At 73.1% G+C, this 114,461-nt stretch carries 100 protein-coding genes, 1 pseudogene and 1 riboswitch (2 of these 102 only partly in view); of the genes and pseudogenes, 40 read left to right on the top strand and 61 right to left on the bottom strand.

From position 1 onward, the window contains the following. The 6 genes from HUT06_RS09240 to HUT06_RS09215 all read right to left on the bottom strand — a co-directional run. A protein-coding gene (locus HUT06_RS09240; protein ID WP_176195333.1) for a LysR family transcriptional regulator crosses the window boundary here: on the bottom strand, window positions 1–805 show its 5' portion. The gene continues 176 nt to the left of window position 1, outside the view; only the first 805 of its 981 coding nucleotides appear in the window; it begins with the start codon at window positions 803–805; its stop codon lies off the left edge, out of view. 44 nt (window positions 806–849) lie between these two features. Then, window positions 850–1,557 (bottom strand): Crp/Fnr family transcriptional regulator, encoded by a 708-nt coding sequence (locus tag HUT06_RS09235; RefSeq protein WP_176195332.1) that lies wholly within the window; start codon window positions 1,555–1,557, stop codon window positions 850–852. A gap of 344 nt (window positions 1,558–1,901) precedes the next feature. Continuing rightward, entirely contained in the window at window positions 1,902–2,672 is a 771-nt protein-coding gene (locus HUT06_RS09230) for a succinate dehydrogenase/fumarate reductase iron-sulfur subunit (RefSeq protein ID WP_176195331.1), read from the bottom strand. Next, window positions 2,669–4,684, bottom strand: coding sequence for a fumarate reductase/succinate dehydrogenase flavoprotein subunit (locus HUT06_RS09225; RefSeq protein WP_176195330.1), 2,016 nt, complete (start codon window positions 4,682–4,684; stop codon window positions 2,669–2,671). Before HUT06_RS09225 ends, HUT06_RS09230 begins: the two co-directional genes overlap by 4 nt. An 11-nt stretch (window positions 4,685–4,695) precedes the next feature. After that, window positions 4,696–5,526: a hypothetical protein gene (locus HUT06_RS09220; RefSeq protein WP_176195329.1), complete on the bottom strand. Its 831-nt coding sequence runs from the start codon at window positions 5,524–5,526 to the stop codon at window positions 4,696–4,698. Between the two features lie 350 nt (window positions 5,527–5,876). Then, a complete protein-coding gene (locus HUT06_RS09215; RefSeq protein WP_176195328.1) occupies window positions 5,877–6,485 on the bottom strand; it encodes an XRE family transcriptional regulator in 609 nt (202 codons plus the stop codon). A 120-nt stretch (window positions 6,486–6,605) separates the two neighbouring features. Between HUT06_RS09215 and HUT06_RS09210 the strand changes: the two genes are divergently transcribed. Genes HUT06_RS09210 through HUT06_RS09200 form a run of 3 tightly spaced genes read left to right on the top strand, consistent with a single transcriptional unit; the run spans window position 6,606 to window position 9,364 of the window. Continuing rightward, window positions 6,606–7,169: a hypothetical protein gene (locus HUT06_RS09210; protein WP_176195327.1), complete on the top strand. Its 564-nt coding sequence runs from the start codon at window positions 6,606–6,608 to the stop codon at window positions 7,167–7,169. Between the two features lie 5 nt (window positions 7,170–7,174). Next, window positions 7,175–7,732, top strand: coding sequence for an OmpA family protein (locus HUT06_RS09205; protein WP_176195326.1), 558 nt, complete (start codon window positions 7,175–7,177; stop codon window positions 7,730–7,732). Window positions 7,733–7,774: 42 nt separating this feature from the next. Continuing rightward, window positions 7,775–9,364 carry an OmpA family protein gene (locus HUT06_RS09200; RefSeq protein ID WP_176195325.1) on the top strand — a complete coding sequence of 530 codons (1,590 nt, stop codon included), beginning with the start codon at window positions 7,775–7,777 and terminating at the stop codon, window positions 9,362–9,364. Here HUT06_RS09200 and HUT06_RS09195 read toward each other — a convergent pair. Next, window positions 9,357–10,229 carry a serine/threonine-protein kinase gene (locus HUT06_RS09195; RefSeq protein WP_176195324.1) on the bottom strand — a complete coding sequence of 291 codons (873 nt, stop codon included), beginning with the start codon at window positions 10,227–10,229 and terminating at the stop codon, window positions 9,357–9,359. The genes HUT06_RS09200 and HUT06_RS09195 overlap by 8 nt on opposite strands. 1,139 nt (window positions 10,230–11,368) lie before the next feature. Here HUT06_RS09195 and HUT06_RS09190 point away from each other — a divergent pair. Further along, window positions 11,369–12,673 (top strand): LCP family protein, encoded by a 1,305-nt coding sequence (locus HUT06_RS09190; RefSeq protein ID WP_176195323.1) that lies wholly within the window; start codon window positions 11,369–11,371, stop codon window positions 12,671–12,673. A 6-nt stretch (window positions 12,674–12,679) separates the two neighbouring features. On the opposite strand, the gene HUT06_RS09185 is transcribed toward HUT06_RS09190, so the two are convergent. Then, window positions 12,680–13,300, bottom strand: a complete 621-nt coding sequence (locus HUT06_RS09185) for a prepilin peptidase (RefSeq protein WP_176195322.1) — start codon at window positions 13,298–13,300, stop codon at window positions 12,680–12,682. Window positions 13,301–13,401: 101 nt separating this feature from the next. Further along, a complete protein-coding gene (locus HUT06_RS45170; RefSeq protein WP_176195321.1) occupies window positions 13,402–15,030 on the bottom strand; it encodes a substrate-binding domain-containing protein in 1,629 nt (542 codons plus the stop codon). Between HUT06_RS45170 and HUT06_RS09175 the strand changes: the two genes are divergently transcribed. Next, a complete protein-coding gene (locus HUT06_RS09175) occupies window positions 15,020–15,370 on the top strand; it encodes a hypothetical protein (protein WP_176195320.1) in 351 nt (116 codons plus the stop codon). The genes HUT06_RS45170 and HUT06_RS09175 overlap by 11 nt on opposite strands. A gap of 513 nt (window positions 15,371–15,883) precedes the next feature. On the opposite strand, the gene HUT06_RS09170 is transcribed toward HUT06_RS09175, so the two are convergent. The 15 genes from HUT06_RS09170 to HUT06_RS09100 form a co-directional block, all read right to left on the bottom strand. Further along, window positions 15,884–16,288: a hypothetical protein gene (locus tag HUT06_RS09170; RefSeq protein ID WP_176195319.1), complete on the bottom strand. Its 405-nt coding sequence runs from the start codon at window positions 16,286–16,288 to the stop codon at window positions 15,884–15,886. 46 nt (window positions 16,289–16,334) lie between these two features. Beyond that, complete coding sequence (locus HUT06_RS09165; RefSeq protein ID WP_176195318.1) at window positions 16,335–17,858, bottom strand: hypothetical protein; 1,524 nt, start codon at window positions 17,856–17,858, stop codon at window positions 16,335–16,337. An 80-nt stretch (window positions 17,859–17,938) separates the two neighbouring features. Further along, the gene (locus HUT06_RS09160; RefSeq protein ID WP_176195317.1) at window positions 17,939–19,105 is read right to left on the bottom strand and encodes a C40 family peptidase; all 1,167 of its coding nucleotides are present in this window, start codon (window positions 19,103–19,105) and stop codon (window positions 17,939–17,941) included. Then, window positions 19,102–19,743 carry an A24 family peptidase gene (locus HUT06_RS09155; protein ID WP_176195316.1) on the bottom strand — a complete coding sequence of 214 codons (642 nt, stop codon included), beginning with the start codon at window positions 19,741–19,743 and terminating at the stop codon, window positions 19,102–19,104. The genes HUT06_RS09160 and HUT06_RS09155 overlap by 4 nt, the downstream gene beginning before the upstream one ends. Continuing rightward, on the bottom strand, window positions 19,743–20,015 hold the full coding sequence (locus HUT06_RS09150; protein WP_176195315.1) for a hypothetical protein: 273 nt from the start codon (window positions 20,013–20,015) through the stop codon (window positions 19,743–19,745). The genes HUT06_RS09155 and HUT06_RS09150 overlap by 1 nt, the downstream gene beginning before the upstream one ends. Window positions 20,016–20,055: 40 nt before the next feature. After that, window positions 20,056–20,328: a hypothetical protein gene (locus HUT06_RS09145; protein WP_176195314.1), complete on the bottom strand. Its 273-nt coding sequence runs from the start codon at window positions 20,326–20,328 to the stop codon at window positions 20,056–20,058. Between the two features lie 173 nt (window positions 20,329–20,501). Beyond that, window positions 20,502–21,209 carry a response regulator transcription factor gene (locus HUT06_RS09140; protein ID WP_176195313.1) on the bottom strand — a complete coding sequence of 236 codons (708 nt, stop codon included), beginning with the start codon at window positions 21,207–21,209 and terminating at the stop codon, window positions 20,502–20,504. Next, a complete protein-coding gene (locus HUT06_RS09135) occupies window positions 21,210–22,493 on the bottom strand; it encodes a sensor histidine kinase (RefSeq protein ID WP_176195312.1) in 1,284 nt (427 codons plus the stop codon). Further along, window positions 22,474–23,376, bottom strand: coding sequence for a type II secretion system F family protein (locus HUT06_RS09130; RefSeq protein ID WP_176195311.1), 903 nt, complete (start codon window positions 23,374–23,376; stop codon window positions 22,474–22,476). Before HUT06_RS09130 ends, HUT06_RS09135 begins: the two co-directional genes overlap by 20 nt. 9 nt (window positions 23,377–23,385) lie before the next feature. Then, on the bottom strand, window positions 23,386–24,309 hold the full coding sequence (locus tag HUT06_RS09125; RefSeq protein WP_254715067.1) for a type II secretion system F family protein: 924 nt from the start codon (window positions 24,307–24,309) through the stop codon (window positions 23,386–23,388). Then, window positions 24,306–25,691: a CpaF family protein gene (locus tag HUT06_RS09120; RefSeq protein ID WP_176195310.1), complete on the bottom strand. Its 1,386-nt coding sequence runs from the start codon at window positions 25,689–25,691 to the stop codon at window positions 24,306–24,308. The genes HUT06_RS09125 and HUT06_RS09120 overlap by 4 nt, the downstream gene beginning before the upstream one ends. 21 nt (window positions 25,692–25,712) lie before the next feature. Continuing rightward, window positions 25,713–26,087: a TadE family protein gene (locus HUT06_RS09115; RefSeq protein ID WP_176195309.1), complete on the bottom strand. Its 375-nt coding sequence runs from the start codon at window positions 26,085–26,087 to the stop codon at window positions 25,713–25,715. Between the two features lie 4 nt (window positions 26,088–26,091). After that, window positions 26,092–27,672 (bottom strand): AAA family ATPase, encoded by a 1,581-nt coding sequence (locus HUT06_RS09110; RefSeq protein WP_176195308.1) that lies wholly within the window; start codon window positions 27,670–27,672, stop codon window positions 26,092–26,094. 8 nt (window positions 27,673–27,680) lie between these two features. Next, window positions 27,681–28,397, bottom strand: a complete 717-nt coding sequence (gene cpaB / locus HUT06_RS09105; protein WP_176195307.1) for a Flp pilus assembly protein CpaB — start codon at window positions 28,395–28,397, stop codon at window positions 27,681–27,683. An 80-nt stretch (window positions 28,398–28,477) separates the two neighbouring features. After that, window positions 28,478–29,428: a hypothetical protein gene (locus tag HUT06_RS09100; protein ID WP_176195306.1), complete on the bottom strand. Its 951-nt coding sequence runs from the start codon at window positions 29,426–29,428 to the stop codon at window positions 28,478–28,480. Window positions 29,429–29,978: 550 nt separating this feature from the next. On the opposite strand from HUT06_RS09100, the gene HUT06_RS43780 reads away from it, so the two are divergent. The 6 genes from HUT06_RS43780 to HUT06_RS09070 are packed head-to-tail and all read left to right on the top strand — an operon-like array spanning window position 29,979 to window position 38,008. Then, window positions 29,979–30,473 carry a DUF4282 domain-containing protein gene (locus HUT06_RS43780; RefSeq protein WP_217711259.1) on the top strand — a complete coding sequence of 165 codons (495 nt, stop codon included), beginning with the start codon at window positions 29,979–29,981 and terminating at the stop codon, window positions 30,471–30,473. Between the two features lie 12 nt (window positions 30,474–30,485). After that, entirely contained in the window at window positions 30,486–32,846 is a 2,361-nt protein-coding gene (locus HUT06_RS09090; RefSeq protein WP_176195305.1) for a protein kinase, read from the top strand. Next, complete coding sequence (locus tag HUT06_RS09085; protein ID WP_176195304.1) at window positions 32,843–33,973, top strand: response regulator receiver protein; 1,131 nt, start codon at window positions 32,843–32,845, stop codon at window positions 33,971–33,973. Before HUT06_RS09090 ends, HUT06_RS09085 begins: the two co-directional genes overlap by 4 nt. Window positions 33,974–34,014: 41 nt before the next feature. Then, entirely contained in the window at window positions 34,015–35,922 is a 1,908-nt protein-coding gene (locus tag HUT06_RS09080; protein ID WP_176195303.1) for an AAA family ATPase, read from the top strand. Beyond that, the gene (locus tag HUT06_RS09075) at window positions 35,919–36,668 is read left to right on the top strand and encodes a 4Fe-4S single cluster domain-containing protein (protein ID WP_176195302.1); all 750 of its coding nucleotides are present in this window, start codon (window positions 35,919–35,921) and stop codon (window positions 36,666–36,668) included. Before HUT06_RS09080 ends, HUT06_RS09075 begins: the two co-directional genes overlap by 4 nt. Continuing rightward, on the top strand, window positions 36,656–38,008 hold the full coding sequence (locus tag HUT06_RS09070) for an FHA domain-containing protein (RefSeq protein WP_176195301.1): 1,353 nt from the start codon (window positions 36,656–36,658) through the stop codon (window positions 38,006–38,008). Before HUT06_RS09075 ends, HUT06_RS09070 begins: the two co-directional genes overlap by 13 nt. A gap of 79 nt (window positions 38,009–38,087) precedes the next feature. On the opposite strand, the gene typA is transcribed toward HUT06_RS09070, so the two are convergent. Further along, a complete protein-coding gene (gene typA / locus HUT06_RS09065) occupies window positions 38,088–39,941 on the bottom strand; it encodes a translational GTPase TypA (RefSeq protein ID WP_176195300.1) in 1,854 nt (617 codons plus the stop codon). 192 nt (window positions 39,942–40,133) lie between these two features. Further along, a riboswitch (cyclic di-AMP (ydaO/yuaA leader) is annotated at window positions 40,134–40,277 on the top strand. A gap of 7 nt (window positions 40,278–40,284) precedes the next feature. Between typA and HUT06_RS09060 the strand changes: the two genes are divergently transcribed. Beyond that, window positions 40,285–41,310, top strand: a complete 1,026-nt coding sequence (locus HUT06_RS09060) for an NlpC/P60 family protein (protein WP_176195299.1) — start codon at window positions 40,285–40,287, stop codon at window positions 41,308–41,310. Between the two features lie 432 nt (window positions 41,311–41,742). On the opposite strand, the gene HUT06_RS09055 is transcribed toward HUT06_RS09060, so the two are convergent. Together HUT06_RS09055 and HUT06_RS09050 are read right to left on the bottom strand one after the other, a co-directional pair. Further along, entirely contained in the window at window positions 41,743–42,114 is a 372-nt protein-coding gene (locus HUT06_RS09055; protein ID WP_254715066.1) for a (deoxy)nucleoside triphosphate pyrophosphohydrolase, read from the bottom strand. Window positions 42,115–42,134: 20 nt separating this feature from the next. Next, window positions 42,135–42,884, bottom strand: a complete 750-nt coding sequence (locus HUT06_RS09050) for a Mut7-C ubiquitin/RNAse domain-containing protein (RefSeq protein WP_254715065.1) — start codon at window positions 42,882–42,884, stop codon at window positions 42,135–42,137. Between the two features lie 26 nt (window positions 42,885–42,910). On the opposite strand from HUT06_RS09050, the gene HUT06_RS09045 reads away from it, so the two are divergent. Then, entirely contained in the window at window positions 42,911–43,681 is a 771-nt protein-coding gene (locus HUT06_RS09045; RefSeq protein ID WP_176195297.1) for a MarR family winged helix-turn-helix transcriptional regulator, read from the top strand. A gap of 9 nt (window positions 43,682–43,690) precedes the next feature. On the opposite strand, the gene HUT06_RS09040 is transcribed toward HUT06_RS09045, so the two are convergent. The 9 genes and pseudogenes from HUT06_RS09040 to ychF form a co-directional block, all read right to left on the bottom strand. Further along, window positions 43,691–44,755 carry a bifunctional lytic transglycosylase/C40 family peptidase gene (locus tag HUT06_RS09040; protein ID WP_176195296.1) on the bottom strand — a complete coding sequence of 355 codons (1,065 nt, stop codon included), beginning with the start codon at window positions 44,753–44,755 and terminating at the stop codon, window positions 43,691–43,693. Next, on the bottom strand, window positions 44,752–45,390 hold the full coding sequence (locus HUT06_RS09035; RefSeq protein WP_176195295.1) for a hypothetical protein: 639 nt from the start codon (window positions 45,388–45,390) through the stop codon (window positions 44,752–44,754). The genes HUT06_RS09040 and HUT06_RS09035 overlap by 4 nt, the downstream gene beginning before the upstream one ends. Further along, window positions 45,390–47,798 carry a type IV secretion system protein gene (locus HUT06_RS09030; protein WP_176195294.1) on the bottom strand — a complete coding sequence of 803 codons (2,409 nt, stop codon included), beginning with the start codon at window positions 47,796–47,798 and terminating at the stop codon, window positions 45,390–45,392. Before HUT06_RS09030 ends, HUT06_RS09035 begins: the two co-directional genes overlap by 1 nt. Continuing rightward, entirely contained in the window at window positions 47,795–50,284 is a 2,490-nt protein-coding gene (locus HUT06_RS09025) for an ATP-binding protein (protein WP_176195293.1), read from the bottom strand. Before HUT06_RS09025 ends, HUT06_RS09030 begins: the two co-directional genes overlap by 4 nt. 208 nt (window positions 50,285–50,492) lie before the next feature. Further along, the gene (locus HUT06_RS44435; RefSeq protein ID WP_254715064.1) at window positions 50,493–51,689 is read right to left on the bottom strand and encodes a hypothetical protein; all 1,197 of its coding nucleotides are present in this window, start codon (window positions 51,687–51,689) and stop codon (window positions 50,493–50,495) included. A gap of 1,518 nt (window positions 51,690–53,207) precedes the next feature. Further along, a pseudogene (locus tag HUT06_RS45570) lies at window positions 53,208–53,501 on the bottom strand (conjugal transfer protein); the annotation flags it as partial. Between the two features lie 42 nt (window positions 53,502–53,543). Further along, complete coding sequence (locus HUT06_RS09015) at window positions 53,544–53,813, bottom strand: hypothetical protein (RefSeq protein WP_254715737.1); 270 nt, start codon at window positions 53,811–53,813, stop codon at window positions 53,544–53,546. Between the two features lie 75 nt (window positions 53,814–53,888). Then, window positions 53,889–54,914, bottom strand: a complete 1,026-nt coding sequence (locus tag HUT06_RS09010) for a conjugal transfer protein (RefSeq protein WP_176195290.1) — start codon at window positions 54,912–54,914, stop codon at window positions 53,889–53,891. A gap of 474 nt (window positions 54,915–55,388) precedes the next feature. Continuing rightward, entirely contained in the window at window positions 55,389–56,480 is a 1,092-nt protein-coding gene (gene ychF / locus HUT06_RS09005) for a redox-regulated ATPase YchF (protein WP_176195289.1), read from the bottom strand. A 143-nt stretch (window positions 56,481–56,623) separates the two neighbouring features. Between ychF and HUT06_RS09000 the strand changes: the two genes are divergently transcribed. Together HUT06_RS09000 and HUT06_RS08995 are read left to right on the top strand one after the other, a co-directional pair. Beyond that, entirely contained in the window at window positions 56,624–57,988 is a 1,365-nt protein-coding gene (locus HUT06_RS09000) for a DNA recombination protein RmuC (RefSeq protein WP_176195288.1), read from the top strand. 56 nt (window positions 57,989–58,044) lie between these two features. Beyond that, window positions 58,045–58,599, top strand: a complete 555-nt coding sequence (locus HUT06_RS08995; protein WP_254715063.1) for a DUF6542 domain-containing protein — start codon at window positions 58,045–58,047, stop codon at window positions 58,597–58,599. A gap of 26 nt (window positions 58,600–58,625) precedes the next feature. Here HUT06_RS08995 and HUT06_RS08990 read toward each other — a convergent pair whose 3' ends face one another. Further along, window positions 58,626–59,591 (bottom strand): 4-hydroxy-3-methylbut-2-enyl diphosphate reductase, encoded by a 966-nt coding sequence (locus tag HUT06_RS08990; protein WP_176195287.1) that lies wholly within the window; start codon window positions 59,589–59,591, stop codon window positions 58,626–58,628. A 155-nt stretch (window positions 59,592–59,746) separates the two neighbouring features. On the opposite strand from HUT06_RS08990, the gene HUT06_RS08985 reads away from it, so the two are divergent. Beyond that, entirely contained in the window at window positions 59,747–60,772 is a 1,026-nt protein-coding gene (locus tag HUT06_RS08985; protein ID WP_176195286.1) for a hypothetical protein, read from the top strand. A 117-nt stretch (window positions 60,773–60,889) separates the two neighbouring features. Here the strand turns inward: HUT06_RS08985 and HUT06_RS08980 are convergent, their stop codons facing one another. Further along, complete coding sequence (locus HUT06_RS08980) at window positions 60,890–61,315, bottom strand: MarR family winged helix-turn-helix transcriptional regulator (RefSeq protein ID WP_368406961.1); 426 nt, start codon at window positions 61,313–61,315, stop codon at window positions 60,890–60,892. Window positions 61,316–61,355: 40 nt separating this feature from the next. On the opposite strand from HUT06_RS08980, the gene xseA reads away from it, so the two are divergent. Continuing rightward, window positions 61,356–62,570 carry an exodeoxyribonuclease VII large subunit gene (gene xseA, locus HUT06_RS08975; protein ID WP_176195285.1) on the top strand — a complete coding sequence of 405 codons (1,215 nt, stop codon included), beginning with the start codon at window positions 61,356–61,358 and terminating at the stop codon, window positions 62,568–62,570. 10 nt (window positions 62,571–62,580) lie between these two features. After that, entirely contained in the window at window positions 62,581–62,814 is a 234-nt protein-coding gene (locus tag HUT06_RS08970) for an exodeoxyribonuclease VII small subunit (protein ID WP_138639174.1), read from the top strand. 26 nt (window positions 62,815–62,840) lie between these two features. Here the strand turns inward: HUT06_RS08970 and HUT06_RS08965 are convergent, their stop codons facing one another. After that, window positions 62,841–63,509 (bottom strand): DUF4245 domain-containing protein, encoded by a 669-nt coding sequence (locus HUT06_RS08965; protein ID WP_176195284.1) that lies wholly within the window; start codon window positions 63,507–63,509, stop codon window positions 62,841–62,843. Window positions 63,510–63,529: 20 nt separating this feature from the next. Beyond that, window positions 63,530–64,195, bottom strand: a complete 666-nt coding sequence (locus tag HUT06_RS08960) for a TetR/AcrR family transcriptional regulator (RefSeq protein ID WP_176195283.1) — start codon at window positions 64,193–64,195, stop codon at window positions 63,530–63,532. Between the two features lie 194 nt (window positions 64,196–64,389). On the opposite strand from HUT06_RS08960, the gene glpX reads away from it, so the two are divergent. Continuing rightward, window positions 64,390–65,424: a class II fructose-bisphosphatase gene (gene glpX / locus HUT06_RS08955; RefSeq protein WP_176195282.1), complete on the top strand. Its 1,035-nt coding sequence runs from the start codon at window positions 64,390–64,392 to the stop codon at window positions 65,422–65,424. A 16-nt stretch (window positions 65,425–65,440) separates the two neighbouring features. Here the strand turns inward: glpX and HUT06_RS08950 are convergent, their stop codons facing one another. Further along, window positions 65,441–66,055 (bottom strand): DUF1707 domain-containing protein, encoded by a 615-nt coding sequence (locus HUT06_RS08950; RefSeq protein WP_254715062.1) that lies wholly within the window; start codon window positions 66,053–66,055, stop codon window positions 65,441–65,443. Window positions 66,056–66,140: 85 nt separating this feature from the next. Between HUT06_RS08950 and HUT06_RS08945 the strand changes: the two genes are divergently transcribed. The 3 genes from HUT06_RS08945 (at window position 66,141) to HUT06_RS08935 (ending at window position 69,213) form a co-directional block, all read left to right on the top strand. Next, window positions 66,141–67,094, top strand: a complete 954-nt coding sequence (locus tag HUT06_RS08945; RefSeq protein WP_176195281.1) for an ABC transporter ATP-binding protein — start codon at window positions 66,141–66,143, stop codon at window positions 67,092–67,094. Beyond that, on the top strand, window positions 67,091–67,891 hold the full coding sequence (locus tag HUT06_RS08940) for an ABC transporter permease (protein WP_176195280.1): 801 nt from the start codon (window positions 67,091–67,093) through the stop codon (window positions 67,889–67,891). The genes HUT06_RS08945 and HUT06_RS08940 overlap by 4 nt, the downstream gene beginning before the upstream one ends. 92 nt (window positions 67,892–67,983) lie before the next feature. Continuing rightward, window positions 67,984–69,213, top strand: a complete 1,230-nt coding sequence (locus HUT06_RS08935; RefSeq protein WP_176195279.1) for an MFS transporter — start codon at window positions 67,984–67,986, stop codon at window positions 69,211–69,213. A gap of 69 nt (window positions 69,214–69,282) precedes the next feature. On the opposite strand, the gene HUT06_RS08930 is transcribed toward HUT06_RS08935, so the two are convergent. Both HUT06_RS08930 and HUT06_RS08925 read right to left on the bottom strand, forming a co-directional pair. Beyond that, window positions 69,283–69,513 carry a hypothetical protein gene (locus HUT06_RS08930; protein WP_176195278.1) on the bottom strand — a complete coding sequence of 77 codons (231 nt, stop codon included), beginning with the start codon at window positions 69,511–69,513 and terminating at the stop codon, window positions 69,283–69,285. A 29-nt stretch (window positions 69,514–69,542) separates the two neighbouring features. Then, window positions 69,543–71,300, bottom strand: coding sequence for a PLP-dependent aminotransferase family protein (locus HUT06_RS08925; protein WP_254715061.1), 1,758 nt, complete (start codon window positions 71,298–71,300; stop codon window positions 69,543–69,545). Between the two features lie 113 nt (window positions 71,301–71,413). On the opposite strand from HUT06_RS08925, the gene HUT06_RS08915 reads away from it, so the two are divergent. From HUT06_RS08915 to HUT06_RS08900, 4 genes are all read left to right on the top strand, one after another. Next, on the top strand, window positions 71,414–72,355 hold the full coding sequence (locus HUT06_RS08915) for an EamA family transporter (RefSeq protein ID WP_176195277.1): 942 nt from the start codon (window positions 71,414–71,416) through the stop codon (window positions 72,353–72,355). 1 nt (window position 72,356) lies between these two features. Further along, window positions 72,357–73,997 (top strand): fumarate hydratase, encoded by a 1,641-nt coding sequence (locus tag HUT06_RS08910; RefSeq protein WP_176195276.1) that lies wholly within the window; start codon window positions 72,357–72,359, stop codon window positions 73,995–73,997. Between the two features lie 172 nt (window positions 73,998–74,169). Beyond that, a complete protein-coding gene (locus HUT06_RS08905; RefSeq protein WP_176195275.1) occupies window positions 74,170–75,432 on the top strand; it encodes a serine/threonine-protein kinase in 1,263 nt (420 codons plus the stop codon). Between the two features lie 119 nt (window positions 75,433–75,551). After that, window positions 75,552–76,964, top strand: a complete 1,413-nt coding sequence (locus HUT06_RS08900) for an aspartate ammonia-lyase (protein ID WP_176195274.1) — start codon at window positions 75,552–75,554, stop codon at window positions 76,962–76,964. A gap of 66 nt (window positions 76,965–77,030) precedes the next feature. Here HUT06_RS08900 and HUT06_RS08895 read toward each other — a convergent pair whose 3' ends face one another. The 4 genes from HUT06_RS08895 to HUT06_RS08880 form a co-directional block, all read right to left on the bottom strand. Further along, entirely contained in the window at window positions 77,031–77,915 is an 885-nt protein-coding gene (locus HUT06_RS08895) for a lytic transglycosylase domain-containing protein (protein WP_254715060.1), read from the bottom strand. Window positions 77,916–78,472: 557 nt separating this feature from the next. Beyond that, window positions 78,473–79,801 (bottom strand): PhoH family protein, encoded by a 1,329-nt coding sequence (locus HUT06_RS08890; protein WP_217711723.1) that lies wholly within the window; start codon window positions 79,799–79,801, stop codon window positions 78,473–78,475. A gap of 114 nt (window positions 79,802–79,915) precedes the next feature. Further along, the gene (locus tag HUT06_RS08885; protein WP_176195272.1) at window positions 79,916–80,803 is read right to left on the bottom strand and encodes an isoprenyl transferase; all 888 of its coding nucleotides are present in this window, start codon (window positions 80,801–80,803) and stop codon (window positions 79,916–79,918) included. Window positions 80,804–80,980: 177 nt separating this feature from the next. Further along, window positions 80,981–81,502: a hypothetical protein gene (locus HUT06_RS08880; protein WP_176195271.1), complete on the bottom strand. Its 522-nt coding sequence runs from the start codon at window positions 81,500–81,502 to the stop codon at window positions 80,981–80,983. Window positions 81,503–81,618: 116 nt separating this feature from the next. Between HUT06_RS08880 and HUT06_RS08875 the strand changes: the two genes are divergently transcribed. Continuing rightward, window positions 81,619–83,157 (top strand): MFS transporter, encoded by a 1,539-nt coding sequence (locus HUT06_RS08875; RefSeq protein ID WP_254715059.1) that lies wholly within the window; start codon window positions 81,619–81,621, stop codon window positions 83,155–83,157. Continuing rightward, complete coding sequence (locus HUT06_RS08870; protein WP_217711258.1) at window positions 83,138–83,776, top strand: TetR family transcriptional regulator; 639 nt, start codon at window positions 83,138–83,140, stop codon at window positions 83,774–83,776. Before HUT06_RS08875 ends, HUT06_RS08870 begins: the two co-directional genes overlap by 20 nt. 191 nt (window positions 83,777–83,967) lie before the next feature. On the opposite strand, the gene HUT06_RS08865 is transcribed toward HUT06_RS08870, so the two are convergent. From HUT06_RS08865 to HUT06_RS08850, 4 genes are all read right to left on the bottom strand, one after another. Continuing rightward, complete coding sequence (locus tag HUT06_RS08865) at window positions 83,968–85,158, bottom strand: C40 family peptidase (protein ID WP_176195270.1); 1,191 nt, start codon at window positions 85,156–85,158, stop codon at window positions 83,968–83,970. Window positions 85,159–85,365: 207 nt separating this feature from the next. Continuing rightward, window positions 85,366–87,351, bottom strand: coding sequence for a thioredoxin domain-containing protein (locus HUT06_RS08860; RefSeq protein WP_176195269.1), 1,986 nt, complete (start codon window positions 87,349–87,351; stop codon window positions 85,366–85,368). A gap of 42 nt (window positions 87,352–87,393) precedes the next feature. Then, the gene (locus tag HUT06_RS45165) at window positions 87,394–88,752 is read right to left on the bottom strand and encodes an NAD(P)/FAD-dependent oxidoreductase (RefSeq protein ID WP_176195268.1); all 1,359 of its coding nucleotides are present in this window, start codon (window positions 88,750–88,752) and stop codon (window positions 87,394–87,396) included. Between the two features lie 7 nt (window positions 88,753–88,759). Beyond that, window positions 88,760–89,713, bottom strand: coding sequence for a ribonuclease Z (locus HUT06_RS08850; RefSeq protein WP_176195267.1), 954 nt, complete (start codon window positions 89,711–89,713; stop codon window positions 88,760–88,762). Between the two features lie 80 nt (window positions 89,714–89,793). On the opposite strand from HUT06_RS08850, the gene HUT06_RS08845 reads away from it, so the two are divergent. After that, window positions 89,794–90,267 carry a pyridoxamine 5'-phosphate oxidase family protein gene (locus HUT06_RS08845; RefSeq protein ID WP_254715058.1) on the top strand — a complete coding sequence of 158 codons (474 nt, stop codon included), beginning with the start codon at window positions 89,794–89,796 and terminating at the stop codon, window positions 90,265–90,267. A gap of 14 nt (window positions 90,268–90,281) precedes the next feature. On the opposite strand, the gene HUT06_RS08840 is transcribed toward HUT06_RS08845, so the two are convergent. From HUT06_RS08840 to mca, 3 genes are all read right to left on the bottom strand, one after another. Beyond that, window positions 90,282–90,947, bottom strand: coding sequence for a helix-turn-helix domain-containing protein (locus HUT06_RS08840; protein ID WP_176195266.1), 666 nt, complete (start codon window positions 90,945–90,947; stop codon window positions 90,282–90,284). Window positions 90,948–91,025: 78 nt separating this feature from the next. Continuing rightward, window positions 91,026–91,244 (bottom strand): hypothetical protein, encoded by a 219-nt coding sequence (locus HUT06_RS08835; RefSeq protein ID WP_254715057.1) that lies wholly within the window; start codon window positions 91,242–91,244, stop codon window positions 91,026–91,028. A gap of 17 nt (window positions 91,245–91,261) precedes the next feature. Beyond that, window positions 91,262–92,125, bottom strand: a complete 864-nt coding sequence (gene mca, locus HUT06_RS08830) for a mycothiol conjugate amidase Mca (protein WP_176201237.1) — start codon at window positions 92,123–92,125, stop codon at window positions 91,262–91,264. A 179-nt stretch (window positions 92,126–92,304) separates the two neighbouring features. Between mca and HUT06_RS08825 the strand changes: the two genes are divergently transcribed. Together HUT06_RS08825 and greA are read left to right on the top strand one after the other, a co-directional pair. Continuing rightward, window positions 92,305–92,688 (top strand): DUF4307 domain-containing protein, encoded by a 384-nt coding sequence (locus HUT06_RS08825; protein ID WP_176195264.1) that lies wholly within the window; start codon window positions 92,305–92,307, stop codon window positions 92,686–92,688. Between the two features lie 210 nt (window positions 92,689–92,898). Beyond that, window positions 92,899–93,399, top strand: a complete 501-nt coding sequence (greA, locus tag HUT06_RS08820; RefSeq protein WP_176195263.1) for a transcription elongation factor GreA — start codon at window positions 92,899–92,901, stop codon at window positions 93,397–93,399. 77 nt (window positions 93,400–93,476) lie between these two features. Here greA and HUT06_RS08815 read toward each other — a convergent pair whose 3' ends face one another. After that, entirely contained in the window at window positions 93,477–93,953 is a 477-nt protein-coding gene (locus HUT06_RS08815) for an Lrp/AsnC family transcriptional regulator (protein WP_176195262.1), read from the bottom strand. Window positions 93,954–94,087: 134 nt separating this feature from the next. Here HUT06_RS08815 and hppD point away from each other — a divergent pair, with 134 nt between their 5' ends. From hppD to HUT06_RS08790, 5 genes are all read left to right on the top strand, one after another. Further along, window positions 94,088–95,179: a 4-hydroxyphenylpyruvate dioxygenase gene (gene hppD, locus HUT06_RS08810; protein WP_176195261.1), complete on the top strand. Its 1,092-nt coding sequence runs from the start codon at window positions 94,088–94,090 to the stop codon at window positions 95,177–95,179. Between the two features lie 371 nt (window positions 95,180–95,550). Then, window positions 95,551–96,165 carry an RDD family protein gene (locus HUT06_RS08805; protein ID WP_176195260.1) on the top strand — a complete coding sequence of 205 codons (615 nt, stop codon included), beginning with the start codon at window positions 95,551–95,553 and terminating at the stop codon, window positions 96,163–96,165. Window positions 96,166–96,242: 77 nt separating this feature from the next. Then, window positions 96,243–97,160, top strand: a complete 918-nt coding sequence (locus tag HUT06_RS08800; RefSeq protein ID WP_176195259.1) for an RDD family protein — start codon at window positions 96,243–96,245, stop codon at window positions 97,158–97,160. A gap of 61 nt (window positions 97,161–97,221) precedes the next feature. Further along, window positions 97,222–98,832, top strand: a complete 1,611-nt coding sequence (locus HUT06_RS08795) for a M1 family metallopeptidase (protein ID WP_254715056.1) — start codon at window positions 97,222–97,224, stop codon at window positions 98,830–98,832. A 137-nt stretch (window positions 98,833–98,969) separates the two neighbouring features. Further along, window positions 98,970–100,394: a M1 family metallopeptidase gene (locus HUT06_RS08790; protein WP_176195258.1), complete on the top strand. Its 1,425-nt coding sequence runs from the start codon at window positions 98,970–98,972 to the stop codon at window positions 100,392–100,394. A gap of 18 nt (window positions 100,395–100,412) precedes the next feature. Here the strand turns inward: HUT06_RS08790 and ilvA are convergent, their stop codons facing one another. From ilvA to HUT06_RS08775, 3 genes are read right to left on the bottom strand one after another with little or no spacing between them, the layout of a single operon-like run. Next, entirely contained in the window at window positions 100,413–101,636 is a 1,224-nt protein-coding gene (gene ilvA / locus HUT06_RS08785; protein ID WP_176195257.1) for a threonine ammonia-lyase, read from the bottom strand. Between the two features lie 26 nt (window positions 101,637–101,662). Next, window positions 101,663–102,610, bottom strand: a complete 948-nt coding sequence (locus HUT06_RS08780; protein ID WP_176195256.1) for an ROK family protein — start codon at window positions 102,608–102,610, stop codon at window positions 101,663–101,665. Then, window positions 102,607–103,809 carry an FIST N-terminal domain-containing protein gene (locus tag HUT06_RS08775; RefSeq protein ID WP_176195255.1) on the bottom strand — a complete coding sequence of 401 codons (1,203 nt, stop codon included), beginning with the start codon at window positions 103,807–103,809 and terminating at the stop codon, window positions 102,607–102,609. Before HUT06_RS08775 ends, HUT06_RS08780 begins: the two co-directional genes overlap by 4 nt. Before the next feature lie 244 nt (window positions 103,810–104,053). On the opposite strand from HUT06_RS08775, the gene HUT06_RS08770 reads away from it, so the two are divergent. Genes HUT06_RS08770 through HUT06_RS08760 form a run of 3 tightly spaced genes read left to right on the top strand, consistent with a single transcriptional unit; the run spans window position 104,054 to window position 108,252 of the window. Further along, complete coding sequence (locus HUT06_RS08770) at window positions 104,054–105,487, top strand: sigma 54-interacting transcriptional regulator (RefSeq protein ID WP_176195254.1); 1,434 nt, start codon at window positions 104,054–104,056, stop codon at window positions 105,485–105,487. Between the two features lie 59 nt (window positions 105,488–105,546). After that, window positions 105,547–107,658: a VWA domain-containing protein gene (locus HUT06_RS08765; protein ID WP_176195253.1), complete on the top strand. Its 2,112-nt coding sequence runs from the start codon at window positions 105,547–105,549 to the stop codon at window positions 107,656–107,658. 27 nt (window positions 107,659–107,685) lie between these two features. Further along, the gene (locus HUT06_RS08760) at window positions 107,686–108,252 is read left to right on the top strand and encodes a hypothetical protein (protein WP_176195252.1); all 567 of its coding nucleotides are present in this window, start codon (window positions 107,686–107,688) and stop codon (window positions 108,250–108,252) included. Between the two features lie 24 nt (window positions 108,253–108,276). Here the strand turns inward: HUT06_RS08760 and HUT06_RS08755 are convergent, their stop codons facing one another. Both HUT06_RS08755 and HUT06_RS08750 read right to left on the bottom strand, forming a co-directional pair. Further along, the gene (locus HUT06_RS08755) at window positions 108,277–109,422 is read right to left on the bottom strand and encodes an alpha/beta hydrolase fold domain-containing protein (protein WP_254715055.1); all 1,146 of its coding nucleotides are present in this window, start codon (window positions 109,420–109,422) and stop codon (window positions 108,277–108,279) included. Window positions 109,423–109,513: 91 nt separating this feature from the next. After that, window positions 109,514–110,662, bottom strand: a complete 1,149-nt coding sequence (locus HUT06_RS08750) for a cystathionine gamma-synthase (RefSeq protein WP_176195251.1) — start codon at window positions 110,660–110,662, stop codon at window positions 109,514–109,516. A 152-nt stretch (window positions 110,663–110,814) separates the two neighbouring features. Between HUT06_RS08750 and HUT06_RS08745 the strand changes: the two genes are divergently transcribed. Then, window positions 110,815–112,977, top strand: coding sequence for an MMPL family transporter (locus tag HUT06_RS08745; protein WP_176195250.1), 2,163 nt, complete (start codon window positions 110,815–110,817; stop codon window positions 112,975–112,977). A gap of 180 nt (window positions 112,978–113,157) precedes the next feature. Here the strand turns inward: HUT06_RS08745 and HUT06_RS08740 are convergent, their stop codons facing one another. Then, a protein-coding gene (locus HUT06_RS08740) for a cystathionine beta-synthase (RefSeq protein ID WP_176195249.1) crosses the window boundary here: on the bottom strand, window positions 113,158–114,461 show its 3' portion. 73 nt of this gene lie beyond the right edge of the window; the window shows 1,304 of its 1,377 coding nt (coding positions 74–1,377); the start codon falls outside the window, past its right edge; its stop codon occupies window positions 113,158–113,160.

The following is a 114,461-nucleotide window of genomic DNA, read 5'->3' as shown; positions in this document are numbered from 1 at the left end:
GCGCCTCCTCGTCGGCCAGGACGAGCGGCGTCCCGCGCAGGCCGGGGCGCCCGGCGAGGACCATGCTCGGGACGACCGCGATGCCGAGGCCGACCTCGACGAAGCGCAGCACGGCGTCCATCTCGCCGCCCTCGACCGCGAACTTCGGCTCGAAGCCCGCCGCCCGGCAGGCGCTGATCGTCGCCTCCCGCAGGTCGTATCCGGGGCGGAACATCACCAGCGGGCGGTTCTGCAGGTCCTCGATGCGCAGGTACGAGCGGCGCGGCAGCTGCGGGGGCGTGCCCGCCCCCGCCGGGGAGGCGACCACCAGGTACTCGCGCAGTATCGGGGTGGTGTCCAGCGGCGGGTCGCCCTGGAGCGGGAGGATGACCAGGGCCATGTCCAGGGAACCGCGCGTCAGCTCCCGGACGAGGTCGCGGGAGCCGCCCTCCTCGACGATGAGCTGGATGCCCGGGTACATGTCGTGGAAGCGGCGCAGGACGTCCGCCAGCAGGCCCGCGCAGAGGGACGGCGTGGCGCCGAGCCGCACCCGGCCGCGTTTGAGGCCGGCGAGTTCCTGCACCTCCAGGCGCGCGGTGTCGACGTCCGCCAGGATGCGCTTGGCCAGGGGCAGCAGCGCCTCACCGGCGGGCGTCAGGGTGATGTTGCCGCGCGCGCGCCGGAACAGGGAGACGTTCAGCTCGCTCTCCAGCGCCCGGATCTGCTTGGACAGCGACGGCTGCGCGACCCGCAGGATCTCCGCGGCCTGCGTGAAGTGGCGCACCTCCGCGACCGCGACGAAGTAGGCGAGCTGCTGTAGCTGCATCCTGCACAGAGTACGGCCAGCGCGCCCGCGCCCGGCGACCCGGGTTACCGCGCGTGGCGGCGGAGGGCCTGGAGGTCGTGCACGATCAGCCGCCGGCGCCCCGTCTCGATCCAGCCGTGCCGGCGCAGCGTGCGCAGCGCCTTGCTCACCGCCTCCCGGGACGCGCCGACCCAGCCCGCCAGCTCCTCCTGCGACAGGTTCAGCGTGATGCGCACGCTCTCCCCGCCCGCCGCGGGCTCGCCGGGCCCGCCGCGCGGGACGTACGGCACGCCGAACCGCTCCGCCAGCTCGACCAGCCGCTGCGCGACCCGCCCCGTCGCGTCGAACATGCCGAACTCGACGCGCTTGCGGTCGGCGTCGCGCCACCGCTGGCACAGCATCCGCATGATGAGGATCGAGACGCGGCCGTGCGCCTGGAGGAACGCCATGAACTCGTCGGCGCCGATCGCGAGGGCCTGGACCGGCTCCAGCGCCGCGACCGACGCCGACCGCGGCAGCCCGTCGATCGCGGCGACCTCGCCGAGCAGGGCGCCCGGCCCGCGCACCGCGAGCAGCGCCTCGCCGCCCTGCTCGCGGTAGGAGAACGCCTTCACCCGCCCCCGCAGCAGCACGGCGACCCAACCGGGCTGCTCCCCCTCGGAGAAGAGCGTGTCGCCCCGCTCGAAGTCGCGGACGCGGGAGCGTGCTTCCAGATCCGCGCGTTCCGCCGCGGTCAGATCGGCGAGGAACGAGCCCGGTTCGAGAGCGGTCACGCCATAACGCTAAAGGGATCCGGGGGCACCCGCCCCCCGTGAGGGAATCACGGTTCAATCACGCGCTCTGTGCACTATTCCCTACTCAGGGGGCCGGATGTGCGTCAGGGTTGGTCCCGGCGTGCGCGACCGGAGGGCCGTAGCGACGTCCACGGCGTCCACGGGGAACGGCGGGACGGCGGGCGGCGGTCCGGGGGCACGCCGCCCGCCGTACCTCGGGAGTGCCGCATGCCAGAGCGCCGCCCCCGCGGTGGAGAGCGGCGGAAACGCGAACGCCCCCCGTCGCGCGGGGCGGCGGGGGACGTTCGCGAGAGACCTGCCGGCCCGGGGGCCGGGCGGTCCGGTCAGGCGGACGGGGTGTCCTGGCCTTTCTTCACGATGCCGAGCTTGCTGCCGAGCCACACCACCGGGTCGTACTTGCGGCCCACGACGCGCTCCTTCATCGGGATCAGCGCGTTGTCGGTGATCTTGATGTGCTCGGGGCAGACCTCGGTGCAGCACTTGGTGATGTTGCAGAAGCCGAGGCCGTGGTCGTCCTGCGCGATGTTGCGCCGGTCGGCCTGGTCGGCCGGGTGCATCTCCAGCTCCCCGATCCGCATCAGGAAGCGGGGGCCGGCGAAGCTCTCCTTGTTCTCCTCATGGTCGCGGATGACGTGGCAGACGTTCTGGCACAGGTAGCACTCGATGCACTTGCGGAACTCCTGCGAGCGCTCCACGTCCACCTGCTGCATGCGCAGCTCGCCGGGCTTCGCGTCGCCCGGGTCGAACGAGGGGATCTCCCGCGCCTTCTCGTAGTTGAACGAGACGTCCGTGACGAGGTCGCGGATGACGGGGAACGTGCGGATCGGGGTGACGGTGACCGTCTCGTCCGGGTCGAAGGTCGACATCCGCGTCATGCACAGCAGCTTCGGCATGCCGTTGATCTCGGCCGAGCAGGAGCCGCACTTGCCCGCCTTGCAGTTCCACCGGACGGCGAGGTCGGGCGCCTGGGTGGCCTGCAGCCGGTGGATGATGTCGAGGACGACCTCGCCCTCGTTCACCTCGACCGTGTAGTCGGCGAGCTCGCCGGAGCCGTCGTCGCCGCGCCAGACCTTGAACTTGGCCTCGTAGCTCATCGGTCGTCCTCCTCGTCGTCCGCGGCGCCGGCGGCGTCGGCGGCGGTGCCGGCGGCGGTGCCGGCGGCGGTCGCGCCCGAGCCGGCCGCCGCCTCCTCGGCCGGCCCCTTCGGCAGCTCCTCGGCGGTCAGGTACTTCTTCAGCTCGTCGTTCTCGAACAGCTCGAGCAGGTCCTCGCGCATCGGCACGAGCGGCTGCCGGGTCAGCTCGACGTGCGGGGCGGACGGGTCGCCGGCGAGCGAGCAGACCAGGTTGACCTTCCGCCACTCGGCCGACATCTGCGGGTAGTCGTCGCGGGTGTGGCCGCCGCGGCTCTCCTGCCGCTCCAGCGCCGCCTTCGCGACCGCCTCCGACACCAGCAGCATGTTGCGCAGGTCGAGCGCGAGGTGCCAGCCCGGGTGGTAGCCGCGGCCGTCGTTGACCGCGACCGGCTGCACGCTGACGTTCGCGACCCGCTCGCGGAGCTTGCCGAGCGACTCGATGGCCTGCTTCAGCTCCTCCTCCTTGCGGATGATGCCGACCAGCTCGTTCATCGTCTGCTGCAGCTCGGCGTGGACGGCGTACGGGCTCTCGCCGCCCTCCCGCTCGAACGGCGCGAGCGCCTCCGCCGTCGCCGCCTCGACCTCCGCGTCCGGGACGGCGGGACGCGCGGCCAGCCCGTCCACGTACTCCGACGCGCCGAGGCCGGCGCGGCGGCCGAACACCAGCAGGTCCGACAGCGAGTTGCCGCCGAGCCGGTTCGAGCCGTGCATGCCGCCGGACACCTCGCCCGCCGCGAACAGGCCGGGCACCTTCGCCGCGCCCGTGTCCGGGTCGACCTCCACGCCGCCCATCACGTAGTGGCAGGTCGGGCCGACCTCCATGGCCTCCTTGGTGATGTCGACGTCCGCCAGCTCCTTGAACTGGTGGTACATCGACGGCAGCCGCTTGACGATCTCGGCGGCGCCGCCCGGCATCCGGTCGACGACGGTGAGGAACACGCCGCCGTGCGGCGATCCCCGGCCCGCCTTGACCTCGGAGTTGATCGCGCGGGCCACCTCGTCGCGGGGCAGCAGCTCAGGGGGGCGCTTGTTGTTGTCGGGGTCGTCGTACCAGCGGTCGCCCTCGCCTTCGGAGGTGGCGTACTGGTCCTTGAAGACCTCGGGGATGTAGTCGAACATGAACCGCTTGCCCTCGCTGTTGCGCAGGACGCCGCGGTCGCCGCGGACCGACTCGGTCACGAGGATGCCCTTGACCGACGGCGGCCAGACCATCCCGGTCGGGTGGAACTGCACGAACTCCATGTTCAGCAGCGTCCCGCCGGCGAGCAGCGCCAGCGCGTGCCCGTCCCCGGTGTACTCCCAGGAGTTCGACGTGACCTTGAACGCCTTGCCGATGCCGCCGGTCGCCAGCACCACCGCGGGCGCCTCGAACACGACGAACTTCCCGGTCTCGCGGACGTAGCCGAACACGCCGCAGACCTTGCCGTCGGCGTCCTTCAGCAGCCGGGTGACCGTCGTCTCGGCCCACACCTTGAGGTTGGCCTCGTAGTCGCCGTGCTCGGCCTTGTCCTCCTGCTGGAGGGCGACGATCTTCTGCTGCGCGGTGCGGATCAGCTCCAGGCCGGTCCGGTCGCCGACGTGCGCCAGCCGCGGGTACTCGTGCCCGCCGAAGTTGCGCTGGCTGATCTTGCCTTCCTTGGTGCGGTCGAACAGCGCGCCCCACAGCTCCAGCTCCCAGATCCGCTCCGGGGCCTCCTTGGCGTGCAGCTCCGCCATCCGCCAGCTGTTCATGAACTTGCCGCCGCGCATGGTGTCGCGGAAGTGGACCATCCAGTTGTCGTTGGCGTTGACGTTGCCCATCGCGGCGGCGGCGCCGCCCTCGGCCATCACCGTGTGGGCCTTGCCGAACAGCGACTTGGAGATGATCGCGGTCTTCTTGCCCTGGAGGCGCGCCTCGATCGCCGCGCGCAGCCCGGCGCCGCCGGCGCCGATCACCACGACGTCGTACGAGTGCCTCTCGATCTCAGTCATGTCCCTTGGCCTCAGTTGAAGATACGCGGGTCGTCGAACACGCCGCCGGCGACGAACGCGATGTACGCGTCCGCCACCACCAGCGAGCCCAGGGTGATCAGCGCGTACATGCCGTGCCGCTCATTGATCTTGGACACCCAGCCCCACATCCGGTACCGGAACGGGTGCTTGGAGAAGTTCTTCAGCCGCCCGCCGACGATGTGCCGGCACGAGTGGCACGACAGCGTGTAGAGCCACAGCAGCACGACGTTCGCCACGAGGATGAGCGTGCCGAGCCCGATGCCGAAGCCGCCGTCCTTGCCGTGGAAGGCCCGGATCGCGTCGTAGGTGTTGATGAGGGAGATGAGCACGGCCGCGAGCCAGAAGTAGCGGTGCAGGTTCTGGCCGATCAGCGGGAAGCGGCGCTCGCCGGTGTACTTGCCGTGCGGTTCGCGGACCGCGCACGCGGACGGCGACGCCCAGAACGACCGGTAGTACGCCTTGCGGTAGTAGTAGCAGGTCAGCCGGAACAGCAGCAGGAACGGCAGCGAGATCGCCGCGAAGGGGATCCAGCCGCGGGTGCCCGCCGGCAGGAACGTCCCGAACTCCGCCGCGTCGCCGGTGTGCCCGTTCACCGTCACGCCGTTGCAGATCTCGTTCAGGCACGGCGAGTAGAACGGCGTCAGGTAGTGGAACTCCGGCACGTAGAACGCCGCGCCCCAGAAGGCCCGGACCGTCGCGTACACCACCCAGGCCGTGAAGATCACGAAGGTCGTGACGGGATACAGCCGCCAGTTGTCCCTGCGGAGCGTTTTTTCCTTGATCTGGGCGCGCGTCTTGACGGGCGCCTCCACAGTGCTCATCGATCGCTCTCCTGAGCTCGGGTCGTCGTGTCCCCGTACCACGGTCCGCGCGCACCGGTTTGCCGTCGCGCCCGCCGGCGGACTCCTCGCGCCGTCGCGCCGAACCTCGGGACATGGCTCCCCGGCGGGCGGCCGGAGGCCGTGCCGCATGCGGGCGGTGACGCCTCGTGTGCGCTTCCAGCGAAGCGACCCTACGCCACACTTGACGCGCTGTGACATACATAACAGGGAGACCCGTATGTGAGCCTGACCACAGACTTTAACCCCGTCGCGGGCCCGTCGCACGGCCCGCGTTCCATAACCAGTCGTTATGGCGCAGGGGAATCGAGACGAGCACGCAAAGGAATGACCTAGCGGTCGCCGAGCATCCGGCCGAGTACGGTACGCGCGAAGTGGGCCTCGGCCTCGCTCGTGCGTCCCGTCCCGTACACGCGCAGGACCTCCGCGAGTTCCGGGAAGCGGTCGGCGATGAGGTCGGCGGCGGCGTCGATCTCCGCCGCGGACGCGACCTCGCGCAACAGGGCCTGCACCAGCCGCGCCGGCTCACCGGCCTGCCGTCCGGCACCCTGGGCCGGCGCACCCTTCGGGGACTCCCCGGGGCCGTCGTCGGCGGTCATGCGCATCCCGGACGTGGTCGGCGCCGCCTCGCCCCGGATCTCCTCCAGCCGCGCCTTGACCGCGTCGGGCGGCAGCGCGCCGAGCTCGGGGTCGGCGACGAACTCCTCCACCGCCATCAGCCGGTGCAGCACCGCCGGATTGCTGATCTTGGCGCGCTGGGCGGACATCAGCTGGGAGAGCATCGGCGCGGACAGCCCGAGCACGCCCGCGAGGCCCGACTGCGACAGCCCGAGCCGGTCGAGCAGCGGCCGGACGCGATCACCGAGCGGCTCGCCGTACCACTCGATCTGCAACGCGCGGTTCCGGGCGACCGTGTCCTCGGCGACGCTCACCCCGTCCACCCCCTTGACGATTCGCAGATGCAAACGCTATATTCACGTCCGCACACCCTATCGTGGCTCCAGATGCCATATTGCCACGGAAGCCCGCCTTTGCATATGCGACGAACCGAAGGATCGACTATGCGCCTGACCCATCGCCTGGTGGTCGCCACCGCCGCGGTGCTGCTCCTGGCCGGCTGCTCGGGCAGCGGAGACGACGAGGCCTCATCGTCGGGCGCCGTCTCGACGACGGCCGCCGGCGCGGCCGTGCCGGCGTCCGAGGCGGGCTACGACAACGCCGCGAAGCCGGTGGTGCAGGGCACCTTCGACAGCCCCGCCGCGGTGGGCGCCAAGGTCGACATCGCCATCATGGGGCTCAAGGCGAAGGGGAAGCTGGCCACGCTGACCGTGCGGTTCACGCCGCACGTCCCCGGCGCCCGGCCCGGCCGGATCAACGGCTACGGGCTCAACGGCAACCACCGGCTCGGAACCTCGCTCATCGACCCGGTGAACCTCAAGCGCTACATCGTCGTGAAGGACTCCGACGGCAAGTCGCTGGAGAGCGACGACATCTTCACGCACATGACGAACGACCAGCCCACGCCCTACTACTTCACCTTCGCCGCCCCGCCCGAGAACGTGAAGTCCATCGACGTACAGATCGGGACATGGCCCACGTTCCGCAACATCCCGGTCGAGCGGTGAGCCGCATGCGCCGCACGACGGTCATCGCGGGCGTCCTCGCGACGCTGCTCGCCGTCCCCGCCGTCGCGGGGGCCGACCCCGGAGTGCCGGACGGCAACCTCGCCAAGAGCGTCCTGCCCCTCGAGACCGGCACCGCCGTGCACGACATCGACCTGTCCAAGGCCGTGATCCCCCTGGAAGAGGAGCACGCGAACGGCGGGCAGGTCACCGTCCGCATCTCCGCCGACGTCCTGTTCGACTTCGGCGCGTCCACGCTCACCGACACCGCCCGCCGGCGCATCAGCGAACTCGCGCCGCGGCTGCGGGGCGTCAAGGGCGCCGTCCAGGTCTCCGGGCACACCGACTCCATCGGCGACCCGTCCTCCAACCTCGCCCTCTCCCGGCGGCGCGCCGAGGCGGTCAAGACCGCACTGCAGGATGCCCTCGGCGGAGCCTCCCTGCGCGTCCAGGCGAGGGGCTACGGCGAGACCAAGCCCGTCGCCCCCAACGAGCAGGGCGGCAAGGACGACCCCGAAGGCCGCGCGAAGAACCGCCGCGTCGAGATCACCTACGAGAAGAGCTGAGAACCGCCCGCCCCGACCGCCGAACAGGAAAGAGGTATCCCGATGACGGGCATCCGAGGCGCGCTCGCCGCCCTCACGGCCGTCCCGCTGGTCCTCCTCGCCGCCTGCGACTCCGGCGGCGGGGCCCCCGCGAGCCGCGGCACCGCGGAGACCGGCCGCCCCCACTCCGGGCCGATGATCAAGGAGGCCTGGTCCGCGCTCGGCGGCGGCCGTTCGCGGCTCGAGGTGCGGGCCGTCGAGCGCCATCGCGACCGGTCGGTGCTGCGCTTATATGTGACCAACCCGGAGCGCGATCCGAAGATGTACTCGTTCGCGACCTCGGTCGCGGGGTCGGCGTTCGGCCAGCTGCACTTCACGCTCGTCGACCCGGTCGGCCACAAGGCGTACGGCCCGCTCTACGACCGTGGCGGCGAGGGCAACACCGTCGGCAGCGACCTCCGCTTCACCATGGTCCGGCCCGGCGTCCGCTACGAGGCGGTGCTCGCCTTCCCCCGCCTCCCCGAGTCGGTGCGGGCCGTCACGGTGGTCACTCCCACCACCGCCGGCGAGTTCACCGGCGTCCCGGTGATCGACGGCAAGGGCGAGGGCGGCCCCACAGCCCCCGTCGTGGACGACGCGACGCCCCCGAGCCCCGGCGCCACGGTGGCGTTCAAGACGCGCGAGCAGCAGGGCGACGCCTCGGGCCGCACCTACGACCTCTACGGCCTCACCGAGGGCGAGGTGCAGTCCACCAGCACGAGCGCGAGCGAGCAGACCATCGGGTTGCGCACCGACGTGCTGTTCGCCTTCGACAAGGCGACGCTCTCCGCCCGCGCGAAGGCCATCCTGGACCAGGTCGCGAACGAGACCAGGGCGAAGGCCGACCCGGCCAAGCCGCCGATCCTCATCACCGGGCACACCGACGGCAAGGGCACCCCCGGCTACAACATGCCCCTGTCACAGCGCCGCGCCGACGTCGTCCTGAAGGAGCTCCAAGCCCGCCTCGGCACCGCCTACCAGTACAAGGCCGAAGGCAAGGGCGAGACCGAACCGGTGGCGAAGGAGGGCGGCACCGACGACGAGGAGGCCCGCCGGCGCAACCGCCGCGTCGAGATCTCCTACCAGATCAAGCAGCAAGCGACCGAGACGACATCGACCACGGAGACCGTCCCGCTGGACAAGCCCGGCACCGGCACCGGCGCCCCCGCCGCGTTCCACCCGGACGGCCCGACCGTGGCGAGCCGCACGGCCGAGATCGGCCGGATCCCCGGCCAGAAACGGCGTATCGACGTCAAGCCGTTCTACCGCGACGGCGCCTACCTCGTCGCCGTCTTCGAGATCACCAACGCCGGCTCCCAGGACCTGCTCCCCACCGACAGTTACATGGGCGACAACGGCTCCTACGGCCGGTTCGGCGCGTTCTCCGTCATCGACCCGGCCACGAACACCGCCTACCGCGGCGTCCGCATGGGCCCCACCGAGGAGGTCGGAGTTAACCTGCGCTTCGTCGACCCCGGCTGGGCCATCTTCAGAACCGAGCCGGGCACGGCGAACCGCGGTTTCTTCTACGTCCCCGCTCCCCCGCCGTCCGTCAAGGCGGTCACCTTCGACGCGGGCCCCTTCGGCAAGATCCCGAACGTCCCCATCAGGTAGGGCCCGGCCGGCTCCGATGAGGCGGAGGCGCCCCCAACTGTTCAAAGATCTGCAGCAGTTCACCGTCCAGCGTCCGGGCGGGAAACCGCAGGTCCCGACGGCACGACCCCAGCGCCCGCCGCGCCGCGTCCGCGTCGGCGAAGCGCCGCGCGGGATCGGGGTCGCACAGATGGGACAGCACGGTCCACAGCATCGGCGCCACACCCGCGGGCCGCGCGCCGATCCGCTGGTGCGGCTCCGGGTCGCCCGCCCCGGTGAGCATCCGCCAGCCGACCATCCCGGCGGCGTACAGGTCCTGCCGCGGCGCGGGCCGGTTCCAGTCGAGCGCCTCGGGCGCCAGGTAGCCGGGCGTGCCGACGACGAACCCGGTCGTGGTGAACCGGATCCCGTCGTCCCCGAGCGCGATCCCGAAGTCCGCGAGCCGGACATGCGGCGCACCGACCGCACTCGGCTCCATCAGCAGGTTCGCCGGCTTCACGTCGCGGTGGACGATCCCGGCCCGATGGATGCGGCTCAACGCGGCCAGCACCTGGTCCAGGATCTCGGCGGCGTAGTCCGGCGGCAGCCGCCCGTAGTCGCCGAGGAGCGTCTCCACGGACCCGCCGGTCATCAGATCCATCGCCAGCAGAACGTCGTCGCCCGCCATGCACGACGCGTAGGGCGTCACCACGTGCGGATGCGCCAGCCGCAGCGCCTGCTCCCGGATCGCCCGCAGCAGCATCGTCCGCCCCTGCCACCGGATGAGCTTCGCGGCGCAGTAGCGCCGCTCCGCATGATCGTAGGCACGCCACACCCGGCTCGTCCCGCCCGCCCCGATCCGGTCGAGCATGGTGAACCGCCCGCCGATCACCCACCCTCCGTCCACGGGACAGATCGTACGGAATCCACCGCCCCGAAGACCCACCGGCCGAGCGCCGTCAACCGCAAGGACGGACCGCGCATCGAACAAGGAGAGCCCCACACCTCCCCGCTCCCTCCATAGACTGACGATCTCCGCAGACCATGCGCCCCGGACAGGGCCCGCCCGAAACTGGACAAATGAGCGACAAAGAGCCCGGCCGCGAAAATCTCGCGGGGGACACCGCCGCCCACAGCAACACCACGCCCTCCCCCAACGAGACCGGCACCGAGCCCGCGACCACGCCCGGCACGCCCGCAGCGAAAGGCGACAACGCGGAGACCACCGACACACCCCGCACGGACACGCAAGGCGCGGACCTCACGCCCCGAAGGTCAAAGGTCACGCGATCCGAGAACACAGACGAGCCTGACTCCGTGCACGCGTCCACAGGTGGCATAGAAGTAGCGAGCGTGCAGGCCACGCGCACGAAAGCCGGCAACACAGACGCCGGGACCGCAAAGGACACCAACGCAAAACTCCCGGACACGAGAGGCACGGCCGTAGCCGCCACAGGCACCAAGAACACAGCCGTGAAAGGCACCGGCGCTGAGAACACCGGCGTCCCCACCAACGACAGCCCCGAAGGCGACGGTGCCGAGGGCAGCGATCCTGCCGGCGGCAGCGTTGAAGGCGGCAGCACCGCGGATGCCGGCCCCACCGGCGGCAAAGCCGAGGGCGGCAGCGTTGAAGGCGGCGCTGCAGATGCCAGCCCTACCGGCGGCAAAGCCGAAGGTGGCGGCGCTGAGGGTGGCGGCGCTGCGGATGCCGGCCCTACCGGTGGTGGATTTGAGGGTGATGGTCCTATCGGCGGCCGCGCTGAAGGCAGCGGCCCTACCGGCAGTGGGGCTGAAGGCGGCAAGGCTGAGCGTGGTGGCGCCGGTCCTACCGACGGCGGGGCCGAAGGTGGCGGGGCTGCGGGTTCTACCGGCGGCAGTGCTGAGGGTGGCGGGGCTCAGGGTGGCGGGGCTGGTTCTACCGGCGGTGGGGCTGACGGTGGTGCTGGTGGTGGGGAAGAGGGAGGTTCGGGTGTTGGGGGTGGTCGGTCGGGGCGGCGGGGGAGGCGGCGGCGGGTTTTGCGGTGGACGGGGGTGGGGGTGTTGGGCGTGGTGCTGCTCGGTGGGGCCGGCGCCGCTTGGCTCTACCACGACATCGTCGGCGGCATTGACCAGAAGCATGTCGGGGGGCGGCTCGGGCCGGATCGGCCGGAGAAGCTCAACAAGTCGCTCAACATCCTGCTGCTCGGGTCCGACACGCGGGCGGGCGACAACTCCGAGTACGCGGACGGTGTGACCGGCGCGCGGTCGGACACCACGATCCTGCTGCACCTGTCGCCCAACCGCGACCAGGCGGTCGGCATCAGCTTCCCGCGCGACTCGATGGTGAAGATGCCCAAGTGCGAGAAGGAGGGCGGCGGCACGGTCCCGGCGCAGTTCGGCATGCTGAACTCGGCGTTCGCGTTCGGCGGGCCGGCCTGCACGTGGAAGACGCTGGAAAGCCTCACCGGCATCCACATCGACCACTTCGTCCAGATCGACTTCTCCGGGTTCAAGCGGATGGTGGACGCGCTCGGCGGCGTCGAGATCTGCGTCGACAGGCCCGTCAACGACCCGCGCGCCCAACTGCACCTGAAGGCCGGCAAGCAGACGGTGAAGGGGACCCAGGCGCTCGGCTACGTGCGGGCCCGCTACTCGCTCGGCAACGGCTCCGACCTGGAGCGCATCCAGCGGCAGCAGAAGTTCATGGCCGCCGTCGTCGACAAGGCCACCAGCGGCTCGATGCTCACCGACCCCGCCAAGACCTACAAGTTCCTCAAGGCCGCGACCAAGTCGATGACGACCGACGACGATCTGAACCTGGCGACCATGAAGAAGATCGCGGACGGGCTGAAGGGGATGGACGCCGGGCAGGTGCGGTTCGTGACCGTGCCCGTCGAGCGCTACGCCCCGGACCCCAACCGCGTCCAGTGGAACCGGGAGCGGGCCCGGGCGCTGTTCGAGGCGGTCCGGCGCGACGACGACCTGCCCGCGGAGCCGGCCGCGCCCGCTCCGGCCGAGCAGGCCCTGCCCGCCCCGGGGAAGGTGAACGTCACGGTCGTGGCCGCGGGCGCTCCGAAGAAGGTGGTCGCGAACGCGGTGCGCCGGCTCCGGGAGCGCGGGTTCAAGGTCGCCGAGACGGTCGGGAAGGCGGCGCCCGCCGCGGAGACCCGCCTCGTCTACGCCCCGTCCAGCGAAGCGCAGGCGTCCGTGCTCGCCCGGGCGCTTCCCGACGCGGTGCTCACCGCCGACGGCGGCGCGCCCGCGGGCGGTGTCCGCCTCGTTCTCGGCAAGGCCGGCGCCCGCTTCACCCCGCCCGCCATCAACAAGATCGGAGGAGGGGTCAAGGCCGGCCGGAAGAACCCCTGCGCGTGACCGGGTTCATCCGGCGGCCGCCAGCACCGCCGCGAGGGTTCCGGCCAGCATCGCCGGGCCGAACGGGAACTCGCCCTTCCGCGTCCGGCGGACGATCAGCACGCCGACGGCGATGACACCGCCGATCAGGTACATCACCAGCAGGCCGGTCACCCAGGCGCGCCCGCCGAACCATCCGAGGCAGAGCCCGAGCACGCCCGACAGCTTGACGTCCCCGAGCCCGATGCCGGACGGGACGGCGAGCGCCTGCGCGGCGAACAGCGCGAAGAGCGCCGCCATGCCGATGAGCGCGTGCGTGAAGTGCCGCAGGCCGTCGTCGGTGAACGGGGCGGCGACCGCCAGCAGCGCGGCCGCGATGCCGTAGGACGGGAGGGTGAAGCGGTCCGGCAGCCGCTTCTCCCGGATGTCGATGAACGCCAGCAGCGCGCCGACCGCCGCGAGGTAGAGCAGCGCGGCGAGGACGGGTTCCGCTCCGATCCGCCATCCGACGGCTCCGAAGACGCAGGCGGTGGCGACGCCGAGCGCCGTCCGCCGCGTCCGGTCGACGGGGCCGGTGAACGGCACCGCCAGCGGGGCCAGGAGGAGGCCGGCGGCCAGACCGACCGGGAGCAACACCAACGCGACCATCGCACCTCGCCCATTCCGGCGCTCATCGGGAGCCTCGGGAACGATAACGCGCCCTGGGCGCCCCCGCCTCGTCCAACTGGAGACGCCCCCACGGCCGGGGCTCAGCCGGTCGGGCACTGGCGCGGATCGTCGCAGATCTTCAACGCGGCCGACTGCTGGAACAGCGCGTGGATCTGCCGCGGATCGCGGATCTGGTAGGCGGCGCCGCCGGTCGCCCGCGCGATGCGCTGGAGCGCGCCGAGATCGACGCCCGGCCCGAACCCGAGCCCGACGACCTGCACCGGACGGCTCGCGTCGTACTCCGCCTTCAACTGCGCCAGCAGTGTCCGCTCGGAGAGTCCGCCGGCGAAGTCGTTGCGGCCGTCGGTCAGCACCAGCACGATGTTGATCATGTCGTCGCGGTATCCGGCCTTGACGGTCCGGTACGCGGCGAGGACGGAGTCGTAGAGGCCGGTGTCCCCGTCCGGCTTGGCCCGCATCCGGGCGAGCGCCTGCTGCATCGCGGCACGGTGCGGCAGGCCCCCGTCCGTCGCGCCCAGGCGGCCGACCGGAGCGAGCTCCTTGTACGGGCGCGGGCCGTCCATCCCGGTGGAGAAGGCCCACAGGCCCATTTCCGCGGAGTCCGGCATGAGGGAGATGCCCTTCTCGACCTCACCCGCGGTCACCGCCATCCGCGACCGGCCGGTCCCCGGCACCTGCTCCAGCATCGACCCGGACACGTCGATCACGGTGAGCATGCGGGTGCCGAGGTGCATCCGGCGCCACATCTCCAGGGCTTCGCTGACCGCGCCGGGCGCCGGGGGCGATGTCGCGGGCACGGCCCCGACCCCCGTCACCGCCGACACGGCCGGCGCCGGACCGCCTCCCGCCGGACGCAGCCCCGCCTTCGCCAGGGCGTCCGCCCCCTCACGTGTCCCGACCTCGGCGAGGAACCGCCGCGCCGCCGCGGCCTTCGCACCCGCCGCGACGACGAGCGGGAAGTCCAGGGCCATGGTGCCGTCCGCCGGAAGCACCGCCTGGACGGGCGCGCCGCCCGCCGTAGCGCGCCGCCACACCGACTGCTCCGGCACCGCCAGCACCGGCGTCTTGCCGCCGCCGAACCGGACCAGCCCGTCGAACGCCGCCGCCTCGCCCCGCGCGGAGCCCTCCACGCTCTGCGCGGACGCCAGGATCCCGGTGAACCCGGCGATGGCCTGGTCCCCCGTCCCCGCCGCCCGCTTCGCCATCAGCAGCGCGACCATGCCGGCCGCGTTCTGCTCCGGCGCCGGCAGCCGCAGGGACACCGCCCCGTCCGGCGTCATCGACCGCCACGACAGCGGCTCAGCGCCCTTCGCCCGCGCGAGCACGACCGGCGAACTCGCGACCGACCCGATCGGCTTCGGCGGCGCGGTGCCGGTCCGCTCGGCCGTCCGCCCGGCGATCTCCAGCCACAGCGACGAGTCCAGGACGTAGGCGTCCGCCCGCGCCTGGGCGGCGGACCTGTCACCGCCCAGCGCCAGCGCCATCGCCGCCGAGGGCAGCGTGTTCACGGTCACCTCGGCGCACCGCCCGCCCACCTCGTGCTCCGCGCCGTTGAACCGTCCGGCCAGCGCGGTCAGCGCGGGGGCCACCGCCGGATCCGCCGCCAGGCTCACCGTCACCCGCCCGTCGCACCCGCCTCCGGCGGCCTGCCGCACGCCGAGCAGCGCCCCGACCACGAGCAGCGCCGCGACCCCCGCGATGAGGACCACAGGCGGGCGCCTCCGCCGGAGCCGTACCGTCCACCCGCTTCCCGCCGTCGCGACCGCCTGGGGCCGCACCGGCCGCGCCACGATCGCCGGAGACACCGCCACACCGCCGCCCTCGGACGCCACGACCCGCTCGGACGACGCGGCACCTACGGGCGACGGCTCCACGACCGCCGACGCGGGCGTTGACGTCGGCAGAAAGCCGGCCACTCGCACGTCCGGCACGGGCGCGGACCGAGTCGGCGCGCCGCCAGGCGGCGGCCCCGCGGCCGTTTGCGCACCGGCCGACTCGGACGGCGGCACCGGCGGCACCGGCGGCACCGGCGGCGCCGGCGGCGCCTGAACGTCGGGCGAAACCTGCGGCCTGCCCGCGGCGGCGGGCGGCCGCGCGGCGCCGTTGGGCTCGGAAGCGTCCGGAGGCGCCCCTGCCGGCGGTTGCGGGTTCGGGCTCCCGGCCTCGGTCGACGGGGGCGGCGGCGCTTGCACGCTGGGTGAGACCTGCGGAGCGGTAGTGGCCGCGATGGGAGGCGCCAGCGTGGAGCCGTCGGGGTCCGGAGCCCGGTTGGCGAGTTGAGAGTGCGGGGAGGCGGTGCCCGCAGTCGGTGATGGAGGGACGGCCGAGGGAGGCGTCGGTGCTTGCGGTGTGGGCGACGTGGGCGTGGTGGGGGTCGCCAGTACCGGCGGCGGACTCGGCGTAGGCGGAGTTTGCAGGGGTTGCTGCGGGTCACCGGGGAGGCCCGGGATGTCCAGCGGGAGCGGCGGGAGGTCGACACCGTCTTCGGCAGGCATGGTGCCGCCATTGAAACGAGCCGGGTGGTGGGGGTGCATGGGCCTCGGGGCCCAACCTGGGGCCCAATCAGTAGAGGGCCTCGCTCTTTCGGGGTGCACGGCGGAGGCCGATGAGGGTGCCGAGGACGGCGGCGCAGAGCGGGGCCAGGACGCTGATGGGCGGGGCGACGTGCTCGATGGGGCGCAGGTTCGCCAGGAGCGCGGGGATGCACGGGCCGAGGGCGGTGAGGGCGGGGAGGGCGACGGTGCCGGACACCCCGGCGCGGCGCAGGCGCGGTGCGGTGCGGCGGGCGGCGAGGACGCCAATGGGGAACTGGACGAGGGTCGCCGCTGCGGCGGACGTCCAGTAGACGGCGTCGGAGGAGGCGGCGCCGGGGGCCGCGAAGGCGGTCGCGGCCACCACTGCGGCGAGGGCGAGGAGGACGGCCAGGGCGGCGGCCGCAGTGAGCAGCACCGTGGTGGCGACGCGCATGGGGCTCCCTTTCAGCGGACGGACGGCCGGGCGGCCGGGCGGACGGTCAGCCGAGGCAGCGCGTCCACGGCACCCATCCCTGTCCGGCCTTGTAGAACTGGGCTCCGGTGAGCGTGTTGATCTGGTGTTCGCCGGAGCCTTCGAAGAGACCGCCCCAGTTGACGTCGAGCTTGTCGGTGTCGCCGGTGACGTCGTAGGTCAGCCGGGACATGCGTCCGCCGCCGCCGGTGAAGTAGCGGTCGAGGGCGGCGTCGTCGCCGGTCTCCCCGTAGTCCTCCAGGGCCTTGCGGTCCTGCGGGTCGGCGTAGTCGAGGGTCTTGTCGGTGACGGTCCGCTCGGAGTAGAGCAGCCATTGCTTGCCGCCGATGACCGCGCCCTTCTCGCTGTCGACGCCGCCGCTGAGCTTGCCGTCGGCGCGGAAGTACAGGATGTCCTGGGTGTTGGACGTCTTGGTCAGGCTGAGCATGGTGCCGTCCTTGTCCTCGGTGTAGGCCCAGGTGGTCTGGGCTCGGCGCTTGAAGTTCAGGCCGGCGTTGGGGTTGAGCTGGATCTTCGCCTTGATCTTCTCGGTCTGGGCGGGGGTCAGTTCGATCCCCTTGGCACCGATGCGCTTGCTGATCTCCGCCATGGCGAGGGCCAGCGCGTCCGCGGCGCCGGCGGCGGCGCGCTCGCGGGCCCCCTTCGGCAGGCGTTTCCACACGTCGCCGAGATTGACGAGCACCCCGGCCTCGGCCTCCCCTTTCTCGGTGTAGTAAGTGGTGCGCTGACCCGTCTTGCGGTCGGTGCGGGTGCCGTCGATCAGCCAGCCGCGCGCCTTGGCCGGCATTTTCACCTTCCACAGGTTGAGCTCGCTCTTGAAACCGCCCGTGAGCCCCCCTTCCCGGTAGTCGGCGGACGGTTTCCTGTCGGGTTCGCTGCCCCCGATCCACCGGTCGTAGTACTTGCCGACGACCGGGGTCTTGCCGACGAGCCAGGAAAATCCGCTCGTGAGCGGGTTGGTGCGGACGACGAATTTCGCGGTGTTGCCGATGCGGTGGTCGACGAGGTCGTCGAAGAACTTCCGCGCCTCCTTCTCGTTGTCGAAGGAGTACACGTCCCCGTTGGTGAGCTGGCCGCCGCCCCAGATGCCGAACTTGCCGAATTTGAAGTCGAAATCGGGGCTGGCGATCCCGCCCTCCCCCCAGGTGAAGTCGGAGACCTCCCAGGTGGACTTCCCGTTCGCGCCCACCCGGTGGTCGAGTTGCAGCGTGTTGCGGCTGTTGGTGCGCACGTTGATGCGCGTCGGAATCGTCACCGTCTCCTCAAGGTATTTGGTCTCGATTCCCGTGGAGCAGGCCGTGCGCGGTTCGTCCGGGTCCGGTTTCCCGGCCGCCGTGGCGGTCCCCGAACACGCACCGGTGAGGTGCATCGTGTGCAGCGCCCGGCAGACCGCGCCGCTCGTCCGGCCGGGCACGCCGAAGGTGAGGAGGGACGCGCAGACCGCCGCGACGAGCGCCAGGATCCCGACGTACTCGGTAACGGACGCACCGCGGTCGGCGGGTTCGCCCGCACGGATCTCGACAAGGGGCACGCCTTGAAGATTCGCATCGAGGAGTCGTTCCCGAATGAGCCCCGGGGCCCAATCTCAGGCCTATTTCGCCAGAATTCTCGCTAGCCCGCGTACGGGCGCCTGAAGCCGATATATCCGCTGTAGGTGCTGTACCGGACGGTGGTTCCCGTCCGCGGTGCCTCGATCATGGTGCGGGTGGCCGGGTCGACGATAAGGCCGACGTGTTCGGGACCTCGCGGGCCCATGCGGAAGAACACCAGATCGCCCGCCTTCTCCTGGCCCGGCGCGATGCCCCGCCCGAATCTCCATTGGTCGTAGGTGACCCGCGGAATGGAGATTCCGGCCGCGCGGTAGGCCATCTGGACGAGGGACGAGCAGTCGCAGTTCCCCATCGTGGCCGCGACGCGGCTCGGGGCCGTGCAGGTGCCGCCCCACTGGTACCAGGTGCCGAGTTGCGCCTGGGCGAAGGCGATCGCGCGGCGGATCATCTCCGGTGTCCCGGCGGGCAGCGGGCCCGGCGGCGGAAAGGCGCCGCCGGTCCCGGCTTCCAGGTAGGGGAAGCCGTTGTAGGGAACGCTGCTCTCCTTGTCGACCAGCCGCAAAGTGAACTTCTTCCCCAGTGCCGCCGCGTCCCCGCCGGGCCAGGCGACGACGCCTCCGCAGACCAGCCGGGACGGGGGCGCCGGCTGCTGCTCCGGCACCGGCTCCCCCGGCGGCACGGGTGAGAACCGGTACGCGCAGTCCGGAACGGTGAGCCGCGCGACCGCGACCGCCGTGCCGACCCGTCCGATGCCCTTCTCGCCCGAGCCGTCGGTGCACAGGCGGCGGCCGTGGCGCAGGTCGTCCTTCTCCTGCTCGGTGAGCTCGTTCTCCTTCTTGAGCTGGCAGTCGGCGGTGCCGGCCCAGACCTTGGCGTACGTCCCGTCCAGGCCGGTGAGGTGCACCGTGCCGTCGACGCGTGTCCCGTTGCCGCGGGCGTAGCGTTCGGCGGCGCCCTGCGGCGCGTCGTCGGCGAGCAGCCAGGCGCCGAGCCCCGCGGGCGGCGTGCCGGCCAGCGCCATCTCCACCAGCCGCAGCCGCAGCGGTTCGAGCGCGCCGAGGGCGGCGGCGTCGGCGCCGCGCTGCGCCCGGGTGCGCATGTCGCCGGCCTGCGCGACGCGGCTGACCACGAGCACGGCCGCGAGCAGGCACAGCGCCATCCCGATGATGAGGACCGAGGTCGCGGCGCCCGCGTCGCCCGCGTCGCCGCGCGGAACGGGACGGGTCACCGCGCGAACCAGCCCCCGAACAGTATGCCGGTCAGCGCCCCGGCCAGCATGAACGGGCCGAACGGCAGCTCGTCCTTGCGCCCGGCGCGGCCGAGGAGCAGCCATGTCGCGCTGTAGAGGCCGCCGTAGAGGAGCCCGGCGACCACGCCCGTCACCCATGCCGCTTCACCCAGCCAACCGAGGTAGAGGCCGAGGACGCCGGCCAGCTTGACGTCGCCGCCGCCCATCGCGCGCGGCGCCAGGGCGTGCTGGACGAAGTACACCGCCCACAGCACCGTCATCCCGGCCAGCGCGTGCGCGAGCCGGGCGGCACCGCCGGGGGTGAAGGGGGCGGCGGCCGCCAGCAGCGTCAGGCCGATCGGGTAGGACGGCAGGGTGATCGCGTTCGGCAGCCGCTTCACCGCGGTGTCGATCACCGCGAGCTGGACGCCGATCACCGCCAGGTAGGCGAACGCCCCGAGGTCCGGGCGCGTCCCGAGCCGGACGGCCAGCGCCGCGAGGACCGCGCCGGTCAGCGCCGCGACGCCGATCCCGGCGCGCGGCGCGAGCGGGCCCCGGTAGCGGGCCGCGACCGGGGCGGCCAGCCAGCCGGCGGCGGCCCCCGCCGCGGCCGCTCCCGCGGCCGCGGCGGCCGTCATCAGTTCTCGCCACCCGGATCGCCCTCGAAGATCTCCTTGAGCGCGTCCTCGACGGCATTGGTGACCGTGTCCACGATGCCGAGGCTGTAGAGGCCGGCGATGATGGCGGCGACCAGGATCAGCATTCCGGCCCACTCGAAGATATCGGCGCCGCGGTCGTCGGAATCACTCAGCCGTTCGGCACGGCCCTGAAAGAAACGCACGACGCGCTGTCCGCCGGCGTTCATCGACAAATGCGCCCGCGCAAGGGCGGGAATCAGCGAATCCATCATGAACCTCCTGGGTTCTCCGTCGTCCATGGGGAGCCCGCCGTCACCAGGGGCACAGGTCGATGCCGTCGGTGATCTGGCAGGAGTCGGGGTCGCCGCCGCCGTCTCCGCCGCCGCCTCCGCCGCCCTTGCCGGGATCGCCCTCGAAGATGCCGCTCATCGCCTTGGTGACGCCGCCGGTGGTCGTGTCGACGATGCCGAGGCCGTAGAGGCCGGCGATGACGGCGGCGACCAGGATCAGCATTCCGGCCCACTCGAAGACGTCGGCGCCGCGATCATCACCGGCCACCTTTTCGCGCACCGCATCGAAGATCATCAGCGTCCTTTCCCGGTCGGTCCGGCCGCCGGTCGGGAGGGTCGGCCGTCTCCGTTTCACGACCACCAAAATATGGAGCCGGACACGCCATTCCCAGGGTCCGCCGCCCCAATTGGCGGCCCACTCGCATGGGCCCGGGGACAGGGGGCCGCCCGCGCCAAGAATGGGCGGCGTCATCCGAAATCACCGGACGTGCCGATCCAGCGGGCGATGGCCGCGCCGCGGGAGGTGACGCCGAGCTTGGCGTAGATGCGGTTGACGTGGTTCTTCACGGTCTTCTCCGCGAGGAACAGCCGTCCCGCGATGTCTCCGTTGGACGCGCCCTGGGCGATGAGCCGCATCACCTCGGCCTCCCGCGCCGACAGGCCGAACCCTCCCGCCCGCTCCGCCCGCCCTGCTCGCTCCGCCGGCTCCGCCGCCTCTGCCGGGACCGCCGGCTCCGCCGGTCGCGCCGTGCCGGACGCCTCCCGGACGGCGCCGACCAGCGCGGACACCGCGGCGGGCGACAGCGGGTGCGCGCCCGCCACGGCCTCGCGCACGGCGGCGATCAGTTCGTCCGCGGTGAAGGCGCCGTGCACGAGGTAACCGGTCGCGCCCCTGGCGAGCGCGGCCCGGACCGTGCCCGGATCGTCGGTGTAGGTGAGCATCAGCACCCGGGCCAGCGGGCTGATCTCGGCCGCCGCGTCGACGCCGTCCATGAGCGGCATCCGCACGTCCAGCAGCACCAGGTCGGGACGCAGCCGCGCGGTGAGCTCCACGGCCCGCCGCCCGTCGCCCGCCTCCCCGGCCACCTCGATGCCGTGCGCCTCCAGCAGCGACACCAGGCCGGAGCGGACGACCACGTTGTCGTCGACGACGAGGACGCGCGTCGCGCCGCCCATTCAGCACACCTCCGCGGAGCGGTCCGGCCCGGCGCGGCCGGCGGACCCGGCGGATCCGGCGGGACCAGCCGCGACCCGGACGACCAGGGTGGTGCCCTCCCCCGGTTCCGAGCGGACCAGCGCCGTGCCGCCCGCCCGCTCGGCGCGCTCGTACAGCCCGACGAGCCCGTACCGGCCGCGGCGGGCGTGCTCGTCCGGCGCCGCCGTGCGGAACCCGCGCCCGTCGTCGCGCACCGTCAGCACGATGTCGGCCGCCGACCAGGCGAGCCGGACGGACACGTTCGCGGCGTCCGCGTGCCGCTCCACGTTGGCGAGGGCCTCGCCGAGGATGGCGAGCAGCTCGTGCCGCGAGCGGTGCGGGAGCCGGACGTCGCCCGCGATGTCGGCCTGGACGGCCACCCCGGTCCGCGCGGACCAGGCGTCGCAGCCGGCCCGCACCGCGTCCGGCAGCGGCAGCGCGGCCGCGGTGTCGCGCAGCTCGGTGAGCAGTCCGCGCGCCTCGCGGGACGCGGTCTCCGCCGCCTCGGCCAGCCGGGCCGCCTCCCGCTCGGCCCGGTCGGGCGCGGTCCGCACCCAGGCCGGCAGCGCGGCCGCGCCGAGCGCCAGGCCGCGCAGCGTCTTGGCGAGGGAGTCGTGCATCTCCCGCGCCAGCCGGGCCCGCTCCTCGGCGGCGGCCGCGGTCGCCTCGGCGGCGACCCGGGCGTCCTCGGCCGCGCCGTGCTCCTCCAGCAGCCGCCGCAGCGCGACGCCGCCGAACCCGATGACCGGGTAGTAGGCGGGCTGGCTGGCCAGCGCCTGGAAGGTCCCGAGGTCGTCGTGCGGCACGGCGAACGCGGCGAAGTACCCGGCGATCTGCGCGACGGAGACGATCAGCATGCCCGGCCACCGGTACAGCAGCCCGGCGACCGCCGCGGTCGCCACCGTGGACAGGAAGAACGGCCCGGACGGCCCGCCCACCGCCAGCACCGCGAACCCGAGGCACAGGTCCAGCGCGACGAGCAGCGGGTGGTCCAGCAGCCGCGGGACGATCCGGTCCACGTGCCGGGACGCCAGCCACGACAGCAGCGCCACGCACGCCACCATGACGAACGTCGCGAACGCCAGCCCCCGCACCGCCAGGACGAGCAGCGTGATCGACGCCATCAGCGTCCGCACCTGCATGAGCAGCCGGATCGCGGCGTTGATCCGGGACCGGGCGCGGTCGTCGTCGCCCGCGCGGCACCCCGGTCCGGGGCCCGAGCGGGCGGGGCCGGCCGGACGGGGGTCAGCGGCCGAGGACGGCACCGAGATCAGCTCCCGAGCTGTAGAAGAGGGCGCCCAGCACCACGAGGATCAGCGCGGGCAGGGTGAGCGCGGTGGTGACGGCGGTGACCTGCGGCGTCGTCCGCTGCGCCTTGCGCCGCGCCCACTGCGCCGACTCCCGGCGCATGTCGGCGGCGATGTCGATGAGGGCGGCGGCCAGCGGCGCGCCCAGCTCCTCGGCCTGGAGCACGGCGGTGACGAACTGGCTGAGCATCTCCGAGCGGTTGCGGCGGCGCAGGTCCTCGAACGCCTCGCGGCGGGACGTGCCGAGTTCCATCTGCCGCAGCGCGATCGCGAACTCGTCCGCCAGCGGCCCCGGCATGCTCTCCACGACCCGCGCCAGCGAGTGCCGGAACCCCATGCCCGCCGACACCGTGACGGCGAGGACGTCCAGGAAGTCGGGCATGCCGCGCTGCATCTCGTCGCGGCGGGTGCGGGCACGGCCGATCAGCAACAGCTCGTTCTGGAAGATCCCGGCGAGGCAGATCAGCCCCATCGGGACCCGCCCCGCGCTGAGCAGCAGCACGCCGAGCGAGCCGAACAGCACCGCGTAGCCGGCGGTGATGCGCGCGTACGACTCGACCGTCATACCGCCGGGACGGCCCGCCGCGTCGATCCGCTCGCGGATCCGGCGGTGCCAGGGGGCGAGCGCGGACATCAGCGGGCGGCCGAACGGGCGCCCGATCCGCCCGGCCAGCCGGTTCAGGCCGAACACCTCGCCCCGGCCGGGGCGCGCGGCGGGCGCCGGGGCGGCGGGCGCGGCCAGCGCCGACCCCGCCACCCGCTCGGCCCCGGTGAGCAGGACGAACCCCCAGCCGGCGAGCAGCACGCTGAGCCCGGCACCGGCCGCCAGCACGAAGATCATCGGGTCCCCTCACACATCGATCCGGGTGATCCGGCGGATGACCACCAGGCTGGTGGTGAACAGCGCCGCGCCGGCCGCGAGCATCAGCTGGCCGGGCAGGTGGGTGCTCATCTCGTGCAGCGCGCCCGGCTCGATCTGGTTGATCATCGCGATGCCGGCCACGCCGAGGATCCCGACCGCCCAGTTCGACACCACCGCCTGCCCGAGGATCGTGCGCACCTCGCGGCGGATCTCCTTGCGGTCCTCCAGCGTCCCGGCGATGCTGCGCAGCGCGGTGACCAGCGACCCGCCCGACCGCGACGCCACCAGCAGCGTGCTGACCAGCACGCCGAGCTCGCGGGACGGCAGCCGGGCGGCGAGGTCGCCGAGCACCCCCTCCAGCGACTCGCCGAGCCGCAGCCCGTCGGCGGCGCGGCGCAGCTCGGCGCGGGCCGGGTCGTCCAGTTCGTCGGCGGCCAGCGCGATCGCGGTGCGCAGCGACAGCCCGGCCTGCGCGGCGTTCGACAGCACCCGCGCCAGCTCCGGCAGCTGCGCGACGAACTCCTCCTTGCGCCGCTCCTCGCGGCGGCGCAGGTAGCCGAAGAACACGAACCCGACCGCGACGGCGGCGGCGACGCCGAACACCGGCCCGAGCAGCCGGCCGATCAGCGCGATCGCGGCGGCGCCGCCCGCGACGATCGCGAACAGGAAGGTGGACACCCGCACCGCCAGGCCCGCGGCGGCGATGCGGCGGGCCAGCGCCCGGCCCGGCTCGGTGCCGCGCAGCCGCCGGTCGAACCGGACGAGCGGCCCGTCCGGCGGCGCCTCCCCGTCCAGCCGCGACCGGGCGGCGATGCCGCGGCGCACCTGGTGGCCGGCCGCGAGCTCCCCGACGCCCCAGACGGCCAGGACGCCGGTGACCAGCATCAGCAGCATGATGACCGGCAGGCTCACCGCGCCTCCCCTCCCGCACCCTCCGCGCCCGCGCCCGCCGTGCCCGCGCCCGCCGTGCCCGCGCCCGCCGTGCCGGACTCCGCCGCGGGCTCCACGCCGAACGCCGGCGGGACGCCCTCGCCGGCATGGAAGAGCCGGGTGGCGAGCACCGCGGGCAGCGGGTGGTGCCGGAACACGCCGCGCACCGTCCGGTCCGGCCCGATCGGCTCCGCCTCGAACGTCATGACCGGTGCGAGCCGGGGGCGGTCGCCGCGCCGCGCCACCAGCGCCGCGATCTCCACGACGCGGCGCGAGCCGTCCGGGCCCCGGCCGAGGTGGACGAGCACGTCGACGGCGCCGTCGATCTGGTCGCGGACCGTGTCGAACGGCAGCTTCACGTCGCTCATGCTGGCCAGGGTCCGCAGCCGGTGCACCGCGTCCTCGGTGGAGTTGGCGTGCACCGTCACCATCGACCCCTCGTGGCCGGTGTTCATCGCCTGCAGCATGTCGAGGGTCTCGCCGCCGCGGACCTCGCCCACGATGATCCGGTCGGGGCGCATCCGCAGCGCGTTGCGGACCAGGTCGCGGATCGTGACCCGCCCCCTGTCCTCCATGTTCGGCGGGCGCGACTCCAGCGGCACCACGTGCTCCTGGCGCAGCCGCAGCTCCGCCGAGTCCTCGATCGTCACGATCCGCTCGTGACCCGGGATGAACGCCGACAGCGCGTTCAGCATCGTCGTCTTGCCCGTCCCGGTGCCGCCCGAGATGACCAGGTTCAGCCGGGCCCGGACGAACGCGGCCAGCAGCACCCCGGTCGGGCCGTCCAGGCTGGACCGCGCGGCCAGCTCCTCGATCGTGTACGAGCGCGGGAACCGCCGGACCGTCAGCACCGGCCCGACCAGCGACAGCGGCGGGATGATCACGTTGACCCGCTCGCCGCCGGGCAGCCGCGCGTCCACCATGGGGCTCGACTCGTCCACCCGCCGGTTCACCTGCGCGACGATCCGGTCGATCGTCTGGTAGAGCTGCTCCTCGCTGGCGAATGCGGTGTCGACGCGCTCCACCCGCCCGTCGCGCTCCACGAACACGTGGTCGGGCCCGTTCACCATGATCTCGGTGACGGTCTCGTCGGCGAGCAGCGGCTCCAGCACGCCGAGGCCGAGCGCCTCGTCCACCACCCGGCGGATCAGCGCGGCCCGCTCCCCCGGCGACAGCACCGGGCCCTCGCGGCCGACGATGTGCCCGGTGACCTTCTCCAGCCGGGCCCGCCGCTGCGCCGGCCCGAGCAGCGCCAGCTCGTCGAGGTTCACCTCCTCCAGCAGGCGGCGCCGCCAGTGCGACACCCCGGCGCGGCCCGGCGCGCCGCCGAGGCGCTCGTCCTCCAGCCGGTCCCTCAGCCCCATCGGTCCCTCAGTCCCCTCGGCTCATCCGTTCGGCATGGTGGCGGTGCGGGTGACGGTGAAGTCGAGCGGGACGCCGCGCCACAGCAGCGGCACCTTCGCCCGGACGGTGCAGGACACGCCGTCGCCGCCCGCCTCCCCGCCGCGCACGGTGCGGTCGTTCAGCCAGGCCGGCAGCGCCGCGGCCGCCGCCGGGACGCAGGCCGCCGGATCCTGCCGCATGGCGGCCTCCCGGGCGCCGGTCCGCGCCGCGTTCTCGACCCGCTCGACCGTCGTGGACGCCGTCAGCGCCCCGAAGCAGACCAGCACGACGCCCAGCACGATCGGGAGCAGCGCGGCGAACTCGACGGAGGCGGTGCCGCGGTCGGCGGGACGGGGGTCGGGGTCCGGGTCGGGCATGGCCTCAACCGCCCTCCGCGTCCTCATAGACGATCTTGGCGCGGGTGGTCAGGCCGAACGTCGACGACCAGCCCGGCAGGACCGCCGGGACGTCGATCGTCACCGCCGCGTACCCGTCCTCGACGGCCAGGTGCAGCACGTCCTCGCCGCCCCACGGGCCGGGGACCCGCGCCACGGCCCGGCTCCGCGCCTGCGTCCTGGCCGCCGCGGTGTCGTAGCCGAGGACGGCCACCGCGCGGGCCGCCTCGTTCGCGGCGTGCGCCGCGTACATCGAGGTCAGCCCGGTGAGCAGCGTCTGCCAGCAGAGCAGCAGCACGAGCCCGGCCAGCGGGATGGTCGCCGCGAAGTCCACCGACGCCGCGCCCCGGTCGCGCGGCCCGTCCGGCGGGCCCGCGGGCGCGTCCAGCAGGCCGAGCTCGCGCACCAGCCCGCTGATCGCCTTGCGGAAGTCGGCGCTCTTCACCGCGTCGGGCGCGCCGGTGTTCGCCGCCTCCTCCAGCGCCCGGTACGCCGCGGGGACGGTCGTCCCGAGCAGCGGCACGCCGACGATCCGCGCGGCGAGGTCGGGCTGGATCTCGTTGCGCCGGTCGTGCCGGTTGAGCAGGACCGCGACGTCCTCCTCCTTGCGGACCCGCAGCCGCCCCCACAGCTTCACGAGCCGCTTCGCGCCGCGCAGCGCGGGCAGGTCCGGAGTCGCCGCGACCACCGCCCGGTCGGCCAGCTCCACCGCCATCGCGTTCGCCTCCGACAGCTGGGCGCCGCAGTCGACGACCACCACCTCGTAGCGGGCCCGCAGCGCGGCGAGGATCTGCCGGGCCGCGCGCGCCGGGACGTCCTCGGCGCGCTCCCCCTCCGCCGGCGCGGGCAGCAGGTGCGGCCCGAGCCGGTGCACGAACAGCGCCTCGGCGAGCGTCGTGCCGTCCAGGTCGTCGGCCGTCCCGGCGAGGTCGGCGACGCTGCGCCGGTGCACGACGTCCAGCCGGTCCGCGACGTCGCCCTTCTGCAGGTCGAGGTCGACCAGGCAGACGCGGCGGCCCGCCGTCGCCGCCGCCACCGCGAGGTGCACCGCGACCGTCGTCGCGCCCGTCCCGCCCTTGGCGCCGCAGACGGCGACGACCGTCCCGACGCGGCCGGGCGGCGGGCCCTCCTCGGCGGGGTCGAAGTGCCGCCGCATCGTCCGCGCCCACTCCGCCGCCGCCTCCACCCGGCCCTGCAGCTCCGACAGCGTCGGCTCGGTGGAGATCACCCCGCGCGCGCCGGCCGCCATCGCCGCGCCGAACGTCTCGGCGGTCGCCTCCTCGGCGATCAGCACCACCGGCAGGTGCGGGTGCCGGATGCCGAGCTCGCGGATCAGGTCGAGGGCGGGCAGCGGGCCGAGCGCCTGGTGCAGCAGGACGAGGTCGAGGCCGGGGGCGCCCGCCACCGCGCCGGCCACGTCCGCGGTGCTCGTCTCGACCCCGGCGACCTCCATCCCGCCCAGCTCGCGGAACTGGGCGTTCAGCAGGGCCGCGAGGTCCCGGTCGGCGATGGCCAGCAGCACCCGGACCGCCCGCCCGGACGCGGGGCCGTCCGCCCGGCCGTTCATGGGGCCGTTCACCGGGCCGCCGGCATGTCGCAGACGGCGCCGAGCTTGCCGACCGGGTCGCTCTTGGCGTCGGTCTGGTCGCCGCCGATCAGCGCGAGCCGGACATGGCTCGCGAACGCCTCCGCGTAGGTGAGCTTCACACTGTCCTCCGCCGCCAGCGCGAACGTGATCGGCACGACCGTGTTCACGTCCTCGCGGCCCGATCCCGCGCGCTGCCGGGTCAGCCGGCCGACCTGGATCACCCGCGCGCGGCGGATGATGCGGGACGCGCAGGACTTCTGGTCGCGCTGGGACTGCTGCTGGAACGTCGCGTAGATGTCCACGGCCATGCCGGGCCGGACCTTGCCCGCCACCCCGGTCTCCGCGTCGATCATGATGGCGATCTCGCGCTGGCCGGGCTGCAGCGCCGGCGCGTCGACCAGCATGCCCCGCTGCAGGTACGAGCCCGCGGTGAGCGCCGCCGGCGCGACCTTGCCGGCCACGGCCGCCGGGTCGGCGAGCATCGTGTCCGGCGTCCACTTGGCGGGCATCTCGACCCGCTCCACCATGGCCGGGTCCAGCCGCCCGTAGGCGGGGACCGCGACCTTCAGCCGCAGCACCTGCCGTTTCTCGCCGACCTCGGCCCGTACCGAGCCGACATAGCCGAGGACGGACACGAACACCGTCACGGCGCCCACCGCCGCGAGGATCATGAGCAGCACGCCGCGGCGCTGTCGGGGGTTCATGTGACTCCGTTCGATCACGAGTCGGGGCGTTCCGGGTGATCCGCCGGCGCGTCGACGCGGGCGGGGGCGTCCTCCCCGGTTCAGGGCGGCGCGGTGACGAGCGGACCGGGCGGCGGCCCGGCGCGGGCCGCCGGTGCCCGGTGCGCCTCCGGCTCCCCGGCCGCCGGCGGGACGGTGCCCGCCGATGCCGTTTCCGGCGGCGCCGCCCTGCGGGGCTGGACCATCGTGCAGAAGGGGCAGACCAGCGCGCCGACCGGCTCACCGCACCAGGGGCAGGGCTCGCAGTCGGCCGCCCGCACGACCGACTGCAGGACGCGGCTGTCCCCGCTGAACGCGACGAACTCCACGTACCGCCTCGCGCGCCAGTACGCGGCGCCGAGCGGCTGGTCGTCGACCGCGGTCACCGAGACCGCCCCGAGGGACGGCCCGAGCCGCTCGCGGACCCAGCCGCCGTCACCGCCGTGCTCGGCCGTGAGCACGACCACCGGCGGCCGCGGCACGAACCCGGTGGGCGGCACCGCGCCCCCGGTGATCCTGCGGACCCCGGGGCGCGGGGCGGCGGTGACCAGGAACTCGGTGCCCGGCAGGTAGGAGGCGACGTGGTCGCCGAAGCCCGTCGGGACGTGCTCCAGCCGCGCGACACTGCCGACCCGCGCCCCGGCGGCGATCTCCGCGCCGAGCCGCGGCGCGACGGTGGCCAGCGTCCCCGGGCCGACATGGGGGGCGAGGAAGGCCAGCTGGTCCGCCACCAGCGACAGCGCGAGCGGCGGAAGATCGAGCGGGACGGCGGCCAGGCGCCGGGTCCGCAGCGACGCGCGGGCCACGCGCAGCAGCCGGTCCGCCGCGTCCGCCCGCCAGGACGGGTAGAGGGCGAGCACCGCCCCGTGCTCGGCCAGGGCCCGCTCGATGCGGGCGGTGAAGCCCAGTCCCTCGTCCGACAGCGGGGAGAACCCGGCCGGCGACCGCTCGGCCGCGACGCCGCGCATGACGCCGAGGCCGGGCACGTCGCCGATGAGCATGACCAGGGTCACGAGGGGTCCCCGTCGGTCACGCGCCTCACCACATCCTCCGCCGGCCGTGCGGGACGCCCGGCACCGTCCACCCGTTCCCACCGAACCGGACCTTCGGCACCGCCGGGCACGATAACCATCGAAATACACCGATACCAAGAATTAGTACAACCGATCCGACATACATGGTGGAAGTTACCTGATAAACCCTCAGATTTGCCCGAGGAGCGGCGTTCCGCTGGGTGAACTTCTGCCGTCCCAGAACGAAATAAATGACAAACCAGCAGATGAGAGGGCATAAATAAGCCACTGGACCCAAAGGTCGTGCAGCGGAATGAGCCCACAGACCCTGGCCCGCCAACAATGGACGCCAATACCATGACCTGTTCAAACTTCCGCCGTTCACAGGCCTTGGCGTCCCCGTACGCGCGGCGGCCGTCGCGCGGCGGAGGCGGGGGCGGTGTCCGGGAGAGCCGCGGCACGCCCGGTGAGCGGTGCCTTCCGTCCCGGGCGGGCGGCCGCGTCAGGCTCTAGAGTCTGTCTGTAGGCCCCACACTGGAGACGACGGCGAATGACGAATCCTTCGGACCCCGGTCACCCACCGCGCTCGCAGGCCCCCGGCCCGCCGGGGGGACCGTACGGTCCTCCGCCCGGTCCGCAGCAGCCGGCGCCCGTCCCCGGCCCGCGCCAGCCCGCGCCCGGCGCCCCCGGAGCGGCCCCGCAGGGGCAGCAGGGGCAGCAGGGGTGGCTTCCGCCCGAGCGGACCGACAAGGGCCTGCTCGGAGCACTCCTGGACGCCAACTTCGATTCGCTGGTGACCCCGAAACTGCTCAAGCTCTTCTACGCCCTGTCCATGGTGATGGTCACGCTCGAATGCCTCGCCATCGTGGGGTTCGCGATCTGGATCATCTCGATGGACTTCTACTGGGCGGTGGCCCTCCTGCTGATCATCGCCACGCCGCTGATCTGGTTCTTCCAGATGCTGTTCGTCCGGATCCTCATGGAGGCGGTGGTGGTGCGGTTCAAGCAGGCCGAATATCTGCGGGTCATCAAGGACAAGGTCTAGACGGGACGGCTGGTGGGCGAGTTCGACGGGGCCGGTCCCGGCGGCGGGGTGCCGGGCGAGACGCGGCGGGACGCCGGGGCGACGCGGCGCGACGACGCGCGGGTGCCCGGGCCGCGGCCGCCGGGTGAGACGCGGCGGGACGGGACGGCGGCCGGCGAGTCGCTGATGCGGCTGCCGGCGGTGCTCGCCGAGCGGTACGCGACGGTGGCGGAGCTGCCCGTGCAGGGCGCCGAGTCCGACCTGCTGCTCGTGCGGGACGGCGCTGGCGACGAGTACGTGGTGAAGATCTTCCGCCGCGGCTACCGCGCCGACCGGGACGTGTGGGCGAAGCTGCCCGCGCTGGACTCGCCGCACGTCCTGCGGATCCTGGAGACCGGGCACGCGGACGGGCGCGACTACGAGATCACCCCGTACGTCCCGGACGGCAACCTGCGGGCGCTCATGCAGGCGGGGCCGCTGCCCGGCGACGCCGCCGCGGATGTCGCGGCGCAGCTCGCGGCGGGGCTCACGGCGCTGCACCGGGCCGGGATCGTGCACCGGGACCTCAAGCCCGAGAACGTCCTCGTGCTGGGGGCCGAGCCGCTGCGGCTGGCGATCGCCGACTTCGGGCTGAGCAAGGTCCTCGACCAGAGCGTGGTGTTCGCGTCGTCGTCGCGGACGCTGGCGTACGCGGCCCCGGAGTCGCTGTCGGGGCAGGTGTCCCCGGCCCGCGACTGGTGGTCGCTCGGCATGATCGTCAAGGAGCTGGCGACGGGGCGGGCGCCGTTCCAGGGGCTGAGCGAGACCGTGGTGGTCGACCATCTGGCGACGCGCCCGGTGAGCGCCGACGACGTCCCCGACCCCAGACTGCGTCTGCTGTGCCGCGGGCTGCTGACCCGGGATCCGCGCAAGAGGTGGACGGGCGGGCAGGTCCAGGAGTGGCTGGACGGGGGCTCGCCACCGGTTGCGGAGGAGAGCGCCCAGGCCGAACCGGGCGACGGCCTTCCTTTCAAGGGCCGCCGTTACACGCGCAGGGACGAGCTGGCGCGCGCGCTCGTCGAGAACTGGGATCACGCCGCGCAGTACTTCTTCGGACGCGGCGAGTCGGGCGAGGCGTGGCGGAGCCTGCGCGAATGGCTCGCGGACGCACCGGACGACAGCCGCATCGACCTGGTCGACGGCTACCTCATGACGCGGCTGCCGCCGGACGTGAAGCTGCTTCATCTGGTGCGGTGGCTGGATCCGGCGCTCCCGCCGCACTTCCTCGGCCGCCGGGTGACCGCCGACGACCTGCCTGGCCTCGCCGCCTTGGCCGGCGACCCGCGGCACGGCGACCACCGCACCGCCTGCCTCATCGGCCGGGCGCTGTGGGAGCACCGCCTGCTGCCGGTGCTCGCCGGCTTCGAGGGCGCCGCAGAGCTGGCGCGGGTCGACGACCAGTGGCGCGCCCATGTCGCGGCGTGGAACGACCTCGTCCACTGGCTGCGCGGCCAGGACGCCACACCGGCCGGGGCCGCGCGGCGGCTGCCCGACGCGGAGGCGGAGGAGCCGCCCGCCGTGCTGCTGACGCTGCTCGCGCTGGCGGCGCGTCCGGCGGAGGCGCACCGGCTGATCGCGGAGGGCGCGGCGCGGGCCCGCGCGGCGGTGACGGATCCGGCGCCGTGGTTCACCTGGATCGCGGACGGCGCGGGCGACGATCCGCTGCGGCTCCTCGCGGTGACGCGCGCCGCGCCCGAGGCCGTCGCGGAGAGCGAGTCCCGGACGCGCGACCGGTACACCGCCGAGCAGCGGAACGAGGCGCTCAAGGCGCAGTGGGCAGACCGAGAACGTCAGCGCCTCGCTGGCCGCAATGCGGCCACGTCCAAGGCCGTCCTGTGGACGCTGCCCATATTGCTCTTCTGGCTGCTGGGCAGCTGGGTGGTCGGTTCGCTCTCCGGTGGGGGCTCCGACGACGGCACCACGTCCGTCGGCCTGCACGGCTCGTCGTCCGGCTTCTCCTTCGGCGCGCTGGCCGTCGTGTCGGTGCTCGCCTGGGCGGTGCAGTGCGGCAGCGAAGTGCTCTTGGCGCGCGCGCAGGGCGGCGACTACCTCCCCCACGGCCCGTGGGCGATGGTGTCTGGCGTTTTGGGGGCGAGCAGCCGCGGGCTCTCTAAGGCGTCCCAGACCATGTCGGGCGCCGCGCGGCAGACCGGGCGGCGCGGCTGCGGGTTGCTGCTCCTCGCGACGACGGTCCCGCTGCTCCTCCTGCTGCTCCTGCTCGCGGCGCTGACGTCCGTCGCGAGCCTGCTGTGGCTCCTGGTCCTCATCGCCGTCCCCGCCGCGCACGCCGTCGCGGCGGGGGTCCGGCTGCACCGCTGGCGGCAGGCACGCACCATCGCAGGAGGAGCTTCGTGAGCAGCGGGATCGACGCGGACATCGCGCTGGACGCGGCCGTCGTCCTCAGCCTCGGCATGAACCGGGTGCTCGGGCGCGGCGCCGGGCTGGCCGGGCGGGGCGCGGAGGCGCTCGCCGCCCTGGCCGCGGGGCGGGCCGAGGCGCGGGCGGCGGCGCTCGCCGAGGTCGAGTCGCAGGAGCGCGCGCTGCGCGAGGTCGTGGAGCGCAACGCGCGCATCGCCGCGCTCGCCGAGACCCGCGCGAAGCTCGGCGCGGAGGTGCCGCTGCCCGAGCGGCTCACCCCGGACGAGCACCGGGGCACCGCGGAGCTGACCGCGTGGTGCGCGGCCACCGACCGGGCCCTGGACGAGGCCGAGCGGCAGCTGTCCGAGCATCTGGCCGCGCAGGTCAGCACCCAGCTCTTCGCCGCCCCCGCCGAGGGCCTGGCGACCGACGCCGCGCCGAGCGCGCCGCCGCCCGCCACCGGCGAGGACGTCCGGCGGAACCTCGAACGGATCATGGCGCGGCTGCTGCCGGACGCCGCGGACGCCGAGCGGCGGGCCGTGGCGGAGGCGGCGGCGCTGCTCGCCGGGGCCGGGACGGCGGAGGAGGCCGAGGGCGTCCTGCAGGAGGTCCGGCTGCGGATCCAGGCCGCCAACCGCCGCACGCAGGAGCTGCGGGCCGAGGAGCGGCGGCTGGCCGCCGAGCGCGACGCCGCAGCGCAGGCCGAGGCGGAGCGCCGGTACGTCCTCGACTCGATCACCACCGCGTTCGAGGACATGGGGTACGAGGTCCACGCCGGGTTCGAGACGCTCACCGCCGAGGACGGCACCGTGACGCTGACGAAGGGCGCCTGGCCCGACCACAGCGTCCGGATGCGGGTCGACGACGCGGCGCACGTCCGCGCGTCGATGGTGCGCGAGCGGCCCGCCGAGAGCGAGGACGACCGGCGGGTGGACGTCGAGCGCGAGGAGGAGTGGTGCGCGGCGTTCGAGGCGGCGCGGGCCCGGCTGGCGGACGCGGGGATCCGCTCCGAGGTCGCCTGGCGACTGGAGCCGGGGGTGCGTGAGCTGCCGGTTTCGGCGCGGTCACGGCAGACTAGGGGGCGAGCCGGGCAACGTGAGCGCCACCGCGAGCGTCATACCTGAGATGCCCGGGGGCCTGGAACGGAGTGGGGGCGCACCAACACATGAGCATTGATTCGCCGACTCTCGGCGGGCGGCTGCTGGGCTGGCCGCCGTTCATCCGCGAGCTCGACGCGACCCTCTCCGTGCACTCCCAGTACGTCCTGTCGGGGAACCTGCACGACAGCTTCCTCACCCCGCCGGAGGAGGGCGGCGCGCCGACGGGGCTGCTCCCGCTGCGCGCCCTGCTGTGGGAGGCGCTGCGCTCCAGCGGCGCGTCCTTCATGGCCGTCTACGACCCGGTGGACGGGCTGCAGATCATCCCCGGCGCCGAGGACGACGACTCGACGCGCGCGGCCGAACGGCTGCTCGGCAAGGTCAAGGCGGACGACAAGCCGTCGCTGGAGGGGCTGACCCGGTACCTGGCGGCGGTCGCCCGGCCGAAGGAGGACGTCCGCGCCGCGTTCGTGATCGACTCGGCGTCCCGGATCGCCCGCACGCCCACCGACCTGGAGCCCGCCGAGCGCGACTTCTTCCGGTTCTGCGCGAAGCTGTCGCGCGGCGCGCGGCCGGTCCGGGTGTCGGGGCCGCGCCCGAAGCCGCTCTACAACCCCGTCCTGTGGCTGGTGGAGCGGCCCGGCGACCTGCCGCCGTGGCTGACCGCCGACAACGAGAACATCCGCGAGATCACGATCCCGCGCCCGCACCTCGGCGACCGGCAGGAGACGGCGCGGCTGCTGGCCCGCGCGTTCGGGGTCACCGACATCGGGGCGGACGAAGCCGCCGCGGCCGCCTGCGACGCGTTCGCCGAGCAGGCCGACGGGCTGACCCTGCAGTCGATGATCGAGGTGACGCGGCTGGCGAAGGAGCGGGGCGTCGGCCTCGCCGACCTGCCGGACGCGGTGCGCACCTACAAGCTCGGCGTGCTCGACAACCCGTGGAGCCGCGGCCATCTGCGCCGCCGGGTGCTGGAGGGCGAGAAGCGCGTTCCGGAGCGGGTGATCGGGCAGCCGCAGGCCGTCACCAAGACCCTCGACATCCTGAAGCGGGCCGTGCTCGGGCTGTCGGGGGCGCAGGCGACCCGGTCCGGCAGCCGGCCGCGCGGCGTGCTGTTCTTCGCCGGCCCGACCGGCACCGGCAAGACGGAGCTGGCGAAGTCGATCACCGAGCTGGTGTTCGGGGACGAGTCCGCCTACCTGCGCTTCGACATGAGCGAGTTCTCCGGCGAGGGGTCCGGCGACCGGCTGATCGGGTCGCCGCCCGGCTATGTCGGGCACGAGGCGGGCGGCGAGCTGACCAACGCCGTCCGCGAGGACCCGTTCCGGGTCATCCTGTTCGACGAGATCGAGAAGGCGCACCCGCGGATCCTGGACAAGTTCCTGCAGATCCTGGAGGACGGCCGGCTCACCGACGGCCGCGGCAACACCGTGCACTTCTCCGAGTCGATCCTGATCTTCACCTCGAACCTCGGGATGTACGTCCCCGGGCGGGACCTCACGACCCGGGACGCCTTCCCCCTCGCCTCGGCCGACCGTGTGCAGAACATCACACCCGGGATGTCGTACGACGAGGTCGAGCAGCGCATCAAGGGCGCGGTCGCCGACCATTTCACCGAGGTGCTGAACCGGCCGGAGCTGCTCAACCGGTTCGGCGACAACATCGTGGTGTTCGACTTCATCTCCGCCGAGGCCGCGCACAAGATCTTCGACCTGCAGTTCGCGAACATCTGCCGGCGGGTCACCGAGGAGCACCGGCTCTCCCTGGCCGTGAAGGGCGAGGCCCTGACGACGCTCCGCGAATGGTGCACCGAGGAGCTGGACAAGGGCGGGCGCGGCATCGGCATGGCGCTGGAGTCGCACTTCGTCAACCCGCTGGCGCGCGCGCTGTTCGACCGGGAGCTCGTGCCGGACGAGAAGGTCACCGTGACGGCGATCCGGCGCGAGGGAAGCATCGTCCACCTGGACCTCCAGTGACCGGCGACGGCGGTGCCGGCGCGAGTGGCGGCGGCGAGGCGCTGCTGCTCGCCAAGGCGCACTATCCCGTGACCACACTCGGCCCCGGAATCCGCGCGGGCATCTGGACGCAGGGCTGCACGCTGCACTGTCACGGCTGCCTGTCGCGGGACACCTGGGACGCCGACCCGCGGCGCGCGGTGCCCGTCCAGACCGTTTTAGGATGGCTCGCGTCCCTGCCCGGACCGGTCGACGGGATCACCATCTCCGGTGGTGAGCCGTTCCAGCAGCCGGCCGCGCTGGGGGCCCTGCTGCGCGGTATCCACGCGTGGCGGGACACCCTCGACCGTGAGACGATTGCGTTGGACATATTGGTATACAGCGGATATGTCTACTCTCGGCTCTGCCGAAGCGGTGAGACGCGCGAGATCCTGGACATGTGCGACGCGGTGATCACCGGACCGTACGTCGACCGGCTCAATCCGGGGGGGCGACACTCCGGCGACGGCTCCCTACTCTGGAGGGGGTCGGCCAACCAGCGCGTCGTCCCGCTGTCTCCGCTCGGACGGCGGCGGTACGGGGCACTGGCCGACGTCGGGAACACTGGAGAAGGAACAGGGCCCCGAGTGCAGGTGTCCGTGGACGAAGGGCCGGAGGGAAGGCGGGTGTACTACATCGGGATCCCGCGAAGGGGTGACATGGAGCACCTGACGTCGAGGCTCGACCGCGCCGGGGTGCGCTCGGGGGATGTGTCATGGCGACCTTGAACTGTCCTGTCTGCGGTGAGCCGCACCAGCAGGGCGACCTGCTCTGCATGAACTGCGGGGCCAACCTGGCGCGCGGCGGAGGCGGTGCCCACCGGCAGGGGCCGGGCGGGTACGACGACCAGCAGCCGCCGGGCGGCCAGTACGGCGGCGGCCCGCAGCACGGCCAGCCGCAGTACGGCGCTCCGCAGCCGCACGATCCGTACGGGCAGCAGTCCCCGCAGCACCAGCAGGGTCCGCCTCCCGGGCAGCAGCCCGACCAGTGGGGCCCGCCGCAGCCGCAGCAGCCGGACCAGTGGGGGCCGCCACCCGGGCCCCAGCAGTCGCCCGGCCAGTACGGGCAGCCTCAGCACGGCGCTCCGCAGCAGGGAGGCCCCCACCAGGGCGGCCCGCCGCACGGGGGCCAGGGTCCCGGGCAGCAGCCCGCGGACCCGTGGGGCATGCCCCAGCAGCAGCCGCCGCAGGACCAGTGGGGCGCGCCGCAGCCGCCGTCCGACCAGTACGGGCAGCAGCGCGAGCCGCAATACGGCGCCCCCCAGGACCAGTACGGCGCTCCGCAGGGCCAGTACGGCGCCCCCCAAGACCAGTACGGCGCTCCTCAGCCGGAGCAGTACGGCGCGCCCCAGCAGGATCAGTACGGCGGCCCTCAAGACCAATATGGCGCCCCCCAGCAGGACCAGTACGGCGCCCCTCAGGACCAGTACGGCGGCGCACCGCAGCAGGACCAGTACGGCCCGCCGCAGCCGGCCGACCACGCGTTCGGCCCGCCGCCGCAGCAGCACGGGCAGCCGCCCCACGGCGGCCCTCAGCACGGCGGCCCCCCGCACGGCGGTCCGCAGGGCGGACCCCAGCACGGGGGCCAGCCGCCGCTGCCGCCGCACGGCCGTGAGGCCACGCTGCTGCCGCACGACCAGGGCCAGCGTCCTCCCGCCCCCGACAGCACGGCGTTCATGTGCCCGTACTGCGAGGCGGTGCTGAGCAACCCGGGCGCCGCGCAGTGCGACTCGTGCCTGCGGCCGCTGCCGAAGCAGGGCACGCCCGTCCTGCGGGTGCAGTTCCCCACGGGCGAGCTGAAGGTGTCCGTCGGCCAGCACCTCGTGCTCGGCCGGGACGCCGGGCAGTCGCCGGTGGCGGCCACGTTCACGCAGTACGACAACGTGTCGCGGCGCCACTCGACGGTCTGGCTCGACCCGTCCGGCACCGCCTGGGTGCGGGACGAGGGCTCCACCAACGGGACGTTCGTCAACGGCGAGCGGCTGCCCCGCGGCGTGGAGGCGCCCCTGCGCGACGGCGACCAGCTCCGCCTGGCCGCCGACGTCACCGGGACCGTCCAGCTGAAGTGAGCTGAGCACGCGAGAAGGGCGGCCCCGCGGTCGCGAGAACCGCGGGGCCGCCCTCTTTCGTGCGACGGGCGGGCCGGCCTCAGCCGGCGCGCTTGGTGCGGGCGCGCGTGCGCTCGCGCTCCTTGGCGTCCAGCACGACCTTGCGGATGCGGACGTTCGCCGGCGTCACCTCGACGCACTCGTCCTCGCGGCAGAACTCCAGCGCCTCCTCCAGCGACAGGAGCCGGGGCGGGGTGAGCCGCTCCAGCTCGTCGCCGGTGGACGACCGCATGTTCGTGAGCTTCTTCTCCTTGGTGATGTTGACGTCCATGTCGTCGGCGCGGGAGTTCTCCCCGACGATCATGCCCTCGTACACCTCGGTGGTCGGCCCGACGAAGAACGTGCCGCGCTCCTGCAGGTTCGTGATCGCGTACGCGGTGGCGGCGCCGGCGCGGTCGGCGACCAGCGACCCCGACGGGCGGGTGCGCAGCTCGCCGAACCAGGGCTCGTAGTCCTCGAAGACGTGGTGCGCCATGCCGGTGCCGCGCGTCTCGGTCATGAACTCGGTGCGGAACCCGATCAGGCCGCGGGCCGGGACGAGGAACTCCATCCGGACCCAGCCGGTGCCGTGGTTGGTCATCTGCTCCATGCGGCCCTTGCGGACCGCCATCAGCTGCGTGACCGCGCCGAGGTGCTCCTCGGGGATGTCGACGGTGAGCCGCTCGACCGGCTCGTGCCGCTTGCCGTCGATGTCGCGGGTGACGACCTGCGGCTTGCCGACGGTCAGCTCGTAGCCCTCGCGGCGCATGTTCTCGACGAGGATCGCGAGGGCCAGCTCGCCGCGGCCCTGCACCTCCCACGCGTCCGGCCGCTCGGTCGGCAGCACCTTGATCGACACGTTGCCGACCAGCTCGCGGTCGATCCGGTCCTTGACCATCCGCGCGGTGACCTTGGTGCCCTTCTCGCGGCCCGCCATCGGCCCGGTGTTGGTGCCGATCGTCATCGAGATCGCCGGCTCGTCCACGGTGATCAGCGGCAGCGGGCGCGGGTCGTCCGGGTCGGCGATGGTGTCGCCGATCATGATCTCCGGGATGCCGGCGATCGCGATGATGTCGCCCGGCCCGGCCTCGTCGGCGGGCTTGCGGGTGAGCGCGTCCGTCATCAGCAGCTCGGTGATCTTCACCCGCTCGATGCTGCCGTCGTGCCGGCACCAGGCGACCGGCTGGCCCTTCTTGATCGTCCCGGCGTACATCCGGCACAGCGCGATCCGGCCGAGGTAGCTGGAGGCGTCCAGGTTCGTCACGTGCGCCTGCAGCGGGGCGTCCGGGTCGTAGGACGGCGCCGGGATCGTCTCGGTGATGACCTTGAACAGCGGCTCCAGGTCGGCGCTGTCGGGCATGGCGCCGTCGGCGGGCTTGTCGAGCGAGGCCCGCCCCGCCCGGCCCGACGCGTACACGATCGGGAAGTCGATCTGGTCCTCGTCGGCGTCGAGGTCCATGAACAGTTCGTAGGTCTCGTCCACGACCTCGTCGATGCGGGCGTCGGGACGGTCGGTCTTGTTCACCACCAGGATGACCGGGAGCCGCGCGGCCAGCGCCTTGCGCAGCACGAACCGGGTCTGCGGGAGGGGGCCCTCGCTGGCGTCCACCAGCAGGACGACGCCGTCCACCATGGACAGCCCGCGCTCGACCTCGCCGCCGAAGTCGGCGTGGCCCGGGGTGTCGATGATGTTGATCGTCAGCCCGTTGTGCTTGACCGCGGTGTTCTTCGCGAGAATCGTGATGCCCTTCTCGCGCTCCAGGTCGTTGGAGTCCATGACCCGGTCGTCGACGTCCTGGTTCTCGCGGAAGGCCCCGGACTGCCAGAGCATGGCGTCGACCAGCGTCGTCTTTCCGTGGTCGACGTGGGCGACGATCGCGACGTTCCGGAGGTCGTCGCGCGTGGAGATGGGCATGCGGGTTACCTTGCGTGAGGTTTCAGGAGAGTCGCCGCAGAAACACGGCAGCACTCCATTCTACGCTCCGCGACCCCTCCCGCATTCCCGAGCGGGCCGCCCCGGGCCGCGCGCCCGCCCGATTGGCCAACTTTGCCGATCCTTTGTAATCTTCCCGAGATCCGGTCGTCCGGAGTCCCACCCCCCGGGGCTGCGACCGGAACGCCGAATCTCCCGCCCGGCGGGAGAACCGGGGACCCAACACCCCCGGGGTGAATCGGCGCGCGACACGCGCCGTAGGGCGACTCCTGGCCCGAACCCGTCAGCTAACCCGGTAGGCGTGCGTGGAGAGGAGAGCACCGGCTTGGCACCGGACCCCCACCGGCGGCGGCGCGTCGCGCCCACCGCCACCGCGGCAGCCCTGCTCCTGGCCGGCCTCGGCGCCACCGCGCCCGTCGCCGCGCCCGTCGCCGCGCACGCCGCACCGCTCGGCCTCGCCGCCGCGGCGAACCCGAGCCCCACTCCGACGACGGAGAAGGGCCTGCGCAAGAGCCTCAACGCGCTGAACGAAGAGGCCGAGATCCTCACCGAGAAGTACAACAAGACCCGCGTCGACCTGAAGGCCGCGCAGAAGGCCGAGCAGGCCGCCGCCAAGACCGCGCAGACCCTGCGGGCCCAGGCCGCGCCCGCCCGCGAGCGCCTCGGCCGGATGGCCGCCGCCAACTACATCGCCGGCTCCCCCGACGCGCTGTTCGGCGCGAACGGCTCCCCCGACGGGCTGTCAGACAGCGCCTACCTCGTCCAGAACCAGGCGCACGCCGTCCAGGCCCTGCAGAAGCAGATCGACCGGGCCGAGGCCGCCGAGCGCGACGCGAAGGCCAAGACCGCCCAGGTCAAGAAGGCCTGGGAGGACGCCAAGAAGGCGCGCTCCGAGGCGAAGGCCAAGGTCACCGAGGTGATGAAGCGCCTCGACAAGCTGTCCACCACGCGCGCCAGCGACCCCCGCACCGGCCTCACCGCGACCATCAAGGGCTCCGACCTGCCCGCCAAGATGGCCCGCAAGGCCTACGGCAAGCTCGGCTCCCCCTACGTGTGGGCCGCCGCCGGACCGAGCAGCTTCGACTGCTCCGGCCTCGTCGTCTGGGCCTACGCCCAGGTGGGCAAGCCCGGCCTGCCGCACTACACCGGCGACCTCTACCAGCTCGGCACCAAGGTCCCCCGGACCCAGCTGCGCTCCGGCGACCTGGTCTACTTCGGCGGCAACCTCCACCACATGGGCATCTACCTCAGCGGCGGCAAGTACCTGCACGCCCCGCAGACCGGCGATGTGGTGAAGATCTCCAAGCTGTCGGACCGCTCCGACTACGCCGGCGCCAACCGCATCTCCTGACCCCCCTCCCGGGCCGCGCGACGCGGCCCCCTCAGTCGTCGGGGGCTTCCTGCGGCGCGGTAGGAAGCCCCCGGCGGGTTTATTGTTTTGCCCTCGGCGGTCGGCGCTGGCGCGCCTTCCTTCCACGGGCAAAACGGCGATCGCTGCATCGCTCCGGCTCGCCTTGCGGCTCGCTTCGCGATCAGGTTCTCGCTTCGCTTGAACCTGGCTTCGCACGCGATCGCAACGTGGCGGTCGCCGCAACCTTGGGTTACGGACGTGTGCCTTGTGGTCCGCGCGTGGTGCGGGAGTGGCTGATGTCGTTGGGGCAGGTTCCCCGGTTCGTCTTCGCTCGCCTTGCGGGTCGCGGCACGATCGGCTTCTCGCTTCGCTTTGAAGCCGGCTTCGCCTGGCCACTCCAGATCGGTTGGGGCGGGGTCGGCGGAGTGGGGCCTAGATGAGGTGGGCGTGGGCTATGGCGTCTATTACCGGGCGGTCGCCTGGGAGCCAGTCGACGTCGTAGAGCTCTTGGGGGGACAGCCAGCGCAGGGCCAGGTGTTCCAGGGGCCGGGGGGTGCCTTCGATGATCTCGGCCGTCCAGACGCGCAGGACGGCCTTGTCACTGAGGCGCCAGTCGGTGCCGATGCGGCGGTCCAGCCGGACCTTGATCGCCAGTTCCTCCGCGCACTCGCGGACCAGGGCGTCCTCGTCGGACTCCCCCGGGTCGACCTTGCCGCCCGGCAGCTCCCAGCCGCCCGCCATGTGCGGCGGCTCGGCCCGCTGCGCGGTCAGCAGCCGGCCGTCCGCGATGATCGCCGCGCCCACCACCACGAGGTCGATCGCGATCAGCTCCTCTCCGTCGCGGCGGCCTCGACCAGCCGCCTCGATTCCCGGACGATCTCCTCGAGGTGGTCGCCGTGCGCGCCGCGCCAGTAGACCTGCTCGCAGTCCGCGCAGCGGCCGTAGACGTCGTAGCTGCGGCGCGTCCCCGCCTCCAGGCCCTCCTCGACCTCGGTCTTGTCGACCGGGACCAGCTCGCCGTTGCAGGCGGTGCAGCGCGTCCAGGGGTGCAGGACGGGCGCGAAGCGGTCGAGGAGGTCGCGGAGCTGGTCGTCCGGCCGGGCGCCGCGGACGTAGGCGCCGAACCACAGCGCGCGGCGGCGCAGCAGGCCCCGGTCCTGGGTGAGCAGGACGCGGCGTTCGGCGTTGGCCTGGACGACCAGCGCCGGGTCGTCCATGTCGTTGTGGTAAGCGGTGTCGAGGCCGAGGAGGCGCATCCGGCGCGCGAGCGTGCCGAGGTGCACGTCCAGCAGGAAGCGCGGGGCGTCCTGGCCCGGTTCGAGCGGGACGGGCTGGGGGCGCGGTACCGCCGCCACCCGCACCTCGTCGCCGGGCTCCGGACGGGCGGACGGCTCGGCCGGTTCGCCGTTGACGGTGATCGGCCCGGCCTCGGGCAGCGGCACGCCGAGCGACTCGATGAGGTGCCCCAGCGTGGACGTCCCGTCGCAGGGCACCCGGGTCGCGGTCCGCCGGCGGGCGGCGGGCAGGAACAGGAGTAGTTCGTCGGCGACGCGGATCGTTGTCTCGGGCTCCACGCCGATCAGCATGCCACGCGAGCCCGGTGATCTTCCTCGGATTATCGGCCGAGGCGCGCGGCGGACTCCGCCAGGGCCGCCGGCAGGGACGGGACGTCCTGCCCCTGGAGCACCCCGCCGCGCTTGAGCACGCGGCCGCCGACGAGGACGGTGTCGACGTTGCGGATGTCCGCCGACAGGACGACCGCGGCGATGGGGTCGCGGGCCGCCGCGACGCCGAGCGTGTCGGTGTGCAGGAGCAGGATGTCGGCCCGCTTGCCGGGGGTCAGCGAGCCGCGTCGGCGTGGCCGGGGCCGACCTGGATGCTCGACCAGTGTCGTGAGGCCCGGGGCGACGTCGACGTCGCGGCCGCGACGTGGCGGCGGGACGGGCTGGCCGAGCCGCTCGTCGCGATGCTGGAGGTCAGCAAGCGCGCCGGACGCGTCGCCATGCTCGTCCAGCAGGCCATGCGGCCCGCGCTCGCCGGCCTCGGCCTCACCGACGCCGAGTTCGAGGTGCTGACCGTGCTGCGCCGGGAGGGCGCGCTGACCCGGTCGGCGTTCCTCACCTCCGGCGGCACCGGCAACGTCCTGCAGCGCCTGCAGAAGGCCGGCCACATCGCGCGCGAGGCCAACGCCGGGGACTCCCGCAGCCGGTTCGTGCAGCTGACCGAGGACGGGCTGCGCGTCACCGAGCGCGGCCTGGCGGCGGCCGCCGCCGCGCACGAGGACGTCATGGGGCGGGTGTCGGAGCGGGACGTCCGGGCCGCCGCCGACGCGCTCCGCGAGATCGTCGCCGCCGTCCGCCCGGCCCGCTGACCGGGCGGGTCAGCTCCCGGGCTGCGGGGCGGCCAGCTCGGCGAGCTTCTTCTTGAAGTCGGGCCGCGCGAGCGGGCGGGTCACGCCGACCCAGTCCGACCGCTTGTACGACTTCACACCGATCGCGGGCACGCACGTCGAGCAGCTCGCCACGATCATCTTGCCCTTGCCGATGACCATCCCGACATGGCCGGGATTGTTCGACGAGGTCCCCGGGCCGGAGTTGAAGAACACCAGGTCACCCGGTTGCTCCTTGCCCTTGGAGATCCGCACGCCGAACGGCCACTGCTCGAACGTGGTGCGCGGGATGTCCAGGCCGGCCTGCCGGTAGGCGGCCTGGAGGAGGCTGGAGCAGTCCCAGGCGTCCGGGCCGTTCGCGCCGAACACGTACGGCTTGCCGCGCTGCGCCATCGCGAACTCGATGATCTTCTGGACGAGCGCGCCGACATTGGCGGGGAGCTCGTTGTCCCCGCAGTTGACGCCGTTCGCCTGGACGACCTTGAAGTCGCCGCCGACGTAGCGCTTCGCCCAGTCCAGGACGAGGTCCACGTAGTCGGACGAGTGGTTGTACTGGAAGATCGCGGTGCGCATCCGCTGCGGGGCGCCGTTGTGCTTGAGGTAGGCGGCCGCGGAGGGGATGGCGTCCACCGGGTCGTAGCGGTCCTTGTCGCCGTCCTTGTCCCCGTCGACGCCGAACGCGTCGAACGTCGCCTTCAGGAACTGCATCGGCCCGCCGGCGCCCGCGTAGTTCTCCCCGCTGCTGACGCCCGGCAGCGTCGAGCGGCCGTGGTCGGTCTCGACCTTGCCGACGCCCGCCAGCACGTTCCACGGGATGCCGTACTTCTTGCCGGCCTCCTGGTAGAGCTTCAGGTAGTTCGCCGGGACGGCCTTCGCGTCGTTCGCCGCGGCGGGCTGCGCGTCCGCGCCGGCGACGTCCACGCAGCCACCGCCGCCGACCCCGCCGCCGAACATGAACTGGCTCGCGCCGAACATGATCGGGACGAACACCAGCGCGACGAACAGGGTCGCGGCGACGCCGAGCCCGCCGGCGAGCAGCAACCGGCGCGGGCTCATCCGGTGTCACCCGCCTGACCGGTGCCGGCCGGCTGGAAGGAGTACACCTTCAGCGCTCCGCCGTCCCGCGCGACCGTCACCGCGTACTGCCTGCTCTCGCTGGTCCGCTTGCCGCCCTTGGTGAGCTGCTGCCGGCCCGTCACGAGGAAGATGAGCGAGTTGTCCTCGATGTTGCGGACCTGGTCGAGGGACGCCGACCCCTGCGCGACGACCTGCTCGCGGCGGCGCTCCTCCAGCAGGCCGGGCGTGCCCGCGTCCCGGCCGAGGCGCTGCCGCAGCTCGTCGGTGGCCAGTCCGGCCAGGCGCCCCATGTAGGCGTCGGGGGTCTCGTCGTAGCGGTAGGTCTCGTAGGCGGCGACGAACCGCTGCGCCATGTCCGCCGCCGTGGCGAACTCCTGCTGGGAGAACGGCAGCAGCCGGTAGATGTCGAAGTCGCCCGGGTTCACCGCGCTCTGGATGCCGGGCGGCGGGGACTGCGGGCCGGGCGGACCGGCCGTGGGCGTGGCGCTCGGCCGCGCCTCCGGCCGGTCGTCGCCGTGCTCGGGCGCCGCGACCGTCAGGTAGATGCCGACGGCGGCGAGCACCACCACGAGCCCCGCGAAGATGAGCTTGCGCCGGCGGTCGTTCAGGTTCATCACTCGTCCCGCTCCGGCTCACCGGCCGGACGGTCCACCGGGCGCAGCCAGAACGGGATGGGCGGACCCTCCCCGGAGCCGCGCCGGCCCCCGCCCCACAGCGGCGGCGGCTGCTGCCGCCCGCCCGGGCCCTGGGACGGCGAGGCACCGCTGGACCCGCCGTTGCCGGTGCCACCGCGCTGCCGCGGGATGTTCGCCGCGGGCGCGCCGCCCCCGGACCCGCCGGACCCGCCGGAGCCGCCGCCCGAACCGCCGTTGCCGTTGGAACCGCCACCGGAGCGGCCGCGGCCGACGCCGGCGAACCAGCCACCGCCCCCGCCCGAGCCGCCGTTACCGCCGCCGGAACTACCGCCGCCGCTCGCCCCACCGCCGCTACCGCCGCGTCCCGACCAGGAGGTCGGGCGTACGGTGCCGGGGCCGTTGCCGGACGACGGCTTCCCGCCGCCGGCCGCCGCGCCGCCCCCGCCCTTCGCGGCCGAGACGCCGCCTGGACGGGCGGAGGTGCCCGCCCCGCCGCCATCCGACGTGCGGTCGCCGAGCGCGCCCGCGCGGGTCGGCAGGTTCAGCGGGGGCGCGCCCCGCCTGGACCGTCCCCGCGAGGCCGCGATGGCCCCGCCGGCGCCGCGCGGCTTCGCCGCGAGCACCGGTGCCTCCTCCGGCGACGGGCCGTCGCCCGCGCCCGCACCCGTCCGCCGGTCGGCGACGGCGACCGCGGAGCCGGGGGCGGCATCGCCCTGCGCCCCGGCGGCCACGGCCTCGGACGTCGCCTCGCGCTTCGCCCACCGGCCCAGCCGGTAGCCGGCCGCGCCGGGCACGACGGCGGCCGCGACGCCGGTGGTGCTGCGGCGCGCCTCGGTGACCGACTTGTTGAGCTGCGCCTCGCTCTTCTCCCGCGACCCGACGGCCGAGTACCCGACCGCCGAGAACAGGTGCTGGAACGGCTTGCGGTAGATGAACGCCGCGAACGTCACCAGCGCGATGAGCAGCACCTGCAGGCCCCACGGCAGCGTCTCGCCGAGGATCAGGCTGTACGCCCACAGCAGCAGCGACAGCACACCGATCAGCGCCGCCTGTTTCAGCAGCATCGACAGCAGGAGTTCGAGCCATCGGACGGCGATGACCCGTCCGATGCCGGGATGTATCCCGATCCCGAGGAAGATCGGCCCGGCGACGAGCAGCAGCAGGAACGCGATCTTCACGACGATCAGCGCGATCGCGATGACCATGATCAGCAGCCCGGCGACCAGCGCCGCGAACAGCCCCCCGAACGCGACCGCCAGCCGGTTCTGCCAGTTCTTCCCTTGGAACAGCGAGTAGGACTGCGGGTAGTTGTCCTTGATGTTCTTCGTGACGTCCTTGTAGGCGTCGGCCTTCTTGCCGAGGTCGACCTTGTTGCCGCCGTACGTCTCCGGCAGGTCGACGGCCTGCGACCACAGCAGCTTGTCGGCGTTCTCCTTGACGATCTTCGCGTTGGGGTCGGTGGTGCCGAACTCGCCCTGCAGCCACGGCTTGCAGACCAGCGCCACCCACAGCCCGTTGGCGTTGCGCGTCGTCGCGTCGAGGTTCTGGGAGGTCGCCGGATCGGGCTTGCCGTCCGGCCTCGGTATACAGGTCCCGCCCTTGGTGTCGCTCTGCGGCAGGGCCGCGTTGAAGGCGGCGCTGGTCGCCTCGGACGTCTTCGTCCCGAGCGTGGTGAAGTCCGCGGGACGCGCGATCAGCCAGACGAGCGCCACCATCGCGGCGACCATCCAGATCACGCCCTCGGTGACCTTGCTGGCCCGCTTGCGGACCAGCCCCCACCAGGCGAGCCACATCGCGCCGAGGATGACCACCCACGACCAGTACCGCGCGTTGAACGTCTTGCCGATGTTGCTGATGACGCCGTCGACGGTGTCCTTCAGCCAGCCGAGCAGCGAGTCGGACGCCGCCGCCTGGTAGACGCTGATCGTCGTCCGGTCGATCGCCCGGACGATCGTGAACGTGGTGTTGGCGAGGGCGTTGCCCATCAGCGCCATCGCGTCCGAGCAGTCCATGTCGACCGCGTACCAGGTCTGCCCGGCCGTGCCGTACCGGTCGTAGTACGTCAGCTGCTCGACGGACGTCCCCTGCAGCTTCTCGTTCGGGTAGTCCGGCGGCTTGATCAGGCCGTCGGTGCCCGACCCGTACTGCTCGGGCGCCGGGTTGTCGGCCGGCCGGCACGGGCTGTTCGGGGAGAACGGCCCCGCGCTCGCCATCGGGGAGAGGATGACGACGAAAATGGCCGCCACCAGCATGACCAGGACCGAGCGGCGGGTCCGCGGAAGCGGGCGGCGGCGCCGGCGGCGGCCGGGGCGGTCGAGGACGGCGGGGTCGAGCCCTTCGCCGGGCGAACGCTGCAGGCGCGCCGTCCCGTGGCGGGGACTCCTCATCGGGTGACCTCCTCGGCCTCGGCCCCCGCGGCGGTGAGTTCGGACGTGCCCGGACGGGACCGGGTCGGGTTGGTGTCCAGCCAACGCTGCAGTTCCTCGGAGATCAGGTCGACGCCGATGCGCCCCGCTCGGCCGTCGAGGTCACGGAAGATGCATTCGCCGTTGCCGAGGTTGCGCAGCACGGCCTTGTGCTCGTCGGACGCCTCGACGCCGAGCAGCGACATGACGTTGCCGACCTCGACCCGTTCGGTGGAACGGAACGAGAACACCGACGACAGGCAGTTCGTCACCTGTTCGTTCAGCAGGTCCCCCGCGTTCTGGGAGACCAGGATCAGGGCGGTGTTCCGGGAGCGGCCCATGCGGGACACCTCCGGCACCAGCTTCGCGCCCTCGGGCGTCGAGGTGATCGCCCACGCCTCGTCCAGGAAGATCGCCTTCGGCAGCCGCCGGTCGAGGCCGTGCATGAGCCTCCGCGCGAACTGCGACACGAGGTACATCAGCGCCACCGACAGCCGCTGCTCGTAGGAGTAGTCCTCCCGCGAGATGGTGACGTCGGGCAGTGTCAGGCCGCCGAGCGTGAACACCGTCGTCCAGCCCTCGGTGTCGATGCGCTCCCCGCCGGACGGGTCGAAGCACAGCCGCGCGAGCTTCATCTCCGACATCGACCTGAGCACCGCGCCGAGGTTCTTGGACGCGGGGTCGGCCGCGGCCTCCAGGTGGTCGACGACGCGCCCGAGCGAGGGCCGCTCCGCGTTGGCGACCGCGCCGACCGCCTGGATCATCGCGGACTCGCGCTCCTCCGACATCCGCGGCAGCAGCAGCCGCAGCGTCTCGGTCGCCATCGTCTTCATCGTGGCGAGGTCGTCGCCGAACGAGAACGGGTCGAGCAGGCCGGGCGCCGCCGAGCCGAGCGGCAGGATGCGCGCCTTGCGCCCGCGCGCCTTCAGCAGCTCGACGAGCGACTCGGCGTCGCCCTTCGGGTCGATCGCCGCGATCGTCACGCCGCGCAGCGCCATCTGGTAGATCAGCAGCAGCGCCAGCGTCGTCTTGCCGCCGCCCGGCTCGCCCGTGATCGCGACCGCGGTCGGCCGGTTGCGGGCCGCCGCGACGAGCGGGTCGAAGTGCACGATGGAGCGGGCCCGGCCGAGCGTCTCGCCGATGTAGGGGCCGATCCAGCCCTCCTGCTCGTCGTCCGGCCGGTCGCCGAGGTCGACGGTCGCGACCGGCATGCCGCCCGCGATCGTCCGCAGCGGCTGCCGCTGCGCGTAGGCGTTCAGCCGGATCTGGTCGCCGGGCAGCGACTCCAGGAACAGCGAGAACTGGTCGCCGGTCGAGTTCACGACGTCGATGCCGATGTCGCGGTAGTGCTCGACGACCGCGTCCACCCGCTGGGCGAGCAGCTCCTCGGTCGGCGCGGACACGATCAGCCGGTGCCATCCGTACACGAACGGCAGCCGCTCCTTGGTGATGCCGTGCTCCAGCATGCGGGCCGCGTCGATCTGCTCGGCGAGCGCGATCGGCGCCTCCGCGCCCGCCTCCCGGATGTGCTGGTCCATGTCGCGGGCGTGGGCGAGCTTGCGGGAGACGTCCTTGGACGCCTTCGCCGGCGGGATCAGCTTCATCCGCGCGCTGATCTCGACGGGGAACGGCAGCGAGTCGGAGTAGTGGAACCAGGGCTCCCCGTCCGGGAAGGGCATCATGTCCGGGAACCGGGCGAACGACAGGTACGCGACGTAGGACGCGGCCGTCGCGCCCCCGCCCGCGCCCGTGAAGTTCGGCTGCTCGATCCGCAGGTAGGAGCGCCCGTTGTGGATGGCGCCCTCGACCAGCGACTCGATCTCGCCCTTGCCCCACGTCCGGCGCGGGACGGCGGACGGCGGCGGGTCGGCCAGCGACCCCGTCACCGCGTGCTGGAACAGCCACGCGACCTCCGTCGAGGTGGCGTGCCTGGCGTACAGGGCGGACCCGCCGAGCGCGCGCCCGACCCGTTCGGCCTGCTCCGTCCAGCGCGCGATCTCCTTCTTGTCGATCGCGTCGTCGTGCATGCCGAGGGCGCTCTCGCTGCGCTTGTAGAACCCGAGGAGCTGCGCCAGGACGCCGCCGGACAGCTGCGCGCCCATGCCGCGCGGCCCGAGCCGCACCCCGAGGTAGACCTCCTTGGTCCAGAAGTCCTTCGCCCACACGTGCGCGTAGGTCTCCTCCAGGTACTCCCGCCATCCGGGGCCGCCGTCGGACGTCCGGTCCAGGGCGAGCGCCCACTCGGCCGCCGGGTACGTCCGGTGCGCGATCCGCAGGTGGACCTCGGCGTCCTGCATGCGGATGCCCGCGAGCGCGATGGTGATGTTCGTGGCGAGCGCCTCGCGCTCCTCCCCGGTGGTGAACTCGTACGACACCGTGGGGAGCCGGAAGTACGCCCAGGCGGCGCCGTCGGTGAACAGCACCCGGTCGTCGAAGTACCGGACGGCCAGCCGGCTGGACTTGCTCATGCCGTCCTCCCGCCCTCGGATCCGACCGGTGAGCGCCGCTCGGCCGCGGCCGGCCCGCCGCGCGCCCGCACTGATTCTCCCGGCGCCCGGGCGCCCGCGCAGGGCTGCCCGGGAGAGTGTTCACGGTCCGGACGGTCATGAACGTCAAGCCCGTCCGCCAGGGATGCCCGTTTCACTAGGGTCTCCGCTCGATGCCCGCGAGGGGCGCTCATCGGGTGGCCTCCTGCTCCTGCTGAAGCTCCTGGTAACGCTCGGGCATGACGGTGAAACCGCCGGCGACGACGCCGGCCAGGGCAAGGTAGGCACGCCGCGTCGGCGTCCGCAACGACTTCAGCTCGTTGCGCGGCGCGCGGTCCATGCTGAGGTGATCATCCCACGGGATGCGCACCAGGGCCCGGCATCTGCCGCGCGCCACGGCCTCGGCCTGCTCGACGTCGTCCATGCTGCGGCGGCTCACCCCGTTGATGACGGTCACGGCGCGTGATCTCAGCTCCTCGTAGCCGTGGCCGTCCAGCCACTCGAACGTCATCGCGACGGCGCGCGGCGCGTCGGCGCTGGCCGGCGCCACCAGCACGATCTGGTCGGCGTACGGCAGGACCCGCGCGACCACGGCGGCGGCCGCGTCCAGCAGCGTCACCGAGTAGAACTTGTCGATCGTGCGGATCGCGAGCGCGTAGTCGCGGTCGTCGAGCGCCTGCAGCGGGTTCTTGCCCGCCGCGATCACATCGAGCCCGGACTTGGCCTGCGAGGTGTACCGCCGCATCGCGGTGAGGCTGCCGACCTGGTCGGCGCGCGTGATGAGCCCGGTCAGCGTCTCGTTGGTGTCGCTGCGCGTCCGGCGGGCCAGCGCGCCCGGCCCGGGGTTCACGTCGATCGCGACGACGGGCTCCCCGTTGTGCTGCGCGAACGTGTGCCCGAGCATCAGCGCGGTGACGGTCTGCCCCGCGCCCCCGGTGCACCCGAGCACGACGACGTGCCGCGTCCCGTGGAACGGCTGCTGGAGCCGCTGCTGGTACTCGGCGTCGACCTCGCCGTGCCCGCCGCCGACGGTGTGGATGAGCCGCCGGAACCCGCCGGTGCTGACCTCGTGATCCGGCCCCGGCGGCGTGATCGCGGGCCCGGACGGCGGCGGCGCGGGCGGCGGCGGCAGCGGCCGCGGCCGCACGGGCGAGGCCGGCTGCGACCGCACCTCCCGCGGCGGCGCCTGCTCCTCCACCGGCGGCGCCGGCGGCGGCACCTGCTGCGCCGGAGGGGGCACCTGCCGCACGGGCTGCGCCTCCGCCGACTCGGCAGCTGGACGCTGCGGCCGGGACAGCCCCTCCGACCACGGCTTGGGCGGCTCCCGGCGCGGCGCCGGCGGCACCGGCCGAGGCGGCGCCCCGAACGCCCCGGGCACCATCGGCACATCGGGCCGCGTAACGGGCGGCGCCCAAGGCGGCGGCGGAGGCACCGGCGCCCGAGCCCCAGCAACTCTCTTATCCCCCGGCTCCCCACCTTCAGGAGCCCGCACCCGCTGCCCAGCCTCCACCCCGGAACCAGCCCCAGCCGGAACCGGCCCTGCAGAACCATCGCTCGACCGGCCAGCACCCGGCTGCCGCGTCCCCTCAGAGGCCGCCGCCTCGGACGAAGACCCGACCGCCGCACCGGCACCGGCCGAAGGAGCGCCGGTCGGATCAGCACTGCCCGGCTGACGCGTCCGATCAGCCTGCGCCGCCTCCGACGCGGACCCGCTGGCCGCAGCGGGGCCGGGCGCCGGAACACCAGTCGCACGCACGGGACGCACAGGGATCGGCTGCCCCGTCCCCTCGGGCCGCGCCGACTCGGACGAAGACCCGCCCGCCGCACCGGCACCGGCCGAAGGAGCGCCGGTCGGATCAGCACTGCCCGGCTGACGCGTCCGATCGGACCGTGCCGACTCGGACGCAGGCACGCCCGTCGCAGCGGGGCTGGGGGCCGGAACACCAGTCGCACGGATGGGGGGCGCAGGGGTCGGCTGCCCCGTCCCCTCAGGCGACGCCGCCCTGGGCGAAGCCTCGCTCGCGGGGCCGGCCGCAGGAACGTCGGTCGGTTGGGTGGGGCTCGGCTGCCGTGTCCGATCGGACGGCGCTGGTTCTGACGCAGGTACGCCTGCCGCGCCGGCATCGGCCGTAGAGGGGCCGGTCGGATTGGTGATGCCTGGTTGTCGCGGCCGGTCGGATCGTGCTGGCTCCGGCGTGGAGCCGACCGTTGCAGTGGGGCCGGGGGGCGGAGCGCCGGGTGCGTGGAGGGGGCGTGTCGGGCTTGGGTGTTGCGTCGCCTCTGGTGGTGCTGGCTCCGGGGAAGGGGCGTTGGCTGCGGGGCCTGCCACCGGGACGCCGGGCGCGTGGGAGGGGCGCGCGGGGGACGGTTGTGGGGGCGCCTGGGGCGGGGTCGGGTGGTTGGGCAGTGCGGGGCGGGGGCCGTTGGCTATTTCTTCTGCGGCTCGGCGGATGTCGGGACGCGTGGCGGGGGCGGCCTGCCAGATCTCGGCGGGGGCGCCGGGGCGGCGGACGCCGGAGGCCAGGGCGCGCTTGCCGGAGCCCGGCGGGGTCTCCAGCTGGGGGGTGGCCGGGGGGCGTTCCATCTCGGCGGTGGGGAGCGGCAGGACGTCGTCCTCGTGGAAGATGTCGCGGGTGGTGCGGCGCCAGGCCTTGGGCGGGGCCGCGGCCGGCTCCTGCTGGGCGGCGTACTCGACGAGGGGCGGGGGCGCCGCGGCGGTCGCGGGGCGGGGCAGGCGGGCCGGGAGCGGGGTGGGCTCGGGGTCGGCGTGGCGGCGCTTGCGGCGGGACTTGATCGCGGCGCGCTCGGCCGCGGCGACCGGGGCGGGGCCCTCGGCGCGGCGCCAGACGCGGGCGACGATCACCACTTCGCGGGGCTCGCGGATCGGGGTGAGGCGGCACCAGGTGCGGGGCTCGGCGAGGTAGCGGCTGTGCGAGAGCAGCAGCTCGGTGAGGCGCTTGCCCTCGATGACCGGGCGCGTCGCCAGCCAGGTCAGGACGCCCGGCGGAACGATGTACAGCACGTGCCAGGGCGACTCGAACGGGACGCCGACAAGCCTGAGCAGCAGGATCCAGGGCACGAACACGCCGAGGAAGACGCCGATCTGGACGAGCGGCAGCGGCATGGGCAGCCGCAGGTCGTACAGCTTGTACAGCCGCTTCTCGATGCGCCAGATGTTCGTGTACGTGGGCAGATCCACGCCCCTACTCCCCTCCCTGCGCGAGCGCCGAGCCTCCCCGGGTCAGGAGACGTCCACACCGAGTGCCGTGGCGATCGCCTTGGCCGTGGTCTCGATGATCTTCGGCACGTAGAAGATCACTCCGATGCCGATCGCCAGCACGATGAATTGCACGAATCGCGTGATCTCGCGGGTGAACAGGAAGAAGATCGCCACAATGGAGACGATCACGAGGAACAGCGGACCGAATATCTGGCGGAGCCATTCGGCCAGCTGGTCGGTTTTGAGTTCGTCGTCGGGTGCCGCCAGGAGATCGAGCGGAATCGACGCCATGAGGTGATGCAGCATCGATGTTCTACCTTCCTCGGTCGGCGGATGCGGGGGTTGCGTTCTTCAATTCGCGGCCTCTCATGACGCGTTCGGTTCGGTGCTGCCGCGAATGTCGCGCACGAGCCAGGTCGTGCCCTTCTTGACCATGGTGAGCTGGTAGCTCTGCTCCAGCTCGCCGCCGCCGCCTCCGGCGGGCTGCCACACCACCGTCGCGGTGACGGACCGCTCGCCCTGGGCTCCCTTCGGCGCGATGACCTCCTTGACCTGCACGAACGTGACGGACTTGGCGAGGCCGGTGATGGTCGTCCCGGCGGAGAAGCGGGACAGGGCCTCCTGGTTGCCGGACGCGTACTCCGGGAAGAAGGTGCCGAGGAAGGGCTTGAGCTCGTTCTCGAGCGCGGTGTCGCGGTCTTCGAGGCCGCCCTGGGGAAGCTGCGCCTTGGTCGGCGGGGGAAGCAGTGCGGGGCGGGCGGACACCACCAGGGAGCCGCTCTTGTCGGCGTAGACGGGAACGGCGAGCCGCAGCCACCGGTCGGCGGTGCGGGCGAGCAGTGTGACGGTCGCGTTGTTGGCGTCGCGGGCGTCCACTCCGGCGACCTGGACGGACTGCACCTGCATCTTCCCGACGCCGTTCCAGCCGAATTGCGCGTCGGCGCCGTCGGGCAGGAAGGTGCGCAATCGCACCTCGCGGGCGGGGGCCGTCTTCTGGTCGTAGTTGAGATAGACGTTGGCGAACTGGATGGCGAACGCGCCCGCGGCGCTGCTGGGGAACCCGGCGCTGCGCGGCGGCTTGGACGGGGACGCGGCGCCGCCGCCGGAGTCGCTCGCGGTGAAGCGCTCGAACGGGGCGCGGACGCCGTTGACGAGGATGACGAGGATCAGCGCCCACAGCACGGCGCGCCCGACCCACACCCACCAGCGCCCGCCGGACCCGCCCCAGCGGCCGCCCCGCGAGCCGCCGCCGCCGGACCCGCCGCGGCGGCCGTCCCGCTCGGGCAGGTCCCACGAGGGGTCGACGGAGGACGCGAGCGCCCGGACGGGCGCCGCGGTCTCCTCGACTACGGCGGTGTCACGGCCGCGTCCCACGGCCGACCTGCGAGCCATCCTGCCTCCGCTCGCGCCTCGCCCCCGGTCGGCGCGGTCCTGTGTGCCTGGTCATGTTCCGGTGGCTTTTCCGAACCCACCTTCGGGCCCAGGGTAACCACGGGCGTCAATTGTTCCAGCGCATCGCAGCGAAGCACAGCCCCGGCGCGCGGTTGTGGATAATGCAATCCACCTCAACAGGAACGGGGAAGATTGCCAAACGGTGACGATCCCCTATCCAAGGCTCCGAAGAGTGCGCAGGTCCAGGTTCCGGACAAGCGGCGCGACTCGGTCGTTGCTTGGTGACCGGGTGGCGGTGACGGGCGCAATCCATTCCCGAAAGAATCCGACAAACTGGCCGATACGCGACATCACATGGCAAAACGGCAGCTCACCGGCCTCGCCCGCCCCAGCGGCACCTCAAAGACCCGCTGTTGCCAAAATCACACTGGTCACGGCCCTTGCCGGACCCTGACAGCCCCTCCGCGGCGGCGGTCAGACGTTGAAGCGGAACTCCACGACGTCGCCGTCCTGCATCACGTACTCCTTGCCCTCCATCCGGACCTTGCCGGCGGTGCGGGCGGCGGCCATGGACCCGGCCTCGACGAGGTCGTCGAACGAGACGATCTCCGCCTTGATGAAGCCGCGCTGGAAGTCGGTGTGGATGACGCCGGCGGCCTCCGGGGCGGTGTCGCCCGTGCGGATCGTCCAGGCCCGCGCCTCCTTGGGCCCCGCCGTCAGGTACGTCTGCAGGCCGAGCGTGCCGAACCCGATGCGGACGAGCTGCGACAGGCCCGACTCCTCCTGCCCCATGCCCTGGAGCAGTTCGAGGGCCTCGTCGTCCGGCAGCTCGATCAGCTCCGCCTCGATCTTGGCGTCCAGGAAGATCGCCTCGGCGGGCGCCACAAGGTCGCGCAGGCGCGCGCGCAGGGCCTCGTCGGTCAGCTCGCTCTCGTCGAGGTTGAAGACGTAGAGGAACGGCTTGGCGGTGAGCAGGTGCAGCTCGCGCAGCAGGGCGAGGTCGATGCCCGCCTTCTCCGCGCCCGCGAAGAGCGTCACCCCGTCGTCGAGAAGCTTTTGCGCGGCGTTCACGGCGTCGACGACGGCGAGCTTGTCCTTGTCCTTCTTGGTGCGCGCCTCCTTGTCGAGGCGCGGCAGCGCCTTCTCGATCGTCTGGAGGTCGGCCAGGATCAGCTCGGTGTTGATCGTCTCGATGTCGCGGGACGGGGCGACGTCGCCGTCCACGTGCGTGACGTCCGGGTCCTCGAAGGCGCGGATGACCTGGCAGATCGCGTTGGTCTCGCGGATGTTGGCGAGGAACTTGTTGCCGAGGCCCTGCCCCTCGGACGCGCCCTTGACGATGCCCGCGATGTCGACGAACTCCATCGTCGCCGGGATCACCTTCTGCGAGCCGAACAGCTCCGCCAGCGTGTGCAGGCGCGGGTCGGGCACCCCGACCACGCCGACGTTGGGCTCGATGGTCGCGAACGGGTAGTTGGCGGCCAGCGCGTCGTTCTTGGTCAGCGCGTTGAACAGGGTGGACTTGCCGACGTTGGGCAGCCCGACGATTCCGATGGAGAGGCTCACGGCGGTCAAGTTTATGGGCGCCCGCGCGCCCCGCGTACTGCCCGTTACCTCCGCGGGTTCCGCCGAATGTCCGGGACGGGGCGACCCGCGGCATCCCGGCGCGTCGCGATCGCGCTTCGCCGCCGCGCTGTCACGATGAGCGGATGGACCTCGCGCTGTTCGCCGGCCTGCTCGTCGGCGCCGTGTTCGGCGCCGTCGCCGGGTACGCGCTCGCGACGGGCCGGCAGGGCGCGCTGATCGCGCGGGCGCGGGCCGCCGAGGAGAAGCTCGCCTACGCCGAGGACCGGATGGCCGAGCACTTCGAGAACCTGTCCGCGAAGGCGCTGGACGCCAGCAACCAGCGGTTCCTCGAACTGGCGGACGCGCGGCTCAAGGCCGCGGGCGTGGAGGCGGCGGGCGAGCTGCAGCGCCGCCAGCAGGCCGTCGAGCACCTGGTCGCGCCGCTCAAGGAGACCCTCGCCAAGGTGGAGGAGCAACTCCGCGAGGTCGAGACGGGCCGCCGGGAGTCGCACGCGATGCTGGCCAAGCAGGTCGACTTCGTCCGGCAGAGCTCCGACCAGCTGCGCCGCGAGACCCAGTCGCTGGTCCGGGCGCTGCAGCGGCCCGAGGCGCGGGGCCGGTGGGGCGAGTTGCAGCTCCGCCGGGTCGTGGAGCTGGCGGGCATGGCGCACCACTGCGACTTCGACGAGCAGGCCAGCGCCGTCACGGCCGACGGGACGGTCCGTCCCGACATGGTCGTGCGGCTGGTCGGCGGCAAGAGCATCGTCGTCGACTCCAAGGTCTCCCTTGCCGCCTACCTGCAGGCCGCCGAGAGCGGCGACCCGGTCCGCCTGGACGCGCACGCCCGCCACCTGCGCGACCACGTCGACCGGCTGGCGGCGAAGTCGTACTGGCAGGCGTTCAGCCCGGCCCCGGAGTTCGTCGTCCTGTTCATCCCCGGGGAGGCGTTCCTCGCCCCGGCGCTCGACCGCGACCCGGGCCTGCTGGAGTACGCGATAAGGCGGCGGGTGCACATCGCCACGCCGACCACCCTCATCACCATGCTTCGGACGGCCTCCTACGCGTGGCAGCAGGCCGCCCTCTCAAGGAACGCGCGCGCGGTCTTCGAGCTGGGCAAGGAGCTGTACGAGCGGCTCGGCACGATGGGCCAGCACGTCGACGAACTGGGGCGCGCCCTCACCGGAGCCATCAAGTCCTACAACCGGACGGTCGGCTCGCTGGAGACGCGCGTGCTCGTCAGCGCCCGCAAGCTGAACGAGCTGGGCGTGGTCGAGGACGGCCTGGAAGGCCCCCGCCCCGTGGAGGAGAGCCCGCGCGCGCTCTCGGCGGCCGAACTGACCGCCGAGGGCGACCCCCTGGAGGACGAGGCCGAGCCCGCCCCGGCGCCCGAAGCGGTAGGTTTCGGCTCACAGGCCATTCCCGAGCAGGCGGACCGGCGCGACGCGCAGGAGCGGGGCGAACCGGGCGGTGCGGGGCGCCGGTTCCCCGGGGCGAAGGGGTGGCGATGAGTTCATCGACGGCACGCGGTGCGCCCGGCGGCGCCCCGCCGGCTCCGGAGGGTGCAGTGGGACGTCAGCACGGCGCCGCGGCCCCGCGCTCGCGCGCGCGCTCGGCCGGCGCCGGGAGCCCGGTCACGCTGACCGGCCGCGGCGGCATCGTCGTGATGTTCGCCGTCGGGGTGCTGTGCGGGCTGCTGTCGCGCTGGTTCGAGGTGCCGCTGCTCGCCGGCGCCGGATTCGCGATCGGCTGCGCGCTCGCGGCGTTCGCGACGCGCCCGGCCGACCTGCTCACGCTCGTCGTCAGCCCGCCGCTGGTGTTCTTCGCCGCCACGGTCATCGTCGTGTTCGCCACCGCGCTCGGCGACGGCTCGCTGCTGCGCGGCGTCACGGTCGGCGTCCTGACCGCGCTGGCGGCCACCGCGCCGTGGCTGTTCTTCGGGACGCTGCTGGTCCTCGTGATCTGCCTGGCGCGGGGGCTGATGACCAACGTCCGCGAGCTGCGCGACAAGCTCGCCGGGATGCGCCTGTTCGAGAAGGAGGAGAACGAGAACCCCGTCCGGTGGGACGAGTCCCCCGTGACGACGGGGGAGCGCCGCCTCCACCACGGCGAGGTGGACTGAGCGGCGCCCGCCACGCGGCGCCGGGTCTAGACCGGCGTGATGCGGAGGTCCTTGCGGAGTTCCTTCGGGAGGGAGAAGCGCATGTGCTCGGAGACGGACTCGATCTCCTCCGCCGCGCCGAAGCCGCGCTCGGCCAGCCAGGCGAGGACCTCCTGGACCAGCTCGTCCGGGACGGAGGCGCCGCTCGTGACGCCGACCGTCGTGACGCCCTCCAGCCAGGCGGGGTCGATGTGCTCGGCGTAGTCGACGAGGTGGGCGTCGTCGGCGCCGTGCTCCTTGGCGACCTCGACGAGCCGCACGGAGTTGGAGGAGTTCGTCGACCCGACGACGATGACGAGCTGCGACTGCGCCGCCATCTCCTTCACGGCGACCTGCCGGTTCTGGGTGGCGTAGCAGATGTCGTCGGACGGCGGGTCCATCAGGTTGGGGAACCGCTCGCGGAGCTTCTCGACGGTGGCGACGGTCTCGTCGACCGACAGCGTGGTCTGGGAGAGCCAGGCGACCTTGTCGGGGTCGCGGACGGTCACGTTGGCGACGTCGCCGGGCCCGTCCACGAGGTGGATGTGGTCGGGCGCCTCGCCGGTGGTGCCGATGACCTCCTCGTGGCCCTCGTGGCCGATGAGCAGGATGTCGTAGTCGTCGGCGGCGAAGCGGACCGCCTCCTTGTGGACCTTGGTGACCAGCGGGCAGGTCGCGTCGATGGTGCGCAGGTTCAGCCCCGCGGCCTCCTGGTGCACGGCGGGCGCGACGCCGTGCGCGGAGAACACCACGATCGCCCCCTCGGGCACCTCCTCGGTCTCGTCCACGAAGATCGCGCCGCGCTCCTCCAGCGTCTTGACGACGTGGACGTTGTGGACGATCTGCTTGCGGACGTAGATCGGCGCCCCGTACTTCTCCAGGGCGATCTCGACCGTCTGGACGGCCCGGTCGACGCCTGCGCAGTAACCACGCGGCTTGGCGAGCAGGACACGGCGCTGGCTGTTGGCGGTCATGCCCCTATCGTACGAGTCACCGGATCGTGGGAGTGACCTGGCTGTGACCGACTCCACGGTGTCTTTGGACAGAAATCCATTAACCCGGGGTGACCGCGATCGCACCCGTGGGGCAGAGTGAAGTTCACCAGACGAGGCAGGAAGAGGAAGAGTCGATGACGAAATCGCCGCGCCGCCTCAAGGAGCAGGTCCGGGACACGGTGGGCGAGCAGGTTCGCGATCTCCCGCTGCACGCCGTCCGCCTGGCCATGTTCGGCGTCGGCCGGGCGCTGCTGCTCGGCGACCGGGTCACCAGGGACTACAAGGAGATCACCCAGGGCGGCGGCGTGAAGCCGGTGCTCGGGCGGCTGCGCGACGACGTGCAGGGCACGGCCGAGAAGGTCGTCGAGCGCGTCGCCGAGCGGGTGCGCGGCGAGGAGCCCGAGCCCGAGCCGGTGCGCCGCACCCGGCCCGCGGGGCGGCCGGCCGCCGCGCGCGGCGAGGGCACGCGCGCCGCCGGCGCGGAGATCTCCGTCGGCAAGCCCGGCGCCGTGGCCAAGCCCGAGCCGAAGGCCGAGGCCGCACCGAAGGCCGAAGCCGAGGCGGGCACGCGGCACCGGCCGAAGCACGCCCGTCCGGGCCCGCCGCCGAAGCCCGCCAAGCCCGGCGCGCTGGGCCGCCGGCACGCCAAGTCCGAGGAGGAGGCGCCGGCCGACGGGCGGGCGCCGCTCGCGAAGCCGGCCCCGAGTCCCGAGCCCGCCGAGCCGGCGCCCGAGGCCGCGCCGCAGGCCAAGCCCGCGCCGAGCCCGGAGGCCGCCGAGCCCGCGCCGCGCGCGAAGCCCGCCAAGCCGGCGAAACCCGCGAAGCCGGCGAAGCCGGCGAAGCCGGAGCCGGCCGCCGAGGCCGCGCCCGCGGAGGCGTCGGACGAGACGACCGCCGAAGCGGTCGCCAAGGACGGGAAGGCGTTCGAGCCGAAGCCGGAGAACAGGCCCGCCGCACCGGCGGAGGCCGAGCACATCGCCGCGGACCTGCCCGTGCCCGACTACGACGCCGCCACGCTGCCGCAGCTGCGCGCGCGCCTGCGCGGCCTCACGGTCGAGCAGGTGAAGCTGCTGCGCGAGTACGAGCGCCGGCACGCCGCCCGCGAGGACATCATCCGCATGTACGAGCGCCGCATCGCCAAGCTCAACGGCCTCAGCTGACGCCGAGGCCACGAGCCGAGCGCGAGCCGAGCGCGAGCCGAGCGCGAGCCGAGCGCAACACGGGCGCGAACGAGCGCATACGAGCCCCTGGGCAGGCCCCGGGGGCTCGTCCGCGTCTCAGGGGCCGCTGAAGAGCTTGTCGAAGGCGGGCAGCGCCGCGGCGATCCGCGCGCGCTCCTCGCCCGTCAGGTGCGCGAGCCGGTCGGCGAGGAAGGACAGCCGCCGCTCCCGTCCGGCGGCCAGCCGCTCCCGGCCCTCCCCGGTGAGCCGCGCGGTGACGACGCGGGCGTCGGCGCCGTCCCGGCCGCGCGCGACGAGCCCGTCCCGCTCCAGCCGGTTGATCTGGGCGGTCATCGTCGGCAGCCGGACGCCGTGCTCGGCGGCGAGCTCGGTCATCCGCCGCGGCCCGTGCTCCAGCGAGCCCAGCACGGACAGCTGCTGGCCGGTGACCGGCTGGTCGGCGCCGGCCTGCCGCAGCATCAGCACGACGTGGCGCAGGCGCAGGTTGAGCTGCTCGGCGAGCTCGCGGTCGGATGCGGTCACGGATCACTCTCCTCGGGGTCGTAGTCAGTAGTGTTCCTGCATGGCGATGGAGACCACGGCCGAATCCCCGGTTCCGGTGCGGACGGTCCTGCAGGCGGTGAGCGGCTGGATCGGGCGGCTCGGCCGGATCTGGGTCGAGGGCCAGATCACCGACCTCAACGCCCGCGGCGGGACGGTGTACCTGACGCTCCGCGACCCGGTGGCGAACATGTCGGTGCGGGTCGTCGGGCCGCGCGCGGTGGTCGAGGCCGCCGGTCCGGCGGTGACCGACGGCGCCCGCGTCGTGGTGCACGCCAAGCCGGACTTCTGGATCAACCGGGGGACCTTCTCGCTCAGCGTGCTGGAGATCCGGCCGGTCGGCGTCGGCGAGCTGCTCGCCCGGCTGGAGCGGCTGAAGCAGGTGCTGGCGTCCGAGGGGCTGTTCCGCCCGGAGCGCAAGCGCCCGCTGCCGTTCCTGCCGGGGAAGATCGGGTTGATCTGCGGGCGCGACTCCGACGCCGAGCACGACGTCCTGCAGAACGCCCGGCGGCGCTGGCCGGCGGTGGCGTTCCGGGTGGAGAACACCGCGGTGCAGGGCTCGTACGCGGTCGGCGAGGTGATGGAGGCGTTGCGGGCGCTGGACGCCGATCCCGAGATCGATGTGATCATCATCGCGCGGGGCGGCGGCGCGATGGAAGACCTGCTGCCGTTCTCCGACGAGGCGCTGGTGCGCGCGGTGTCGACGGCGCGCACCCCGGTGGTCAGCGCGATCGGCCACGAGCAGGACTCCCCGATCCTGGACCTGGTCGCGGACGTGCGGGCCTCGACGCCGACGGACGCGGCGAAGAAGGCCGTGCCGGACGTGCGCGAGCAGCTCCAGCTCGTCCGGCAGCTGCGCGACCGGGGGCGGCGCTGCCTGTCGGGGGCCGTCGAGCGGGAGCTGGGGTGGCTGCGCGCGGTGCGGTCGCGGCCCGCGCTGGCCGACCCGGTGCGCGAGATCGAGCGGCAGTCCGAGCAGGTCGCGGCGCTGCGGGACCGGGCGCGGCGGTGCCTGTCGGGGGCGCTGGACCGGGCCGGGGACGAGCTGTCGCACACCCGCGCCCGGCTGCTGGCCCTGTCCCCCGCCGCGACGCTGGAGCGCGGCTACGCGATCGTCCAGCGCGACGACGGGGCGGTGGTGCGGGAGTCGGCGGCGGTCAAGGACGGCGAGGCGCTGCACGTCCGGCTGTCCGACGGGCGCCTCGGCGTGACCGTGACCGACCGCGAGGGGTCTTAGGGTGGGGCAGGTGGCGGACGACAAGGAGACGGCCGAGAAGCCGTCGTACGAGCAGGCACGGGACGAGCTGACCGAGGTCGTCAAGCGGCTGGAGGCGGGTGGGCTCACGTTGGAGGAGTCCCTGGCCCTCTGGGAGCGGGGCGAGCGGCTCGCAGCGGTCTGCGAGGAGTGGCTGGAGGGCGCCCGCGCGCGGCTGGCCGCCGCCCTCGACCGTCCGGAGAACGGCGACGCGGCCCCGTTCTGAGGCGCGGCCCCGGACCGGCCGGGCCGTCAGGAGGCGGGCGTCGGCGCCGTCGAAGACCCGAGCTTCGCGCCGCCCTTGCTCTGCGCCTTGAGGGCCGCCGCGAGGACGGCCAGCTCCTGGTAGGACGCGGTGCCGGTCACGACGACGCTGCTGCCGTCCGGCAGGGTGCGGGCGAGCGTGTTCGCCTTCTTGTCCTTGCGGTGGTACTTCGTCCAGGTGACGTCGCCCACCTGCTGCGTCCCGGTCGGCTTGCTGCTGTTGGCCATGCGCGGGACGTACTCAGACGCCTTCTCGTTGCTCTGCTCCAGCGCGGCGTACTCGTCGCTCGGCGTCACGAACCCGAGGTGCCACGCGACGGGCGTGTCACCGCCCGCGCCGAGGCCGGTCAGCCGGGAGCTGTTCGGGCGCCAGCCGGCGGGCAGCCCCTCGGGCGCCCACACGGTGAAGGGCGCGTCGCTGCGCATCGCCCACAGCTGCGAGCTGTAGTCGACGGTCGGCAGGACCTCCTTGTCGCCGCGCGGCGCCACCACGTAGACCGCCAGCACCAGCACCAGGCACGCGGCCATCGCGATCGCGAAGCCGCTGAGGCCGGTCGTGAGCCGCTTGTGCACGCCGGGGCTGACCTCGACGACGGGACGCTCCGCCGGGGCGGTCTCCGGCGCGGCGGGGGCAGGGGACGGGGTCTTGTCGGTCACCCCTCCAGGATCCCCCACGGTCAGCGCTGCTCGGTACCGGGGTTGCGTATCGTGCCGACGATCCCCATGATCTCGTCGGCGAGGCGGCGGGCGGCGACCTCGTCGTCCAGCAGCGAGATCTCGGACACGGCCCCGGCCATCGCGCCGGTCAGCACGGTGACGAGGGCCTCGTCCACGCCGCCGTCGGCGGTGTGGAACAGCGCGGCGTTGCGCCGCGCCCACTTGTTGAGCCGCTGGCGCATGACGCGGTCGAACCCGGGCGGGCCGTCGCCGGAGATGAACAGCCGGGCGACGTCGCGCTCGTCGAGGCAGCCGTTCAGGTAGGCGCCCGCGCCGGCGATGAACTGCCGCATGGGGTCGGTCTCGCCGGCCTCGCGGACGGCGTTGATCGCGTCGCGGGTGCGCTCCTGCTGGCGGCCCTGGAAGTCCTCGAACAGCGTGAGGTACAGGTCCGCCTTGCCGTTGAAGTGGTGGTACAGGCTGCCGACGCTGGCGCCCGCCTTGGCGACGATGTCGGTCACCGCGGCCTGGGCGAAGCCCGACGCGCAGAAGACGTCCCTCGCCGCGGCCAGCAGGGCGCCGCGGGTGGCGGCGCCGCGGTCGGAGGTCCGCGCGGGGGTCTCGGCGGACCGCGCGCCCCCGCCGCGGGCCGCCTCGCCGGACGGGACGTCGATGTCGCTGCTCATGACGCCTGAGATTACGCCCTCTCCCATGGGGAAACGATCCCTTGCCCGCGGGACCGTCAAATACCGGTGCCCCGGGCGGTCGGTACCGCGGGTGCCGGTACGCTCCGTTTCCCGGCTGGTCTGGTCCAATTTGTGACCCGCCGTCCGGTCACCGGAGAATCCGAGGCACCACCGAACGAAGGGGCTGCCCCGTCATGTCCGATGAGACCACCGTTTCCTCCCCGCTCACGACCGAGCCGTCCGCGCCGGACCGCAACCTGGCGATGGAGCTGGTCCGGGTGACCGAGGCCGCCGCGATGGCCGCCGCCCGCTGGGTCGGCCGGGGAGACAAGAACGGCGCCGACGGGGCCGCCGTGAACGCCATGCGCCAGCTGATCAACACGGTGTCCATGCAGGGCGTCGTCGTGATCGGCGAGGGCGAGAAGGACCACGCGCCGATGCTGTTCAACGGCGAGCGGGTCGGGGACGGCTCCGGCGCCGAGTGCGACGTGGCGGTCGACCCCGTGGACGGGACCCGGCTGACCGCGCTCGGCATGAACAACGCGATCGCGGTGCTGTCGGTGGCGCCGCGCGGGTCGATGTTCGACCCGTCCGCGGTGTTCTACATGGAGAAGCTGGTGACCGGCCCGGAGGCGGCGGACGCCGTCGACATCGAGCGCCCGATCGCCGACAACATCCGCGCGATCGCCCGCGCGAAGGGCTCCGCGCCGAACGACGTGACCGTGTGCATCCTGGACCGGCCGCGGCACGAGGGCATCGTGAAGGAGGTCCGCGAGGCCGGAGCGCGGATCAAGTTCATCCTGGACGGCGACGTGGCCGGCGCGATCATGGCGTCCCGGCCGGGCACCGGCGTCGACCTGCTGCTCGGCATCGGCGGCACCCCGGAGGGGATCATCGCGGCGTGCGCGATCAAGGCGCTCGGCGGGGTGATCCAGGGCCGGCTGTGGCCGCAGGACGAGGCGGAGAAGCGCAAGGCGCGGGACGCGGGCCACGAGCTCGGCCGGGTGCTGACCACCGACGACCTGGTGACGTCCGACGACGTGTTCTTCGCCGCCACCGGGATCACCGACGGCGAGCTGGTCGACGGCGTCCGCTACAGCAAGGGCACGGCCGTGACGCACTCGCTGGTGATGCGCTCCCGCAGCGGGACGATCCGGACGATCTCCAGCGAGCACCAGCTCGCCAAGCTCCGCGCCTACAGCGCGATCAACTTCGACACGGCGGTCTGACCCGCCCCCGGTAGCGCTACGCGCGGCGTCCCCGGCCGAGGCGGTCGCGGACGCGGGTGCGCAGCGACCGCTTCGGCGCGCGGGCGCGCACCGAACCGAAGATCATGGTGCCGCCGACCTCGACGGTGGGCCCGTCCTGTGCGGGGCGGGCCCGCAGGTCGCGGGTGCTGAGGATGGTGCGGCCGGTGACGTGCACGGTCACGCCCTCGGGGACCAGGAGCCGGATCCGGCCGCCGAGCACCAGCGGGTCGACGACGATGTGGCGGCGCTGCAGGACGGCCTCGCGCAGGTCGAGCTCGACCGTCCCGAACAGGGCGAGGACGGGCAGCTTCACGGGGACGACCCAGCGGCCTTCGCGGCGGGTGCGGCCGAAGAAGACCGTGACCGGGCGGTCGTCCACGAGGATGGGCTGCGCCTCCTCGGGTCCGAGGTCGCCGGTGAGGCCGGTCAGCTCGCCGAGGGTGCGGGCGGCGTAGGCGCGGGCGGTGCGCTCGGAGTGCTCGGCCATGCTGAGCCGCCCGTCGGCGACCGCCTCGCCGAGGACGGCGACGACGCGTTCCCGGTCGGCGTCGGACGCGCGCAGGTCGCGCACGCTGGTGGCCTTCGCGGCCGGGCGCTGGGGAACGTCCACACCTAGAAGATTAACCGCCGCCCGGGGCGGGGGCCGCCGGAAAACCTGTGGGGTTGTGTCCGGCCCTGTCCTTACTGTGAGGGGTATGACCTTGCAACGTGCCCAGATCGCCGCCGCCCGTGACGAGGCGGGCGCGGCGGCGATCAGCCTGCGCGGCGTCGTCAAGCGGTTCGGCGACTTCACCGCCGTGGACGGGCTGGATCTGGAGGTCCCCACCGGGATCTGCCTGGGGCTGCTGGGCCCGAACGGCGCCGGGAAGTCGACGACGATGAAGATGCTGACCGCGCAGGCGATCGCCGACGAGGGGAGCATCGAGGTGCTCGGCTTCGGCGTCCCCCGCGAGTCCAAGCGCGCGCGGGCGGTGATGGGGGTCGTCCCGCAGCAGGACAACCTGGACGAGGAGCTGACCGCCCGCGAGAACCTGGAGGTGTTCGCGCACCTGTACCGGGTGCCCCGCAAGGAGCGGCGCAAGGCCGTGGACGACGCGCTCGCGATCGCGCACCTGACCGAGCGGCAGCGCACGAAGGTCGACGACCTGTCCGGCGGCATGCGGCGGCGGCTGCTGATCGCCCGCGGGCTGGTGCACCGGCCCGCCCTCGTCCTGCTGGACGAGCCGACCGTGGGCCTCGACCCGCAGGTGCGGGCGGAGCTGTGGGGGCTGATCGACGGGCTGCGCGCGGCCGGCACGACCGTGCTGATGTCCACGCACTACATCGAGGAGGCCGAGCGCCTCGCGGACGAGTGCGCGCTGATGTCGCACGGCAAGGTCATCGCACGGGGCTCGCCGACCGCGCTGGTGGCCGAGTACGCGGGCGACCGGGTGGTCGAGCACTACGGGCCGCCCGACCGGCTGGCGGAGGTCGAGCGGCTGGCGCGGGGCGCGGGCCTGCCGACGCGCCGCACGGGCCCGTCGGTGTCGGTGCTGAAGGCGGAGACCATCGCGCCGTCGCTGGAGGACGAGTTGGGCCCGGACGGCGTGCGCCGCGCCGCCAGCCTGGAGGACGTGTTCGTGGTACTGACCGGGGAGCGGGTCGAATGACCCGGGCAGAGGTGGAGCGGGCGCCGCGGCTGCGGCGGTTCGAGTTCGCGCCGGTGCGCGGGATCTGGCGGCACGAGTTGGCGCTCTACAAGCGGTACTGGAAGTCGCAGTCGTTCGCCTCGATGGTGGAGCCGACGTTCTTCCTGCTCGCGTTCGGCTACGGGTTCGGGTCGATGGTCGCGGTCATCGGCGACTACCGGTACCTCGACTTCGTCGCGACCGGCGTCGTCGGGACGGCGGCGCTGTTCACGTCGGTGTTCCCGGGCATGTTCAACGGCTACATCAGGCGGGTGTTCCAGCACACCTACGACGGGATGCTCGCGGCGCCGGTGGACGTCCACGAGCTGGTGACGGCCGAGGCGCTGTGGATCGCGGCCAAGTCGGCGGTGTACTCGTGCACGCCGATCGTGGTGGCGCTGTTCTTCGGCCTGGATCCCGCGTTGGGGATGCTGCTGGTGCCGTTCGTGACGTTCTTCACCGCGCTCGGCTTCGGGCTGTTCGGCATGTGGACGTCCTCGGTGGTCCCGTCGATCAACTCGTTCGACTACGTGATCACCGGCGTGGTGACGCCGCTGTTCCTGATCGCCGGGACGTTCTTCCCGGTGGACGCGCTGCCCGACTGGGCGCAGAAGGTCTCCTACCTGAACCCGCTCTACCATTGCGTGGAGCTGGTCCGGGACGCGGTGTTCGGCCTCCGCCCGCTGGCCGACCTCGGGCACCTGGCGGGGCTGGTGGCCTTCGCGGCGCTGATGTGGGTGATCGCCGTCCGCGGGATGCGCAGGCGCCTCATCGACTGAACGACCCGGGAGACGATTGACCGGCGGCCCGCCCGGTCTCTACGCTGACGCGAATCTTATTCACGTTGTGCCTCGCAGAGAGGTCGGGCCGCATGACCCAGGGCATCACCGTACGGGACCGCCAGGCCCGGTCCGCCGCGTACACGGCGTTCGCCGTCCAGGGGCTCTGCTTCGCCTCCCTGGTGACGCAGGTACCGCAGATCCAGAAGGCCCACCACCTCAGCGACGCCACGCTCTCGCTGGTGCTGCTGATGGTGCCGCTCGTCGCCGGGGTCGGCAGCGTCGCGTCCGGCGCCCTGTTCCAGCGGTTCGGCAGCGGCCCGGTGCTGCGGGTCTCCCAGCCGGCCGTCGCGGTCATGATCGCGCTGATCGGCCTCACCGGCGACAACGACGTCGCGCTGTACGCCGCCGTCGCCCTGTTCGGGCTGTTCGTCGGCGCGGTGGACGCCTCGATGAACGCCCAGGCCATCGCCGTCGAGCGCCGCTACGGCCGCAGCCTGATCACCGGCTTCTACGCGGTGTGGAGCGTCGCCGGCATCCTCGGCGGGCTCTGGGCGTCGCTGTCCAACAAGATCGACCTGCCGCTGTCCGCCTGCTTCGCGATCGCCGCCGCCGCGGGGATCGCCGGGTCCCTGGCCACCGGGCACCGCCTCTACCGCCGCGCGGAGGAGGGCGACGGGCCGACCGCCGAGGAACTGAAGGCCGCCGGACGCAGCGTCCCGTGGCGCCCGATCCTCGTCGTCGGCGCCGCGATGGCCGTCGCCTACCTCGCCGACTCGGCGATCTCCAGCTACGGCGCCAAGTACCTGGACGACGAACTGTCGGCGAGCGACTGGGTCGCGCCGCTCGGCTACGTCGCCTACCAGGTCACGATGGTGGTCAGCCGGGCCGTCGCCGACCTCGCCGTCCGCCGCTCGGGCGCCGTCCGCGTGGTGCGGATCGGCGGCCTGGTCGGCATCGTCGGCATGGCCGGCGTGGTCGCCGCGCCGAACGCCGCCGTCGCCATCGCGGCGTTCGCGCTCGCCGGCCTCGGCCTCAGCGTGATCGCCCCGGTGTCCTTCTCCGCCGCCGGCCGCGTCGACCCGACGGGCCTGGGCGTGGCGGTCGCCCGCGTGAACATCTTCAACTACGTCGGCTTCGTCCTGGGCGCCGCCGTGGTAGGCGCGATCGCCCCTCTGAGCACCGACCACGGCCTACGCATAGCCTTCATCGTCCCCACGGTGCTCATCCTGGTCGTCTTCGCCACCGCCAAGGGCTTCAACCCAAGGCCCGCAGCAGACCCCACCCCAGAAACCCCCACAATGCAGCGCCCCACAGTCTGAGGGGTGTTCTTCCCAGGGGGTTGTGTTTTCCCAGAGGGGCGACCCCCTGGGAAAACACACCCTGGGAGGTTACGCATCCTCCAAGAGGCGGAGTGCCTTCTCGCCTTCTGCTTGGGCTTGTTCGGGGGTCAGGTCCGTCAGGGCGCGGCTGAGGGCCACTTCGGCGGCGTCCGCGGCGGCGCGGAGGGTCACCGCGTGCTCCTGTGCCCTTTCGAGGTCGCCCAGGCCTATGCAGTCGAAGGCCACCCGCGCATCGTGGCCGGCCATCTTCAGCTGCCGCGCGGCCTCATCCAGACTCATGCAAACCTCCTACTCCAGGGATGTCGGTCCTACCCACCGGCACCCTGGGTAATCGCTTGACCCAGCAGTTCCGCTGCCTTGACCAGGCGTGTCTCGCCCATTCCGGCATAACCGAGGACGAGCGCGGGCGGCGCGGCGGCGGCGCGGCCCGGCCACCACAGGGGCCGGGCGCCCGCCACGGCGACGCCCGCACGGGCCGCGCGGGCCACGATCGCGTCCTCGTCGCTTCCGGACGGCAGCTCCACGTAGAGGTGGATGCCCGCCGACACGCCGCGAACCCTCGCGCCGGGGAGATGCTCGCTCAGCGCGGCGGCGAGGGCGTCCCGCCGGGCCCGGTAGCGGCGCCGCATGGTGCGCAGGTGCCGGTCGTAGCCGCCGCTGCGGAGGAACTCGGTCAGCGCGTGCTGCTCCAGGACGGGCGCGCCCAGGTCGGTGACGGCGCGGTACTCGCGCAGCCGCCCCACGACGGACGGCGGGGCGACGGCCCACCCCAGCCGCAGCGCGGGGGCGAGGGACTTGCTCACCGAGCCGAGCAGGACGACCCGCTCGGGGTCGACTCCCTGGAGGCAGCCGACGGGGTCGCGGTCGTAGCGGAACTCGGCGTCGTAGTCGTCCTCCAGGATCAGGCCGTCGACGTCGCGCGCCCAGGCGATCAGCGCGGCGCGCCGGGCCGGGGACAGCACCACGCCGGTCGGGTACTGGTGCGCGGGCGTGACCAGGACGGCGCGGGCCCCGCTGCGGGCGAGCGCCGCGACGTCGACGCCCTCGCCGTCCACCGGGACGCGGGCGAGCCGCAGCCCGGCGGACTCCATCATCGGCAACTGCCGGGCGCTGGTCGGGTCCTCCACCGCGAGCGTCCGGTGCCCGCTCGCCCGCAGGAGCGCGAGCAGCGCGGACAGGCCCTGCGCCACCCCGTTCATGATCACGACGCGGCCGGGGTCGGCGTACGCGGCGCGGACCCGGCCGAGGTAGCTCGCCAGCTCCGCGCGCAGCACCGGGACGCCGCCGGGGTCGGGGTAGCCGAGCTCATCGTTCGGCAGGGTGCGCAGCGCGGCGCGGGCGGCGGCGATCCAGCGTTCGCGAGGGAAGGCGGACAGGTCCGGCCGGCCGGGGGTCAGGTCGTAGAACGACGCGGGCGCGGGCGCCGAGTCACCGCCCCGAGCCGCCGTACCCTGCCCCATCGCCCCGCCATACTGCGTCCCCCCGCCCTGCTGCGCTGACGTGCCGTACTGCGGCGTCCCGCTGGGCTGCGCCGTCCTGCCGTACTGGAGCGCCGCACCGTGCTGCGTTGACGCGCCATGCTGCGACGGCTCGCCCTGCTGCGGAGTAGCGCCGTACTGCGTTGGCCCGCCCTGCTGCGACGTCCCGCCGTACTGCGTTGTCGTGCCGTACTGCGTTGTTCCGCGCTGCTGCGGCGTACCTCCCTGCTGCGTTGGCGGGCCGTGCTGTGTTCCGCCGTGCTGCCAGGTTTCGCTGTGTTGGGACGGGGTGCCGGGCGGCAGGGGGGCGCCGTCCGGGGGGAGGGTGGTGGTGTCGGGACGGGCCAGGGGGGCCACTCGGGTGCCGTCGCCGCGGCGTGCGATGAGGAAGCCCTCCGCGGTGAGCTGCTCGTACGCGGTGACGACGACGCCGCGGGAGACGTCCAGATCGCGTGCCAGGTCGCGGCTCGACGGCAGCCGGGTCCCGGCGGTCAGCCGGCCGGAGCGCACGGCCGCGCGGAAACCGGCGGCGATCTGCGCCGCCAGCCGGCCGGCGGACCGGTCCAGGGGAAGGTGAAGGTCGGTCACATCACCCTCAGCGCCAAGAGGGAGCCCGAGCGTCACCGGGCCGGTAATGGTCCATAGTCAAGCATGGTGATTGGCTCTGTTTGCAGGACCAAGCGCACCCTAGCGTTCCGTCCATGAACACCTCACACAGGCGCGGCGCGGTCGGCGCGGGGTCCGCGATGTTCCTTGTCGGCACGCTGACCGCCGTCTCGGCGACCATCTCGGGGTATCCGATCTTCGGCGGCCAGGCGGTCCGGTACGCGGTCGCCGCGCTCATCCTGTTCGCCGTCGCGCGCTTCGCGGGCGGGCCCGCGCGGCGGCCGTCCGCGCGGGACTGGGCGCTGCTGGCGGCCCTGGCGGGGACCGGGCTCGTCGCGTTCAACGTCTGCATCGTGGCGGCCACCGCGGACACCAGCCCGGCCACCATCGGCACGGTGATCGCGGCGGTCCCGATCGTGCTGGCGGTCGCCGGGCCACTGCTGGACGGGCGCCGGCCGGCTCCGGCGGTGCTCGTGGCGGCGTGCGCGGTGGCGGCCGGCGCGGCGCTGACGGGCGGGCTCGGCGGCGGGAGCGTCCGCGGGCTGCTGCTCTCGCTGGGCGCGCTCGGGGGCGAGGTGTGCTTCTCGCTGCTGGCCGTCCCGCTGCTGCCCCGGCTCGGGCCGCTGCGGGTCTCCGCCTACTCCGCCGCGCTGGCCGCCCCGATGCTGCTCGCCGCCGGGCTGCTCGCGGACGGGACGGCGGTGCTGCGCGTCCCGACCGCCGCCGAGCTGGCGGGCTTCGGCTACCTGACCGTCGTCGTCACCACGGTCGCGTTCCTGCTCTGGTACGACGCGATCGGCCGGCTCGGCGCCGACCGCGCCGGGCTCTTCGCGGGCCTGGTCCCGGTCAGCGCGCTGATCACGACGGTCGCGCTCGGCCTCGGCCGGCCGGGCGCCGCAGAGCTGGCGGGGGCCGCGCTGGTCGCGGCGGGCGTGGTGGCCGGGCTGCGCGCGCAGGTCGCCCCCCGTGAACCCGCGCTCCGCGAACCCGTAGCCTGTGAGGCGGCCCCCATCGGAATCGCGCGAGGATCTGCCTGAGATGCCTGAATTCTCCTACACCGACCTGCTGCCGCTCGGCCCGGACGAGACCGACTACCGGCTGCTGACCTCCGACGGCGTGTCCGCGTTCGAAGCGAACGGCCGGACGTTCCTGCAGGTCGAGCCGGAGGCGCTGCGGCTGCTCACCGAGACCGCGATGCGCGACATCGCGCACCTGCTGCGCCCGGCGCACCTGGCGCAGCTCCGGCGGATCCTGGACGACCCCGAGGCGTCCCCGAACGACCGGTTCGTGGCCCTGGACCTGCTGAAGAACGCGGGCATCGCGTCCGGCGGCGTCCTGCCCATGTGCCAGGACACCGGCACCGCCATCGTGATGGGCAAGCGCGGCCAGCACGTCCTGACCGACGGGGCCGATGAGGAGCACATCTCGCGCGGCGTGTACGACGCGTACACGAAGCTGAACCTGCGCTACTCGCAGATGGCGCCCGTCACCATGTGGGACGAGAAGAACACCGGCTCCAACCTGCCCGCGCAGATCGAGCTGTACGCGGCCCCCGGCGACGCCTACAAGTTCCTGTTCATGGCCAAGGGCGGCGGCAGCGCGAACAAGTCGTTCCTGTACCAGGAGACCAAGGCCGTCCTGAACCCGAAGCGGATGATGTCCTTCCTGGAGGAGAAGATCCGTTCGCTCGGCACCGCCGCGTGCCCGCCGTACCACCTGGCGATCGTGGTCGGCGGGACGTCCGCCGAGTACGCGCTGAAGACCGCCAAGTACGCCTCGGCCCACTACCTGGACACGATGCCGACCGAGGGTTCGCCGCTCGGCAACGGCTTCCGCGACCTGGAGCTGGAGCTGCGGGTGTTCGAGCTGACGCAGCAGCTCGGCATCGGCGCCCAGTTCGGCGGCAAGTACTTCTGCCACGACGTGCGGGTGATCCGGCTGCCCCGGCACGGCGCGTCCTGCCCGGTGGCGATCGCGGTGTCGTGCAGCGCCGACCGGCAGGCCCTCGCCAAGATCACGGCGGAGGGCGTGTTCCTGGAGCGGCTGGAGACCGACCCCGCGCAGTACCTGCCCGACACCACCGACGAGCACCTGAACGACGAGGTCGTCCGGATCGACCTGAACCGGCCGATGGAGGAGATCCGCGCGGAGCTGACCCGCTACCCGGTGAAGACGCGGCTGTCGCTGACCGGCCCGCTGGTGGTGGCCCGCGACATCGCGCACGCCAAGATCAAGGAGCGGCTGGACGCGGGCGAGCCCATGCCGCAGTACCTGCGCGACCACGCCGTCTACTACGCGGGGCCCGCCAAGACGCCGGAGGGCTACGCGTCCGGCTCCTTCGGCCCGACCACCGCCGGCCGGATGGACTCCTACGTCGAGCAGTTCCAGGCGGCCGGCGGCTCGCTGGTGATGCTGGCCAAGGGCAACCGGTCCAAGCAGGTCACCGACGCGTGCGAGGAGCACGGCGGGTTCTACCTCGGCTCGATCGGCGGCCCGGCCGCCCGCCTCGCCCAGGACTGCATCAAGAAGGTCGAGGTCCTCGAATACCCGGAACTCGGGATGGAGGCCGTCTGGAAGATCGAGGTCGAGGACTTCCCGGCGTTCATCGTGGTGGACGACAAGGGCGAGGACTTCTTCGCCGACACCACCGGGCCCGTCCTCAGCATCGGCAGGCGCTGACGTTCGGCAGCCGCTGACGGCTCTCCGGCGACCTTCTGGAGAGCTGTTCAGCGGGCCGCGGGGCGCCCGCCCGCCCGGTTTCTCGTCAGTAGGTCACAGTATTGGGCCGAAAATATAGTTCCTCCTGAGGTCTCCCGGATGACCGCCTGGCCACTCCGGTATCTTTTCCGCCATGTCACAGTCAGAGCGCCTCGTTCTAGCGACGCGCTACCGGCTGGTCTCGGAAATAGGTCAGGGTGCCAACGGCACCGTCTGGAGAGGGCATGACGAGCTCCTCGATCGCGCTGTGGCGATCAAAGAGCTGCGGCTCCCCGAAGACCTCTCCGAGGACGACCGGGTGGTCTTCTACCGCCGCACCCTGCGGGAGGCGCGCGCGCCCGCTCAGCTGCGCACGCACTCCATCGTCGAGGTGTACGACGTCGTCATCGAGCAGGGCCGCCCCTGGATCGTGATGGAGATGATCGAGGCGCCCAGCCTCGAGCAGCTCATCGAGCGCTCGGGCCCGCTGCCGCCCGACCGCGTCGCGCACATCGGCCGCGCCCTGCTGGACGCCCTCAACACCGCGCACAAGGCCGGGATCGTGCACCGCGACCTCAAGCCCAGCAACGTGCTGCTGGACGGCGACCGGGTCGTGCTGACCGACTTCGGGCTCGCGTTCTCCTCCGGCTCCGCGAGCCTGACCAAGACGGGCCACTTCATGGGCTCGCCCGCGTACGTGGCGCCCGAGGTCGCCGCCGGGGAGAAGGCCACCCCCCGGTCGGACCTGTGGTCCCTCGGCGCGACGCTGTACGCGGCGCTGGAGGGCCGCCCGCCGTTCGAGCGCGAGAACGTGATGGCGACGCTGTCCGCGCTGGCGAACGAGTCGACCCCGTCCCCGCAGAACGCGGGCGCGCTCGCGCCCGTCATCACCGGGCTGCTGGAGAAGAACCCGACCCGCCGGCTCAGCCACGCGCGGGCCGTCGACCGGCTCGAACGGGCCCTCGCCGGGCCGCGCTCCGGCCGCCGCCCGCCGACGCCCCGCTACCGGCTGATGGCCGTGATCGCGCTGATCGGCGCGACCGTCGCGTCCTGCGGGATCGGCGCGACCGCGCTGATCGTCGGCATGATGCGGGAGAGCCCGGGGCCCTCCCCCACGGCGACCTCGTCCAGCCCGGCCGGTACCGCGCAGGCCGCCGCGCCGCCCGGCGCCGAGTCGGCCACGCTGGTCGTGCGGGCCCGCACCGACGCGTGCAAGATCTTCGTGTCGGTGCCCGGCGACGCGATCACCGTGCTCAGCGACGAGACCCTGCACAAGGGCGACGCGCGGCGCTACGACCAGCCCCGCCTCAACGCGGTGGTCTACGACGCGTCCGCCTGCGACGTGTGGGTGAACGGCGAGCAGAAGCCGGCCGGGGCGCCCGGCGAGCGCAAGAACTACACCCTGAACAAGGGATGAGCCCGGGCCGCAGGTGACCCGGGGGCGGGCGGGGAGTGAGAACGCCCACCCCGGGGAATGCGGGAGCCACCTGGCAGGCTGCCATGAAGGACGGCAGCGGTTTCGAAGGGGAGGCTTCCATGTCCGAGCAGGAGTTCCGGGTCGAGCACGACTCCATGGGCGAGGTGCGGGTCCCGGCGGCGGCCAGGTGGCGGGCGCAGACCCAGCGCGCGGTGGAGAACTTCCCGATCTCCGGCCGGCCGCTGGAGGCCGCGCACATCGCCGCGCTCGGCCACATCAAGGCCGCGGCGGCCACGGTCAACGCCGAGCTGGGCGTGCTCGACGCGGACGTCGCCGCCGCGATCACCGAGGCGGCGCGGGAGGTCGCGGACGGCCGTTGGAACGACCAGTTCCCCATCGACGTGTTCCAGACCGGGTCGGGGACGTCGTCCAACATGAACGCCAACGAGGTCGTCGCGACGCTGGCGCAGGAGCGGCTCGGCCGCCCCGTCCATCCGAACGACCACGTGAACGCCTCCCAGTCGTCCAACGACGTGTTCCCCTCCTCGATCCACATCGCGGCCACCGGGGGCGTCCTGAACGACCTGATTCCCGCGCTGCGGCATCTGGAGGCCGCGCTGGCGCGCAAGGCCGGCGAGTTCCGGACCGTGGTGAAGTCGGGCCGCACCCACCTGATGGACGCCACGCCCGTGACGCTCGGCCAGGAGTTCGGCGGGTACGCGGCGCAGGTGCGGCACGGCGTCGAGCGGCTGGAGGCCGTGCTGCCGCGGCTCGCGGAGCTGCCGCTCGGCGGGACGGCGGTCGGCACCGGCATCAACACCCCGGAGGGCTTCGCCGCGCGCGTCATCGCGGAGATCGCGCGGGTCACCGGGCTGCCGCTGACCGAGGCCCGCGACCACTTCGAGGCGCAGGGCGCGCGGGACGGCCTGGTCGAGGCGAGCGGCGCGCTGCGCACCGTCGCGGTCAGCCTCAACAAGATCGCCAACGATCTGCGCTGGATGGGGTCCGGGCCGCGCGCCGGGCTCGCCGAGATCCGGCTGCCGGACCTGCAGCCCGGGTCGTCGATCATGCCGGGGAAGGTCAACCCGGTCATCCCGGAGGCGGTGGCGCAGGTCGCCGCGCAGGTCATCGGGAACGACGCGGCGGTCGCGTTCGGCGGCGCGGCCGGCAACTTCGAGCTGAACGTGATGCTGCCGATGCTGGCCCGCAACGTGCTGGAGTCGGTCACGCTGCTGGCCAACGTGTCGCGGCTGCTGGCGGACCGCTGCGTGGACGGCATCGAGGCCGACGCCGACCGGATGCGCGAGTACGCCGAGTCCTCGCCGTCGATCGTGACGCCGCTGAACCGCTACATCGGGTACGAGGAGGCGGCGAAGGTCGCCAAGCAGGCGCTCAGGGAGCGCCGGACGATCCGCGAGGTCGTGCTCGAACGCGGCTACGTCGACGACGGGAAGCTGACCGTCGAGCAGCTCGACGCGGCGCTCGACGTGCTCGGCATGACCGGCTCGCCCGGCTGGCGCCCCCGCGGCTGACGCCCCTCGCAGGGCCTGTGCGCGTCCCAGCGGCCCGTGCGGGCGCCGGGACGCGCCGGGCCGGGATCAGTACCAGCCGGCCGACTGGAAGTGCGACCAGCCGCCGCAGGGCGTCTTGTAGCGGTTCTTGATGTAGCCGAGGCCCCACTTGATCTGGGTGGTGGCGTTGTTGCGCCAGTCGGGGCCGGCGCTCGACATCTTGGAACCGGGCAGCGCCTGCGGGATGCCGTACGCGCCCGACGGGTTGGCCGCGTGGGTGTTCCAGCCGCTCTCGCGGTCCCACAGCTTCACCAGGCAGCCGAACTGGCCGTCGCCGGTGAACCCGAAGCTCGGCATGAGCCTCTTGGCGATCTCCTGCGCCTCGCCCTTCGGCGTCGGGTCGCCGAGCGGGGCGCCGCCGCCGTCGTCGCCGTCCTTCTTCTTCTCCGGCGTCTTGGTCGGGATCGGGGCGCCCTTGGGCCGCAGGGCGGGGCCCTTGCCGTCGTCCTCGCGCGTCTCGCGGGACGCGCGTTCGAGGGCGAGCTCGCGCCGCTGCTGCTCCAGCACCTTCGGGTCGACCTTGGGCGCGGCGGCGTCCGCCAGCTGCCGGGTCGGCTGGACGGTCGCGGCGGCGTCGCCCGAGTCGCCGGACCCGCCGGCGAACGCGAACGCGGCGACCGCGCCGCCGCCGATCACCACGGCGGCGCCCGCCGCGACGGCGGCGATCCGCAGGCCGGTGCGCCCGCCGGAGCCGGAACCGCCGGCGCGCCGGGAGCGGGCCCGGCCGCCGGGGGGCGGCGGCTCGGCGGAGCCGAAGCCGAGCGTGTCGCCGCCGGGGGCGGCGGCGCGGGCGGCACCGGCGACGTGCACGTCGTCCTCGTGCGGCGCGGACGCCGGCGGGGCCTGCCGCTCGGCGGAGGGCTGCTCGGGGGACGGCTGCCCGGCGGGAGACGGCGTCTCGAAAGCGGCCATCGCGTCCGCGACGGGGGCCGGGAGGTCGCCGAAGTTCTGTCGTTCGTCTCGCCTAGGGGACCCGGGACGGTCTCCGTACAAGGCGGTCCTTCCGACGGTCGCACGCGCATGGACACGCGGACGAGCTGTTTCCACCCCGGCCCGGCCGGCCGCCAGGGGTGCGTGCGGCTCCGGGCCCGGCGGGCGCCTCGTCCGGGGCGCGTCTTTTGGGGGGCCGCGCTCCGGCCTGGCACCGCTCGGGGGTGCTTACGAGGAGACACAATGCCGGAGTCCGCGGGCCGCTTCGCAACCGAAACGAGACCAATGCGGCCTACGGGGCCGTTGTCAACTCCCCCTTCGCGGCACCGAAACGCCCGGCCCGCCTGCACGTCTCCGCTATTGGCGCCCTGAATATGACCTTAATCACAACTCTACGGTACGAGGTTTGCCGATCACGATCCGTAGGGAAGGGATACGCGTGTTCTGAGACGACGAGACCCCGGCGGACCGGTTCGGCCCCACCGGGGTCTGCTCATGCGCGCGGCTCATGCGCGCGGCGCCCGCGCCGGGCGCTCGTGTCAGGCGCCCACGTCGCCCAGCATGTCGGTCACCAGCTCGGCGATCGGCGACCGCTCCGACCTGGTCAGCGTCACGTGCGCGAAGAGCGGGTGGCCCTTCAAACGTTCCACCACGGCCGCGACCCCGTCGTGCCGCCCCACCCGCAGGTTGTCGCGCTGCGCCACGTCATGGGTCAGCACGACCCGCGACCCGGCGCCGATCCGCGACAGGACGGTCAGCAGCACGCCGCGCTCCAGCGACTGCGCCTCGTCCACGATCACGAACGCGTCGTGCAGCGAGCGGCCGCGGATGTGGGTGAGCGGCAGGACCTCCAGCATCCCGCGGTCGAGGACCTCGTCGATGACCTCCGGCGTCGTCACCGCCGACAGCGTGTCGTAGACGGCCTGCGCCCACGGCGACATCTTCTCGTTCTCCGAGCCGGGCAGGTAGCCGAGGTCCTGGCCGCCGACCGCGTACAGCGGGCGGAACACCACGACCTTGCGGTGCCGGCGCCGCTCCATCACGGCCTCCAGGCCCGCGCACAGCGCGAGCGCCGACTTGCCGGTGCCGGCCCGCCCGCCGAGCGAGACGATGCCGACGTCCTCGTCCATCAGCAGGTCGAGCGCGATCCGCTGCTCCGCGGACCGGCCGCGCAGCCCGAACACCTCGCGGTCGCCGCGCACCAGCTTGACCGACTTGTCCGGCAGCGTCCGGCCGAGCGCGGAGCCGCGCTCCGACAGCAGCCGCAGCCCCGTGTGGCAGGGCAGGTCCCGGGCCTCCTCCAGGTCGGCGCCGCCCGAGTCGTACAGCTGCTCGACGGCCCCGGCGGGCACCTCCAGCTCGCGCATGCCGGTCCAGCCGGACTCCACGACCGCGAGCTCGGCCCGGTACTCCTCGGCGGCGAGCCCGACCGCGGACGCCTTCACCCGCATCGGCAGGTCCTTGGAGACGAGCACGACGTCGCGTCCCTCGCGGGCGAGCCACCCGGCCACCGACAGGATCCGGGTGTCGTTGTCGCCGAGCCGGAACCCGTCCGGCAGGACGCTCGGGTCGGAGTGGTTCAGCTCGACCCGGAGGGTGCCGCCCTGGTCGCCGAGCGGCCCCTCGACGGACACGGCCTCGTCCAGCCGCCCGTGCCGCAGCCGCAGGTCGTCCAGCGTGCGCAGTGCCTGCCGGGCGAAGTACCCGAGCTCGGGGTGGTGGCGCTTGGCCTCCAGCTCGGAGATCACGACGATGGGGAGTACGACCTCGTGCTCGGCGAACCGGGTCAGCGCCCCGGGGTCGGCGAGCAGGACGCTGGTGTCGAGGACGTACGTGCGCCGATCCGGGACTGTCGTTCCGGAGGGGATCCCGGACGTGCCGGGACGGCGCGCGGAGGATGTGGCCACTCGATCTCCCTGGGAATGGGGAACCTACGGGTGGCGCCGGGGTCCGCCCAGGGGGCGGTGGTCCGCGAAGGACGGTCAGGTACCGTAGCGCCGGTGCCGCGCGGCGTAGGAGCGCATGGCCCGGAGGAAGTCGACCTTGCGGAAGTCCGGCCAGTGGACCTCGCAGAAGTAGAACTCCGAGTGGGCGCTCTGCCAGAGCATGAAGCCGGAGAGCCGCTGCTCGCCCGAGGTGCGGATGACCAGGTCGGGGTCCGGCTGGCCGCGCGTGTAGAGATGCTCCGCGATGTGCTCCACTTCGAGGGACTCGGCGAGTTCCTCGATGCTGGTGCCCCGGCTCGCCTGCTCGATGAGCAGTGAGCGCACCGCATCAGCGATCTCACGCCTACCTCCATACCCAACGGCGACGTTCACAATCAGGCCGGGAGCGGCGGATGTGGCCTCGGCCGCGTCTTTCAGGACACGTGCCGTCTTGTCGGGCAGGAGGTCGAGGGCGCCGACGGGCTTGACGTGCCAGCCGTCGGCGGCGAGCTTGCGGACGGTGTTCTCGATGATCTCCAGCAGCGGGTCCAGCTGGTCGGCGGGGCGGTTCAGGTTGTCGGTCGACAGCAGCCACAGCGTGACGACCTCGACCCCGGCCTCGGCGCTCCACTGCAGCAGTTCGGAGATCTTCTGGGCGCCGCGCTGGTGCCCGGTGTTGACGTCGGCCAGCCCCATCGACCTGGCCCAGCGCCGGTTACCGTCCAGTATCACGCCGACGTGCCGGGGGGTGACGTCGGTGGGCAGGTCGGCCTCGACACGGCGCTCGTACAACCGGTAGACGGCGTCGCGGACGGCCGCGTACGGGCCGCTGCGGCGGAGCGCGGAGACGAGCCGCCCGCCCTCGGCGGGCCGGCGGCGCGCGCCCTCGCTCCGCCCGCCGCGCGACTCCGCGCGCCGCGGTGTTCCCGTACGCCGAACCCCCATCTGGGCTTCCCTCCGAGCGACCTGTCCCTGCCGGGAAGAACGCTCAATTATGGCCCGGCGGGGACAGTTCTCCCGCCGATATGGGAAAGCCGGGGTGCCGTAAGGCCCGTCCGGTAAGGGCCAGTGGCCGGTTCCGGCGCGGCTCCGGCGCGGCCGGCGGGGCCGCGCCGGACGGGCTCAGGCCTTCGGACCGGCGGCGCGGGCGCGCTCGACGTGCTGCAGCGCGGTGCGCAGCTCGGCGAGCCACGCGTCGGTGTTCTTGCCGACGAGCCGGACGCACCAGGCGAGCGCGTCACTGCGGCTGCGCGCGACGCCGGCGTCCACGAGCGTGTCCAGGACGCGCCGCTCGGGCTGTCGCAGCCGGGTCATGACCGGCACCGACAGGTGGGTGAACATCTCCCGCTCGCCGTCGCACTCGACGCCCCAGGAGACCTTGTAGCCGAAGCGCTGCTCGGCCTCGCGCGCGATGCCGATGCGCCGCTCGCGGGTCTCCTCGCGGAAGCGCTGGACGTGCCCGGCGATCACGCCGGCCCGTTCCGCGCCCGACACCTCGGCGGCCGCCGCCGGCAGCGGCAGCCGGCCGATGACACTGGCCTCCTCGCGGTCGAGGACGACCTCGGGCACGCCGTCGAACCAGCCGTCCGGAAGCCGCCCGGAGAACCAGCCGCGGAGCTCTTCCGCCGCTTCACTCGTACTCATGTAATCAAAATTACAGCGCATACCCGGACGGGCGCCAGCATTCAGCGCGATTGACATACGACCTCTTTTGAGAGTTACTTTCATTTCATAGTTGCACTCATTCGGAGGTCACTCTCATGTCCGTGGGGTACGCCCGGCGCTGGATCGGGCTGTCGGCCCTGGCGCTGAGCATGCTGGCGCTCGGCTTCGACCTGACGATCCTCAACGTGGCGCTGACGACGCTGTCGGAGGAGCTGAACGCGAGCACCAGCCAGTTGCAGTGGATCGTCGACTCCTACCTGCTCGTCTTCGCGGCCGTGCTGCTCCCGGCGGGGCTGCTCGGCGACCGGCTCGGCCGCAAGCGGCTGCTGCTGGCCGGACTCGCCGTGTTCGGCGCCGCCTCGCTCGCCGGCGCGTTCGCGGACGGCACCGGCGGCGTCATCGTCGCCCGCGCGTTCATGGGGCTCGGCGCGGCGGTCGTCCTGCCGCTGTCCATGTCGATGCTGCCGGCGATCTTCCCGCCGGAGGAGCGGACCCGGGCCGTCGCGATCTGGACGGGGGCGAACGCGGTCGGGCTGCCGCTCGGCCCGCTGCTCGGCGGCTGGCTGCTGGAGCACTACTGGTGGGGGTCGATCTTCCTGATCAACGTCCCGGTGGTGGTGGCCGGCGGCCTCGCGGTGGCCTTCCTGCTGCCCGAGACCCGGGACCCAGCGGCGCCGCGCGTCGACCTCCCCGGCACGCTGCTGTCGATGGGCGGGCTCGTGGCGCTCGTGTACGGCGTCATCGAGGCCCCCGTCCGCGGCTGGGGCGACCCGGTGTCCGTCGCCGCGTTCGTCCTCGCCGCCCTGCTGCTCACCGGCTTCGTGGCCTGGGAGCGGCGGGCCGCCGAGCCGATGCTGAACCTGCGGCTGTTCGGCGACCGCGCGTTCGTGTGGGCGATGATCGCCGCGGTCACCGCGAACCTGCTGCTCGGCGGGCTCCTGTTCGTCCTGCCGCAGTACCTGGAGGCCGTCCAGGGCAACGACGTCTTCGAGACCGGCCTGAAGATCATCCCCATGCTGGCCGGGCTGCTCGGGGGCGCGATCGCCACCGACCGGGCGGCGCCCCGCACCGGCCACAAGCCGGTCATGGTCGTGGGCCTGCTGGTGCTGGCCGCCGGGCTCGGCTGGGCCGCGTTCACCGAGGCGGGCGACGGCTACGGCACCGCCGTCCCGTGGCTCGTCGTCATCGGGCTCGGCTCCGGCCTCACCCTCATCCCGGCGATGGACGCGGTGCTCGCCGCCCTCCCCGCCGAGGAGGCCGGACGCGGCTCCGGGCTCGTCCAGACGCTCCGCCAGACCGGTGGGACGCTCGGCGTCGCGGGCCTCGGCAGCCTCCTCGCCGCCGTCTACCGCGACCACGTCGGCACCGGCCACCTGCCCGCCGAAGCCGCCGCCGCGGCCGGCGACTCCATCGGCGGCGCCGTCCGCGTCGCCGGCCGGCTGGACGACGCGGCGCTGCTCGCCTCCGCGCGCGACGCCTACGTCCAGGGCATGGACGCGGTGTTCGCCGCGTGCGGCGCCGGCGCCCTCGCCGTGGCCGTCCTGCTGTGGCTCTTCATGCCGCGCCGGGCGCCGCGGGATGCGGCCCCCGCCGCCGATGCCCGACAATCGGACCATGAGCACGTCGTCCCCTGAGCACGCGATCGACCGCATGGAGGACCGGCTGGCCCGGCTGCCGCTGCGGGAGCGCAAGAAGCTGCGGACCCGGAGGGCGATCCAGGACCATGCCCTCCGGCTGTTCGCCGCGCAGGGCTACGACGAGACGACGGTCGAGCAGATCGCGGCGGCGGCGGAGATCTCGCCGAGCACGTTCTTCCGCTACTTCCCCACCAAGGAAGACGTCGTGATCACCGACGAGTACGACCCGATCATGGCGGAGGCCATCCGCGAACAGCCCGCCGAGCTGCCGCCGATCGACGCGCTGCGCGCCATGCTGCGGGAGATCCTGCCCCAGCTGTTCGAGACCGACCTGGACGCCCTCAAGACCCGCCTCCGCATCACCGCAGAGGTCCCCGCCCTGCGCGGTCGCACCTTCGAGGGGATGCGGGCCACGTTCACGGTCCTGAGCGAGGCCTTCGCCGAACGGACGGGCCGCGCCCCCGACGACCCGGACGTAGAGGCATTCAGCTGGGCCGTCCTAGGCGTCCTCCAGGCAGCCCTGTACCGCCTGCTCGACGGCAAGACCACCTACGAAGACCTCCCGGCCCAGATAGACCACAACCTGAGATTTCTCGCCCAAGGCTGTCCGCTTTAGCCCAGGGGGGCGACCCCCTGGAACCCCCGTCACGGTCGAGAGGCCGTTTCCCGAGCCGCTGGCGCGTCTCGTGAAACGGCCTCTCGACCGTCGGGTCGTGCGGCCTCCGGGCGCTGGGCGCCCTCCGGCCGCACGACCCGTGATGCCGGTGGCTGAGGTTCGGACAGCGACTTGGGTGGCGGTGGTCGGGTTTAACCACCTATGGCGCCGGCTACCTTGGCTGCGGTTTGGGGGTTGACCCTTACTGCGCCTCGCATGTTGCGGGTGTAGACGTTCTGGACCTGGACTACCGTGCCGCGGCGGGGGGCGGCGATCATCTTGCCGTTGCCCAGGTAGAGGGCGATGTGCGAGATGTAGCCGGGGGCGGTCGGGTCGTTGGCCCAGATGAGCATGTCGCCCGGCTCGGCCTTGCTGTAGGGGATCACCCAGCCGGCGCGGGCCTGGTCGGCGGCGACGCGCGGGAGGCGGATGCCCGCCTTGGCGAAGGCGTACTGCATCAGGCCGGAGCAGTCGTAGCCGCCCTCGGCCTCGGACTCGCCGCCCCACACGTACGGCCAGCCGAGCCGGGTGTAGGCCGCCTTGATCACCGTCTGGACCTGCTGGGCGGTCATGACGCGGCCGTTGGCGGTGGGGACGTCGCCGGCCTTCGGGAAGTCGATCTCCGGGTTGACGGCGACGGCCTTGGCCTGCTTCGGCAGGTGCTTGCGCAGCTTCTTGATGAACGTCTTGGGCGCGCTCTTCGGGACGCTGATCAGCATCGCGTTGCCGCTCGGCATGCCGAGGGCCTGCGCGGTGGTGTGCGAGATGACCGCGTCGACGTCGCTGATGCCCATCGTGGCGTAGGCGCCGACGCGCAGCTGGGACTGGCTGCGGGTGCCGCCGACGGGGACCTGGCTGCCGAGCTTGACGCCGCCGTCGCTGCCCATCGTGAAGGAGATCGCGACGTCGCCGGACGCGAGGTTGCGCCAGAGGGCGTCCGACTTCGCGGTCGGCTTCGGCGTGTAGTTGCGGAACGTGGACGGGTTCACGCCCATCAGCCCGATCCGCTTGCCCGCGACCATGCCCTGCACGGCGTCCACGACCTCGACGCCCTGCACGCCCTTGGCGCCGCGGACCTCGCGGACGAAGTCGGCCGGGAGCGTCGACGGCGCCGCCACGAGCACGTGCGGGGTGAGCCGCTTGCCGAGCGGCGCGACCGCCGTGGGCGACAGGGTGGTGCTCCCGGACGCGGCCACGTAGCGGGCGCGCTTCTCCTCGGTCTGCCGGGCCTGCGCCGGGGGGCCGTCGTCGTGCGCGACGAGGACGGCCACGTTCGCGGCGAGGGTCGTCAGCACCGAAACGCCGATGATCGTCGGTAGGACCCGGCGGTTCGGCTTGCGCACTGCCACACTCCCTCGAAGGTCGCCCTGCCGGCTCCGCCGGCCCCGGGACACGACTATGGCTGAGCCTGTCGGCCACCGTCCAGATACCCGGCCCGCCGCCTCGGCACCCTCGCCCGTCCTGCCGCATCGGGTCAGTTCCGTCCCGGCTACTCAGTGGTAACACCAAGCGGGCACGAGATCAAGGTCACAGTGCCACAAAGTGGACCATCAGTCCAATTGCCTACGGAGTTCGCGAGTCAGGTCCGCGCGCGTCGTCACCGGCAGCCGGCACACGAAACCGCGGCACACGTACGCCGACGGCACGCCGTCCACCAGGCCGCGCCCCTCCAGGAGGGGGACGCCCTCGGCGTCCGGCGGGCCGACGCTGACCACCGCGCCGGGCGCGACCGCCAGCAGGGCCGTGCGGTGCAGTTCCCGCGTGCGCTCGTCGGCCGGGTCGCCGACCACCGCGATCTCCACCGGGCCGGTCGCCCGCGCCTCGGCCACGGCCAGCCCCCAGCCCGCGAACCGGGCGTGCTCGGCGGCGAGCGTCGTGGCGGGGGCCAGCGCGGCCTCGGCGGCCTGCCGGTGCCAGTCCGAGGCGGTGAGCGCGGCGAAGGACAGCAGTGCGCCCGCCGCCGCGAACTGGCCGGACGGCGTCGCGTTGTCGGTCGGGTCCTGCGGGCGGCGGAACAGCCGCTCCGCGTCGTCGGCCGTGTCGTAGAAGCCGCCGGAGCCGTCCGCGAACCGTTCGAGGACGGTGTTCAGCAGCTCGCCCGCCATCCGCACGTGGTGCGGGTCGCCGGTGACGCCGTGCAGGGCGATCAGGCCCTCCGCCATGTCGGCGTAGTCCTCCAGGACGCCGGAGTTGGCGCCCGCGGCCCCGTCCTTGGACGTCCGTGTCAGGCGCCCGTCGCGCTCGTGGACGTCCAGGAGGAGCCGCGCCACCTCTTCGGCGGCCCGGACGAGGTCGGGACGGTCGAACAGCGCGCCGCACTCGGCGAGGGCGGCGATGGCGAGCCCGTTCCATGCGGCCACGACCTTGTCGTCCCGTGCGGGAGGGATCCTGTGCGCGCGCGCCGCCAGCAGGGTCGTTCGGACGCGCTCGTAACGGTCGGCGTCCTCCGGGTCGTTCAGCAGTTGCAGCACTGAGGTGCCGTGCTCGAATGTTCCCGTGACGTTGAAGAGTTGTTCGGCGAAGGCACCGTCCTCTTCGCCGAGCACCTCGTGGAGCTGCGCCGGCGTCCAGACGTAGTACTTGCCCTCGACGCCCTCGCTGTCGGCGTCCAGGGCGGAGGCGAGACCGCCCTCGGGGGTCCGCAGGTCGCGGAGCATCCAGTCGCAGGTCTCCAGCGCGATCCGCCGCGCGAACGGCGTCCCGGTGAGGCGCCACCAGTGCGCGTAGACGCGTGCCAGGAGCGCGTTGTCGTAGAGCATCTTCTCGAAGTGCGGGACGACCCAGCCGTCGTCCACCGAGTACCGCGCGAACCCGCCGCCGAGCTGGTCGTACATGCCGCCCCTGGCCATCGCCTCCAGGGTGTGCGACGCCATCTCGAGCGCCCGCTCGCCGCCGGTGCGGGCGTGGTGGCGCAGCAGGAACTCCAGGGCCATCGACGGCGGGAACTTGGGCGCGCCGCCGAACCCGCCGCGCTCGGGGTCGTAGGCGGTGTCGAGCGACGCCACCGCCTGGGCGAGCGCCTCCTCGCCGGGCGTCTCGTCCCCGGCCAGGCCCGAGCCGCGCGAGGTGAGCGCCGCGACGACCTGCTGCCCCTGCCCGGCCACCTCGTCGCGCTGCTCCGTCCACGCCTTGTGGACGGCCTGCAGCAGCGCCCGGAACTGCGCGCGCGGGAAGTAGGTCCCGCAGTAGAACGGATGCCCCTCGGGGGTCATGAACACCGTCATCGGCCAGCCGCCCTGGCCCGTCATGGCCTGGGTCGCCTCCATGTAGACGGCGTCGATGTCCGGCCGCTCCTCCCGGTCCACCTTGATGTTCACGAACAGCTCGTTCATGACCCGGGCGACCTCGTCGTCCTCGAAGGACTGATGAGCCATGACGTGGCACCAGTGGCACGCGGCGTACCCGACGGACAGCAGGACGGGGACGTCGCGGCGCCGCGCCTCGGCGAACGCCTCGTCGGTCCACTCCCACCAGTCCACCGGGTTGCCGGCGTGCTGGAGCAGGTACGGGCTTGTCGCGTCCTTGAGCCGGTTCATGCCCCCGATCCTGCCCGATCCGGCCTGCGCCTCACCCCCGCCCTACGCCTGAAGGTCGGCGAGGGCGGACTCGATGGCGCGGTGGAAGGTGGGGTAGGCGTACATCATGTCGCGCAGGACGGCCGTGGGCGTCTCGGTGTGCACGGCGACGGCGAGGAAGCCGAGGACCTCGCCGCCCGCCGGGCCCGCCGCGGTGGCGCCGACCAGGGTGCCCCACTCGGGGTTCTCGACGAGCTTGATGAAGCCGTCGTTGCCGGCCTTCTGGATCCACCCGCGCGCCGAGTCGGGAATCCGCGTCATGCCGGTGCGGACGGGGAGGTTCTGGTCGCGGGCCTGGGCCTCGGTGAGGCCGACCGAGCCGATCTCGGGGTCGGTGAAGGTGACGCGGGGCACGGCGCGGTAGGCGGCGGGCGAGCCCTCCTGGCCGAGGATGTCGCGGACGGCGATCGCCCCCTGGTACATGGAGACGTGCGTGAACGCGCCCATGCCGGTGATGTCGCCGATCGCCCACACGCCGTCGGCGGCGCGCATGTGGCCGTCCACGGAGATCTGGCGGGCGTCCTCGTCCAGGCCGACGTGCTCCAGGCCGAGACCCTTCAGATTGGGGCGGCGGCCGGTCGCGACGAGGAGGCGGTCGGCGGTGAGGGCCTCGTCGCCGAGGCGCATCGTGAACTCGCCGCCGTCGTGGCCGACGGCCGTGACGTTCACACCGGTGCGGACGCCGATGCCCTCGCGCTCGAAGACGTCCCGGATCAGCGCGCTCGACTCCGGTTCCTCGTTGAGCAGGAGGCGGTCGGCCGCCTCCACGACCGTGACGCGGGTGCCGAACCGGGAGAAGACCTGCGCCATCTCCACGCCGACGACACCGCCGCCGAGGACGATCAGCGACGCGGGGACCTCGGTGGCCTGGACGGCCTCCCGGTTCGTCCAGAACGGCGTGTCCGCCAGTCCGTCGATCGGCGGGGCGGCCGGGGCCGTGCCGGTGTTGAGGAGGATGCCCCGGCGGGCGCGGAACACCCGGCCGTTCACCGTGACCTCGTGCGGCGCGGTGATGCGGCCCTCCCCGCGCACCAGTTGCACGCCCTTGCCGGTGAGGCGGTCGGCGGCGACCTTGTCGTCCCAGGAGTCGGTCGCCTCGTCGCGGATGCGGGCGGCGACCGGCCCCCAGTTCGGGCGGACGCTCGCCTCCCCCGCCATCCCGGGGACGCGGCGGGCCTCTTCGAGCAGCCCGGCGGCGCGCACCATCATCTTGGTCGGGACGCACGCGTAGTACGGGCATTCGCCCCCGACCAGCCGGGACTCCGCGGCGGCGACGGACAGGCCCGCCTCCGCCAGCCGCCCGGCCGCGTCCTCTCCCCCGGGGCCCAGCCCGATCACCACGACGTCGACTTCGTCAGCCATGCCGTGGTTACTGCCCCTCATCCCACCCGGTTAGGCGGCGGGGCGGCAGCGGAATCCGGTCCAGGTCGTGGACGAGGGTGATCTCGCCGCCGAAGCGGGCGGACGCCTCGCCGGTGAAGCGGTGCTCGTCCTCGGCGCGGTACCGCTCGGAGAAGTGGGTGAGGACGAGGTGCCGGACGCCCGCCTCCGCCGCGACCTCCCCCGCCTGCGCCGAGGTCAGGTGGCCGTACTCGGCCGCCAGCGCGGCGTCCTCGCGCAGGAACGTCGATTCGATGACGAGCATGTCGACGCCGTCCGCCAGTTCCCGGACGCCGTCGCAGAGCCGGGTGTCCATGACGAACGCGACCTTCTGCCCGGGGCGGGGCACGCTGCATTCGTCGAGCGTCACCGTGCGGCCGTCCGGCGCGGTGACGCGGCCGTCCTCCTGCAGCCGCCGGATCAGCGGCCCCCGGACGCCCCGCGCGGCCAGTTCGGCGGGCAGCATGGTGCGGCCGTCCGGCTCCTCCAGCCGGTACCCGTACGCCTCGACCGGGTGCGACAGCCGCCGCGCGGTCAGCGTGAACGGGGCGCCGCCGGTGTCGAGCCGCATCCGCTCGCCGGAGACGGGCCGCTCGCGGATCACCTCGGTGTCCCGGAAGACGGCGGCGTGCCGCAGCCGCTCCCAGTACGCCGCGCCGCTCGCCGGGAACGCCGCGTCCACCGGGTGCTCGACGCCGTCGCGGGCGATGCGCTGGACGACGCCGGGCACGCCGAGGCAGTGGTCGCCGTGGAAGTGCGTCACGCAGATCCAGGTCACGTCGTTCGCGGCGACGCCGGCGCGCGACATCTGCCGCTGCGTCCCCTCGCCGGGGTCGAACAGCACGCCGTGGCCGTCCCAGCGCAGCAGGTACCCGTTGTGGTTGCGGTTCTTGGTGGGCACCGCGCTGGCGGACCCGAGGACGATCAGCTCGCGCACGGACATGCCCCCATGGTGCCGGGTGCGGGAGCCGTGCAAGCGCTTGGTTATTCTGTGCGCGATACACGCGACCCAGGGAGGGCCCGTTGGCCGGCAAGCGCGACAAGATCAAGATGACGCCGGAGGAGGTGGCCACCTACCTCGCGGACAACTTCAAGGTCCAGGTCGCCACCGTGGGCAAGGACGGCGAGCCGCACCTCGTCACCATGTTCTACACGCTGTTCGAGGGCAAGATCGCGTTCACCACCTACAAGGCGTCGCAGAAGGTGCTGAACCTGCGCCGCGACCCCACCATGACGTGCCTGGTCGAGGACGGCGTCGAGTACAACGAGCTGCGCGGCGTCGCGCTCTACGGCCGCGGCCTCGTCATCGAGGACCCCGGGCCGCGCAGCAAGGTCGGCATGGTCGTCGGCTCGCGGATGGCGGGGCTGCCCGTCCCGCAGATCGGCGAGCCCGTCGACCCGGTGATCGCCGAGGGCATCGAGCAGGCGCTGGCCAAGCGCGTCCTGATCGTCATGGAGCCCGACCGCGTCGTCAGCTGGGACCACCGCAAGGTGTAGCCGCCGGGACGCCGCTAGGACGCGCCGTCCTCCAGGGCCAGCACGGCGGCGCGGCCCAGCGCGGCGCCCTCGGCCGCGTGGTCGCCGCGCTCGCGGGCGGCGTCGGCGATGTGCACGAAGATGCCGGCCTGCTCGCCGACCTCGCCCCGCCGCCGCATGATGTCCAGGGCCTGGCCGAAGAAGTTGATCGCCGCGACGGGCCGGTGCGCGCGCAGGTAGGCGTCGCCGAGCGCGGCCAGCACGCGCGCGCGTGCGGCCTCGTCCTCGGCCTCGGTCAGGCGCTCCCCCAGCACCTCGGCGGCCTCCGACCAGCGTTCGCGGTCGAGCAGGGCCGCCCCGAGGTCGCCGGGCTCCGCCGCGCCGGGCGGCTGGGCGAGGCAGTGGTCGAGCAGGCGGCGCAGCGCGGCGTTGCGGCCGTCCTCGGTCTCCTCGTGCTCGGCCCGCTCCCGCGCGAAGCCGAGGACCGGCCCGGGGAGCCGGAACCGGTCACCGGACGCGGCGACGAGCCCGTGCGCGGCCAGTGTCTCCAGCAGCCCGCGCGCCTGGCTCTCCGGCATGTCGGCGAGGGCGGCGGCCGCCGCCGGCCCGATGTCGTCGCCGGGCGGCAGGCTCAGCAGCCTGAGCAGCCGGGCCGCCGCCGGAGCGAGCTCGCGGTAGGCGTCCTCGAAGTTCGCGCGCACGACGAGGGTCCTCCCCGGCCGCGACCGGATCGAACCGGGGAGGCGGCGCGGCGCCCGCCGGCTCGGCCGGCGCCGCGCTCAGGCGTCGTCGTCGGCGGCCGACTTCGCGGCCGGCGCGCTCCCGGCCGCCTGGGCGCGTTCCCACGCCTGCTGCTTCAGATCCGCCTCGCTGGGCGCCTGGATCTTCTTCATCTGCCGGCCCATCGACCGGATCAGGAAGACCGTCGCGGCCACCAGGGCGAGGAACACCACGAAGCCGAGGACGCCGGGACTGACCGTGTCATCGTTCAGCGGCATGGCGTAGAGGGGAGGCATTACAGACACACCTTCTCCCGGATGCCGGCGAACAGGTCGTCCTCCGGCACCTCGGTGTCGACGAGGGACCTGGCCAAATGGTAGTCCTCGGTCGGCCATGCCTCGCGCTGGACGTCCATCGGGACGACGAACCAGAACCCGTTGGGGTCGATCTGGGTGGCGTGGGCGAGCAGCGCGCGGTCGCGGGTCTCGAAGTGGTCGGCGCACTCGACGCGCGTGGTGACCTCCCACGTGGCGCGGGTGTCGTCGCCGTCCTCGAAGCGCTTCATCCAGTCGCCGTAGGGCGACTCGAGACCGGCCTTCTCCATCGCCGTGTGCAGGGCGAGGATGCGCTCCTTGCTGAAGGTCATGTGGTAGTAGAGCTTGAGCGGCTGCCAGGGCTCGCCCGCACCGGGGTAGCGCTCCGGGTCGCCGGCGGCCTCGAACGCTTCCACCGACACCTCGTGGCACTTCACGTGGTCGGGGTGGGGGTAGCCGCCCTTCTCGTCGTAGGTGAGGACCACGTGCGGGCGGAAGTCGCGGACGGCGCGCACCAGCGGCTCGGCGGCGGTCTCCAGCGGCTCCAGCGCGAAGCAGCCCGCGGGCAGCGGCGGCAGCGGGTCGCCCTCCGGGAAGCCGGAGTCGACGAAGCCGAGCCAGCGCTGCTCGACGCCGAGGATCTCGCGGGCCCGCGCCATCTCCGCCTCGCGGACCTTGCCGATGTCGGCCTTGACCTCCGGGCGGTCCATCGCCGGGTTCAGGATGTCGCCGCGCTCGCCGCCCGTGCAGGTGACGACCAGCACCTCGACGCCCTCGGCGACGTAGCGCGCCATCGTGGCCGCGCCCTTGCTGGACTCGTCGTCGGGGTGGGCGTGCACCGCCATGAGGCGCAGCGGCTCGTCGCCGCCGCAGGGCCGGTCGAGCGTCGTACCGTCGATGACCTCGGACACGTGGGGATCTCCCTCTCCGGACTCACTTGGCGGCCCCCCGGTTCGAGGCATGCGCCAGCACAGACGAGAATTGTCCCTGACAACGTCCGCACACCGCACGGAGATTCCCCGCCATGACGACGAGCGTGTCGAAACCCGCGGCCCCGGCCGAGCCCCGGCGCGGCCGGGCCGGGATGGTGATCGCCGGGCTGCTGGCGGCGCTGATGGCGGTGGGCATCGGGGTTCTGGCGATGCACTCGGGGCAGACTCCGGGGATCGTCCCGCAGACCGTCTCCTACGACATCACCGACACCTCGGTGAAGATCAACTACACGGTGGCCAAGGGGAAGGGCGACGCGGTCCGCTGCACGGTCGACGCCTACGACACCGACTTCGCGATCCTGGCGGAGACGAAGGTCTCCGTCCCGGCCGGGAAGTCCGGCATCTCGGGGACGCGGACGCTGACGACGCCGCGGCGGGCCACCGGTGCCCGGATCCACGACTGCGTCAAGGAATGACCCGGCCGGAGCGGGCGGACGACCGGCCGGAGGCCCGGCGCGCCGGGTGAGCGGCGAACCGCGATTGGCGGATTGCGGACGCCGAGTTCAGGGAACCTTTACCCGCACACACCGGATAGGCTAGAGGTTTCACCCGGCCGCACTTCATGTCGATGTGACACCCACCCGCGTGGGCGGGTGAGGATCGCAACATGTGGATGAGGAGTACCCGTGACCGAGACCCGCGCTGACAACGTCACCTGGCTCACCCAGGAGGCGTACGACCGGCTCAAGAACGAGCTGGACCAACTGTCGGGCCCGGGCCGCATCGAGATCGCTCAGAAGATCGAGGCGGCGCGGGAGGAGGGGGATCTGCGCGAGAACGGCGGCTACCACGCGGCCAAGGAGGAGCAGGGCAAGATCGAGGGCCGCATCCTCCAGCTCCAGAGCATCCTGGAGAACGCGCGCGTCGGCGAGGCCCCGCGCACGGAGGGCGTCGTCGGCCCCGGCATGACCGTCACGGTCTCCTTCGAGGGGGACGACGAGGAGGTCACCTTCCTGCTCGCCTCCCGCGAGGAGGTCGGCGCCCCCATCGACGTCTACTCGCCCAAGTCGCCGCTCGGCGCCGCCATCGACGGCAAGAAGGTCGGCGAGAAGGCTAGCTACAACCTGCCGAACGGGCGCTCCATGAGCGTCGAGATCCTCGACGCGACGCCGTACGGCGGCGCCTAGCCCCCGGCCGGGACCAGTGCCGAGGTGAGAGCCGCCGGACGGAGCGATCCGTCCGGCGGTTTTTCGTTGCGCGGGGGCTAGTCCCGCTGCGCGGCGGCGGCCTTGACCAGCGGGAGGGTCCGGTACGGGAGCTGGGTGGCCAGGGAGATGACCGAGGAGGCGCGCTCCACGCCCGCCACGTCCACGATCACGTCGATGACGCGCTGCAGGTCGGTGTTGCTGCGGGCGACGATGCGGCACAGCATGTCGCCGGGGCCGGTGATGGTGTGCGCCTCGATCACCTCGGGGACCTGCGCGAGCCGGGCGGCCACCGGGTCGTGCCCGCCGGCCTGGCGCAGCTGCAGGGTGACGAACGCGGTCACGCCGTAGCCGAGCGCCGCCGGGTCGATCTCCGGCCCGAACCCGGCCACGACGCCGTCCCGGGCCAGCCGGTCCAGCCGCGCCTGGACGGTGCCGCGCGCGACGCCGAGCCGGCGGGACGCCTCCAGGACGCCGACGCGCGGTTCGGCGGTGAACATCTCGATCAGGCGGGCGTCCAGCTCGTCGATCGCCACCGCGCCTCCCGTCGTCCGTGACCGTGGTCACCCTGCACAGAAATACTGGTCGGTTCCGGGGGCCACTGTACAGTTTGTCCAGTGTTTCGGACGACCCTTGCGCACCTTGTAGTCGTATGCCGAGATTAGTTGGCATGGATGAGTTTCCGGTCAAGGGTATGGACGCCGTCGTCTTCGCCGTCGGCAACGCCAAACAGGCCGCCCACTACTACTCGACCGCGTTCGGGATGCGCCGGGTCGCCTACCGCGGCCCCGAGAACGGCAGCCCCGACGAGGCGGTGCACGTGCTGGAGTCCGGCAGCGCCCGGTTCGTGTTCCGCGGCCCGGTGAAGGCGGGCACGCAGATCGGCCGGCACATCGCCGCGCACGGCGACGGGATCGTCGACCTCGCGATCGAGGTGCCCGACGTCGAGCACGCGTACCGGCACGCGCTCGCCAAGGGCGCCACCGGGCTGGAGGAGCCGCACGTCCTCGCCGACGAGCACGGCAAGGTGACGATCGCGGCGATCGCCACCTACGGCGAGACCCGGCACTCGCTGGTCGACCGCTCCAACTACACCGGCCCCTACCTGCCGGGGTTCGCCGCCGCCGACCCGATCACCGCGCCGCCGGACAAGCGCTTCTTCCAGGCCGTCGACCACTGCGTCGGCAACGTCGAGCACATGGACGAGTGGGCCGACTACTACCACCGCGTCATGGGCTTCACCGACATGGCCGAGTTCGTCGGCGACGACATCGCGACCGAGTACTCGGCGCTGATGTCCAAGGTCGTCGCGGACGGCAGCCGCAAGGTGAAGTTCCCGCTGAACGAGCCGGCGGAGAGCAAGCGCAAGTCGCAGATCGACGAGTACCTGGAGTTCTACGGCGGGCCGGGCGTGCAGCACATCGCGCTGGCCACCAATGACATCCTGGCGTCGGTCGACCGGATGCGCGCGGCCGGCGTGGAGTTCCTGGAGAGCCCGGACTCCTACTACGAGGACGCCGCGCTGCGCGAGCGGATCGGCGAGGTGCGCGTGCCGATCGAGGAGCTGCAGAAGCGCCGCATCCTGGTGGACCGGGACGAGGACGGCTACCTGCTGCAGATCTTCACCAAGCCCGTCCAGGACCGTCCGACCGTCTTCTTCGAGCTGATCGAGCGGCACGGCTCGCTCGGCTTCGGCAAGGGCAACTTCAAGGCCCTGTTCGAGGCGATCGAGCGCGAGCAGGAACTCCGCGGCAACCTGTGACGCCCACTCCCGGACTCGGGGGTCCCGGCCGGTTCCGTCGGCTCCACCGGAGCGGACGGAACCGGCCGCGGCGCGGTGTCCCGGACGTGACCGGCAGCGTGCACACTGTGGGGGCATGAGCGAACCACCGCAGAACCCCCCCGCCTCCGGGCGACGAGACGCCCGCGCAGGACGCGCAGGACGGGCTGGACGCGCAGTCTCCGGAGGCGCCGCCCTCCCCCGAGCGCCCGCCGCCCTACCAGGGCACGTACGGCACCCAGCCCGGCGCCGCCCCGGCGGGCGGCTTCGCGCCGCCGGGCGGCCAGCCCGCACCCGGCTACGGCCAGCCCCAGCAGGGCTATGGACCGCCCCAGCCCGGCTACGGCCAGGGCGTGCCCGGCGGACCGCTGCCGCAGGCGCCGCCCCTGCCCGGCTACGGCGTCCCCGGCGGCCCCCAGGACCAGCTCGCCGGACGCCTCGCGCGGCTCGGCGCGGGGATCCTGGACAGCATCCTGCTCGGCATCCTCGCCATGCCCGCTGCCCTGGCCGCCATCCGCTGGGACAAGATGCAGGAGTCCATCGACTCCGGCGAGCCGGTCACGAACCCGATGGACCTCTACAACATCCCGGTGCTGCTGGCCGGGTACGCGGTCGTCTTCGTGGTGGGCTTCGCGTACTACACCGTCCTGCACGTGAAGTGGGGCCAGACGCTCGGCAAGAAGGCGTTCGGCATCAGGGTGGTGAAGGCGGCCGACCGCTCCGCGATCACCTGGGGCCAGGCGTTCGCCCGGCAGGGGTTCGTCTACGCCATCGCGATCGTCACGCTGGTGCTCAACTTCCTGACGCCGGCCGCCGGGATCCTCGGCCTGGTCGGGCTGCTCGACAACGCCTGGATCCTGTGGGACGAGCGGCGGCAGGCCGTGCACGACAAGGTCGCCGGGACGATGGTCATGAAGGCGACGCCGTGGACGCCGAACCCGTACGCGCGGCCGCCCGGCAAGATTTGATCATCTGAAGGTGGATATTTCGGGCGCTCCCGGACGCGACGATGTTTGGACGGCGGTCGCGTGGCCACGCTGACGACATGACGCAACCGCCGAGAGACCCCGCGTCCGGGGGAGAGCCGGAAGAGAACCGGCCACAGGGACACGAGGAGCCCGGACGGCCGGGACCGTACGAAGGGGGTCCCTACGGCGGCCTCCCGCGGTACGGGGAGCAGCCCCAGGAAGGGCGGCCACCGTACGGAGAGCAGCAGGGCCAGGGAGAACAGCAGGGCTGGGGCCGGCAGCAGGGGCAGGGCTACGGCCAGCAACAGGGCTACGAGCAACAGCAGGGTTACGGCCAGCAGGGTTACGGCCAGCAGGGTTACGGCCAGCAGGGCTATGGGCAGCAGGGGCAGCAGCCCTACGGCGAGCAGCAGTACGGGCAGCAGCCCTACGACCAGCCGTCCTACGGGCAGCAGCCCTACGGGGGCCAGGCCGGGTACGGGAGCGTGCCGGGGTACGGCGGGGGCGGCTACGGGGCCCCGGCGGAGCTGGCGAGCCGGTGGGCGCGGCTCGGCGCCGGCATCCTCGACCTCATCATCGTGGGGATCGTGGCGGGCCTCGTCTCCATCCCGTTCATCGACTGGGACCGCGTCGTCGACCCCGAGCCCGGCTCGTCCTTCTACAACGGCGCCCAGGTCGGGACGAACGCCGTCAGCGTCGTGCTGGCGTTCCTCTACTTCTGGCTGATGCACGCCAAGTGGGGGCAGACGCTCGGCAAGATGCTGCTGCGGATCCGCGTCGTCCGCGACGACGACGGGCAGGCGATCACCAACGGCCAGGCGCTCGGGCGCTCGGCGTTCTACAGCGTGCTCGGCGGCATCTGCGGCTGCATCGGCCTCATCGACATCCTGTGGATCCTGTTCGACCAACGCAAGCAGGCGCTGCACTGCAAGGTGGCGCACACCGTCGTCGTGAAGGCCGAACCGCACACGCCCAACCCCTACGACTTCCGCTGAGCGGGCCTCCCGGCGGGCGCCCGAGTTGCCCGGCGGGGTTCGCTACGGGCAGGCTGGGCGGGTGCATACGGCCGGAAACTCCCCCAGTCCCCGCCCTCACGGGTCGCGGGCCGTCCGCGGTGCCGCGGGACTGGCCGCCCTCGCCGTCGCGGGGTCGCTGACCGCAGCCTGCCAGGGGCCCCTCGGCGGCGGCGACGACCCCGGCGGGCCGGGCGGTTCACCGAAGGGCGCCGCGACCGGCCCCGCGGGCCCGACGACCGCGGGCGACGCCTACGTGCCGGGCGACGGCAACGGCGGCTACGACGTCAAGCACTACGGGCTGAAGCTCACCATCACCCCGGACGGGCCGAAGCAGCTCGCCGGCACCGCGACGATCACCGCGACCGCGACCGAGCGCCTCGCCCGCTTCAACCTCGACCTCACCGGCCTGGACGTCGCGTCCATCAAGGTCAACGGGGCGGCCGCGCGGCACCAGCGCGGCGGCGAGGAGCTGGAGATCACCCCGGCCGAGCCGCTGGCGAAGGGCGCGGAGTTCACCGCGGTCGTCGAGTACTCCGGCACCCCGGAGCCGACGAACGACCCGGTGCTCGGCACCTACGGCTGGATCCGCACCCGCGACGGCGTGTTCGTGGCGTGCCAGCCGAGCGGCGCGCACACCTGGTTCCCGAGCAACGACCACCCGAGCGACAAGGCCACCTTCGACTTCGAGATCACGGTGCCGCAGGGCCTGACGGCGATCGCCAACGGCGAGCCGGAGACGCCGGTCGCGAGCACGGACAGCGGGCCCGGCGCGCCCACGGCGCCCGGCGTGCCGCCGACCGGCGGCCCCGGCACGGGCGGCGGCGGGCCGGGGATCGACCCGGTCGCCTGGCACGGCGCGGCCAAGGGCGCCCCGACGGCCGAGCAGACGACGACGTCGAAGTGGCGCGTGAAGAAGCCGATGGCCACCTACCTCGCGACCGTGGACGTCGGCCGGTTCGCGGTGCGGACGGGCAAGACGGCGAGCGGCATCCCGGTCATCACGGCGGTCGACCCGACGCTGCCCGGCGTCAGCGTCGACCAGTTCCACAAGCTGAACGGCGACATCACCGAGGAGTGGTCGAAGCTCTTCGGCCCCTACCCGTTCTCCTCCACCGGCGGCCTGATCGACAACGCCGAGGTCGGCTTCGCGCTGGAGACGCAGACCCGCCCGGTGTACGGGGCGTTCGGGCTGCAGCCGACGATCGTCGCGCACGAGCTGGCGCACCAGTGGTTCGGCGACAGCGTCAGCCTCACCCGCTGGCAGGACATCTGGTTGAACGAGGGCTTCGCCACCTACGCCGAGTGGCTGTGGGACGAGAAGACCGGCGGCCAGACCGTCCAGGAGCACTTCGACGAGGCGTACAACGGCCTGGGCGCGCGGGAGCTGTGGAACGTCCCGCCCGGCAACCCCGGCCGCAAGCAGATGTTCGGCCGCTCGGTGTACGACCGGGGCGGCATGGCGCTGGTCGCGCTGCGCGACCGGGTCGGCGAGGACGTCTTCTACAAGATCCTGCGGACCTGGACCAAGGAGCGGGCGCACTCCAGCGGGACGACGAAGCAGTTCGTCGCGCTGGCGAACCGGGTGTCGGGCAAGAAGCTCGACGCGTTCTTCGACGACTGGCTCTACAAGAAGGGCCGCCCGGCGAAGTGAGCGGCGGCCGGTCCCGGCCACGGGATCGGCCATGATCAGGCGAATTCGATACCAAATCGCGCTTGCCCCGGCCCACCTCGCGAGAAAGTCTTGATCACGGCAGTGACGGCTTACCGAGGTAACCGAGGACGAGGTCGATGAGCAGAACTCCACGAGCCCTGGCCGCCGTGTCGCTGGGCGTCGCCGCGAGCCTCGCGGTGACCGCGGCGCCCGCGGGCGCCGCCGCCGCGCGCTTCACCCCGGGCGCGCCCGGCGCCGGCGACCCCTACTTCCCGGACATGGGCAACGGCGGCTACGACGTCGCCCACTACGACATCGGGCTGAGGTACGACCCCGCCACGAAGGGGATCCAGGCCGTCACGAAGATCAAGGCGCGGGCGACGCAGAACCTGTCCCGGTTCGACCTGGACTTCCTCGGCCCGCTGAAGATCTCGTCGCTGACGGTGGACGGGCGCAAGGCGTCCTTCAAGCGGACCGGCGCGCAGGAGCTGGTCGTCACGCCGCGCAAGGGGCTGCGCAAGCACCGGCACTTCACCGTGACGGTCGCGTACTCGGGCGTCCCGCAGACGATCAACGACGCGACGCTGGGCACGTCCGGCTGGGTGCCGACGCCCGACGGCGCGGTGATGCTGAACCAGCCGTTCGGCGCCGCCACCGTCTTCCCGGTGAACGACCACCCGACCGACAAGGCGACGTACACCTTCACCCTGTCGGCGCCCAAGGGCCTCACCACGCTCGCCAACGGCAACCTGCGCGGCACCTGGAGCAAGGGCGGCTGGACGACCAGCCGGTGGGACGTCCGCGACCCGATGGCCAGCGAGCTGTCCATGCTCGCGATCGGCAGGTACGACGTCCTCAAGGGCCGGACGGGCGCGGGCGTCCCGAACCTGACGGCCACCGACCAGGCCATGGCGATCAAGCCGGCGGACGCGAAGAAGTTCCACGACCAGACCGCCGAGGTCACCGACTTCCAGGCGTCGGTCTACGGGCGCTACCCGTTCACCTCGACGGGCGGGATCGTGGTCAAGGCCGGCGTCGGCTACGCCCTGGAGACGCAGGGCCGCCCCGTGTACGACCTGGGGCGCCGGCCCGGCAGCATCCCGAGCGGTAGCCTCCTCGCGCACGAGCTGGGCCACCAGTGGTTCGGCGACGCGGTGTCCCCGGCGAAGTGGGCCGACATCTGGCTCAACGAGGGCTTCGCGACGTACTCCGAGTGGCTGTGGGACGAGCACGCGAACGGCACGCCCGTCCAGAAGAGCTTCGACGGCGTGTACGCGACCCCGGCGGAGGACGGCCTGTGGAAGGGCAAGGTCGCCGACCCGGGCCGCGACCACATCTTCGACGGGCTCGTCTACGACCGCGGGGCGATGGCGGTGCACGTGCTGCGCACGACCATCGGCGACCGCGACTTCTTCCGGCTGCTGAAGGCGTGGCCCGCCGCCCACCGGAACGGCAACGCCTCCACGGCGGACTTCGTCCGCTTCGCCGAGCGCCTCTCCCACAAGAACCTGGACGGCTGGGCCAAGGCGTGGCTCTACTCCGAGGGCAAGCCGGCCCTGTAGGCCGGGCCCCCGCCGGGCTCAGCTCAGGGTGAGCGTGTAGCCCTTCTCGCGCAGGCGGCCGATCACGTCTTCGGAGTGGTCGGCCCCTCGCGTCTCCAGGTGCATGAGCACCTCGGCCTCCTCGACGTGCAGCCGGGCGGCGACGCGCTCGTGCATCACGTCCAGGACGTTGACGCCCAGCTCGGCGAGCTCGCCGAGCAGCGTCCCGAGGGCGCCGGGACGGTCCTTGAGCCGGCAGCGGACGACGAGGTACCGGCCGGCGCCGGCGAGGCCGTGCCGCAGCACCTTCGACAGCAGCAGCGGGTCGATGTTGCCGCCCGACAGCAGCACCACGACGGGCGGCTCGAACGCGTACATGTGCTCCAGCATCGCGGCGACGCCCGCCGCCCCCGCCGGCTCGACGACCTGCTTGGCGCGTTCGAGGCAGAGCAGCAGCGCCTGCGAGATCGACTCCTCGGTCACCGTGACGACGGCGTCCACGAGCCCGGTGAACAGGTCGTAGGTGAGGTCGCCGGGCCGGCCGACCGCGATCCCGTCCGCCATGGTCGGCTCGATCTCGACCTGGACGGGCTTCCCGGCGGCGAGCGAGGGCGGGAACGCCGCCGCGCGCTTGGCCTGCGCGCCGAGGAGCTTGACCTCCCGGCCGCCGGCCTCCTTCAGCACGCCCTTGGCCGCCGCGGCGATGCCGGACAGCAGGCCACCGCCGCCCACCGGCGCCACGATGGTGCGGGCGGCCGGGCACTGCTCCATGATCTCCAGCCCGATCGTGCCCTGCCCGGCGACGACGTCGGGGTGGTCGAAGGGGTGGATGAACACCGCGCCGCACTCGTCGGCGTACTTCTGCGCGGCGATGAGGCAGTCGTCGACGGTCGGGCCGGGGAACAGGACCTCGGCGCCGTAGCCCCGGGTCGCGGCGATCTTGGGGAGCGGGGCGCCGGTCGGCATGAACACGGTGGCCTTGCAGCCGAGCATGGACGCGGCGAGCGCGACGCCCTGCGCGTGGTTGCCGGCGCTCGCCGCCACTACGCCGCCGGCCCGCTCGGCCTCGCTCAGCCGGGCGATCCGCACGTACGCGCCGCGGATCTTGAACGAGCCGGTGCGCTGCAGGTTCTCGCACTTGAGCAGGACGGGCCCGCCGAGCTGCTCCGACAGGACCCGGGAGGGGATGAGGGGGGTGGGGACGGCCACCGCGCGCAGCAGCTCGCGGGCGGCGCGGACGTCGTCAACGCTGACGGAGGTCATGCTCCGATCCTCGCACCCCCCGTCCCTCAGTCCGCACTCCAGTAACGATCTTGCTCGTGGATCAGCGCGGCGGCGCCGACGAGCCCCGCGGTCTGGCCGAGCGCCGCCGGGACGATCCGGGCGCGGGTCGCGAACTCCATCCGGGCGTGCGCCGCGAACGCCGCCCGCAGCGGGTCGAACAGCAGCGGCCCGGCCTGGGAGAGGCCGCCGCCGATCGCGGCGACCTCCAGGTCGCACAGGTGCGTCGCGGACGCGAGCGCGATGCCGATGGCGCGCCCGGCGCGCCGCATCGCGGCCCCGGCGACCGGGTCGCCGCGGCGCGCGTCGGCGGCCAGCTCCACGCCGGTGGCGGCGCCGTCGCCGGGCCGCCAGCCCTGCTCCCGCGCCCAGGCGACCAGGCCGGGGCCGCGGGCGATCGCCTCCAGGCAGCCGCGGCCGCCGCAGGCGCACGGCGGGCCGTCCGGCTCGACGACGACGTGGCCGATGTGCCCGGCGTTGCCGCTGGCGCCGTCCACGAGGTGGCCGTCCAGGATGAGCCCGCCGCCGACGCCCGTGGACACCACCATCCCGAGGACGTTGCCGTGCCCGCGCCCGGCACCGAGCCAGTGCTCGCCGACCGCCACGCAGATCGCGTCGTTGTGGACGCGGACGGGCAGTCCCGGGTGGCGGGCGCGGAGCCGCTCGCGCAGCGGGAAGCCCCGCCACGCCGGGATGTTCAGCGGGGACACCTCGGCGGCGGGCCAGGTCATCGGGCCGCCGCAGCCGACGCCGACGCCCGCGAGCGGCGGGTTCCCGGCACCGGCGACGAGCTTGCCGAGCAGGGCGTCCAGCGCGCGCCACAGCTCCTCGCCGTCCGCGCCGGGCGCGTTCGGGGTCGGGGCGCGGTCGTGGGCGGTGACGCGCCCGTCCGGTTCGACGAGGGCGGCGGCGAGCTTCGTCCCGCCGATGTCGACGGCGAGCACGGGCGCGCTCATCGGACGTCCTCCACCCGGTCGCCCAGCCGGTCGCCCGCCCGGCCGAACGCCAGGATGGACGCGGTGAAGCCGTGCACGTGGTTGCGTCCCGAGACGGGGCCGATCTCGCCGGCGGCGAAGAAGCCGCCCACCCCGGCCGGGCCGAACGCGCGGTCGAGGACCTTCGCGTCGTGGTCGGAGTCGGGGAACATCGCCTGCCCGCGCCCGTTGCAGGAGAACAGCAGCGCGCCCTCGACCGGCGTCAGGTCGAACCGTTCGAGCAGCGCGGCGAGGTCCTCCTCGGCGGCGCCCGCGTCGCGGACCTGGAACCGGACGGTGCGCCCCACGTCGACCACGTCGCCGATCGCGATGGCGCCGCTGTCGGGGTCGGCGCCCACGACGCCGCGGACGAGGAAGTCGCCGTGCTCGTGCTCGTCGGCGTACTCGTCCATCGCGACGCCGATCAGCAGCCCGCGCCCGGCGAGCTCCTGCTCCTCCTCCGGCAGCCCGAGGACGATCTGCTCCAGCTTCTCCAGCGCGGGCACGCCCGCCAGCTCGTAGAGGACGTTCTCCTCGGCCTTGGTCACCACCATGTCGGGCCCGATCGGGCGGGCGCCCTGGCTGACCACGGTGGCGGCGGCGACGGACCCGCCGATCACCACGCCGACCGCGCCGTCCCGGTAGACCTCGCCGCCGACGAACAGCCGCGCGTCGCCCTGCCCGCCGTCGCCGGGGCCGCCGCCCTCGGCGAGCCCGCCGACCAGCGGCAGGCCCGGCAGCGCCTCGTCGGAGCGCTCCACGAACGCGTCCACCGGGAAGCTGTAGGGGTCGGCCAGCAGGACGCCGACGACGTCGTCGTCCTGGCCCTCCGGCATCCCGACCACCACCAGGCGGTCGTCGGCCTTGAGGGTCTCCAGCCGGAACGCGTCGAGCCGGGCGCCCGGCAGCACCGCCGCCCAGGCGCTGACCGCGCCGCGCTCCTCCACCCCGCGCCCGGCGCCGATCACCCCCGACGCGCTGCACCCGAGCAGCATCGTCGGTCCCGCCGCCTGCTCCGCGGCCACGACCGCCGCCTCGATCTCGTCCGGATCGTCCCCGGTGACGAACACGCACACCAGGTCCGGCGCCGCGCTCAGCGGGGCGAGCGCCTGCTCGACCGCCGACGCGGCGGCGCTGGACAGATCGGGTCCGAGGGCCAGGCCATCACCGAATCGCGCCATCGGCGCCGCCTCCCTCACCGCATTCACCGGCTCCGTTCACACTTCCAGTCTCCCCCGCGGCGCGCCGTCCACCCAAACACCGGCGGTCCGGGCATGGCGGGACGATTCCCCAAGCGGGGCCGTACGCCGGTTCCGGGCGATTCCAAGGCGCTTTCCCGGGCGGGCGCGGGGCGGTTCTCCGGTCCGGCGGGAATCCGCCGGCCGAGGGTGCGAGTCCCGGGGACCGCGACGTAGTGTCGATCTCGTGCGTCCATCCACCCGTGAAACCACTCCCTCTGGGACAACACTGGGCGAGCTGCGCGCCGGCGGCCACGTCCAGCTTTCCGTGAAGGCCGAGATCCGCCGCAACCTGCTCGACCGGCTGCGATCCGGCGAGCCGCGCTTCCCGGGCATCCTGGGGTTCGACGACACCGTCCTCCCCCACCTGGAGCGCGCCCTGCTCGCCGGGCACGACCTGGTCCTGCTGGGCGAGCGCGGCCAGGGCAAGACGCGGCTGATCCGCACCCTCGCCGGGCTGCTGGACGAGTGGACCCCGGTGGTCGCCGGCTGCGAGATCAACGACCACCCGTACGCGCCGGTGTGCGTGCGCTGCCGCCGCCTCGCCGCCGAACACGGCGACGACCTGCCGGTCGAGTGGCTGCACCGCGACGACCGCTACGGCGAGAAGCTCGCCACCCCCGACACCAGCGTCGGCGACCTCATCGGCGACGTCGACCCGATCAAGGTCGCCGAGGGCCGCACCCTGGGCGACCCGGAGACCGTGCACTTCGGGCTCGTCCCGCGCACCAACCGCGGCGTCTTCTCCATCAACGAGCTGCCCGACCTCGCCGAGCGCATCCAGGTCGCGCTGCTCAACGTGCTGGAGGAGCGCGACGTCCAGATCCGCGGCTACGCGCTGCGGCTGCCGCTGGACGTGCTGCTCGTCGCGTCCGCCAACCCCGAGGACTACACCAACCGGGGCCGCATCATCACCCCGCTGAAGGACCGCTTCGGCGCCGAGATCCGCACCCACTACCCCCTCGAACTGGCCGCCGAGCTCGCGCTGATCAGGCAGGAGTCCGACTTCGCCGACCTCGCCGGGCTGCCCGCCGAGGTGCCCGACCACCTGATCGAGGTGATCGGCCGGTTCACCCGGCTCGTCCGGGAGTCGACGGCGGTGGACGCGCGGTCCGGCGTGTCGGCGCGGTTCGCGCTCGCGGGCGCGGAGACCGTCGCGGCGGGCGCGGTGCGCCGCGCCGCGCTCACCGGCGAGGAGCACGCCGTCGCGCGGGTCTGCGACCTGCCCGCGGTCGTGCCGTCGCTGATGGGCAAGGTCGAGTTCGAGGTCAGCGAGGAGGGCCGCGAGCAGGAGGTGCTGGAGCACCTGCTGCGCCGCGCGGTCGCCGAGACCTACCGGCGCACGCTCGGCGCCGCCGACCTGACCGGCCTGCTCGACAAGTTCGACTCCGGCGAGCGCGTCGAGTCGGGCGAGCTGGTGCCGGCGGCGGAGCTGCTGCGCCGCGTCGGCCAGGTCCCCGGCCTCGCCAAGATCATGGAGCGGCTCGGCCTCAGCGGGGAGTCCCCCGGGCAGGCCGCCGCCGCGCTGGAGTTCGCCCTGGAGGGGCTGTTCCTCACCCGCCGGCTGTCCAAGGACGTCTCCGAGGGCCGGCCCGACGGGACGGCCACCTACCGGACCTGACCCCCGCGCCCCTCGACCCGGTCGTCCGCTCAGCAGGTCTCCACGCGTAAGGAACATCGATGAGCCGATATCGCTACGGGGCCTACGAGGACGGGCCCGATCCGCTCGCACCGCCCTACGACGTCCGCGACGCCCTGGACGCGCTGGGCGACTCGGTGCTGGAGGGCACCCGCCCCGACGACGCGCTGCGCGAGCTGCTGCGGCGCGGCCTGCCGGGCGCGCGGGACCGCCACGGGCTCGACGACCTGCTCCGCCAGGTGCGGGAGCGGCGCCGCGCGCTGCGCGACCGGGGCCGCCTCGACGGCACGCTGGAGCAGGCGCGCGCGCTGCTCGACACCGCGATCGGGCAGGAGCGGGCCGAGCTGTTCCCGGACCCGGGCGACGAGGCGCGGCTGCGCGAGGCGGAGCTGGACACGCTGCCGTCCGACACCTCCCAGGCGATCCGGCGGCTGTCGAACTACGACTGGCGGTCCGACGCGGCCCGCCGCACCTTCGAGCAGCTGAAGGACCTGCTGCGCCGCGAGGTGCTGGACGCGCAGTTCCAGGGCATGAAGCAGGCCCTGGAGAACCAGGACCCGGCCGCCATGCAGCGGGTCAAGGACATGATGGCCGAGCTGAACGGGATGCTCGACCGCGACGCCCGCGGCGAGCACACCCAGGAGGACTTCGACCGCTTCATGGAGCGGTACGGCGACATGTTCCCCGACGAGCCGCGGAACCTGGAGGAGCTGGTCGACTCCCTCGCCCGCCGCGCCGCCGCGATGGACCGGCTGCTCGCCTCGCTGAGCCCCGAGCAGCGCGCCGAGCTGGCCGGGCTGATGGAGCAGGCCATGCAGGACGCGGGCCTCGCCATGGAGATGACCCGGCTCGGCGACGCGCTGCGCGCCCGCCGCCCCGACCTCGGCTGGGGGCAGCCCGAGCAGATGACCGGCGACGACCCGCTCGGCATGGGCGACGCCACCACCGCGCTCGCGGAGCTGGCCGACCTGAGCGAGCTGGAGGCGGCGCTCGGCCAGGACTACCCCGGCGCCCGGCTCGACGACATCGATGAGGAGGCCGTCCGGCGGGCGCTCGGCCGGCAGGCCGTCGACGACCTGGACGCGCTGCGCCGCATCGAGAAGGAACTGGAGCGGCAGGGCTACCTGCGCCGCAACCGCGGCAAGCTGGAGCTCACCCCGAAGGCGGTGCGGCGGCTCGGCGAGACCGCGCTGCGCCGCGTGTTCTCCCAGCTCGCCTCCGGCCGGCCGGGCAACCACGACCAGCGCGACGCCGGGCAGGCGGGCGAGCTGACGGGGGCGAGCCGGGAGTGGCGGTTCGGCGACGAGCAGCCCCTCGACGTCGTCCGGACGGTGAGCAACGCGATCCGCCGCAGCGCCATGGAGGGCGGCACGGGCCTCGTGACGCGCCCGGCGGCGACGGCGCGGGTCGCCGAACCGGGCCTCGCGGAACCGGGCCTGGTCGAACCGGGTACCGCCGACGTCGCCGAGATCACCGGCGCCGACCCCGGCACGGGCGCCGGCACGGGCGCCGGGGCGCGGCCGAACGGGGTCCGGCTGGGCGTCGACGACTTCGAGGTGCACGAGACCGAGCGGCGCACCGGCGCGGCCGTCTGCCTGCTGGTCGACCTGTCGTACTCGATGGTGCTGCGCGGGACGTGGGCGGTCGCCAAGCAGACCACGCTCGCCCTGCACACGCTCGTGACCAGCAAGTTCCCGCAGGACGCGATCCAGATCATCGGGTTCTCCAACTACGCCCGGGTGCTGCACCCGGAGGAGATGGCGGGCCTCGACTGGGACATGGTGCAGGGCACCAACCTGCACCACGCGCTGATGATCGCGGGACGGCATCTGGACCGGCACCCCGACTTCGAGCCGATCGTGCTCGTCGTCACCGACGGGGAGCCGACCGCGCACCTGCGCCCGGACGGCCGCTCGCTGTTCGACTACCCGCCGTCCACCGACACGCTCGTCCTCACCCTCGCCGAGGTCGACAAGATGACCCGGCGCGGCGCCGGCATGAACTTCTTCATGCTCGCCGAGGACCGCCGGCTCGTCTCGTTCGTGGAGGAGGTCGCGCGGCGCAACGGCGGCCGGGTGTTCGCGCCCGACGCCGACCGGCTCGGCGAGTACGTCGTCAGCGACTACCTCCGGGTGCGGCGGGGCCGCCGCTGAGCGCGGGCAGGGGCTAGGGTCGGCGTCATGTCGACTTCCGATCGCATCCTGCTGATCCTGCACATCGGATTCGCGATCTTCACGCTGGGGCCGCTGACGGCCGCGACGATGTCCACGCCGCGCTACATCCGCAAGCGGAACGCGCCCGTGGTCCGGTTCCTCAACTGGACGACCCGCGTCTACGGCCTCGCGACGCTGGGCATCTTCCTGTTCGGCCTCGGCCTCGCGGAGGGGAACTTCGCGCAGGCGTGGCTGACGGTGTCGATGACGCTGTTCATCGTCGCGCTGGCGCTGCTGCTGATCATCGAGCGCGACCAGCGGAAGGCGGCGCGGCTGCTGGAGGAGGCGGCGGCGGGCGCCCAGCCCGCTCCGCAGCCCGCCCCGCAGCCCGCCACGGCTGCGGAGGCCGAGACCGAGAAGGCCGGGCCGGCGAAGACCGAGCCCGAGCCGGACGCGGACGGCGCGTCCACCGCCCCGGCGGCCGTCGCGGGCGGCGAGATCGCGCAGGTGGAGCGCGGCCGGCTGGCCGCGCTGTCCGGCGTCGTGGCGCTGCTCTGGCTGGTGATCCTCGTGCTGATGGTCTGGAACGGCTGAGCCGCCGCCCGGGACCCCGTCCCGCTACTTCTTCAGGTGGCTCTTGAGCCAGCTCACGATCGTCGGGTAGGTGTCGGGGTCGGTCAGCAGCTGCGAGGCGTGCAGCCGGCCGTCGACCGTCTTCACCGTCGTCTTGACGCCCGCCGCCCGCAGCGCGGCCGCCAGCCCGGTGCTCTGGGCGACGGGGACGAAGTCGCCGGTGCCGTGCATCAGCAGCATCGGCGCGTCCCCGCGCGAGACGTGCGTGAGCGTGCTGGCGTCGTCCACCAGCGGCCAGCAGTCCGTGCCGGTGCCGGGCTCGCCGCCGTCGCCCGTCCCGGCCTCCGTGCCCGCACCGGGCTCGGTGCCGGGGCCGGGCGCGGCGCCCGGCGTGCAGTCCAGGAGGTCGACCACGGCCCGCCGCAGCTTGCGCTGGGTGGCGGTGGCGCCGGGCTTCGCGCCGTCCTTGAAGGCGAGGAACGGGTTGTTCGGCGGCGACAGCGCGACGACGCCGCGCACCCGCCGGCCGCCCTTGCCGAGCGCGCCGAGCTGGGTCGCGAGCTGCCCGCCGGCGGACGACCCCATCACCGCGACGCGGGACGGGTCGGCGTTCCACAGCCGGGCGTGCCTGCGGACGAAGTCGAGGGCCGACAGCGCGTCGTCGCGCTGCGCGGGCCAGTGCGCGCGGGGGGCGAGCCGGTAGTTCGCCGACAGGACGACGAACCCCTCCTCGGTCAGCCGCCGCGCGACGTACTTCCAGCCGCCGCCCTTGTCGCCGTGCAGCCAGTAGCCGCCGTGCAGGAACAGCACGACCGGGCGCGCCTCGGCGCCCGCGCCCTTGTCCCGCCAGTAGGCGTCGATCTTCTGCGCGGCGTCGGTGCCGTAGGCGTAGGTGCGGAACTTCGGCAGCTCCGGCGTGACCATGACCGCGTGCGCCGTGACCGTGGCGTCGCCGGGCTCCCCGTCCTGGCCGTTGGCGCCGCTCCCGGGCGCCGTGGTGGACGACGCCGACGGCGACTCGCTCCCCGCGGCGCCGGAGCCGGTGCCCGCGGAGGGACTGGCCGTCGGCGCCGACGGGACGTTCACGGACGGTGTCGGCGCCGGGGCGTTCGCATGGGCGCCCCCCGGGATCGCGACGGCGGACACGCACGCCGCGGCGAACGCCGCCCCACACACCAGTACTTTGCGCACCCCGGGCCCCTTCTTTACGAACCTGGCGCGCTGAGTATAGATGTTTTGATCAAGTTGGGGCGGGAATGGCTCCTCGACTCTCAGCCGGCGTTCAGCCGAGCGCCTGCTCCAGATCGCGCCGCAGGTCGTGCACGTCCTCGATCCCGACGGAGAGCCGCACCAGGTCGGCGGGCACCTCCAGCGGCGATCCGGCGGCCGACGCGTGCGTCATCCGGCCCGGGTGCTCGATCAGCGACTCGACGCCGCCGAGCGACTCGCCGAGCGTGAACAGCTTGGTCCGCTCGCACACCCGGACGGCGGCCTCCTCCGACTCCATCCGGAACGAGACCATGCCGCCGAACGCCTTCATCTGCTTGGCGGCGATGTCGTGGCCGGGGTGCGAGGGCAGCCCCGGGTAGAGGACCTGCCGGACGGCCGGGTGCCGGGTCAGCATCTCGACGATCCGCTCGGCGTTCGCGCAGTGCCGGTCCATCCGCACGCCGAGGGTCTTGATGCCGCGCAGGGTGAGCCAGGAGTCGAACGGCCCGGCGACGGCGCCCATGGCGTTCTGGTGGAAGGCGAGCCGCTCGCCGAGTCCCGCGTCGGCGGTGATGAGCGCGCCCCCGACGACGTCGGAGTGCCCGCCGATGTACTTGGTGGTCGAGTGGACGACGGCGTCCGCGCCGAGGTCCAGCGGGCGCTGCAGGTACGGGGAGGCGAAGGTGTTGTCGACGGCGAGCAGCGCGCCCGCCTCGTGCGCGACCGCGGCGAGCGCCGCGATGTCGGCGATGCCGAGCAGCGGGTTCGTCGGCGTCTCCACCCAGATGATCTTCGTCTCGGGGCGCACCGCGGCCCGCACCGCGGCGATGTCGCCGAGCGGCACCGGGTCGAACGTGACGCCCCACGGCTCGGCGACCTTCGCGAACAGCCGGTAGGTGCCGCCGTAGGCGTCGTTCGGGATGATCACGTGGTCGCCCGGCTTGCAGACCGCGCGCAGCAGCGCGTCCTCGGCGGCGAGACCGGACGCGAACGCGAGCCCGCGCGCGCCGCCCTCTATCTCGGCCAGGCATACTTCCAGCGCGGTACGGGTCGGGTTCGCCGACCGGGAGTACTCGTAGCCCCCGCGCAGGCCGCCGATGCCGTCCTGCTTGTAGGTGGAGACCTGGTAGATCGGCGGGACGACCGCGCCGGTCGCGGGGTCGGGCTCCTGCCCGGCGTGGATGGCCAGGGTCTCGAACCCGTGCTGAACCTCGTTGTCCATGGGTACGAGGCTATCCACCCATCGCCCCTCCTAGAGGAGGAGGCACTCCCCCGGAGGTATCAGCCCTCATTTCAGCGCAGCGGGTGACCCGATCGGCCTCCGCGATCTCTACCGTTTTAGAGGTATCCCAACGACCTTGATTAAGGAAGCCCATGTTCGCTCGGCTCGCGCGCTTCGTCGTGAGACACCCGTGGTGGACGATCGTGGCGTGGCTCGCAGCCGCGGTCGTGATCATCGCCTTCTCCCCCAAGCTGACCACCGAGTCCGACCAGGGCGACTTCCTGCCCTCCAAGTACGAGTCGGTCCAGGCGATGGAGATCGCCGAGAAGGCGTTCCCCCAGCAGGAGGACACCTCCTCGCTGATCGTCGTGAAGCGGTCGGACGGGAAGCAGCTGACGGCCGAGGACACCGCCAAGGTGACCGCGGCCGCCAAGTCGCTGAACGCCGACAAGCCGCAGACCGTCCTGAACTTCCTGACCGGCCCGCAGACCGTGGCGCCGAACAAGGCCGTCCAGGTGATCATGGTGCCGATGCAGGGCACCTCGATGGACGACAGCAAGAAGCAGGGCGACGCGGTCAAGGAGATCCGCAAGGACCTGCCCGCGCTGCTGAAGGGCAGCGGGCTGGAGGCCAAGGTCGGCGGTGACGTGGCCGGCTTCGTCGACAACGAGGACTCCTTCAACAAGTCCTTCGAGATCGTCGGCATCGCCACCTTCGTGCTGATCATCGGACTGATCCTGCTGATCTTCCGGGCACCGCTGGCGGCACTGCTGCCGATCATCGTGATCATGGTGACGATGCAGGTCTCGATGGGCCTGATCGGCGCCGCCTCGAAGCTCTTCAACTTCTCCGGCGACGACAGTCTCGGCACCATCATCCTGATCGTCTTGTTCGGCATCGGCGCGGACTACTACCTGTTCCTGATGTTCCGGTTCCGGGAGCGGCTGCGGGCCGGCGACGACAAGAAGACCGCGATGATCACCGCGGTGGAGCGTGTCGGCGAGGTCATCTCCTCGGCCGCCGCCGCGATCGCCGTCACGTTCCTGGTGCTGCTGCTCGCGACGTTCGGTGTCTTCAGCGCCTGGGGCCCGTCCCTCGCCATCGCCGTCGTCGTCATGGGCATCACCTCGCTGACGCTCTTCCCGGCGCTGGTGTCGCTGCTCGGCACGGCCGTGTTCTGGCCGTCCAAGGCGTGGAAGAAGCAGCCGAAGGGCTCGATCTCCGCCGCCATCGGCCGGGGCGTCGGCAAGCGCCCGGCGGTCGCCGCCGCGGCGTCCGGCCTCGTGCTGATCGTGCTGGCGCTCGGCGCCCTCGGGTTCAAGGCCGACTACGACTTCGCGGCCGGATTCCCGCAGGACACCGAGTCGGCCCAGGCGACGAAGGACATGGAGAAGGGCTTCCCGCCCGGCCTCACCACCCCGGTCCAGGTGTTCATCAAGTCGGAGAACGGGCAGCCGGTCACCGAGCAGCAGGTGGCCACCTTCAGCCAGGCCGCCAAGACCGCTCCCGGCGTCGGCCGGGTGCAGCAGCCGGTCCCCGGTCAGGACAAGTCCGTCGTGCGGGTCGACCTCGTGCTGAAGACCAACCCGATGTCGAACAAGGCGATCAGCCTGGTCAAGGACGACCTCACGCCGGCCGTCCACAAGGCGGCCCCGGAGGGCACCCGTACCTACGTCGGCGGCGCGACGGCGGTCTTCTCCGACATCAACGCCGTCAACAACCGCGACCTGTCGGTCATCCTGCCGGTGGCGGCGGTGCTGATCGCGCTGATCCTGGCCCTGCTGCTGCGCTCGGTCGTCGCCCCGCTCTACCTGGTCGTATCGGTCCTGCTGGGCTTCGCCGCGACGCTCGGCTCCGCGGTGTACGTCTTCCAGGGCGGGATGGGCGAGCCCGGCGTCACCTTCCAGTTGCCGATCATCCTCTACCTGTTCGTGCTGGCCATCGGGACCGACTACAACATCCTGATGACCGCGCGGCTGCGCGAGGAGGCGAAGGAGGGCAACGACCCGCGGCGGGCGGCGGCCCTGGCCGTCCAGCACGGCGGCCCGACCGTCGCCGCGGCGGGTCTCATCCTGGCCGGCACGTTCTCGGTGATGATGCTCGCGCCGGTCTCGATGCTCAAGCAGATGGGCTTCTCCGTCGCGATCGGCATCGCGCTGTCGGCGTTCGTCATGTCGATGTTCCTGGTGCCGGGCATCACCGCGCTGCTGGGCCACAAGGCCTGGTGGCCGGGGCACGGCGACGAGCCGAAGAAGAAGCCGGTCGGCCCCGCCGACACGCGCGAGGACTTCGTCCCGTCCGGGTTCCGCCAGTAGGAACCCCCAAGACGTCGGGTTGCGGAGCCCGGCCCGAAACGCCGCCCACCGGCTGGGCTCCGCAACCCGACACCTTCACCCGCCTCTCGGGGGGTGTGGGGGGCGTCCCCCCACAGGGAACAGAGAAGGCCCGGAGACCGTCTCGGTCTCCGGGCCTTCGCCGTTCGGGCGGCCGTTCGGTCAGCCGGTGGCGGACGCCAGGAAGGACAGCAGGTCCTGGCGGGTGACGAGGCCCTTCGGCTTGCCGTCCACGAGGACGACCGCCGCGCCGGACTTCTCCAGCACGCCGACGGCCTTGCTCACCGGCTCGCCGTACCCGAGCGTCGGCAGCGGCGCCGCCATGTGCAGCTCGACGGGCTCGGACATCTTGGCCTCGCCCTTCACCATGATGTCGAGCAGGTCGCTCTCGCCGACCGAGCCGACCACCTCGGCCGCCATCACCGGCGGCTCCTCCTTCATCACCGGGACCTGCGACACCTCGTACTCGCGCATGACGGCGATCGCGGTCTGCACGCTCTCGTGCGGGTGGACGTGCACGAACTCCGGCAGCGTGCCGCCCTTGCGGGTGAGCACCTCGCCGACCCGGGCCTCCTCGGTGTTCGGGGTGAGGAACCCGTAGTCGGCCATCCAGCCGTCGTTGAAGATCTTGCCGAGGTAGCCGCGGCCGCCGTCGGGCAGCAGCACCACGACCACCGCGTCCGGGCCGGCCTTCTCGGCGACGCGCAGCGCGGCGACCACCGCCATCCCGCAGGACCCGCCGACCAGCAGCGCCTCCTCGCGGGCGAGGCGCCGGGTCATCAGGAACGAGTCCTTGTCGGACACGGCGATGACGTCGTCGCAGATGTCGCGGTCGTAGGTCTCGGGCCAGATGTCCTCGCCGACGCCCTCGGTCAGGTAGGGGCGGCCCGTGCCGCCCGAGTACACCGAGCCCTCCGGGTCGGCGCCGATGATCCGCACCCGGCCGCCGGACACCTCCTTGAGGTAGCGGCCGGTGCCGCTGATCGTCCCGCCGGTGCCGATGCCCGCGACGAAGTGGGTGATGCGGCCCTCGGTCTGCTCCCACAGTTCGGGGCCGGTCGTCTCGTAGTGCGACCGCGGGTTCTGCGGGTTGGTGTACTGGTTCGGCTTCCACGCGCCGGGGATCTCGGCGGCGAGCCGGTCGGAGACCGAGTAGTAGGAGTCGGGGTGCTCGGGGGTCACCGCCGTCGGGCAGACGACGACCTCGGCGCCGTACGCGCGCAGCACGTCGATCTTGTCCTTGCCGACCTTGTCGGGGCAGACGAAGACGCAGCGGTAGCCGCGCTCCTGGGCCACGATGGCGAGGCCCACCCCGGTGTTGCCGGAGGTCGGCTCGACGATCGTCCCGCCCGGGCGCAGTTCGCCGGACTGCTCCGCCGCGTCGATCATGCGGACCGCGATGCGGTCCTTCACGGACCCGCCCGGGTTGAAGTACTCCACCTTGGCGAGCACCTGCGGCCGCAGGT

The organism is Actinomadura sp. NAK00032 (assembly GCF_013364275.1).
In the GTDB taxonomy this organism is placed as follows: Bacteria; Actinomycetota; Actinomycetes; order Streptosporangiales; family Streptosporangiaceae; genus Spirillospora.
The sequence above is the reverse complement of the archived record's forward strand: the minus strand, read 5'-3'. Positions and strand labels throughout refer to the sequence as shown.

Coding starts and splice junctions, on each gene's coding strand:
- HUT06_RS09170 (WP_176195319.1), bottom strand. CDS start 16,288: ATGCGCGTCGCCACCACGGTGCTGCTCACTGCGGCCGCCGCCCTGGCC.
- xseA (WP_176195285.1), top strand. CDS start 61,356: ATGGCGATGGAGACCACGGCCGAATCCCCGGTTCCGGTGCGGACGGTC.
- hppD (WP_176195261.1), top strand. CDS start 94,088: ATGGATGAGTTTCCGGTCAAGGGTATGGACGCCGTCGTCTTCGCCGTC.
- HUT06_RS45165 (WP_176195268.1), bottom strand. CDS start 88,752: ATGGCTGACGAAGTCGACGTCGTGGTGATCGGGCTGGGCCCCGGGGGA.
- HUT06_RS08870 (WP_217711258.1), top strand. CDS start 83,138: ATGAGCACGTCGTCCCCTGAGCACGCGATCGACCGCATGGAGGACCGG.
- HUT06_RS09225 (WP_176195330.1), bottom strand. CDS start 4,684: ATGACTGAGATCGAGAGGCACTCGTACGACGTCGTGGTGATCGGCGCC.
- HUT06_RS08990 (WP_176195287.1), bottom strand. CDS start 59,591: ATGACCGCCAACAGCCAGCGCCGTGTCCTGCTCGCCAAGCCGCGTGGT.
- HUT06_RS09175 (WP_176195320.1), top strand. CDS start 15,020: ATGAGGACCACAGGCGGGCGCCTCCGCCGGAGCCGTACCGTCCACCCG.
- HUT06_RS09015 (WP_254715737.1), bottom strand. CDS start 53,813: ATGGCGTCGATTCCGCTCGATCTCCTGGCGGCACCCGACGACGAACTC.
- HUT06_RS08900 (WP_176195274.1), top strand. CDS start 75,552: ATGTCCGAGCAGGAGTTCCGGGTCGAGCACGACTCCATGGGCGAGGTG.
- HUT06_RS09140 (WP_176195313.1), bottom strand. CDS start 21,209: ATGGGCGGCGCGACGCGCGTCCTCGTCGTCGACGACAACGTGGTCGTC.
- ilvA (WP_176195257.1), bottom strand. CDS start 101,636: ATGACCTCCGTCAGCGTTGACGACGTCCGCGCCGCCCGCGAGCTGCTG.
- HUT06_RS08825 (WP_176195264.1), top strand. CDS start 92,305: ATGACGACGAGCGTGTCGAAACCCGCGGCCCCGGCCGAGCCCCGGCGC.
- HUT06_RS09080 (WP_176195303.1), top strand. CDS start 34,015: ATGAGCATTGATTCGCCGACTCTCGGCGGGCGGCTGCTGGGCTGGCCG.
- HUT06_RS09110 (WP_176195308.1), bottom strand. CDS start 27,672: ATGAACGGCCGGGCGGACGGCCCCGCGTCCGGGCGGGCGGTCCGGGTG.
- HUT06_RS08940 (WP_176195280.1), top strand. CDS start 67,091: ATGACCCGGGCAGAGGTGGAGCGGGCGCCGCGGCTGCGGCGGTTCGAG.
- HUT06_RS08850 (WP_176195267.1), bottom strand. CDS start 89,713: ATGTCCGTGCGCGAGCTGATCGTCCTCGGGTCCGCCAGCGCGGTGCCC.
- typA (WP_176195300.1), bottom strand. CDS start 39,941: ATGCCCATCTCCACGCGCGACGACCTCCGGAACGTCGCGATCGTCGCC.
- HUT06_RS08790 (WP_176195258.1), top strand. CDS start 98,970: ATGAGCAGAACTCCACGAGCCCTGGCCGCCGTGTCGCTGGGCGTCGCC.
- HUT06_RS09155 (WP_176195316.1), bottom strand. CDS start 19,743: ATGACGGCCGCCGCGGCCGCGGGAGCGGCCGCGGCGGGGGCCGCCGCC.
- cpaB (WP_176195307.1), bottom strand. CDS start 28,397: ATGAACCCCCGACAGCGCCGCGGCGTGCTGCTCATGATCCTCGCGGCG.
- HUT06_RS08960 (WP_176195283.1), bottom strand. CDS start 64,195: ATGAGCAGCGACATCGACGTCCCGTCCGGCGAGGCGGCCCGCGGCGGG.
- HUT06_RS08800 (WP_176195259.1), top strand. CDS start 96,243: ATGACGCAACCGCCGAGAGACCCCGCGTCCGGGGGAGAGCCGGAAGAG.
- HUT06_RS09120 (WP_176195310.1), bottom strand. CDS start 25,691: ATGGGGCTGAGGGACCGGCTGGAGGACGAGCGCCTCGGCGGCGCGCCG.
- HUT06_RS08985 (WP_176195286.1), top strand. CDS start 59,747: ATGACGAAATCGCCGCGCCGCCTCAAGGAGCAGGTCCGGGACACGGTG.
- HUT06_RS09200 (WP_176195325.1), top strand. CDS start 7,775: ATGACGGGCATCCGAGGCGCGCTCGCCGCCCTCACGGCCGTCCCGCTG.
- HUT06_RS08750 (WP_176195251.1), bottom strand. CDS start 110,662: ATGGACAACGAGGTTCAGCACGGGTTCGAGACCCTGGCCATCCACGCC.
- HUT06_RS09220 (WP_176195329.1), bottom strand. CDS start 5,526: ATGAGCACTGTGGAGGCGCCCGTCAAGACGCGCGCCCAGATCAAGGAA.
- HUT06_RS09040 (WP_176195296.1), bottom strand. CDS start 44,755: ATGAGCCCGCGCCGGTTGCTGCTCGCCGGCGGGCTCGGCGTCGCCGCG.
- HUT06_RS09145 (WP_176195314.1), bottom strand. CDS start 20,328: ATGATCTTCGATGCGGTGCGCGAAAAGGTGGCCGGTGATGATCGCGGC.
- HUT06_RS09150 (WP_176195315.1), bottom strand. CDS start 20,015: ATGATGGATTCGCTGATTCCCGCCCTTGCGCGGGCGCATTTGTCGATG.
- HUT06_RS08945 (WP_176195281.1), top strand. CDS start 66,141: ATGACCTTGCAACGTGCCCAGATCGCCGCCGCCCGTGACGAGGCGGGC.
- HUT06_RS09230 (WP_176195331.1), bottom strand. CDS start 2,672: ATGAGCTACGAGGCCAAGTTCAAGGTCTGGCGCGGCGACGACGGCTCC.
- HUT06_RS08935 (WP_176195279.1), top strand. CDS start 67,984: ATGACCCAGGGCATCACCGTACGGGACCGCCAGGCCCGGTCCGCCGCG.
- HUT06_RS08745 (WP_176195250.1), top strand. CDS start 110,815: ATGTTCGCTCGGCTCGCGCGCTTCGTCGTGAGACACCCGTGGTGGACG.
- HUT06_RS08895 (WP_254715060.1), bottom strand. CDS start 77,915: ATGGCCGCTTTCGAGACGCCGTCTCCCGCCGGGCAGCCGTCCCCCGAG.
- HUT06_RS09210 (WP_176195327.1), top strand. CDS start 6,606: ATGCGCCTGACCCATCGCCTGGTGGTCGCCACCGCCGCGGTGCTGCTC.
- mca (WP_176201237.1), bottom strand. CDS start 92,125: ATGGCGGTGCACGCCCACCCCGACGACGAGTCCAGCAAGGGCGCGGCC.
- HUT06_RS08775 (WP_176195255.1), bottom strand. CDS start 103,809: ATGGCGCGATTCGGTGATGGCCTGGCCCTCGGACCCGATCTGTCCAGC.
- HUT06_RS08765 (WP_176195253.1), top strand. CDS start 105,547: ATGAGCCGATATCGCTACGGGGCCTACGAGGACGGGCCCGATCCGCTC.
- HUT06_RS08860 (WP_176195269.1), bottom strand. CDS start 87,351: ATGAACCGGCTCAAGGACGCGACAAGCCCGTACCTGCTCCAGCACGCC.
- HUT06_RS09025 (WP_176195293.1), bottom strand. CDS start 50,284: ATGAGCAAGTCCAGCCGGCTGGCCGTCCGGTACTTCGACGACCGGGTG.
- HUT06_RS08910 (WP_176195276.1), top strand. CDS start 72,357: ATGCCTGAATTCTCCTACACCGACCTGCTGCCGCTCGGCCCGGACGAG.
- HUT06_RS43780 (WP_217711259.1), top strand. CDS start 29,979: ATGACGAATCCTTCGGACCCCGGTCACCCACCGCGCTCGCAGGCCCCC.
- HUT06_RS09030 (WP_176195294.1), bottom strand. CDS start 47,798: ATGAGGAGTCCCCGCCACGGGACGGCGCGCCTGCAGCGTTCGCCCGGC.
- HUT06_RS09115 (WP_176195309.1), bottom strand. CDS start 26,087: ATGCCCGACCCGGACCCCGACCCCCGTCCCGCCGACCGCGGCACCGCC.
- HUT06_RS08885 (WP_176195272.1), bottom strand. CDS start 80,803: ATGGGGGTTCGGCGTACGGGAACACCGCGGCGCGCGGAGTCGCGCGGC.
- HUT06_RS09205 (WP_176195326.1), top strand. CDS start 7,175: ATGCGCCGCACGACGGTCATCGCGGGCGTCCTCGCGACGCTGCTCGCC.
- HUT06_RS09070 (WP_176195301.1), top strand. CDS start 36,656: ATGGCGACCTTGAACTGTCCTGTCTGCGGTGAGCCGCACCAGCAGGGC.
- HUT06_RS08880 (WP_176195271.1), bottom strand. CDS start 81,502: ATGAGTACGAGTGAAGCGGCGGAAGAGCTCCGCGGCTGGTTCTCCGGG.
- HUT06_RS09010 (WP_176195290.1), bottom strand. CDS start 54,914: ATGGCTCGCAGGTCGGCCGTGGGACGCGGCCGTGACACCGCCGTAGTC.
- glpX (WP_176195282.1), top strand. CDS start 64,390: ATGTCCGATGAGACCACCGTTTCCTCCCCGCTCACGACCGAGCCGTCC.
- HUT06_RS09185 (WP_176195322.1), bottom strand. CDS start 13,300: ATGGTCGCGTTGGTGTTGCTCCCGGTCGGTCTGGCCGCCGGCCTCCTC.
- HUT06_RS09000 (WP_176195288.1), top strand. CDS start 56,624: ATGGACCTCGCGCTGTTCGCCGGCCTGCTCGTCGGCGCCGTGTTCGGC.
- HUT06_RS08835 (WP_254715057.1), bottom strand. CDS start 91,244: ATGCCGCTGAACGATGACACGGTCAGTCCCGGCGTCCTCGGCTTCGTG.
- HUT06_RS09035 (WP_176195295.1), bottom strand. CDS start 45,390: ATGAACCTGAACGACCGCCGGCGCAAGCTCATCTTCGCGGGGCTCGTG.
- HUT06_RS08780 (WP_176195256.1), bottom strand. CDS start 102,610: ATGAGCGCGCCCGTGCTCGCCGTCGACATCGGCGGGACGAAGCTCGCC.
- HUT06_RS08760 (WP_176195252.1), top strand. CDS start 107,686: ATGTCGACTTCCGATCGCATCCTGCTGATCCTGCACATCGGATTCGCG.
- HUT06_RS08915 (WP_176195277.1), top strand. CDS start 71,414: ATGAACACCTCACACAGGCGCGGCGCGGTCGGCGCGGGGTCCGCGATG.
- HUT06_RS09130 (WP_176195311.1), bottom strand. CDS start 23,376: ATGATCTTCGTGCTGGCGGCCGGTGCCGGGCTCAGCGTGCTGCTCGCC.
- HUT06_RS08875 (WP_254715059.1), top strand. CDS start 81,619: ATGTCCGTGGGGTACGCCCGGCGCTGGATCGGGCTGTCGGCCCTGGCG.
- HUT06_RS08905 (WP_176195275.1), top strand. CDS start 74,170: ATGTCACAGTCAGAGCGCCTCGTTCTAGCGACGCGCTACCGGCTGGTC.
- HUT06_RS08930 (WP_176195278.1), bottom strand. CDS start 69,513: ATGAGTCTGGATGAGGCCGCGCGGCAGCTGAAGATGGCCGGCCACGAT.